Origin of the sequence: Burkholderia territorii, from assembly GCF_902833055.1 — a bacterium.
GTDB lineage: Bacteria > Pseudomonadota > Gammaproteobacteria > Burkholderiales > Burkholderiaceae > Burkholderia > Burkholderia territorii.
Genome location: NZ_CADFEJ010000013.1, coordinates 1 through 113419, shown reverse-complemented (window position 1 = coordinate 113419; position 113419 = coordinate 1). Strand labels below are relative to the sequence as shown.

General features: G+C 68.3%; 102 protein-coding genes (1 of these 102 cut by a window edge). 39 read left to right on the top strand and 63 right to left on the bottom strand.

Annotated features, from left to right (window positions below; all coding sequences use genetic code 11):
- Positions 1-1331: the 5' portion of a methyl-accepting chemotaxis protein gene (locus tag HW466_RS21325; protein WP_174906030.1), read on the bottom strand. It extends 238 nt beyond the left edge of the window; 1331 of the gene's 1569 nt are visible here — the first part of the coding sequence; it begins with the start codon at positions 1329-1331; its stop codon lies beyond the left edge, outside the window.
- A gap of 200 nt (positions 1332-1531) precedes the next feature.
- Between HW466_RS21325 and HW466_RS21320 the strand changes: the two genes are divergently transcribed.
- On the top strand, positions 1532-1822 hold the full coding sequence (locus tag HW466_RS21320; RefSeq protein WP_044848209.1) for a YciI family protein: 291 nt from the start codon (positions 1532-1534) through the stop codon (positions 1820-1822).
- Positions 1823-1973: 151 nt separating this feature from the next.
- Here HW466_RS21320 and HW466_RS21315 read toward each other — a convergent pair whose 3' ends face one another.
- From HW466_RS21315 to HW466_RS21295, 5 genes are read right to left on the bottom strand one after another with little or no spacing between them, the layout of a single operon-like run.
- The gene (locus HW466_RS21315) at positions 1974-2591 is read right to left on the bottom strand and encodes an SCO family protein (protein WP_059464455.1); all 618 of its coding nucleotides are present in this window, start codon (positions 2589-2591) and stop codon (positions 1974-1976) included.
- Positions 2592-2609: 18 nt separating this feature from the next.
- Positions 2610-3512: a heme o synthase gene (cyoE, locus tag HW466_RS21310; RefSeq protein WP_059451494.1), complete on the bottom strand. Its 903-nt coding sequence runs from the start codon at positions 3510-3512 to the stop codon at positions 2610-2612.
- A gap of 8 nt (positions 3513-3520) precedes the next feature.
- Positions 3521-4633: a COX15/CtaA family protein gene (locus tag HW466_RS21305; protein ID WP_174906031.1), complete on the bottom strand. Its 1113-nt coding sequence runs from the start codon at positions 4631-4633 to the stop codon at positions 3521-3523.
- A 25-nt stretch (positions 4634-4658) separates the two neighbouring features.
- Positions 4659-5285 (bottom strand): SCO family protein, encoded by a 627-nt coding sequence (locus HW466_RS21300; protein WP_059791007.1) that lies wholly within the window; start codon positions 5283-5285, stop codon positions 4659-4661.
- 60 nt (positions 5286-5345) lie between these two features.
- On the bottom strand, positions 5346-6056 hold the full coding sequence (locus tag HW466_RS21295) for an SURF1 family protein (RefSeq protein WP_059545024.1): 711 nt from the start codon (positions 6054-6056) through the stop codon (positions 5346-5348).
- Between the two features lie 84 nt (positions 6057-6140).
- On the opposite strand from HW466_RS21295, the gene HW466_RS21290 reads away from it, so the two are divergent.
- Positions 6141-6350 (top strand): twin transmembrane helix small protein, encoded by a 210-nt coding sequence (locus HW466_RS21290; protein ID WP_059451497.1) that lies wholly within the window; start codon positions 6141-6143, stop codon positions 6348-6350.
- Positions 6351-6569: 219 nt separating this feature from the next.
- Here the strand turns inward: HW466_RS21290 and HW466_RS21285 are convergent, their stop codons facing one another.
- The 8 genes from HW466_RS21285 to HW466_RS21250 form a co-directional block, all read right to left on the bottom strand.
- Positions 6570-7427: a cytochrome c oxidase subunit 3 gene (locus tag HW466_RS21285; protein ID WP_059464449.1), complete on the bottom strand. Its 858-nt coding sequence runs from the start codon at positions 7425-7427 to the stop codon at positions 6570-6572.
- A gap of 139 nt (positions 7428-7566) precedes the next feature.
- Positions 7567-7767: a DUF2970 domain-containing protein gene (locus HW466_RS21280; protein ID WP_059451499.1), complete on the bottom strand. Its 201-nt coding sequence runs from the start codon at positions 7765-7767 to the stop codon at positions 7567-7569.
- 13 nt (positions 7768-7780) lie between these two features.
- Positions 7781-8389 carry a cytochrome c oxidase assembly protein gene (locus HW466_RS21275; RefSeq protein ID WP_059507798.1) on the bottom strand — a complete coding sequence of 203 codons (609 nt, stop codon included), beginning with the start codon at positions 8387-8389 and terminating at the stop codon, positions 7781-7783.
- Positions 8390-8424: 35 nt separating this feature from the next.
- The gene (locus HW466_RS21270) at positions 8425-8565 is read right to left on the bottom strand and encodes a cytochrome oxidase small assembly protein (protein ID WP_006760728.1); all 141 of its coding nucleotides are present in this window, start codon (positions 8563-8565) and stop codon (positions 8425-8427) included.
- A gap of 80 nt (positions 8566-8645) precedes the next feature.
- Entirely contained in the window at positions 8646-10253 is a 1608-nt protein-coding gene (gene ctaD, locus HW466_RS21265; protein WP_059451501.1) for a cytochrome c oxidase subunit I, read from the bottom strand.
- A gap of 43 nt (positions 10254-10296) precedes the next feature.
- The gene (gene coxB, locus HW466_RS21260; protein ID WP_059451502.1) at positions 10297-11889 is read right to left on the bottom strand and encodes a cytochrome c oxidase subunit II; all 1593 of its coding nucleotides are present in this window, start codon (positions 11887-11889) and stop codon (positions 10297-10299) included.
- A 56-nt stretch (positions 11890-11945) separates the two neighbouring features.
- Positions 11946-12470, bottom strand: a complete 525-nt coding sequence (locus tag HW466_RS21255; protein WP_059507799.1) for a DUF2244 domain-containing protein — start codon at positions 12468-12470, stop codon at positions 11946-11948.
- Positions 12471-12665: 195 nt separating this feature from the next.
- The gene (locus HW466_RS21250; protein WP_060023072.1) at positions 12666-13631 is read right to left on the bottom strand and encodes a methyltransferase domain-containing protein; all 966 of its coding nucleotides are present in this window, start codon (positions 13629-13631) and stop codon (positions 12666-12668) included.
- A gap of 83 nt (positions 13632-13714) precedes the next feature.
- Here HW466_RS21250 and HW466_RS21245 point away from each other — a divergent pair, with 83 nt between their 5' ends.
- A complete protein-coding gene (locus HW466_RS21245) occupies positions 13715-14527 on the top strand; it encodes a ComF family protein (RefSeq protein WP_174906032.1) in 813 nt (270 codons plus the stop codon).
- 106 nt (positions 14528-14633) lie between these two features.
- Positions 14634-15104 (top strand): tRNA (uridine(34)/cytosine(34)/5-carboxymethylaminomethyluridine(34)-2'-O)-methyltransferase TrmL, encoded by a 471-nt coding sequence (gene trmL, locus HW466_RS21240; RefSeq protein WP_059507801.1) that lies wholly within the window; start codon positions 14634-14636, stop codon positions 15102-15104.
- Between the two features lie 37 nt (positions 15105-15141).
- Here trmL and HW466_RS21235 read toward each other — a convergent pair whose 3' ends face one another.
- The 5 genes from HW466_RS21235 to HW466_RS21215 all read right to left on the bottom strand — a co-directional run bounded on the left by HW466_RS21235 (position 15142) and on the right by HW466_RS21215 (position 18079).
- Entirely contained in the window at positions 15142-15666 is a 525-nt protein-coding gene (locus tag HW466_RS21235) for an O-acetyl-ADP-ribose deacetylase (protein ID WP_059451507.1), read from the bottom strand.
- A gap of 110 nt (positions 15667-15776) precedes the next feature.
- Entirely contained in the window at positions 15777-16775 is a 999-nt protein-coding gene (locus tag HW466_RS21230) for an NAD(P)H-dependent glycerol-3-phosphate dehydrogenase (RefSeq protein ID WP_059507803.1), read from the bottom strand.
- A 26-nt stretch (positions 16776-16801) separates the two neighbouring features.
- Positions 16802-17293, bottom strand: coding sequence for a protein-export chaperone SecB (gene secB, locus HW466_RS21225; RefSeq protein WP_059451509.1), 492 nt, complete (start codon positions 17291-17293; stop codon positions 16802-16804).
- A 106-nt stretch (positions 17294-17399) separates the two neighbouring features.
- Positions 17400-17660 carry a glutaredoxin 3 gene (gene grxC / locus HW466_RS21220; protein WP_151006449.1) on the bottom strand — a complete coding sequence of 87 codons (261 nt, stop codon included), beginning with the start codon at positions 17658-17660 and terminating at the stop codon, positions 17400-17402.
- On the bottom strand, positions 17657-18079 hold the full coding sequence (locus HW466_RS21215; RefSeq protein WP_040142128.1) for a rhodanese-like domain-containing protein: 423 nt from the start codon (positions 18077-18079) through the stop codon (positions 17657-17659). The genes grxC and HW466_RS21215 overlap by 4 nt, the downstream gene beginning before the upstream one ends.
- 136 nt (positions 18080-18215) lie before the next feature.
- On the opposite strand from HW466_RS21215, the gene gpmA reads away from it, so the two are divergent.
- The 3 genes from gpmA (at position 18216) to HW466_RS21200 (ending at position 21621) form a co-directional block, all read left to right on the top strand.
- Positions 18216-18962 (top strand): 2,3-diphosphoglycerate-dependent phosphoglycerate mutase, encoded by a 747-nt coding sequence (gene gpmA, locus HW466_RS21210; protein WP_059507804.1) that lies wholly within the window; start codon positions 18216-18218, stop codon positions 18960-18962.
- 252 nt (positions 18963-19214) lie between these two features.
- Positions 19215-20756 (top strand): S41 family peptidase, encoded by a 1542-nt coding sequence (locus tag HW466_RS21205; RefSeq protein ID WP_059451513.1) that lies wholly within the window; start codon positions 19215-19217, stop codon positions 20754-20756.
- A 112-nt stretch (positions 20757-20868) separates the two neighbouring features.
- The gene (locus tag HW466_RS21200; RefSeq protein ID WP_059451514.1) at positions 20869-21621 is read left to right on the top strand and encodes a HesA/MoeB/ThiF family protein; all 753 of its coding nucleotides are present in this window, start codon (positions 20869-20871) and stop codon (positions 21619-21621) included.
- 82 nt (positions 21622-21703) lie between these two features.
- Here HW466_RS21200 and ptsP read toward each other — a convergent pair whose 3' ends face one another.
- From ptsP to HW466_RS21165, 7 genes are all read right to left on the bottom strand, one after another.
- A complete protein-coding gene (gene ptsP / locus HW466_RS21195; RefSeq protein WP_059451515.1) occupies positions 21704-23476 on the bottom strand; it encodes a phosphoenolpyruvate--protein phosphotransferase in 1773 nt (590 codons plus the stop codon).
- Between the two features lie 201 nt (positions 23477-23677).
- Positions 23678-23947, bottom strand: a complete 270-nt coding sequence (locus tag HW466_RS21190) for an HPr family phosphocarrier protein (RefSeq protein ID WP_006477716.1) — start codon at positions 23945-23947, stop codon at positions 23678-23680.
- A 74-nt stretch (positions 23948-24021) separates the two neighbouring features.
- Complete coding sequence (locus HW466_RS21185) at positions 24022-24492, bottom strand: PTS sugar transporter subunit IIA (protein WP_059451516.1); 471 nt, start codon at positions 24490-24492, stop codon at positions 24022-24024.
- Between the two features lie 231 nt (positions 24493-24723).
- Positions 24724-25680 (bottom strand): glutathione synthase, encoded by a 957-nt coding sequence (gene gshB / locus HW466_RS21180; RefSeq protein WP_059869148.1) that lies wholly within the window; start codon positions 25678-25680, stop codon positions 24724-24726.
- Between the two features lie 25 nt (positions 25681-25705).
- Positions 25706-26995: a glutamate--cysteine ligase gene (gene gshA / locus HW466_RS21175; RefSeq protein ID WP_059451518.1), complete on the bottom strand. Its 1290-nt coding sequence runs from the start codon at positions 26993-26995 to the stop codon at positions 25706-25708.
- 242 nt (positions 26996-27237) lie between these two features.
- A complete protein-coding gene (locus HW466_RS21170; protein ID WP_059507806.1) occupies positions 27238-28749 on the bottom strand; it encodes an ammonium transporter in 1512 nt (503 codons plus the stop codon).
- A 33-nt stretch (positions 28750-28782) separates the two neighbouring features.
- Positions 28783-29121, bottom strand: coding sequence for a P-II family nitrogen regulator (locus tag HW466_RS21165; protein WP_006398175.1), 339 nt, complete (start codon positions 29119-29121; stop codon positions 28783-28785).
- 355 nt (positions 29122-29476) lie between these two features.
- On the opposite strand from HW466_RS21165, the gene HW466_RS21160 reads away from it, so the two are divergent.
- Together HW466_RS21160 and HW466_RS21155 are read left to right on the top strand one after the other, a co-directional pair.
- Positions 29477-29728, top strand: a complete 252-nt coding sequence (locus tag HW466_RS21160; RefSeq protein ID WP_006398174.1) for an accessory factor UbiK family protein — start codon at positions 29477-29479, stop codon at positions 29726-29728.
- Between the two features lie 270 nt (positions 29729-29998).
- Positions 29999-31651, top strand: coding sequence for a YifB family Mg chelatase-like AAA ATPase (locus HW466_RS21155; RefSeq protein WP_176316096.1), 1653 nt, complete (start codon positions 29999-30001; stop codon positions 31649-31651).
- Positions 31652-31984: 333 nt separating this feature from the next.
- On the opposite strand, the gene HW466_RS21150 is transcribed toward HW466_RS21155, so the two are convergent.
- Positions 31985-32557, bottom strand: a complete 573-nt coding sequence (locus HW466_RS21150) for a hypothetical protein (RefSeq protein WP_059791019.1) — start codon at positions 32555-32557, stop codon at positions 31985-31987.
- A 163-nt stretch (positions 32558-32720) separates the two neighbouring features.
- On the opposite strand from HW466_RS21150, the gene HW466_RS21145 reads away from it, so the two are divergent.
- The gene (locus HW466_RS21145) at positions 32721-33257 is read left to right on the top strand and encodes a TlpA disulfide reductase family protein (RefSeq protein WP_151007221.1); all 537 of its coding nucleotides are present in this window, start codon (positions 32721-32723) and stop codon (positions 33255-33257) included.
- 97 nt (positions 33258-33354) lie between these two features.
- On the opposite strand, the gene HW466_RS21140 is transcribed toward HW466_RS21145, so the two are convergent.
- From HW466_RS21140 to HW466_RS21100, 9 genes are all read right to left on the bottom strand, one after another.
- Positions 33355-34710, bottom strand: a complete 1356-nt coding sequence (locus HW466_RS21140; RefSeq protein ID WP_059507810.1) for a sigma-54-dependent transcriptional regulator — start codon at positions 34708-34710, stop codon at positions 33355-33357.
- Positions 34711-34790: 80 nt separating this feature from the next.
- Complete coding sequence (locus HW466_RS21135; protein ID WP_059768642.1) at positions 34791-36809, bottom strand: sensor histidine kinase; 2019 nt, start codon at positions 36807-36809, stop codon at positions 34791-34793.
- Between the two features lie 4 nt (positions 36810-36813).
- Positions 36814-38103, bottom strand: coding sequence for a dicarboxylate/amino acid:cation symporter (locus HW466_RS21130; protein ID WP_059507812.1), 1290 nt, complete (start codon positions 38101-38103; stop codon positions 36814-36816).
- A 357-nt stretch (positions 38104-38460) separates the two neighbouring features.
- Positions 38461-40146 carry a cation/acetate symporter ActP gene (gene actP, locus HW466_RS21125; protein ID WP_151006381.1) on the bottom strand — a complete coding sequence of 562 codons (1686 nt, stop codon included), beginning with the start codon at positions 40144-40146 and terminating at the stop codon, positions 38461-38463.
- An 11-nt stretch (positions 40147-40157) separates the two neighbouring features.
- A complete protein-coding gene (locus HW466_RS21120) occupies positions 40158-40463 on the bottom strand; it encodes a DUF485 domain-containing protein (protein WP_151006380.1) in 306 nt (101 codons plus the stop codon).
- Between the two features lie 102 nt (positions 40464-40565).
- A complete protein-coding gene (locus tag HW466_RS21115) occupies positions 40566-41771 on the bottom strand; it encodes a CaiB/BaiF CoA transferase family protein (protein ID WP_174906028.1) in 1206 nt (401 codons plus the stop codon).
- 30 nt (positions 41772-41801) lie between these two features.
- Positions 41802-42947: an acyl-CoA dehydrogenase family protein gene (locus HW466_RS21110; RefSeq protein WP_059768640.1), complete on the bottom strand. Its 1146-nt coding sequence runs from the start codon at positions 42945-42947 to the stop codon at positions 41802-41804.
- 14 nt (positions 42948-42961) lie between these two features.
- Positions 42962-44158 (bottom strand): acyl-CoA dehydrogenase family protein, encoded by a 1197-nt coding sequence (locus HW466_RS21105; RefSeq protein WP_151006675.1) that lies wholly within the window; start codon positions 44156-44158, stop codon positions 42962-42964.
- A gap of 29 nt (positions 44159-44187) precedes the next feature.
- A complete protein-coding gene (locus tag HW466_RS21100) occupies positions 44188-46323 on the bottom strand; it encodes a 3-hydroxyacyl-CoA dehydrogenase NAD-binding domain-containing protein (protein ID WP_174906027.1) in 2136 nt (711 codons plus the stop codon).
- A 244-nt stretch (positions 46324-46567) separates the two neighbouring features.
- Between HW466_RS21100 and HW466_RS21095 the strand changes: the two genes are divergently transcribed.
- Together HW466_RS21095 and ggt are read left to right on the top strand one after the other, a co-directional pair.
- Positions 46568-47530, top strand: a complete 963-nt coding sequence (locus HW466_RS21095) for a LysR family transcriptional regulator (RefSeq protein ID WP_059451532.1) — start codon at positions 46568-46570, stop codon at positions 47528-47530.
- A 71-nt stretch (positions 47531-47601) separates the two neighbouring features.
- A complete protein-coding gene (ggt, locus tag HW466_RS21090; protein ID WP_059952291.1) occupies positions 47602-49494 on the top strand; it encodes a gamma-glutamyltransferase in 1893 nt (630 codons plus the stop codon).
- Between the two features lie 42 nt (positions 49495-49536).
- On the opposite strand, the gene HW466_RS21085 is transcribed toward ggt, so the two are convergent.
- From HW466_RS21085 to HW466_RS21060, 6 genes are all read right to left on the bottom strand, one after another.
- Entirely contained in the window at positions 49537-50502 is a 966-nt protein-coding gene (locus HW466_RS21085) for an ABC transporter permease subunit (protein ID WP_151005059.1), read from the bottom strand.
- Positions 50502-51299, bottom strand: a complete 798-nt coding sequence (locus HW466_RS21080; RefSeq protein WP_059979721.1) for a taurine ABC transporter ATP-binding protein — start codon at positions 51297-51299, stop codon at positions 50502-50504. Before HW466_RS21080 ends, HW466_RS21085 begins: the two co-directional genes overlap by 1 nt.
- 39 nt (positions 51300-51338) lie before the next feature.
- Positions 51339-52355, bottom strand: coding sequence for a taurine ABC transporter substrate-binding protein (gene tauA / locus HW466_RS21075; protein ID WP_059544926.1), 1017 nt, complete (start codon positions 52353-52355; stop codon positions 51339-51341).
- Positions 52356-52609: 254 nt separating this feature from the next.
- Entirely contained in the window at positions 52610-53602 is a 993-nt protein-coding gene (lipA, locus tag HW466_RS21070) for a lipoyl synthase (RefSeq protein WP_059451537.1), read from the bottom strand.
- Positions 53595-54350, bottom strand: a complete 756-nt coding sequence (lipB, locus tag HW466_RS21065) for a lipoyl(octanoyl) transferase LipB (RefSeq protein ID WP_059507820.1) — start codon at positions 54348-54350, stop codon at positions 53595-53597. The genes lipA and lipB overlap by 8 nt, the downstream gene beginning before the upstream one ends.
- A gap of 83 nt (positions 54351-54433) precedes the next feature.
- Complete coding sequence (locus tag HW466_RS21060; protein WP_059451612.1) at positions 54434-54760, bottom strand: DUF2917 domain-containing protein; 327 nt, start codon at positions 54758-54760, stop codon at positions 54434-54436.
- Positions 54761-54862: 102 nt separating this feature from the next.
- Between HW466_RS21060 and HW466_RS21055 the strand changes: the two genes are divergently transcribed.
- Complete coding sequence (locus tag HW466_RS21055; protein ID WP_059544924.1) at positions 54863-55852, top strand: transcriptional regulator GcvA; 990 nt, start codon at positions 54863-54865, stop codon at positions 55850-55852.
- On the opposite strand, the gene HW466_RS21050 is transcribed toward HW466_RS21055, so the two are convergent.
- The 10 genes from HW466_RS21050 to HW466_RS21005 form a co-directional block, all read right to left on the bottom strand.
- Positions 55836-56144, bottom strand: coding sequence for an HP0495 family protein (locus tag HW466_RS21050; RefSeq protein WP_059451540.1), 309 nt, complete (start codon positions 56142-56144; stop codon positions 55836-55838). The two genes, HW466_RS21055 and HW466_RS21050, sit on opposite strands and share 17 nt — an antisense overlap.
- Positions 56144-57070, bottom strand: coding sequence for a D-amino acid aminotransferase (locus HW466_RS21045; RefSeq protein ID WP_151005057.1), 927 nt, complete (start codon positions 57068-57070; stop codon positions 56144-56146). The genes HW466_RS21050 and HW466_RS21045 overlap by 1 nt, the downstream gene beginning before the upstream one ends.
- 48 nt (positions 57071-57118) lie before the next feature.
- The gene (locus HW466_RS21040; protein WP_059768627.1) at positions 57119-58435 is read right to left on the bottom strand and encodes a D-alanyl-D-alanine carboxypeptidase family protein; all 1317 of its coding nucleotides are present in this window, start codon (positions 58433-58435) and stop codon (positions 57119-57121) included.
- Between the two features lie 483 nt (positions 58436-58918).
- Positions 58919-59563 (bottom strand): alpha/beta hydrolase, encoded by a 645-nt coding sequence (locus HW466_RS21035; protein ID WP_059451543.1) that lies wholly within the window; start codon positions 59561-59563, stop codon positions 58919-58921.
- 13 nt (positions 59564-59576) lie between these two features.
- A complete protein-coding gene (locus HW466_RS21030; RefSeq protein WP_045567109.1) occupies positions 59577-59894 on the bottom strand; it encodes a (2Fe-2S) ferredoxin domain-containing protein in 318 nt (105 codons plus the stop codon).
- 155 nt (positions 59895-60049) lie between these two features.
- A complete protein-coding gene (locus tag HW466_RS21025) occupies positions 60050-61201 on the bottom strand; it encodes a VanZ family protein (RefSeq protein WP_174906026.1) in 1152 nt (383 codons plus the stop codon).
- Positions 61202-61220: 19 nt separating this feature from the next.
- Positions 61221-61844, bottom strand: coding sequence for an ABC-type transport auxiliary lipoprotein family protein (locus HW466_RS21020; RefSeq protein ID WP_059451613.1), 624 nt, complete (start codon positions 61842-61844; stop codon positions 61221-61223).
- A gap of 95 nt (positions 61845-61939) precedes the next feature.
- Complete coding sequence (locus HW466_RS21015) at positions 61940-62875, bottom strand: MlaD family protein (protein ID WP_059451545.1); 936 nt, start codon at positions 62873-62875, stop codon at positions 61940-61942.
- Between the two features lie 27 nt (positions 62876-62902).
- Entirely contained in the window at positions 62903-63862 is a 960-nt protein-coding gene (locus HW466_RS21010) for an ABC transporter ATP-binding protein (RefSeq protein ID WP_059849156.1), read from the bottom strand.
- Positions 63859-64983 (bottom strand): MlaE family ABC transporter permease, encoded by a 1125-nt coding sequence (locus HW466_RS21005; RefSeq protein ID WP_151006441.1) that lies wholly within the window; start codon positions 64981-64983, stop codon positions 63859-63861. The genes HW466_RS21010 and HW466_RS21005 overlap by 4 nt, the downstream gene beginning before the upstream one ends.
- 337 nt (positions 64984-65320) lie before the next feature.
- On the opposite strand from HW466_RS21005, the gene HW466_RS21000 reads away from it, so the two are divergent.
- The 5 genes from HW466_RS21000 to HW466_RS20980 all read left to right on the top strand — a co-directional run bounded on the left by HW466_RS21000 (position 65321) and on the right by HW466_RS20980 (position 70758).
- Complete coding sequence (locus HW466_RS21000) at positions 65321-67387, top strand: bifunctional 2',3'-cyclic-nucleotide 2'-phosphodiesterase/3'-nucleotidase (protein ID WP_151006442.1); 2067 nt, start codon at positions 65321-65323, stop codon at positions 67385-67387.
- A gap of 14 nt (positions 67388-67401) precedes the next feature.
- A complete protein-coding gene (locus HW466_RS20995; RefSeq protein WP_059952286.1) occupies positions 67402-68247 on the top strand; it encodes a tetratricopeptide repeat protein in 846 nt (281 codons plus the stop codon).
- A gap of 327 nt (positions 68248-68574) precedes the next feature.
- A complete protein-coding gene (locus HW466_RS20990; RefSeq protein WP_174906108.1) occupies positions 68575-69495 on the top strand; it encodes a biotin--[acetyl-CoA-carboxylase] ligase in 921 nt (306 codons plus the stop codon).
- A complete protein-coding gene (locus tag HW466_RS20985) occupies positions 69492-70286 on the top strand; it encodes a type III pantothenate kinase (protein ID WP_059451550.1) in 795 nt (264 codons plus the stop codon). The genes HW466_RS20990 and HW466_RS20985 overlap by 4 nt, the downstream gene beginning before the upstream one ends.
- A 229-nt stretch (positions 70287-70515) precedes the next feature.
- Positions 70516-70758, top strand: coding sequence for a hypothetical protein (locus HW466_RS20980; RefSeq protein WP_059451615.1), 243 nt, complete (start codon positions 70516-70518; stop codon positions 70756-70758).
- 16 nt (positions 70759-70774) lie between these two features.
- Here the strand turns inward: HW466_RS20980 and rfaE2 are convergent, their stop codons facing one another.
- The 6 genes from rfaE2 to HW466_RS20950 form a co-directional block, all read right to left on the bottom strand.
- Positions 70775-71260, bottom strand: a complete 486-nt coding sequence (rfaE2, locus tag HW466_RS20975; protein ID WP_059451616.1) for a D-glycero-beta-D-manno-heptose 1-phosphate adenylyltransferase — start codon at positions 71258-71260, stop codon at positions 70775-70777.
- A 163-nt stretch (positions 71261-71423) separates the two neighbouring features.
- Positions 71424-72302 carry a ferritin family protein gene (locus tag HW466_RS20970; RefSeq protein ID WP_059451551.1) on the bottom strand — a complete coding sequence of 293 codons (879 nt, stop codon included), beginning with the start codon at positions 72300-72302 and terminating at the stop codon, positions 71424-71426.
- A 487-nt stretch (positions 72303-72789) separates the two neighbouring features.
- Entirely contained in the window at positions 72790-74016 is a 1227-nt protein-coding gene (locus HW466_RS20965) for a patatin-like phospholipase family protein (protein ID WP_151007058.1), read from the bottom strand.
- 24 nt (positions 74017-74040) lie between these two features.
- On the bottom strand, positions 74041-74805 hold the full coding sequence (locus tag HW466_RS20960) for a PhaM family polyhydroxyalkanoate granule multifunctional regulatory protein (RefSeq protein ID WP_059507830.1): 765 nt from the start codon (positions 74803-74805) through the stop codon (positions 74041-74043).
- A 79-nt stretch (positions 74806-74884) separates the two neighbouring features.
- Positions 74885-75712 (bottom strand): enoyl-CoA hydratase/isomerase family protein, encoded by an 828-nt coding sequence (locus tag HW466_RS20955; RefSeq protein ID WP_059544902.1) that lies wholly within the window; start codon positions 75710-75712, stop codon positions 74885-74887.
- 128 nt (positions 75713-75840) lie between these two features.
- Positions 75841-76833 (bottom strand): fumarylacetoacetate hydrolase family protein, encoded by a 993-nt coding sequence (locus tag HW466_RS20950; RefSeq protein WP_059544900.1) that lies wholly within the window; start codon positions 76831-76833, stop codon positions 75841-75843.
- A gap of 126 nt (positions 76834-76959) precedes the next feature.
- Here HW466_RS20950 and HW466_RS20945 point away from each other — a divergent pair, with 126 nt between their 5' ends.
- The 5 genes from HW466_RS20945 to metH all read left to right on the top strand — a co-directional run bounded on the left by HW466_RS20945 (position 76960) and on the right by metH (position 83759).
- Complete coding sequence (locus tag HW466_RS20945) at positions 76960-77835, top strand: IclR family transcriptional regulator (protein WP_060346122.1); 876 nt, start codon at positions 76960-76962, stop codon at positions 77833-77835.
- 117 nt (positions 77836-77952) lie between these two features.
- Positions 77953-79251, top strand: a complete 1299-nt coding sequence (locus HW466_RS20940; RefSeq protein ID WP_174905948.1) for a DUF3108 domain-containing protein — start codon at positions 77953-77955, stop codon at positions 79249-79251.
- 244 nt (positions 79252-79495) lie between these two features.
- Positions 79496-79753 carry a BTH_I0359 family protein gene (locus HW466_RS20935; protein WP_006477667.1) on the top strand — a complete coding sequence of 86 codons (258 nt, stop codon included), beginning with the start codon at positions 79496-79498 and terminating at the stop codon, positions 79751-79753.
- 177 nt (positions 79754-79930) lie between these two features.
- Positions 79931-80998, top strand: coding sequence for a homocysteine S-methyltransferase family protein (locus HW466_RS20930; RefSeq protein ID WP_059451558.1), 1068 nt, complete (start codon positions 79931-79933; stop codon positions 80996-80998).
- A 43-nt stretch (positions 80999-81041) separates the two neighbouring features.
- Positions 81042-83759 carry a methionine synthase gene (metH, locus tag HW466_RS20925; protein ID WP_059507835.1) on the top strand — a complete coding sequence of 906 codons (2718 nt, stop codon included), beginning with the start codon at positions 81042-81044 and terminating at the stop codon, positions 83757-83759.
- Positions 83760-83878: 119 nt separating this feature from the next.
- On the opposite strand, the gene HW466_RS20920 is transcribed toward metH, so the two are convergent.
- The gene (locus HW466_RS20920; protein WP_059451560.1) at positions 83879-84202 is read right to left on the bottom strand and encodes a DUF1840 domain-containing protein; all 324 of its coding nucleotides are present in this window, start codon (positions 84200-84202) and stop codon (positions 83879-83881) included.
- Positions 84203-84402: 200 nt separating this feature from the next.
- Here HW466_RS20920 and argS point away from each other — a divergent pair, with 200 nt between their 5' ends.
- The 6 genes from argS (at position 84403) to HW466_RS20890 (ending at position 92600) form a co-directional block, all read left to right on the top strand.
- Complete coding sequence (argS, locus tag HW466_RS20915; RefSeq protein WP_059451561.1) at positions 84403-86184, top strand: arginine--tRNA ligase; 1782 nt, start codon at positions 84403-84405, stop codon at positions 86182-86184.
- A 107-nt stretch (positions 86185-86291) separates the two neighbouring features.
- Positions 86292-87182, top strand: a complete 891-nt coding sequence (locus HW466_RS20910) for an SPOR domain-containing protein (protein WP_174905947.1) — start codon at positions 86292-86294, stop codon at positions 87180-87182.
- A 69-nt stretch (positions 87183-87251) separates the two neighbouring features.
- On the top strand, positions 87252-87893 hold the full coding sequence (locus tag HW466_RS20905; RefSeq protein ID WP_060346126.1) for a thiol:disulfide interchange protein DsbA/DsbL: 642 nt from the start codon (positions 87252-87254) through the stop codon (positions 87891-87893).
- Positions 87894-87912: 19 nt separating this feature from the next.
- Positions 87913-88686, top strand: a complete 774-nt coding sequence (locus HW466_RS20900) for an SDR family oxidoreductase (protein WP_059451564.1) — start codon at positions 87913-87915, stop codon at positions 88684-88686.
- 487 nt (positions 88687-89173) lie between these two features.
- Complete coding sequence (locus HW466_RS20895) at positions 89174-90772, top strand: ABC transporter substrate-binding protein (RefSeq protein WP_151006778.1); 1599 nt, start codon at positions 89174-89176, stop codon at positions 90770-90772.
- A 187-nt stretch (positions 90773-90959) separates the two neighbouring features.
- Positions 90960-92600, top strand: coding sequence for an ABC-F family ATP-binding cassette domain-containing protein (locus HW466_RS20890; protein WP_174905946.1), 1641 nt, complete (start codon positions 90960-90962; stop codon positions 92598-92600).
- A 16-nt stretch (positions 92601-92616) separates the two neighbouring features.
- Here HW466_RS20890 and HW466_RS20885 read toward each other — a convergent pair whose 3' ends face one another.
- Positions 92617-93696, bottom strand: coding sequence for an MBL fold metallo-hydrolase (locus tag HW466_RS20885; protein WP_151006178.1), 1080 nt, complete (start codon positions 93694-93696; stop codon positions 92617-92619).
- Between the two features lie 373 nt (positions 93697-94069).
- Between HW466_RS20885 and aceK the strand changes: the two genes are divergently transcribed.
- The 9 genes from aceK (at position 94070) to bioB (ending at position 104258) form a co-directional block, all read left to right on the top strand.
- On the top strand, positions 94070-95890 hold the full coding sequence (gene aceK / locus HW466_RS20880) for a bifunctional isocitrate dehydrogenase kinase/phosphatase (protein WP_059507840.1): 1821 nt from the start codon (positions 94070-94072) through the stop codon (positions 95888-95890).
- Between the two features lie 55 nt (positions 95891-95945).
- Positions 95946-96713, top strand: a complete 768-nt coding sequence (can, locus tag HW466_RS20875; protein ID WP_059507885.1) for a carbonate dehydratase — start codon at positions 95946-95948, stop codon at positions 96711-96713.
- A 100-nt stretch (positions 96714-96813) separates the two neighbouring features.
- The gene (locus HW466_RS20870) at positions 96814-97491 is read left to right on the top strand and encodes an SDR family oxidoreductase (protein ID WP_059507841.1); all 678 of its coding nucleotides are present in this window, start codon (positions 96814-96816) and stop codon (positions 97489-97491) included.
- A 39-nt stretch (positions 97492-97530) separates the two neighbouring features.
- Positions 97531-97968 (top strand): YchJ family protein, encoded by a 438-nt coding sequence (locus HW466_RS20865; RefSeq protein WP_151006488.1) that lies wholly within the window; start codon positions 97531-97533, stop codon positions 97966-97968.
- A 107-nt stretch (positions 97969-98075) separates the two neighbouring features.
- Positions 98076-99335, top strand: coding sequence for a dienelactone hydrolase family protein (locus HW466_RS20860; protein ID WP_151006487.1), 1260 nt, complete (start codon positions 98076-98078; stop codon positions 99333-99335).
- Between the two features lie 534 nt (positions 99336-99869).
- Positions 99870-101216: an adenosylmethionine--8-amino-7-oxononanoate transaminase gene (gene bioA, locus HW466_RS20855; protein ID WP_059791059.1), complete on the top strand. Its 1347-nt coding sequence runs from the start codon at positions 99870-99872 to the stop codon at positions 101214-101216.
- 23 nt (positions 101217-101239) lie between these two features.
- Positions 101240-102472: an 8-amino-7-oxononanoate synthase gene (gene bioF, locus HW466_RS20850; RefSeq protein WP_174905945.1), complete on the top strand. Its 1233-nt coding sequence runs from the start codon at positions 101240-101242 to the stop codon at positions 102470-102472.
- A complete protein-coding gene (bioD, locus tag HW466_RS20845) occupies positions 102469-103188 on the top strand; it encodes a dethiobiotin synthase (protein ID WP_059451574.1) in 720 nt (239 codons plus the stop codon). Before bioF ends, bioD begins: the two co-directional genes overlap by 4 nt.
- Before the next feature lie 50 nt (positions 103189-103238).
- Positions 103239-104258, top strand: a complete 1020-nt coding sequence (gene bioB / locus HW466_RS20840) for a biotin synthase BioB (protein WP_059952275.1) — start codon at positions 103239-103241, stop codon at positions 104256-104258.
- 112 nt (positions 104259-104370) lie between these two features.
- On the opposite strand, the gene HW466_RS20835 is transcribed toward bioB, so the two are convergent.
- The gene (locus HW466_RS20835) at positions 104371-105096 is read right to left on the bottom strand and encodes a copper homeostasis protein CutC (RefSeq protein ID WP_059451577.1); all 726 of its coding nucleotides are present in this window, start codon (positions 105094-105096) and stop codon (positions 104371-104373) included.
- Between the two features lie 76 nt (positions 105097-105172).
- The gene (locus HW466_RS20830; protein ID WP_059451578.1) at positions 105173-106459 is read right to left on the bottom strand and encodes a sensor domain-containing phosphodiesterase; all 1287 of its coding nucleotides are present in this window, start codon (positions 106457-106459) and stop codon (positions 105173-105175) included.
- Positions 106460-106750: 291 nt separating this feature from the next.
- On the opposite strand from HW466_RS20830, the gene HW466_RS20825 reads away from it, so the two are divergent.
- Positions 106751-108418 carry a Na+/H+ antiporter gene (locus tag HW466_RS20825; protein ID WP_174905944.1) on the top strand — a complete coding sequence of 556 codons (1668 nt, stop codon included), beginning with the start codon at positions 106751-106753 and terminating at the stop codon, positions 108416-108418.
- Positions 108419-108586: 168 nt separating this feature from the next.
- Here HW466_RS20825 and HW466_RS20820 read toward each other — a convergent pair whose 3' ends face one another.
- Positions 108587-112159 (bottom strand): indolepyruvate ferredoxin oxidoreductase family protein, encoded by a 3573-nt coding sequence (locus HW466_RS20820; RefSeq protein ID WP_174905943.1) that lies wholly within the window; start codon positions 112157-112159, stop codon positions 108587-108589.
- Positions 112160-113419: the final 1260 nt, after the last annotated feature.

The following is a 113419-nucleotide window of genomic DNA, read 5'->3' as shown; positions in this document are numbered from 1 at the left end:
TGCAGGATCTCGCCCATCGTCGTGCCGGCCTGGCCGACCAGCGCCGAGCCGTTTCGCACGCGCTCGACCGAATCGACGATCAGTTCGCGGATCTCCTTCGCGGCCGTCGCGCTGCGCTGCGCGAGCGAGCGCACCTCGCCCGCGACCACCGCGAAGCCGCGCCCCTGCTCGCCGGCCCGCGCGGCCTCGACCGCCGCGTTCAACGCGAGGATGTTGGTCTGGAACGCGATGCCCTCGATCACGCCGATGATGTCGGCGATCTTGCGCGAGCTGTCGTCGATCTCGCTCATCGTGCCGATCACGCGACCGACGACATCGTTGCCGGCCCGCGCGATCTCCGAGGCATTGTTCGCGAGCCCGCTCGCCTGCCGCGCATTGTCGGCGTTCTGCTTCACCGTCGCGGTGAGCTGCTCCATGCTCGCGGCCGTTTCCTCGAGCGACGCGGCCTGCTCCTCGGTGCGTTGCGACAGGTCGTCGTTGCCGGACGCGATCTGGCGGCTCGCCGACGCGATCGACTCGGCCGACTGGCGGATCCCGCCGATCGTCGCCTGCAGGCGCGCCTGCATGTCGCGCATCGCCGCCATCATGCTCGTGTCGTCGCCCGCGCGCACCGGCACCGGCCGCGTGAGGTCGCCCTGCGCGATGCGCGTGGCCAGCGCGGCCGCTTCGTCCGGCTCGCCGCCGAGGCTGCCGCGCACGTTGCGGATGATCACGAGCATCGCCGCGCTGATCACGAAGCCGATCATGAGCACGACCGCAAGGTGGCCGAACAGCGTCCGGTAGTAGACGGTATCGATGTCCTTCAGGAACACGCCGCTCGAGATGTTCCAGTCCCAGGGCGCGAAGCGCGTGACGTAGCTGATCTTCGGCACGGCGGTCTCGCTGTGCGGCAGCCGCCCGCGATATTCGGCGAAGCCGCTGCCGGTCGCTTTCGCGGCGTTCAGGATCGTGACGAACAGCGGCTTGCCGTCCGGGTCGAGATAGTCGCCGACCTGCGTGCCGACCAGCTTCGGCAGCGTCGGATGCATCAGCACGACGGGTTTCGAATCCATCACGAACACATAGCCCGACTCGCCGTAGCGCATCGCGGCCAGGCTCGCGAGCGCGTCGCGCTTCGCGTCGGCCTCGGGCAGCGTGCCGCTCTGCGCGAGCGCGTGATACGCGTTGACGATACCGGCCGCCGACTCGACCAGGTTGGCGATGCCTGCCTTGCGTTCGGCGAGCATCGTCGCGCGCGTCTCGTATGCGCTCCATGCGCCGACGCCGAGCAAGCCGATCCATACCAGCGCAAGCGCGAGCCACAGCTTGCGGTTCAAACTCATTCTGCTCATCTGCGTGCCTTGTTGTGAAATTCGATGCCCGCGATGCGCGCGAACGGCCGGTCGCGCGCAAACGGTTGCCCCCGTGATTACGGCAACGAGACTTACAACTTGAATACACGCACGACGGCCGGCACGACACGGAACGGCCGCTGTGCTAAAAAGACCGGCTGACCGGCACACGACGCGCCGGCGACATTCCAGGGCCATCCATGTACGTCATCGACATCCACTACAACGCGTCGCTCGAGCGCATCGACGATGCACTCGAACGCCACCGTGCATATCTGCAGCCGCTGTTCGAGCGCGGCATCTTCATCGCGGCGGGGCCGAAGGTGCCGCGCGAAGGCGGCGTGATTCTCGCGGCCCGCATCGACCGCGACGAACTGGACGCGATCCTCGAGACCGATCCGTTCGTGACCGAAGGCCTTGCGACGTACCGCGTGACGGAATTCCGCATCACGCGTGCCGCGCAGGGCTTCAACGTGCCGGCGCTGCCGTAACGCGCGCCGGCGCGCGAATGCGCGCACGCACGCCGCCTACCGAGGCGGCGAATGCGGATCGAGGGGAAACGGGAGGAATGCGTGACGGCGCGTCGCGGCCGTCACGCGCTTCGCCGGGCGAACGCCCGGACGAGCATGCGGCGCGCGCCGCTCAGTCGACCAGCAGCTTCAGGTCGTGCACCCACGGGCCGGGGCCCTGGCCGTCGCGCACGAACAGGCGCAGCTTGCCGTCGCGATCGAACACGTAGCTCGCGGCGGTGTGATCCATCGTGTAGCTGCCGGGCGTCTTGCCGGGCACCTTCGCGTAGTACACGCGGAAATCCTTCGTGACCTTCTTGAGCTGCGCTTCATCGGCCGGCCGCAGGCCGATGAACGACGGGTTGAACGCGGGCACGTACTGGCCGAGCAGCGCGGGCGTGTCGCGCTCCGGATCGACGGTGACGAACAGCACCTGCACGCGCTTCGCGGCATCGGGCCCGAGCTGCTTCAGTGCTTCGGACAATTCGGCCATCGTCGTCGGACACACGTCCGGACAGTGTGTATAGCCGAAGAACATCACGACCGCACGACCCTTGAAATCGGCGAGCGTGCGCACCTTGCCGGTCGTGTCGGGCAGCGAGAAATCGCTGCCGAACTGCGTGTTGCCGGTGATGTCGAGATTCTGGAATTTCGGCGCGTTGTCGCAGCCGGCGAGCAGCGTGGCTGCCGCGAATGCGCACGCGAGCATCCAGCCTTGGCGCGCGCGGCGCCCGAACCATGAATGGAGCATTGCGTTCAAACCGTGCGGTTACACGCCGAGCAGCGGGCGTGCATAGTGATCGACGAGCAGCGCGGCGAACAGCAGCGACAGGTAGACGATCGAATAACGGAAGGCCTTGCGGGCGAGTGCGTCCGAATAGTCGCGATAGATCTTCCATGCATACGCGAGGAACACCGCGCCGAGCAGCACCGCGCTCGTCAGGTAGACGGCGCCGCTCATCCCCGAGATGAACGGCATCAGCGCGACCGCGAACAGGATCACCGTGTACAGCAGGATGTGCAGCCGCGTGTACTTCTCGCCGTGCGTGACGGGCAGCATCGGCAGCCCGGCGTTCTCGTAGTCCTTGCGGCGATAGAGCGCAAGCACCCAGAAATGCGGCGGCGTCCATACGAAGATGATCAGCACGAGGATCCATGCGTCGCCCGGTACCGCGCCGGTGACCGCTGCCCAGCCGAGCGCCGGTGGCATCGCGCCCGACGCGCCGCCGATCACGATGTTCTGCGGTGTCATCGGCTTCAGCAACAGCGTGTAGACCACCGCGTAGCCGACGAACGTCGCGATCGTCAGCCACATCGTCAGCGGGTTCGTGAACGTATAGAGCGTCCATGCGCCGATGCTGCCGAGCACGGCCGAGAACAGCAGGATCTGCGGGGTCGTGATCTCGCCGCGCGCGGACGGACGCCATGCGGTGCGGCGCATCATCGCGTCGATCTTCTGTTCGACGAGGCAGTTGATCGCGAACGCGGCGCCGGCCAGCAGCCAGATGCCGACGGTGCCGCCGATCAGCACATGCCACGGCACCATGCCCGGCGTCGCGAGAAACATGCCGATCACCGCGCAGAACACCGCGAGCTGCGTGACACGCGGCTTCGTCAACGCCATGTACTGCGAGAACCGGCTACCGGGCGATTGGGAAAGGGTGCTTTGCATGGGGACGGTCACGCCGGGGCGGCGTCGCGCGCGGGCTGCACGACACGGCCGGGGCGGCTTGAAAGGATGCGAAAGTTTAACATGACGACGAGCACCAGCAGGATCGCGGCGCCGCCGTTGTGCGCGACGGCGACCGGCAGCGGCCACTGCAGCACGATGTTGGTCAGGCCCGTCAGGAACTGCAGCAGGACGACCAGCAGCACGCCGTTCGCGGGCCGGCGCAGCGACTCGAAGCGGCGCATCTTCAGCGCGAACGCGACCAGGTACGCGACGACGACGAACGCGAACGTGCGATGGGTCCAGTGGATCGCGACCAGCGCGTCCTGCGTGATCGCGTCGCCATCCTTCGTCATGCCGAGCGCGCGCCACAGATGGAAGCCCTGCTCGAAGTTCATCGGCGGGATCCACTGGCCGTTGCAGGTCGGGAAGTCGGTGCAGGCGAGCACCGCATAGTTCGTGCTCACCCAGCCGCCGAGCGCGATCTGCACGACCAGCAGCGCGAGCGCCGCGAGCGCGGCCGCGCGGTAGCGGCCGGCCTCCGGGTCATGCGACGGCAGCGGCGTTTGCCGCGCCGCGAGCCAGCCGAGCGTGCCGAGCAGCGTGAGGCCGAGCAGCAGGTGGGTCGTGACGATCACCGGCTGCAGCTTCATCGTGACCGTCCACGCGCCGAACACGCCCTGCACGACGATCAGCAGCAGGAGGCTCGTCGGCCACCACGGCGACACGTGCAGCGGGCGGCGGCGCAGCCGCGCGGACCACGCGATCACGACCTGCGCGATGATCAGCACGCCGATCGCCATCGCGAAATAGCGGTGGATCATCTCGATCCACGCCTTCGTCATGCTGACGGGGCCGGTCGGCATCGCCTGGTGGGCGGCGGTGATCGCCGCGTGCGCGATGAACGGCGACGCCGTGCCGTAGCAGCCGGGCCAGTCCGGGCAGCCGAGGCCCGAATCGGTCAGCCGCGTGAAGCCGCCGAACATCACGAGGTCGAGGGTCAGGAACGTGGTGATCCACACCAGCTTGCGGAACTTGTCGTCGTCGGCCTTCACCCACACGTACGACAGCGGCAGCAGCGCGATGCAGAGGCCGATCAGGCCGAGTTGCAGTAGATACGACATCGAATGGTTGCCTCGCCGTCTCGCCTTAGCCGATGCTCGACCACTTCAGCAGTTTCGTGACGTCCGTCTTGATCTTGCTGGGGTTCGGGTTCTTCGGGAAACGCATCATCAGGTTGCCGTTCGGATCGACCATGTAGATGTGGTCGGTGTCCTTCGTGCCGGCGTCGGCCGGCAGCCACGCGGCGACCGCAGCCGGATCGGCGACGAGCCGACGCGTGTCCGGGTACGCCTCCAGCACCTTCGGCGGTACCGCGCCCGCATCGCTGCGCAGCCATACCATCGTGATCCGGTGCCGCTCGCCCGCCTGCGTGACGCGGATCTGGCGCATGAAGTAGAGCTTTTGCGCGCAGGCGTCGTCGCACGCGCTGCGGTCGGTCATCACGAACAGCCACACGCCGCGCAGCGACGACAGCGGCACCGTGTTGCCGGTTTCGTCGGTCACCTGCAGGTCGGCCGGAATCGGCCGCTGCGGCTCGATCAGCGTGCCGTAGTTGGTCGAGCCGCCCTTCGGCTTGATCACGTAATAGGTGAAGTACGACGCGATGATCGGTGCTGCGCACACGAGACCCAGCAGCACGAGCATCCAGCGGCCGCGCTTGCGGGCCGCGGGCGAGATCGGCGTTGCGGCCGGACCCTGACGGGAAGATTGCATGGACAAATCAGACCTCTCGAAACGAACCCGCGGCGCTTGCGCCGCGTCCTGGCATGGCACTCACGCGCCGGCCGACTTCTTCGCCGCACGCCGCGCGGCGTACAGGCCGAAACCGAGCGCGGCCGCCGCCATGGCCCACCACTGAAACATGTAACCGTAATTGCGCTCGACGCCGGTCGTCGCCGCCGGCCAGTCGCGCACGAGCTTGTCGCCGTCGTCGCTCGTCTGCTGGATCACGAACGGCTGCAGCGGCAGCCCCGTTTCCTTCGCATACGCGGCGACGTCCAGGTTCTGCCGGATCTTCTGGTGCGCGGCCGAGCCGCCTTCGCCAAGCTCGAACGCGCGTGACGCATCGGCGCGCGCGATGCCTTCGATCTCGATGTCACCTTCCGGTGTCGAGAACGGCTCGATCGCCGTGCGATCGGCGATATTGCGCGGCAGCCAGCCGCGGTTCACCAGCACGACGCCGCCGTCCGTGAGTTTAAACGGCATCACGACGTAGAAACCCGGCTGGTCGTTATACGGCCGATTGTCGAGGAACACCGCTTGCTCCGGCAGGAAGCGGCCCTTCGCCCGCACGCGATGGAACTCGATCGATGCGAGCGGAATCGGCTGCGCACCGACGTCAACGGGCGCCGCGTGCTCGTAGCGCACGATGCTCGCCTGCAGCGCTTCCTTCTGGTGCGCACGGTCGCGCTGCCAGAATCCGAGGCGAATCGTGACCGCGACGACGGCGAGTATCAGCAGCGCAGGCAGCAACCGGATCTTCATCGGGCCACCCGCGAGGCGCATTCGCGAAAGCGAAGTGCGATAATTATCCTCTTCCTTTCGAATTGCCGTCGTCCGGTACGCGTCATGCACATCCTCGTTCCCATCGCCTTCGTCCTCATCGTCGCCAGCATGGGCTCGGCGCTCTACTTCATGATGCAAGACCGCGGCCATACGAAGCGCATGGTGTGGTCGCTCGCCACCCGCGTCGGGCTGTCGATCTCGCTGTTCGTGTTCATCCTGTTCGCGAACTGGATGGGCTGGATTCATTCGACCGGCCTGCCGATCGGGCGTTGATGCATCCGTGCCGGCGGTCGCCGCGACCGCTGTCACTTCCGCGCTCGCTGTGACCGCGCCCGCTGTGACATTTCGCCGCACAACGGTGCCACCAAGCAAAAGCGCCGCCTGACTGAGTCGCGGCGGCGCCGGGCTGGCGTCGGGCGCAGGCAACCAGCCGCTGCCCCGTCCTTGCCAATGAAAACGGCCCGCGCATCGCTGCGCGGGCCGTTCCTGCATTTACAGCCAGTAGACGACGACGTACAGGCCGAGCCAGACGACGTCGACGAAGTGCCAGTACCACGCGGCGCCTTCGAATGCGAAGTGGTGATCGGGCTTGAAGTGGCCGCGGATCATCCGCACCAGCACCACCGCGAGCATCGTGCCGCCGAGGAACACGTGGAAGCCGTGGAAGCCCGTCAGCAGGAAGAACGTCGAGCCGTACACGCCCGAGTTCAGCGTCAGGTTCAGTTCGTTGTACGCGTGGTAGTACTCGAAGCCCTGCATGAACAGGAAGCAGACACCGAGCACGAGCGTCGCGGCCAGCCACGCGATCGCCTTGTTGCGGTGATCGTCGCGCAGCGCGTGGTGCGACACCGTCAGCGTCGCGCCCGACGCCAGCAGGAATGCGGTGTTCAGCGTCGGCACCGGCCACGGGCCCATCGTCTTGAAGTGACCGGCGAGCGCGGCGGGGCCTTCGTTCGGCCACACGGCGGAGAAGTCCGGCCAGATCAGCTTGTAGTCGAGGCTGCCGAGCTGGTGCAGCGCGATTTCGCGCGCATAGAACAGCGCGCCGAAGAATGCGCCGAAGAACATGACTTCGGAGAAAATGAACCAGCTCATGCTCCAGCGGTACGACTTGTCGACGTTCTTGCCGTAATGACCGCCTTCGGACTCGGCGATCGCGTCGCCGAACCAGTGATACAGCGTGAAGAGCAACCACAGCAGGCCAAGCAGCGCCGTGTACGGAGCCCAGTCGTGACCGTTGATCCACAGCGCCACCGACGCGAGCATGACCAGCAGGCCGATGGCCGCGCTGATCGGATGCTGCGACGGATGCGGCACGAAATAGTACGGGGTCTGGTTTTGACCGCTCATGCTTGATTCTCCACTTCAGTCCAATTTGTGTACCGGAAACCGCTCCGGCTTTATTTCTTGCACGGCGCGTGCCGCCGCCGCGCTTTCCCGCACGCGGCGCCCGGGCGCCACGCACTGCATTCTTTCGTGGCCGCGGGCCTCAACCCACGACCGCACGCACGATCAGGATCAGCACGCCGATGAACATGCCGGCCGCGATCAACGCGACGATCAGCACGTGCAGCGGATTGAGCTGCGTCGCATCGGCCTCCAGGTCGCGCCGCTTGCGCACCCCGAAGAACGACCACAACACCGCTCGCAATGCCTGGCCGAACGTCCCGCTCCGCTTGGTCTCCGTCACCGCTCCGTCTCCGTCATGCGTCCGGCTTCGCCGCGCCCTGCGCCGCCGTCTTGCGCGGTGCCGGCGCCGGCGCGGCCGGCGTGTTCAGTTCGAAGAACGTGTACGACAGCGTGATCGTCTTCACGTCCTTCGGCAGCTTCGGATCGATCACGAACACCACCGGCATCTTGCGCGACTCGTTCGCTGCCAGCGTCTGTTGCGTGAAGCAAAAACACTCGATCTTCTTGAAGAATTCCGTTGCCTGCTTCGGCGCGTAGCTCGGAATCGCCTGCGCCACCATCGGCCTGCCCTGCCCGTTGGTCACGTCGTACACGATCGTCGTCAGCTCGCCCGGATGCACATCGAGGCTGTTGTGCTCGGGCTTGAACCCGAGCGGGCCGCGCGCATTCGCATCGAACTCGACCGACACCGTGCGGCTGTAGTCGACCTGCGTGTTCTTCGCCTCGCGTTCGCTGACGTCGCGCTGCACCAGGTTGTTGATGCCGGTGATCTGGCAAATCGCGCGATACATCGGAATCAGCGCGAAGCCGAAGCCGAACATCAGTCCGGCCACGACGAAGAGCTTCATCAGCATCGAACGATTGAACGCGCGATCGACGGCGCCCTCTTCCGGCTTCGACATACGACTACTTCCTCGCTACTGCGTCAGTTACTGCATCAGTGAGTGGACAGCCACCACTGCTTGATCACGACACCCACGAAAAAAACGGCGGCGATGACGAGCAGGATGAGGCCGAGCCGCTTGTTGCCCGCGCGAATCTGCTCGGGCGTTCGTCTTTCTTGTGGATTCCGGTTCATCTGGAACTTTGCTGAGACTTCAGTTCGGCGCCCGCCGCGCCTGCCTGCGCGGCAGGCAGCGGCGGAACGCCGGGTGAAACTTATTCGACGTGCGGCGGTTGCTCGAACGTATGGAACGGAGCCGGGCTCGGCACCGTCCACTCGAGGCCCGTCGCGCCATCCCACGGCTTGTCCGACGCCTTTTCCAGCTCGCCGCCGCCACGGTAGGCCGGCAGCGCGACCGCGAACAGGAAGTACACCTGCGCGAGGCCGAAGCCGAATGCGCCGATCGTCGCCACCTGGTTGAAGTCCGTGAACTGCGCCGGGTAGTCCGCATAGCGGCGCGGCATGCCCGCGAGACCGACGAAGTGCATCGGGAAGAACGTCAGGTTGAAGAAGATCATCGACGCCCAGAAGTGGATCTTGCCGCGCGTCTCGTTGTACATCCAGCCCGTCCACTTCGGCGCCCAGTAGTACCAGCCCGCGAACAGCGCGAACAGCGACCCGGCCACCAGCACGTAGTGGAAGTGCGCGACCACGAAGTAGGTGCCGTGGTACTGGATATCGAGCGGCGCCATCGCCAGCATCAGACCCGTCAGGCCGCCGAACGTGAACACGAACAGGAAGCCGATCGCGAACAGCATCGGGGTTTCGAACGTCATCGAGCCGCGCCACATCGTCGCGAGCCAGTTGAACACCTTCACGCCCGTCGGCACCGCGATCAGCATCGTCGCGTACATGAAGAACAGCTGGCCGGTGACCGGCATGCCCGTTGCGAACATGTGGTGCGCCCAGACCATGAACGACAGGATCGCGATCGAAGCCGTCGCGTACACCATCGAGCTGTAGCCGAACAGCGTCTTGCGTGCGAACGCCGGGATCACCTGCGACACGATCCCGAACGCCGGCAGAATCATGATGTACACCTCGGGGTGGCCGAAGAACCAGAAGATGTGCTGGTACATCACCGGGTCGCCGCCGCCTGCCGCGTTGAAGAACGACGTGCCGAAGTGGCGGTCGAACAGCACCATCGTGATCGCGCCCGCCAGGACCGGCATCACGGCGATCAGCAGGTACGCGGTGATCAGCCAGGTCCATGCGAACATCGGCATCTTCATCAGCGTCATGCCCGGTGCGCGCATGTTCAGGATCGTCACGACGATGTTGATACCGCCCATGATCGACGACGCGCCCATGATGTGGACCGCGAAGATCGCGAAGTCCATGCCCGGGCCCATCTGCGTCGACAGCGGTGCGTACAGCGTCCAGCCGGCGGCCGTCGCGCCGCCCGGCGCGAAGAACGAACCGACCAGCAGCACGGCCGCGACCGGCAGCAGCCAGAAGCTGAAGTTGTTCATCCGCGCGAACGCCATGTCGGACGCGCCGATCTGCAGCGGAATCATCCAGTTCGCGAAACCGACGAACGCCGGCATGATCGCGCCGAACACCATGATCAGGCCGTGCATCGTCGTGAGTTCGTTGAAGAACTCCGGACGCATGATCTGCAGGCCCGGCTCGAACAGCTCGGCACGGATGCCGAGTGCCATCACGCCGCCCGACAGGAACATGATGAACGAGAACAGCAGGTACAGCGTACCGATGTCCTTGTGGTTGGTGGCGAACAGCCAGCGACGCCAGCCGTGCGGGGCTTCGTGCGCGTGGTCGTCGTGCGCGTGGTCCGCGGCTACGTCGTGCCCGATGCTAGACATGAGAATCTCCTAATGCGAATACGTCGACTAACTCAGCGACACGTCAAGCCGCCGGCCCGATCTCGACCCGCCGGGCTTCCTTGGCGTCAGCCCCGCCCGTGATCGTTTCCGGCTTTTTGAGAATAATGTGGTCTTCCGCCACGCCTGCTGCCTTCAGCGCGTCGCGCACGGCCTGCGCGCGATGCTTGGCGAGTTCGGCGTTCGCGTCGGCCGAGCCCGTCTTGTCGGTGAAACCCGACAGCGCGAGCTTCGCGTCCGGATGTGCCTTCGCATAGTCGGCCGCTGCGGCGATCGCCGCTTTCGCGTCGGCCGGCAGCACGCTCTTGCCCGTCTCGAAGTAGATCGTCGACAGCGCAGCCGATGCCGCCGCCGGTTCCGCGCCCGACGCGGCTTGCGCCGGCGCCGAAGCCGCTTCGGCCGGGGCCGCTGCACCTGCCGCGCCTGCCGCGTCTTCCGGCATCTTGCCGTTGCGCGCGTCAGCCACTTGCTTCGGCTGCAGCAGGTCGTTCTTGTGGTTGCCCCACGAATTGCGCTCGTACGTGATGACCGATGCGATGTCGAGGTCCGACAGCGACGCCCACGACGGCATTGCACCCTTGCCGTGCAGCACGCGCTCGACGTGACCGGCGATCGGGCCGTTCACGATCTGGCTGCCGTCCATCGCCGGGAATGCGCCAAGGCCCTTGCCGTTCACCTGGTGGCAGGCCGCGCAGTTCGCCTTGTAGACTTCCTCGCCGTGCGCGACGAGTTCGGCCATCGTGTAAACCTTGTTCGGATCGACCGACGCGCTCGCCAGCTTGGCCTTCTGCGCGCTCACCCACTTCGCGTAGTCGTCGTCCGACAGCACTTCGACCACCACCGGCATGAACGCGTGTTCCTTGCCGCACAGTTCGGTACAGAAGCCGCGGAACGTGCCGACCTTGTCGGCCTTGAACCACGTGTCGCGCACGAAGCCGGGGATCGCATCCTGCTTCACGCCGAACGCGGGCACGTACCACGAGTGAACGACGTCGTTCGCGGTCGTGATGATGCGGATCTTCTTGTTGACCGGCACGACGAGCGGGTTGTCGACTTCCTGCAGATAGGTATCGCTGATCGCCTTCTTGCCCATCACTTCGTCACGCGGGGTGGTGAGCGTCGACAGGAAGCTGATGCCCTCGCCCGGGCCCTTCACGTAGTCGTAGCCCCACTTCCACTGGTAGCCGGTGACCTTGATCGTGAGATCGGCGTTGGTCGTGTCCTTCATCGCGACGACGGCCTTCGTGGCCGGCAGCGCCATCAGCACGACGATGATGAACGGCACGATCGTCCAGATGATTTCGACGGTCGTGCTTTCATGGAAATTGGCGGCCTTGTGGCCCTTGGATTTGCGGTGCGCGAAGATCGAATAGAACATCACGCCGAACACGCCGACGAAGATCACCGTACACAGGATCAGCATCATCGTGTGGAGATCGTAGAGCTCCTCGGCGATTTTCGTGACCGGCGGCTGAAAGTTGATCTCGTTGACGCGGGGGCCGCCCGGGCTATCACCGACCGCCAGAGCAGCGCCGGCAAAGAGCAATCCGCTGCATGCCAGCACGCCCGTGAGGGCTCGCTTGATTGTTTTCATAGCATCCTTACCCAAAATTTCCATTCAAACCCTCCCCCGTCGCGAGCCGCCGGCCCGTTTCGGCCGATGCCCGCGCTTCGTCAGCCGCAGCGCCTGAGCGACACGCGCAGTTCGTCGGCGAACTGCGCACGCTTGTGCTGCGCGAGATGCTGCCCGATTACGACGGTCTGCCCGCGCGATACCAGTCGAATCGGATCGCGTGGCGTCGCACCCGGCTCGACCCGCACCCAGCGCGGGTTGAATTCGATCTGCGTGAACCGCTCCGCATCCATCCGCTCGATCACGAGCCGATGCGGAAACAGCCTGATGCGCTCGTAATCGATCGCATGACGGGCATAGACCGCAAACGCGACGCCTACCGCCAGCAATTCGATTCCAGTGAAGGGCATGACGAGCCAGGCCCCCCGCCACATCAGCAATGCCGCGATCACCAGCGAGAAGCTCGCGAGCGACGCGTAAAACAGCACGAACTGGCGCGGCGACACCGAACAGTTGCGTTTCATGAGCCAGTCTTCGAGGACCGGCTCATCGTTCGTCGTCTCCGCCAAAACCCTCGCTGCTTCCATCGCCGCCTCACGCGAATGGCATGCGATGCATGCCTGCATCGGACTCGCCGGCCCGTATTGCGGGGACCCCGGGACGACAAGCTGACGCATTATAGGCGGGTTCAATGGCATCCACAAGCAAGCGGCTATCGGCCCGCGAGCCAAGCGCCACAAGCTTCCCGGGCGTTTTTCACATCAATTCGGCCCCGCTTTGCGCCGCTAATTTCAGACATAACAAAACCCCTCTTTACCGCTTTACCGATTCTTCGGACGCCCCTTTCCGATATCTTCGATGCGCACGATCCCGTGCCCCTCGGCGGTCGTGCGCGGCACGGCCTTCCACGCGTGGCCGTAGATCACTTCGAACGTCAGCGGAATCGTGCCGTCCGCGCGCCGGCGCGCGTCCAGCGCGTCGCCGAGCGCCGCGCGAAAGCGCCGCCCCGCACGTTGCGGCACCGCGCGCTCGAACGGATAGGCGCCCCAGCGGCGCACGTCGGCGAGCAGGGAGTCGGGCGTCTTGTACGTGACGGTCAGCACTTCCTGGTCCATCACCGGGATCTCGAAGCCGCTCTCGACGAGCATGTCGCCGAGATCGTGCATGTCGACGAAGTCGACGACGCGCGCGGCGGGGGAAGCGATGCCGAGCGCCGCTTCGGCGTCCGCGCAGGCCGCGCGCAACTCGCGCAGCGTGTCGGGGCCGAGCGTGCTGAACATCAGCAGGCCATTCACGCGCAGCACGCGCTGCCATTCGGGGAACACCGTATCGGGACGGGAATGCCAGTGCAGCGCGAGATTCGACCAGATCAGGTCGAACGCGCCGGCCGCGAACGGCAGCGTCGAGAAGTCGGCCTGCGCGACGCGCGGGCCGCGCTGGCCCAGCGCCCGGCCGAGCGACGCGGGCAGCCAGCGGCGCCAGCTCGTCTGCTCGACCTCGCGCTCACCCGCCCGCGCGAGCATCGCGCCGGACAGGTCGACGCCGAACACCGGCGCTTCGGGAAAGCGTGCGCGCAACGCCGGCAGGTCGTCGCCCGGACCGCAGCCCGCGTCGAGCACGGCCGCGGGGCTCACCTTGATGTATTCGAGGCGCTCGTTCATCCGCTGCGCGATCTCGCGCGGCAGGAACGCGACCGCGTCGAACGCGGCGGCGCGGCGATCGAAGATCCGCCGCAAACGCCGGGCGTCATTGGCCGGACGGCCGGTTGAAGTCGAAGCTGGGGACATGTCGGGCACACTGGCGAAGAGCCCGAAGTATACTCGCTCGCCTCGCTGCCTTCAGCGAGACGGGGACGCCAGGAGTGTTCGCGATGGATAGCCGTCTCGCCCCGCGCCCGATGCGCGTCGTTTTGTCGCAGGTTCGTACGCTGGCAGCGCGCGTCGTCGCGCTCGCGTTGCCCAATCGGTGCGCCCTGTGCGGCAATTTGTCACACACGGTGATTTGCAGCGCCTGCGATGCCGCGTACTGGAACGAAGCACGGCTGCGCTGCGATGTGTGCGCGATGCCGCTGGGCGTCGGGCAGACGATGCCGCGCGGTGCGCGCGGCCGGCGCGGTGGCGCGGGGTCCGCGTCCACGTACCGGTGTGACGCATGCCGCGCGGCTCCGCCGCCGTTCGATGCGACGCTCGCGCTCGCCGATTACCGCGCGCCGCTCGACGGGCTCGCGCGCGGCCTGAAGTTTCACGCGCGGCTCGCGCTCGGGGCGGAATTCGCGGCCCGGCTCGCGCAGCGCGTCGACGACACGGACGCGATGCGCGCCGCCGGCGGCTTCGACGTGATCGCGCCGGTGCCGCTGTCGCGCGGCCGGCTCGTCGCGCGCGGCTACAACCAGGCGTGGGCGATCGCGCGCCCGCTCGCCCGCCGGCTCGGCGTGCGCGCCGACGCGGCACTGCTTGCCCGCGTGGCCGAGACCGCGCCGCAGTCGCGGCTCGACCGGCGTGCGCGGCGCGACAACGTGCACGCGGCGTTCTCGGTGGCGGGCGATCTCACCGGCCGCCACGTGGCGCTCGTCGACGACGTGATGACGTCCGGTGCGACGCTCGCGGCCGCCGCGAATGCATTGAAGACGGCGGGTGCCGCGCGCGTGACGAATCTGGTTGCGCTGCGCACCGCCAGGGATTAATTAGTTAGAGAGGCCGCCGCCCGCAAGCGGCGCCGGCCGTCACGAACCGGCCGGCCGGGACGGAATGCACACTGCTCCGCCCCGGCCGGCCCAGCCAGACTCAACCATGTTCAACGTCGTCCTCGTCGCTCCCGAAATTCCGCCGAACACCGGCAACGTGATCCGCCTGTGCGCCAACACCGGCGCGCGCCTGCATCTGATCGAGCCGCTCGGCTTTCCGCTCGACGACGCGAAGATGCGCCGCGCGGGCCTCGATTATCACGAGTACGCCGAAATGCGCGTGCACGCCGACTGGGATGCATTCGTCGCCAGCGAAGCACCGGATCCCGCGCGAATGTTCGCGTTCACGACCCGCGGCTCGGGCCGCTTCCACGACCATGCATTCGTGCCCGGCGACTGGTTCGTGTTCGGCTCCGAGACGCGCGGCCTGCCGGCCGACTTGCTCGAGCGCTTCCCGAACGAACAGCGCGTGCGCCTGCCGATGCGGCCGGGCAACCGCAGCCTGAATCTGTCGAACACCGTGGCCGTGGTCGTGTTCGAGGCGTGGCGCCAGGCCGGCTTCGAAGGCGGCGCCTGACGCCCGCGGCCGCACCGCACCGCACGGCCGCGCAGCGCTAGTTGCGCGCGAGCCGCGCGCGATACAGGTCGTAGATGTCGGATGAAAAGCACGCGAATACCACGCGTGCGAGATTCGGCGCCTGCGGCAGCATTTCGGCCACCGTGCCGACGGCGATGTCGACGGCCTCCTCGGGCGGATAGCGATACACGCCGCAACTGATTGCCGGGAATGCGATCGACGTCGCCGCAACCTCCTCGGCCAGCTCGATCGCGCGCCGGTAGCATGCCGCGAGCAACTCGGGTTCGCCGCGACCGCCGCCGTGCCATACCGGGCCGACCGCATGAATCACGTACTTCGCCGGCAGCCGGTGGCCGCGCGTGAGCTTCGCGTCGCCGGTCTCGCAGCCGCCGAGCGTGCGGCACTCGGCCAAGAGGCCCGGGCCGGCCGCGCGATGGATCGCGCCGTCGACCCCGCCTCCGCCGAGCAGCGAACCGTTCGCGGCGTTGACGATCGCGTCGACGTCGAGCGTCGTGATGTCGACGAGTTGCGCGTCGAACGTGGTGGAACCGATCTGCAGCATGACACCCTCCCGATACGCCGGAGACTGTTCAAGCGTAGCGCGCTTTGGCGCCGGCCGCGTTGCGCGAGCGCGTCCGGCCGCGAGAATCGGTGGAATTCGTCGGTGCTGGCTTATTCGGCGCGCGCGTCGCGCCGCAGCAGGCCGCTGACCGCATCGCGCGGGGCGACGCCGTCGAACAGCACGCCGCATACGGCCTCGGTGATCGGCATTTCGATACCCTGCTTGCGCGCAAGCGCGAGCACGGCCTGCGCGCAGCGCACGCCCTCGGCCACATGGCCGAGCGCGCCGAGGATGTCGTTCAGCGAGCGGCCGGCCGCCAGTTGCAGCCCGACCGTGCGATTGCGCGACAGGTCGCCCGTCGCGGTGAGGATCAGGTCGCCGAGGCCCGTGAGGCCCGTGAAGGTTTCCGCGCGGCCGCCGAGCGCGACGCCGAGGCGCGACATTTCGGCGAGGCCGCGCGTGACCAGCGCGGCGCGCGCGTTCAGCCCGAGCCCGAGGCCGTCGGAGATGCCTGTCGCGATCGCCAGCACGTTCTTCACCGCGCCGCCGACCTCGACACCGACCACGTCGTCGCCCGTATAGATCCGCATCGCGCCGTGATGGAACGCGGCGAGCGTGCGCTCTCGGCATTCGGCGGAGGTGCTTGCGACCGTCAGCGCGACGGGCAGCGCGAGCCCGACCTCGCGGGCGAAGCTCGGCCCCGACAGCACGCCGTTGCTGTGCTGCTCCGGCAACTCGGCCGCGATCACCTGGTGCGGCAGCAGATGCGTGTCGGCCTCGAAGCCCTTGCAGACCCACACGATGTGCGCAGGAACGCAGCCTGCGTCGCGCATCGCGCCGAACAGCGTGCGCAATCCGGCCACCGGCGCGGCGATCACGCACAGCGCATCATGCGCGGCGCCGTGCGCGAGCGCGGCGCCGAGATCGGCGTCGTAGCGCAGCGCATCGGGCAGCGCGATGCCGTCCAGATAGCGGGAATTTTCATGCCGGGCCTGCAGCCCGGCGATCAGCGCGGCGTCGCGCGCCCAGAGAAGCGTATCGTGCCGCGCGGCCAGATGGCCCGCGAGCGCGGTGCCCCAGGCACCGGCGCCGAGAACGGCTACTTTCATACCCAGCACCGGTCCGGAGTGAAACGTCAGTTCAGCGTCGTGCCGTTCGGCGCGCCATTCGCCGCGCCTGCCGCACCGGCTTGCTGCTGGAGCTGCGCGAGACGCTGCTCGTACAGCGCCTGGAAGTTGATTTCCGCCAGGTGGATCGGCGGGAAGCCCGCGCGCGTGATCGCGTCGGCGATGTTCGAACGCAGGTACGGGAACAGGATCGTCGGGCACGCGATGCCGACGAGCGGATCGAGCTGTTCGTCGGGAATGTTGCGAATGTCGAAAATGCCGGCCTGCTTCGCTTCGATCAGGAACGCGACCTTGTCCTTCACCTTCGCGGTGACGGTACCGGACACGACGACCTCGAACACGCTTTCCGCGAGGCGTTCGGCCTTGACGTCGACTTCGACTTCAACCGACGGCATGTCCTGCTCGAGGAAGATCGCCGGCGAATTCGGCTGCTCGAGCGACATATCCTTCAGGTAGACGCGCTGGATGTTGAAGAACGGTTGGTTTTCGACGTCGGACATGGTGTTTCCCTAAAAGTGGTGACGGGGCGGCCGGCTTCACGCCGGCCGCCTCGGTTGAATCCTGCGCGCTCGAGCCGCGGCGCGACCGGCGGCCATTCTGCCCTAATCAGGCCGCTTGCAGAAGCGGCAAGAGCCCGCCTTCGTGGTCGAGCTTCGACAGATCGTCGTAACCGCCGACGTGCGTGTCGCCGATGTAGATCTGCGGCACCGTGCGACGGCCCGTGCGGGCCATCATTTCCTCACGGCGAGCCGGATCGCGGTCGATCAGCACCTTTTCGATCTGCTCGACGCCGCGCAGCTTCAGCAGGCGCTCGGCCTGAATGCAATACGGACACACCTGCGTGCTGTACATCAAAACCTTGCTCACTTCGCCACTCCTTGTTTGACGACCGGCATCCCGGCCTGCTGCCAGGCGGCGACGCCGCCCTCGAGCACGTGCACCTCGGCATAGCCCGCCGCCTCGACCTCGCGCGCCGCCTTCTGCGACTGCTGGCCATTCTGGCAGACGAGCAGCACGGGCGTGCTCTTGTTCTTCGCGACCTGCGCAATTTTCGCGCCGATCTCGCCGGCGGCGACCTGGCGCGCGGACGGCAGGTGGCCGGCGGCGAAGTCGGACGGCGCGCGCAGGTCGATCACGACCGCGTTGCGGCGATTGATGAGCTGCGTGGCCTCCGCGGCCGACAGGCCGCCGCGGCCGCGGCGCAGCGCCGGCCATGCGAGCAGGCCGCCGGAAACCAGCAGGATCGCGATAAGGGCCAGGTTCGTGTAATTGGTAAAGAACGTCACGGAAAGCCGCCGGAAAAAGAGAAATCGGAAAAGGACAATCCCGCCATTATAAAATAACCGTCTTGCGCGATGGCGGACCCGGACCGGGTGCCGCGCGACGCGCCCCGCTTCCCTATCACTACCGACCGCAAGATCCATGTACAAACTCGTTCTCATCCGCCACGGCGAATCGACGTGGAACAAGGAAAACCGCTTCACCGGCTGGGTCGACGTCGACCTGACCGAACAGGGTCGCAACGAGGCCTACCAGGCCGGCGAACTGCTCAAGGAGGCTGGCTACACGTTCGACATCGCGTACACGTCGGTGCTCAAGCGCGCGATCCGCACGCTGTGGCACGTGCAGGACAAGATGGACCTGATGTATCTGCCGGTCGTCCATTCGTGGCGTCTGAACGAGCGCCACTACGGCGCGCTGTCGGGCCTGAACAAGGCGGAAACGGCCGCCAAGTTCGGCGACGACCAGGTGCTCGTGTGGCGCCGCAGCTACGACACGCCGCCGCCGGCGCTCGAGCCGACCGACGAACGCGCGCCGTTCAACGACCCGCGCTACGCGAAGGTGCCGCGCGAGCAACTGCCGCTCACCGAGTGCCTGAAGGACACGGTCGCGCGCGTGCTGCCGCTGTGGAACGAATCGATCGCGCCGGCCATCCGTGCGGGCAAGCAGGTGCTGATCGCCGCTCACGGCAACTCGCTGCGCGCGCTGATCAAGTACCTCGACGGCATCTCGGACAGCGACATCGTCGGCCTGAACATCCCGAACGGCGTGCCGCTCGTGTACGAACTCGACGAAAACCTGAAGCCGATCCAGCACTACTACCTGGGCGATCAGGACGCGATTGCGAAGGCGCAGGCCGCCGTCGCGAAGCAGGGCAAGGCGGGCTGAACCCCGCGAGGCCGGGCATGCCGCCGCGCGCGGCGCTGCCCGGCCCGCGCCGCCGCCGTGCGGCGCGAACCTTCGCGGCTCCGGTGCTGTCGAATCGGCTTTCGAATCCGCTGCGCGCGCGGCGGCAGCCCGCCGGGAACCAGGGCTCCGGGGCCATTTCGCACCGTTCCACTGAGCAATCGGACGAACAGTTATACTTGTCCGCTACATCCCCGCTACCGCCACGCGCTTCCCGACCGCACCAGACTCTCTATGCGAATGAAATTGAAGAACATCGGCCTGATTGCCGCGGGCCTCGCCACGGGCGTATTCGCCACGCTGCAGGTTTCGGCATCGGCCGAGCAGACCGCCACGGCGCCGCTTCCCCTCGACCAGCTCCGCCTGTTCGCGGAGGTGTTCGGCCAGATCAAGCGCGAGTACGTCGAGCCGGTCGACGACAAGAAGCTGCTGACGGCGGCGATTAAGGGCATGGTATCGAGCCTCGACCCGCATTCGTCGTTCCTCGACAAGACCGACTATGACGAACTGCAGGAGCAGACCAAGGGTCGCTTCGCCGGTCTCGGCATCGAGATCTCGCAGGAAGACGGCCTCGTCAAGGTGATCTCCCCGATCGAAGACACGCCCGCGTTCCGCGCCGGCATTCGTCCGGGCGACCTGATCACCCGCATCAACGACAAGCCGGTGCGCGGCATGACGCTCGACAAGGCCGTCAAGCAGATGCGCGGCGAGCCGGGCACCAAGGTCACGCTGACGATCTTCCGCAAGAGCGACGACCGCACGTTCCCGGTCACGGTCACGCGCGCGATCATCCGGGTCCAGAGCGTGAAGATGAAGCTGCTCGACCCGGGCTACGCCTACATCCGGATCACGAGCTTCCAGGAGCGCACGACGCCCGATCTCGCCGCGAAGCTGCAGGACATCGCACGCCAGCAGCCGAACCTGAAGGGCCTGATCCTCGACCTGCGCAACAACGGCGGCGGCCTGCTGCAGAGCGCGGTCGGCGTCGCCGGCGCGTTCCTGCCGCCCGACTCCGTCGTCGTGTCGACCAACGGCCAGATTCCGGATTCGAAGCAGGTCTACCGCGATACCTACGACAACTACCGCCTGCCGTCCTTCGACGGCGATCCGCTGAAGAGCCTGCCGCCGATCTTCAAGACCGTGCCGATGGTCGTGCTGACGAACGCGTATTCGGCGTCCGCGTCGGAGATCGTCGCCGGCGCGCTGCAGGATTCGAAGCGCGCGCAGATCATGGGCAAGACGACGTTCGGCAAGGGCTCGGTGCAGACGGTCCGTCCGATGACGGCGGACACCGCGCTGCGCCTGACGACGGCCTACTATTACACGCCGAGCGGCCGTTCGATCCAGAACAAGGGCATCACGCCCGACGTGCCGGTCGATCAGTACGCGGACGGCGATCCGGACGACGTGCTCGTGACGCGCGAAGTCGACTACACGAACCACCTCGCGAACACGCAGGATCCGAACGAGAAGAAGGAACAGGAAGAGCGCGAGCAGCGCCGGATGGATCAGCTGCGCGTCCTCGAGGAGCAGAACGACAAGAAGACGCCGGAGCAGCGCCAGAAGGACCGCGATCGCAAGCCGATCGAGTTCGGCAGCACCGACGACTTCATGATGCAGCAGGCGCTCAACAAGCTCGAAGGCAAGCCGGTGCAGGAGTCGAAGTCGCTGCTCGCCGAGAGCACGGCGAAGAGCCCGGCAGCGAAGGCCGCGTCCGCCGCGAAGGCGTCGGGCGCGAAGGCGGCCGCACCGAAGGCCGCGTCGGCGCCGCAGTAAGCGCCGGCCGGCATCCGACGGGCCATCGCGGGAAGACCGCGATGGCCCGTTTTTCATGTGCGCCTAGAATGGATCGATACGCCCGCGCTTGCGCCCCGCTCACGACTTCCCCATGAACGACGATCAACTCCTCCGCTACTCCCGCCACATCCTCGTCGACGAAATCGGCATCGAGGCGCAGCAGCGCTTTCTCGACGCGCATGCGATCGTCGTCGGCGCCGGCGGGCTCGGCTCGCCTGCCGCGATGTATCTCGCGGCATCGGGCGTCGGCACGATCACGCTGGTCGACGCCGACACGGTCGACCTCACGAACCTGCAGCGGCAGATCCTCCACGTGAGCGCATCGGTCGGCCGCAGCAAGGTCGAATCGGGGCGCGACACGCTCGCGCAGCTGAACCCCGAAGTGACCGTGCATGCCGTCGCGGCGCGCGCGGACGATGCGTGGCTGGACGAACATGTGCCGCGTGCGACCGTCGTGCTCGACTGCACCGACAACTTCGCGACGCGCCATGCGATCAATCGCGCGTGCGTCGCGCACGGCGTGCCGCTCGTGTCGGGCGCCGCGCTGCGCTTCGACGGCCAGATCAGTACGTTCGACTTCCGCGACCCGGCCGCGCCCTGCTATGCATGCGTGTTTCCGGAGGATCAACCGTTCGAGGAAGTCGCGTGCGCGACGATGGGCGTGTTCGCGCCGACGGTCGGCATCATCGGTGCGATGCAGGCCGCCGAGGCGCTGCGCGTGATCGGCGCGATCGGCACGACGCTCAACGGCCGCCTGATGATGCTCGATTCGCTGCGGATGGAATGGACGACGATGAAGATCGCGCGCCAGGCCGACTGCCCCGTGTGCCAGGGCCGGCACTGACGCGCGCGGCATGCATGCGCCGGGCGCGCATGCGTGACGGTTCGCAACCTTCGCGAAACTGCCACGGCGCGGCCCGTGCTGCCTAGGCGGCTGCGTCCGCGCGCGGCTCGGCGACCGCCAGGCGCTTGAGCGCCGCCTGCACTTCCTCCGGCTCGAATGCGGCCAGCACGTCGGCCGTGGGTTTCTCGAGCGCCTTCAGGTGCGCACGCAGGATCTCCTGCTTCACGACCAGCAGCTGGCTCGGATGCATCGAGAACTCGGTGAGGCCCATTCCGAGCAACAGACGCGTGAGCGCCGGGTCGCCCGCCATCTCCCCGCACACCGACACCGACACCCCCGCCCGCTTCGCTTCGCGCAGCGTATAGGCGATCAGGTGCAGCACCGCCGGATGCAGCGGGTCGTACAGGTGCGCGACCGCGTTGTCCGCGCGGTCGATCGCGAGCGTGTACTGGATCAGGTCGTTCGTGCCGATCGACAGGAAATCGAAGCGCTTCAGGAACAGCGGCAATGCGATCGCCGCGGCCGGAATCTCGATCATCGCGCCGATGCGCACGTTCGGATCGTAAGCGAGCCCCGCGTCGTCGAGCTGACGCTTCGCCTCGCGGATCAGGTCGAGTGTCTGGTCGATCTCCTGCGCGTGCGCGAGCATCGGAATCAGGATCTTCACCTGGCCGAACGCGGACGCGCGCAGGATCGCGCGCAGCTGAGTGAGGAACATCTGCGGCTCGGACAGGCTCCAGCGGATCGCGCGCAGGCCGAGCGCCGGGTTCGGCGCCGTCTCGTAGCCTTCGTCGAGCGCCTCGAGCGGCTTGTCCGCGCCGACGTCGATCGTGCGGATCGTCACCGGCATGCCCTTCATCCATTCGACCGCGCGCTTGTACGCGGCGAACTGCTCCTCCTCCTCCGGCATCTCCTTCTGATGCATGAACAGGAACTCGGAGCGGAACAGCCCGACGCCGACCGCGCCGGCCTCGACCGCCGCCTTCGCGTCGTCGGGCAGCTCGATGTTCGCGTACAGCTCGATCTTCGTGCCGCACAGGGTTTGCGTCGGCGAGAACTTCAGGCGCTGCAGCTTGCGTTGCTCGAGCAGCTTCTCGGACTGGCGGTACGAATATTCCTCCAGGACGATCGGCGCGGGATCGACGATCACGATCCCCTGGTCGCCGTCGACGATGATCAGGTCGTCCTGCCGGATCAGCGAGCTCGCATGCTGGACGCCGACCGCCGCCGGAATGCCGAGACTGCGCGCAACGATCGCCGTGTGCGACGTGCGGCCGCCGAGATCGGTGACGAACGCCTGGAACGACTGCGACTTGAACTGCATCATGTCGGCCGGCGCGATGTCGTGCGCGACGACGATCATCTCGTTCTGGCCATGCGCGGCCGCGCGATCGAGCGCCTGCGACGCCGACGGCGCACCGGCGAGCGCCTTCAGCACGCGCTCGACCACCTGCTCGATGTCGGCCTTGCGCTCGCGCAGGTATTCGTCCTCGATGTCGTCGAAGTGGCGCGTGAGCAGCTCGAGCTGCTCGGTCAGCGCCCATTCGACGTTGTAGCGCCGCGTGCGGATCAGGTCGATGGTTTCCTGCACGAGCATCGCGTCGCCCAGGATCATCGCGTGGACGTCGATGAACGCGCCCACTTCGGTCGGGGTGTCGTCGGTCAGGTCGGCGCGCAGCGCCTCGAGTTCGTGATGCACGACCTCGCGCGCCGTGCGGAAGCGCTCGACCTCGGCGTCGATCTGGTTCGCCTCGACGAGGTAATGGGCGACGTCGAGCGCCGCCGGCGCGATCAGATACGCTCGCCCGATCGCGATACCACGTGAGACGGGAATGCCATGCAGCGTGAAGGACACGCGCACCTCCTCTGTACATGTAAAGCCGCGGCACACTGCTGCGATGCGCTTATGACCCCGGTTAGCGATTATAAATTCCGTACCTCCGTGCTGACTGCGTGCAGCGCAGCATTGCGGCTTCCGCATCAATGCGGCGGACGAAAAAAATGCCGCGACGAACGCGGCATTCTGCTTCGAAACGACAACGATTCCGCGCGGGGATCACTGACCTTCGCCGAACTTGTCCGCGATCAGCTTGAGCAGCGCATCCATCGCCTCGCGTTCGTCGGGACCTTCGGTCTCGATCGTCACGGTGCTGCCGATGCCCGCGGCGAGCATCATCACGCCCATGATGCTCTTCGCGTTGATCTTGCGTCCGTTGCGTGTCATCCAGACTTCCGACTGGAAATTGCCGGCCAGTTGCGTAAGCTTGGCCGATGCGCGCGCATGGAGCCCCAATTTGTTGACGATGGTGGTTTCTTGTTGAAGCATGATTCTCGGTCGGGTCGGTCGAGGCCGCCGGCGACGTGCGTCGGCGGGTCAGTCTAAAACGGAAAACAGGACGGTCAGTGCGATTCGGTGCGCGGTTGCGGCTCGGGCGGAATCGGCGCGCATTGGCCGCAGCCGGTTTCCGACGGCGGCGGCGGCGTGCCGGCCGACACCTCGTGGACGCCCTTCGCGCCGCCGGACAGCGCCTTGTCGACGAGCTTGTCGAGCGGCACGGTTCGGTAGCAGACGGCCCGCACCAGCATCGGCAGGTTCACGCCCGCCAGCACGCGCACGTTGTCGAGCTTCGCGAGCTGGCCCGCGATGTTCGCGGGCGTCGCGCCGTACATGTCGGTCAGCACGACGACCCCGTTCTCTTCCCTGAGCCGCGCAAGCTCCGCGTGCGCGAACGCCATCACCTGGGCAGGATCGCTGTCGGCCAGCACGTCGATGCAGCCGATGCGCGCGGGCACGCCGCCGTAGATGTGCGCGATGCAGTCCCGCAGCGCGGTGGCGAGCGGTGCGTGCGCGATGATCAGAATCCCGGCCATGTCAGACCGCCCCCGGCCGCCCCTGGCGGGCCGACGCCCCGCAGCGGGGCAACGAGCGTAGCGAATGAGGGAATCGTTTCATGTTCAGCCTTGCAACGGTTTCGGCCCGACCGCCGGGCCTTCGGCCCGCGGGTCGCGGCGCCTGGCAAGCGGGCATTGTAGCAGGCCGGTCGAATCGCTCCGGCGACGGGGGACCTGCGCGGCCGCCGCCGGGCTTGCGTGAAAAGCGGGCTATGCGGCCGCCCGCTCCAGCGCGTCGATGAACATCGCGGCGACGTCGAAACCCGTCTGCTCCATGATTTCGCGGAAGCACGTCGGGCTCGTCACGTTCACCTCGGTCAGCCAGTCGCCGATCGCGTCGAGGCCAACCAGCAGCAGCCCGCGCGCGGCGAGCACCGGCCCCAGCGTCTCGGCGATTTCGCGATCGCGCGGCGTCAGCGGCTGCGCGACGCCGAGCCCGCCCGCCGCGAGATTGCCGCGCACTTCGCTGCCCTGCGGAATCCGCGCGAGCGAGTACGGCACCGGCGCGCCCGCGATCAGCAGAATGCGCTTGTCGCCGGCCGTGATCTCGGGAATGAACTTCTGGATCATCAGCGAGCGCGTGCCGTCGTGGCCCAGCATCTCGATGATCGCGCCGAGATTCATCCCGTCGGCCTTCACGCGGAACACGCCCATCCCGCCCATGCCGTCGAGCGGCTTCACGATCACGTCGCCATGCTCGGCGTGAAACGCACGCAAGCGCGCGGCGTCGCGCGTGACGAGCGTCGGCGCGACGAACTGCGGAAACTCGCCGATCGCGAGCTTCTCCGAGTGATCGCGGATCGACTGCGGCTTGTTGAACACGCGGGCGCCCGCACGTTCGGCAAGCTCGAGCATCCAGGTGGCCGTCACGTACTCCATGTCGAACGGCGGATCCTTGCGCATCAGCACCGCGCCGAACGACGTCAGCTGGCGCGATTCGTGCGCGCCAGCCTCGTACCACGGATGACGATGCAGATCGGCCGTGTCGCCGACGATCGTCACGCGCTGCACGTCCGCCTCGACGCCCGAGCCCGTCCACGCGAGCTGATGCGGCTGGCATGCGTACACCGCATGCCCGCGCCGCGCGGCTTCCGCCATCATCGCGTAGGTCGAATCCTTGTAGATCTTGAAGCGCTCGAGCGGGTCGGCGATAAAGAGAATGTCCATGCGGGTCCTGTACGTAGCGAAGCCGTTACACCTGGATGGCTTCGGGATCGGTCTTTTCCAGTTCGATCGACGACGCGATCAGCGACAGGCGCGCGACGACGCCGTACATGTAGAAACGGTTCGGCGGCGCGGCGCCCGGCTTGGCGCCCGCATCCGGCAGCGCGGTGTGCTCGAAGCCGAGCGGCACGTAGTGCATGCCGGGCGCGTTCAGGTTCTGGTCGCGCTCGCGGCCGCCGTGCGTGCGGTAGAAGCCGCCGACCACGTAGCGGTCGATCATGTACACGACCGGCTCCGCGACTTCGTCGCCGACGCGCTCGAACGTATACACGCCTTCCTGCACGATCACGTCGCGCACCGCGAGGCCGGCCTTCGACTCGGCCATCTGCGCGCGCTCGGCCTTCGACATGCGGCCGATCTCGGCTGCGTCGTGCACGGTCATCACGCCACGGCCCGCGGTGCCCGCGTCGGCCTTCACGACGACGTACGGCTTTTCGCTGATTCCGTATTCGCGATACTTGCGCGCGATCTTCTTCAGCACGCCGTCGATCGCGTCGGCGAGCGCCTGCTCGCCTTCATGGCCCTGCCAGTCGACGCCTTCGACGTGCGCGAAATACGGATTCACCATCCACGGATCGACGCCGACCATCTTCGCGAACTTCTTCGCGACGTCGTCGTAGCACGAGAAGTGCGTCGACTTGCGGCGCACGGCCCAGCCCGCGTGCAGCGGCGGCAGCAGGTATTGTTCGTGCAGGTTTTCCAGCACGGCCGGAATGCCCGCCGACAGGTCGTTGTTCAGCAGGATCGAGCACGGATCGAAATTCTTCAGGCCGAGGCGGCGCTGCGAACGCTCGAGCGGCTCGAGCACGATCTTCTGGCCGTCGGCCAGCGTGATCGGCGTCATGTCGGTGATGCTCGGGTCGAGCGAGCCGAAGCGCACGTTCAGGCCGGCCTGACGCATGATCGTCGCGAGCCGCGCGACGTTTTCGAGGTAGAACGCGTTGCGGGTCGGCAGCTCGGGGATCACGAGCAGGTTCTTCGCGTCCGGGCAGATCTTCTCGATCGCGGCCATCGCGGCCTGGACGGCGAGCGGCAGCACTTCGGACGGCAGATTGTTGAACGCGCCGGGGAACAGGTTCGCGTCGACGGGCGCCAGCTTGAAACCGGCGTTGCGCAGGTCCACCGAACAATAGAACGGCGGGGTGTGTTCCTGCCATTCGAGCCTGAACCAGCGTTCGATCGCCGGCGTCGCGTCGAGGATCTTCTGCTCGAGCTCGAGCAGCGGACCGTTCAACGCGGTAACGAGGTGGGGAACCATGAATCACTCGCGAGCGGGAGAATGAAGATTGTAGAGCAATTGCCCTGCCCATTTGGGGATTGTTCCCGGCTTCGCAAGGATTTGGAGGAAGTTTTCGGCTATTGACCCGATAGCCTGAAGGGTTATGCGCTACGGCAGCACGCGGCAGGAGAAAAAAAGCCCGCCGGGAGGGCGGGCCGAAGTCGCTGCGCTCATTCGGGGCGGGCGCCGTCTGCGCGGCGGCCCGCGGTCATCCGTACGACTTATTCGACGTGCTCGCCGTGCAGCACCACGTCGAGGCCTTCGCGCTCTTCCTCTTCGGTCACGCGCAGGCCGATCGTCAGGTCGATCAGCTTCAGCAGCACGAAGCTCAGCACGCCGCTGTACACCAGCGTGATCAGCACGCCCTTCGCCTGCAGCAGCAGGCTGCCGTCGGCGCCGCCGATGTCCTTGATCGCGAACACGCCCGTCAGCAGCGCGCCGAGAATCCCGCCGATGCCGTGCACGCCGAACGCGTCGAGCGAATCGTCGTAGCCGAGCTTCGACTTGAGCCACGTGGCCGACCAGAAGCACACGACGCCTGCCGCGATACCGATCACGAGCGCACCCGTCACGCCGACGAAGCCTGCGGCCGGGGTGATCGCGACGAGGCCCGCGACCGCGCCCGACACGATGCCGAGCACCGACGGCTTGCCGTGCGAGATCCATTCGGCAAACATCCAGCCGAGCGCCGCGCACGCCGTCGCGACTTGCGTCGTCAGCATCGCGAAGCCGGCACGGCCGTCGGCCGCGACCGCGGAACCCGCGTTGAAGCCGAACCAGCCGACCCACAGCATCGAGCCGCCGATCATCGTCAGCACGAGGTTGTGCGGCGCCATCGATTCACGGCCGAAGCCGATGCGCTTGCCGAGCATCAGGCACGACACGAGGCCCGCGATACCGGCGTTGATGTGCACCACCGTGCCGCCCGCGAAGTCGAGCACGCCGTCCGCCGACAGCCAGCCGGTCGGCTCCCACACCATGTGCGCGATCGGCACATAGACCACCAGCGACCAGAGCGCCATGAACACGAGCATCGCCGAGAACTTCATGCGGTCGGCGAACGCGCCGCAGATCAGCGCCGGCGTGATGATCGCGAACGTCATCTGGTAGACGAAGTACACGGACTCCGGAATCGTCGTCGCGAGGTGGCTGACAGTCAGCGTGGTCGCCTTGTCGCCCTTCACGTAGGTCATCCCGTGCAGGAACGCGCGCGACAGCCCGCCGATGAAGCCGTTGCCCGGCGTGAACGCGAGGCTGTAGCCGACCACCGTCCACAGCACCGTGATCACCGCGGTGATCGCGAAGCTCTGCATCACGGTCGCGAGCACGTTCTTCTTGCGGACCATGCCCGCATAGAACAGCGCAAGGCCGGGGATCGTCATGAACAGCACGAGCGCGGTGGACGTCAGCATCCACGCGGTGTCGCCGGCACTGATCTTCGACGAATCGACGGAGAACGGCTCGGTCGGCGCGGCGGGTGCGGCCGGCGCGGAGGCCGCGGCGGCGGCGTCGGACGCGGCGCCCGAAGCGGGTGCGGCGGCAGCGGCAGGTGCCGATGCTTCCGTGGCGGCCGGCGCCGAAGCGGCCGGTGCGGCGGCGGCCGACGCATCGGACGCCGTTGCGGCGGGCGCGGACGCAGCGGCGGCGGAAGCCGCGTCGTCGGCGAGCGCGGGGCCGACACCGGCCGCGATCAGCGAGCCGGCCATCAGCAGGGACATCAGAAGTTTGCGCATCTCGGGTTTCCTCTTGTCGCTTGTCTTTGTCTGTTACAGCGCGTCTGCGCCGGTCTCCCCGGTCCGGATCCGGATCACTTGCTCGATCGGCGTGACGAAGATCTTTCCGTCGCCGATCTTGCCAGTGCGGGCGGCCCGCTCGATCGCCTCGACGGCCTGATCGACCAGATCGTCGGACACGGCTGCCTCGATCTTCATCTTGGGCAGGAAATCGACCACGTATTCGGCGCCCCGGTACAGCTCGGTATGCCCCTTCTGGCGCCCGAATCCCTTGACCTCCGTGACCGTGATGCCCGAGACGCCGAGCGCTGAGAGCGCTTCGCGCGTCTCATCGAGCTTGAACGGCTTGATGATTGCGGTAATCAGTTTCATGAAGTCCTCTCGCTGGGTGGTCCCGTCGAATTGGTTGGAATGGTGTGACGCTCTCTCCTCAGCAACTCGCATGCCATGTGCGTGCGAACACCGCCTCGAACGGCTTCCGAACAGGGTCACATCGACTGCTGAAAGGTGCGAAAGCCCGGCCGAATGGCCAACATGGCCCGGTTTGCTGGCGCGTCGAAAGGATCGTTGCTAGAGTGCACGCACGTCCCGGCTCACCGGGCCATTCACCCATGCGGGCGCCATGCCCGGAAATCGCGCCGCGGGCGCACCATTTCCGGTCATGCGTGCATCATGGGCACGTATGCAACTGAAGATGCACAATTTTTGTGCAAGGAAGGGAAATCTCATGAAGCAACCCAGCGATGTTTTCAACGACCTGCAGTCGCGCGTCAGCGACCTGCTGAAAAACTCGCCGGCCAAGGACGTCGAGCGCAACGTGAAGGCCATGTTGTCGCAAGGCTTCTCGAAGCTCGATCTCGTCACGCGCGAGGAGTTCGACACGCAGGCGCAGGTGCTCGCCCGCACTCGCGTGCGTCTCGAGGAACTCGAGAAGCGCGTCGCGGAACTCGAGCAGAAGCTCGCAGCGTCCCAGGCCTGACGCCCCCACCCGACCGACCGGTCCGGGCGCGGGCCGCCTCGTGCGGCCCGCGCCCGCCAACCGGAAATCGGCCGGTCAGCGAGTCGTGACGTCGCGCTTCGCTGTTCTTCGCCGCTGTTCCTCGTTCTTGGCAGTTCGTCGTTACCCGCAGTTCGTCGTTCCTCGTTCTTTCCCGCGCCACGCCGGCAGCGCGCACCGATTCCTCCGATTCCCGCGGCATGCGGCCACGAACGGCCGTTGCCCGCACGATCCACCTACAGGAGCCTCGCCATGTCGCTCGCCGTGGTGCGCAGTCGCGCGCCGGCGGCCGGCCGCGCGCCGGACGTCACCGTCGAAGTTCACCTTGCCAACGGGTTGCCGTCGTTCTCGATCGTCGGCCTGCCCGATCTCGAAGTCCGCGAAAGCCGCGAGCGCGTGCGCGCCGCGCTGCAGAACTGCGGATTCGACTTCCCCGTCAGGCGCATCACCGTCAATCTCGCGCCGGCCGACCTGCCGAAGGAGTCGGGCCGCTTCGACCTGCCGATCGCGCTCGGCATTCTCGCCGCGAACGGCCAGCTGCCGGCCGACACGCTGGTCGGCCGCGAATTCGCGGGCGAACTGTCGCTGACCGGCGCGCTGCGGCCGATGCGCGGCGCGTTCGCGATGGCGTGCGGTGCGGCGCGCGACTGGCGCGCGGGTCATGCCAGCCACGCCGGTCACGCTGGAGCGGACCTCGATTCCGGTCTCGGCGCCAGCCCCGGTTCCAGCGGCCATTCCGGCGTCGATCGCGTCGCGATAACCGGCGCGACGGCCGCGTCGCGCCCGCCCGAGCTGTACCTGCCGCTCGACAGCGCGGCCGAGGCTGCGCTGGTGCCGGGCGTCACCGTGTTCGGCGCGCCCGACCTTCCCGCGCTGTGCGCGCACCTGGCCGGTGCGCCGGATGCGCGGCTCGCGCCGGTCGCGGCGCCCTGCCTCGACGGCGTGCCGGCGCCGGCCGCGCCCGATCTCGCGGACGTCGTCGGCCAGCGCGGCGCCCGGCGCGCGCTCGAAGTCGCGGCCGCAGGCGGCCACCACATGCTGATGATCGGGCCGCCCGGCGCCGGCAAGTCGATGCTCGCCGCGCGGCTGCCCGGCCTGCTGCCGCCGCTGACCGACGACGAGGCGCTGACGTCGGCCGCGCTTCTTTCCGCGAGCCGCATCGGCTTCTCGCCGTCGCAGTGGCGGCGGCGTCCGTTCCGCTCGCCGCACCATTCGTCGAGCGCCGCCGCGCTGGTCGGCGGCCGCAACCCGCCGCAGCCGGGCGAAATCACGCTCGCGCACCTCGGCGTGCTGTTTCTCGACGAGCTGCCCGAATTCGACCGGCACGTGCTGGAAATGCTGCGCGAGCCGCTGGAGGCGGGCCGCATCACGATCTCGCGGGCGGCGCAGCAGGCCGACTTCCCCGCCGCGTGCCAGCTGATCGCCGCGATGAATCCGTGTCCGTGCGGCTGGCACGGCGATCCATCCGGGCGCTGCCGCTGCACGCCGGATGTCGCCACGCGCTACCTGCGCAAGCTGTCGGGCCCGTTGCTCGATCGCATCGACATCCAGATCGATCTGCCCGCGCTGTCGCCGGCCGAGCTCGCGTCGCGCGCGACGGCACCGGGCGAGCCGAGCGCGGCCGTCGCCGCGCGGGTCGCCCGGGCGCGCGCGTTGCAACTCGAGCGGCAGGGCAAAACCAATCACATGCTGAGCGGCCGCGAAACCGACGATCTGTGCCGGCCGACGGACGACGGCGAGCGGCTGCTGCGCGAGGCTGGCGAGCGCTTCGGCTGGTCGGCACGCGCATATTTCCGCGTGCTGAAGGTCGCACGCACGATCGCCGATCTGGCCGGCGACCCGTGGCCTACCGCCGCGCAGATCGCCGAAGCGATCCGCTACCGGCGTGCGCTCACGGCGCTGTGAACGCCCTCGGAGGACAAAATACGGCTGTCAAGACTTGACTTATGCACAATTTCACGAATCCGGCATCCGATCGTGCAGCGCGGGCGACGCTCCATCGCGAAATTCGTATCTCGTTGTTTTAATTGATTTTTCTCAAACGGGGCGCGAGCTGTCAAATATACCGGAAGGCCGTCCGGCGCGGCTTTGCGGGAGATTCGGCCCACTTTTCAACAAAGTTATCCACATGCGCTGTGGATAGCCGAAAAATCCCCGCAAAATCCGTCGATTAGCGCCGAAAGCTGCGAATGAACTTTCAATTGTCACGGAGAGTCCGAGCGCCCTCGCCGGCCGCCGTCAGTCGAGTTTGAACGAGCCGAAAAACTGGTCGAGCTGCTCCTGCGCCAGCGGCCGGTCGGCGATCGCGACGGCCTGGTAAGCGTGCCGGCCTCGTGCCACGAGCCGCGCGACGATCGTCTTGTGCGAATGGTCGCCGCCGCTGGCCGCGCCCGCGACGCGCAGTTCGAGCCCGTTCACCGCGCCGCCGGCCGCGAGCGGCACCGGCACCGAGGCCGTCTGCGGCACACCTTCGAGATTGCGCGACAACCCGGCGCGCAGGAACTCGAGCGCCGCGCGACGCGTGTCGTCGCGGTCGTCGGGCAGCGTCAGCGTGCCGACCGCGAACACCGCGCCGTCGACGTGCGCGGCCTGCATCCGCATCGGCATCGACGCACCGCCGACCGCCACCGGCTGATCCTCGACGGTCGGCTTCGCCGGCAGGTCGATCGTGTAACCGGCGTCGTTGTGCAGCGTACGCCAGTCATACGATGGCGAGCACGCGGCCAGCGCCGCGCCGACGCACACGAGCGCGGCGTAGTGTCGCAGCGGACGAAAAAGGGGGCACAACGAATCGATGACTTCCTTCGGCATGGCGATGATGGGGACAGGCAAAACGCCCATTATCCGCCGAAGCCGGCATCCGGTATGCGCGGCGGCCACCGGTGCGCGCGCCGCATTCGCGCTAAAATAAGCGCCGAATTTCGACGTCCTTTGCATCGATGCGCGTCATCGACCGACTCCGAGAGCACCGCAGATGAACACCTCGCCTCCCGCCCAGCGCCGCACCGGCCCCGCCCGCTATATCGCCGCGGCCGTCGTCGTCGCGGCCATCGCCGTTGCCGGCTTCTTCGCGTTCAACGGCAAGTCCACCGTGCCGGACGCGACGTTCACGCTGCTGTCGGGCCAGAAGGTGTCGACGGCCGGCGACCTGAAGGGCAAGGTGTACCTCGTGAACTTCTGGGCGACGAGTTGCGCGACCTGCATGCAGGAAATGCCGCAGATGGTCGATACCTACAATCGCTTCAAGGGCCAGGGGCTGGAATTCGTCGCGGTCGCGATGAACTACGATCCGCCGATGTACGTCGCGAACTATGCACAGACGCGCCAGCTGCCGTTCAAGGTCGCGCTCGACGACGGCAGCGTCGCGAAGCAGTTCGGCAACGTGCAGCTCACGCCGACGACCTTCGTCGTCGACAAGGACGGCAAGATCCTGAAGCGCTACGTCGGCGCCCCGCAATTCGCGGAACTCGACGCGCTGCTCAAGAAGGCGCTCGACGCCAACGCGGCCTGAGCGCCGCCCGACGAGGCTCGCCCGGGCGCCCGCCGCGCGCTGCCCCGCACCACGGACCGCCCGACCGGCCTGCCCGGTTCCGCGGTCCGTTGCTTTTTCAGCGCTCGGTTTCGCCTTTCGCCGACAGCCCGTAGCGCTTCATCTTCTCGTACAGCGTCGCCTTGCCGACGTGCAGCCGGTCGGCCGTCGCGGCGACCGCGCCGCCCGTCTGGTTCAGCGCTTCGGCGATCACCGCGCGCTCGAACTGCTCGATGCGCTCCTTCAGCGTCTGGTCGCTGTCGGCCGCGTCGCCGCCCGCACCGGCTTCCGGCGGCATGTCGGCCACGCCGAGCACGAACCGGTCGGCCGCGTTGCGCAGCTCGCGCACGTTGCCGGGCCAGTCGCGCTGCATCAGGCTCGCCCGCTGCCGGTCGGTCAGCACGGGCGCCGGCCGCCCGTAGCGCACGGCCGCGTCGAGCATGAAGTGCTCGAACAGCGGCACGATGTCCTCGCGGCGCTCGGCGAGCGGCGGCAGCGCGATCGTCACGACGTTGAGCCGGTACAGCAGGTCGCGCCGGAACGCGCCGGCCGCGACGAGTTCGCTCATGTCGCCTTTCGCGGCCGCGACGACGCGGCAGTTCACGCGGATCGGCTGGTTCGAGCCGAGCCGCTCGAGCACGCCGTCCTGCAGCACGCGCAGGAGCTTCACCTGCAGCGCGAGCGGCATGCTTTCGATTTCGTCGAGGAACAGCGTGCCGCCGGATGCATATTCGAGCTTGCCGACGCGACGCTTCGCGGCGCCGGTGAACGCGCCGGGCTCGTAGCCGAACATCTCCGACTCGAACATCGGCTCCGGCAGCGCGCCGCAGTTCACCGCGATGAACGGCTTGTCGCGACGCGGCGACAGTTCGTGCAGGCTGCGCGCGATCAGCTCCTTGCCGGCGCCCGTGTCGCCGTTGATCAGCACCGACGCATCGGTGGGCGCGACGTTCGCGATCAGCTTGCGCACCTGCTCGATCGCCGGGCTGCGGCCGATGATGCGCGGCGCGACGACGTTCTGCCCGGCCAGCTCGCGCCGCAGCGCGTGGTTCTCGAGCACGAGCTCGCGCCGCTCGAGCGCGCGCCGCACGGTCTCGATCAGCCGCTCGGCCGCGAACGGTTTCTCGATGAAGTCGTACGCGCCGTCGCGCATCGCCTGCACGGCCATCGAGATGTCGCCGTGGCCGGTGACGAGGATCACCGGCACGTCGGGCACGCGCTCGCGGCACTGCGCGAGCAGGTCGAGCCCGCTCGCGCCAGGCAGGCGGATGTCGCTGACGATCGCGCCGGCGGTTTCCGCGACGATCGCCTTGTCGGCCGCCTCGGCCGACTCGAACCCGACGACGTCGAACCCCGCGAGCTGGAGGCTCTGCACGCTCGCCCGGCGAACGAGCGCATCGTCTTCGATATAGATCACTTGCAGCCGGTTGGCCATCTTGGTCACTTGCTCCTGACAGGCCGCGCGACACTGGCGCGCGCGGCTCTCGTTGATGCCGGTCGTGCGGCGAACCGGCCCTAGTGCGAGCCCGCCGGCTCCGACACCGAGTCCGGATGATGCGTGCGCGCGCGCCGCAGCGTCAAGACGAACAGCGCACCGCCGGACGGTGCATTGCGCGCGGTCAGCGCGCCGCCCGCGTCGCTCGCGATCGACGACGAGATCGCGAGGCCCAGCCCGAGCCCGCGCCCCATTTCCTTGGTCGTGAAGAACGGTTCGAACAACCGCGGCAGCAAGTCGGGCGCGATGCCCGGGCCGTTGTCGCGCACTTCGACCGCGAGCGTCGCGACCGACACAGCGATCGTCACTTCGATCGCCGGCGACGCGACGCCCGCGACCGCGTCGAGCGCGTTGCCGAGCAGGTTGATCAGCACCTGTTCGAGGCGCAGGTCCTCGCAGCGGGCGACGAGCTCCGGATAGTCGCACGCGAGATCGAGCGGTGCGTCGCGCGCGGGCGACACGGTCGCGTCCTGCAGCGTCAGCGTGAGCGCGACGCCGCGCAGCCGGTCGCCGAGCAGCGACAGCACGCTGCGCAGCGCGCGCACGACGAGCGCCTGTTCGTTGCGCGGCTTCGCGCGGCCGACGAACAGCTTCAGCTGGTTGGTGATCTTGCCCATCCGCTCGGTCAGCGCCGCGATCGCCTCGAGGTTCTCGCGCGCGGCCGCCTGCTCGCCGCGGTCGAGCAGCACGCGCGTGTTGTCCGAGAAGCTGCGCAGCGCCGCGAGCGGCTGGTTCAGTTCATGCGTGATGCCGGCCGCCATCTGGCCGAGCGCGGCGAGCTTGCTCGCCTGGATCAGTTCGTCGTGCGCGGCGCGCAGTTCCTGTTCCGCGCGGATCCGGTCGCCGACTTCCTTCTGCAATTGCTCGTTCGCCTCCGACAGGTCGGCCGTGCGCTCCTCGACGCGCCGGTTCAGCTCCGCATACGCCTGCTGCAGCAACGCGCGGCCGCGGATCATCTCGCGCACGCGGGCGCGGCGCATGCGCCAGTAGAACGCGAGCAACGCGACCGACACGAAGCCGAAGCCGGTGACGATCGTCGCGTTGCGCGCGTCGGCGTCGATGGGCGCAATCGGCGCGAGCGTCACCAGCAGCCAGTCGGGCTCGCCGATCCGCCGCTTGCTCGCGAGGAAACGCGGCGCGCGCCGGCCGTGACCGAGGCGCACGATCTCCGCGTCGGCGTCGAGCACCTGTTCGACGCGCAGCGGCAGCGGCGTGACGGGTTGCTGCGCATACTGGCGCGTCTCGTAGATCGACGCGGCGACGGGCCCGGTCAACGGATGCAGCGTGTGGTATTTCCACGCGGGCACGGATGACAGGAACACGACGCCGTGATCGTCCGCGACGACGAGCGGCTCGGACGCGTCGGCGCCCTGGAACCATTCGAGATTGAGCTTCACGACGACGACGCCCGCGATCCTGCCGTCGCGCCACACCGGCTGCGAGATGTAGTAGCCGGGATCGCGCGAGATCGTGCCGATCCCGAAGAAGCGGCCGACCCGGCCGCCCATCGCATCGATGAAATACGGACGAAACTGGTATCCGGTCCCGACAAAGCTGTCGGGCGCGCGCCAGTTGCTGGCGGCGACGCACAGGCCGTCCGCGCCGATCACGTAGGTGACGGTCGCGTGCGCGTGTTCGTTGAGATCTTCGAGATAGCGGTTTGCGCGCGCGGTGAAGTCGGCGCGCTTCGGCTCGGCGAGCACGTCCTGCACGTACGGGTGGCTGCCGAGCAGATACGGCAGCGACTCGTAGCGGTCGAGCGTGCTCTTGAGCGCGTTGGTGGTGCGGTCGACGCGCACCGCGGCGTTGCGCTGCAGCTCCGCGACGCCGCGCCGCCACGTGATGGTCCACGTCAGCGCGCACGCCGCCGCCAGCGCGGCGGCAAGCACGACGAGGATGAGCAGGCGGCGCTTCACGGACGTGACTTCCTGGCGATGCGGATCGCCTATTGTGTCATAGGGCTCCGCACCGCTGCCGCGTTCGCCCGGGCCGCCGCGCGGCGCGCCGCCGGCGAGCGGCGCCGCCGCCTGCTCCTTCATGACGTCAGACGCCGGCCGTCTCGGTCGTCGCGACCTCGCCGCCGCCCTTCAGCGCCTGGCGCAGCTTGTTGCGGTCGAGCTCCTTCTCCCAGGCCGACACGACGACGGTCGCGACGCCATTGCCGACGATGTTGGTCAGCGCGCGGCATTCGCTCATGAAGCGGTCGATGCCGAGGATCAGCACCATGCCCGACAGCGGGATCGTCGGCACGACGGCGAGCGTTGCGGCGAGCGTGATGAAGCCCGCGCCCGTGACGCCGCTCGCGCCCTTCGACGTCAGCATCGCGACGGCGAGCAGCGTGAGCTGCTGCATCCACGTCAGTTCGATGTTGGTCGCCTGCGCGATGAACAGCACGGCCATCGTCATGTAGATGTTGGTGCCGTCGAGGTTGAACGAGTAGCCGGTCGGCACGACGAGGCCGACCACCGAGCGCGAGCAGCCGGCCTTCTCGAGCTTTTCCATCAGCTGCGGCAGCGCTGCTTCCGACGAGCTCGTGCCGAGCACGATCAGCAGCTCTTCCTTGATGTACGACACGAAACGGATGATCGAGAAGCCCGTCACGCGCGCGATCGCGCCGAGCACGACCAGCACGAACACGACCGAGGTCAGGTAGAACGTGCCGATCAGCTTGAGCAGCGGCACCAGCGAGCCGACGCCGTACTTGCCGATCGTGAACGCCATCGCGCCGAACGCGCCGATCGGCGCCAGCTTCGTGACGATGTGCACGATGCCGAACAGCACGCGCGTGAGGCCGTCGATGAAGTCGGTGACGACCTTGCCGCGTTCGCCGAGGTGCGCGAGCACGCTGCCGAACAGCAGCGCGATCAGCAGGATCTGCAGGATTTCGCCCTGCGCGAACGCATCGACCATCGTGTTCGGGATGATGTGCATCAGGAAGTCGACCGTCGACTGCCCGTGCGCCTTGGCCGCGTACGACGCGACGGCCTTGCCGTCGAGCGTCGCCGGATCGATGTTGAAGCCGACGCCCGGGCGCAGCAGGTGCGTGGCCGCGAGGCCGAGCAGCAGCGCGAAGGTCGACACGATCTCGAAGTACAGCAGCGCCTTGCCGCCGACGCGGCCGACCTTCTTCATGTCCTCCATGCCGGCGATGCCGGTGACGACCGTACAGAAGATGATCGGTCCGATCACCATCTTGATCAGCTTGATGAAGCCGTCGCCGAGCGGTTTCATGTCGGTGGCGAGCGCCGGATAGAAGTGGCCGAGGATCACGCCGACGATGATGGCGAAGATCACCTGCACATAGAGCACTTTGTAGAAGGGTTTCTTCTTCACGATGGTTCCTGCTGAAGTAGATGATGAGCCGGTGGAGACGGCGTCACGCGCGCGGACGAATGCCCAGGGGAAAAGTCACTCGCCCGCGCGGCTGCCGTGCCGCAACAAGCGATGCCTCAGGACGTCCGGAGGGGATGGAAGGCAGTGGTCATCGATTGTCTCCTTGGTTTAATAGTCGGGCCGGGGGGATGGCCGTGCTTTTCATATTGCAAGGTCGATGCCAGGTTTCCGGAATCCCTCAAGCCGTTGTTTTCATTGTATTTCTCATAATGCGGCAGGCAAGGAAATCCGGGATTCCGGATTTCCGGAAAATATCCGTCCGGCGATCCGGACGGATCGATCGTTTCATCCGACGAATCAGTGATGCACGGCCTCGCCGGCCAGCACGCCCGTCTGCGCGTAGAACTCCTGCCGCGCGAACGCCTCGCGCTCGCGTCGCGCGCGCTCGCCGCGGTCCGCGAGCGAGCCGACGACGATCCCGACGAACGCCAGCGGCACCGACACGAGCGCCGGGTTGTCGAGGAACACCGGCGCATGCGCGTGGTGCAGCACGTCGACCCACACCGACTTCGACAACACCGTGAGCGCCACCGCCGACGCGAGGCCCAGGCCGCCGCCGAGCACCGCGCCGCGCGTCGTCATCCCGCGCCAGAAGATCGACATCGCGAGCACCGGGAAATTCGCGCTGGCGGCCACCGCCGCGACGAGGCCGACCATGAACGCGACGTTCACGTGCTCGAACAGGATCGACAGCGCGATCGCGACGGCGGACAACCCGATCGTCGCCGCGCGCGAGATGCGCATCTCCAGCCGCTCGTCGGGCTTGCCGCGCGCCCACATCTGCGCGTACAGGTCGTGCGAGATCGTGGTCGCGCCGGCGAGCGTCAGCCCGGCGACCACCGCGAGGATCGTCGCGAACGTGACGGCCGCGATGAAGCCGTAGAACCAGTTGCCGCCGACCGCCTGCGCGAGCTTCACCGCGACCATGTTCGAACCGCCGAGCAGGTCGTGCGTGAGGTTGAAGGTGCCGTTCGCGCCGAGCCGGAAGAATTCCGGATGCTGCGCGAGCAGCACGATCGCCGAGAAGCCGATTACGAACGTGAGCAGATAGAAGTAGCCGATGAAGCCGGTCGCGTAGAGCACCGACTTGCGCGCCTCCTTCGCGTTCGGCACCGTGAAGAAGCGCATCAGGATGTGCGGGAAGCCGGCCGTGCCGAACATCAGCGCGATGCCGAGCGACAGCGCGTTGGCCGGATCGCGGATCAGCTTGCCGGGCCCCATGATCGACAGCGCGCCCGGATGCACGGCCACCGCGCGGCGGAACATCTCGTCGACGCTGAAGCCGAACTCGCCCAGCGCGAGCAACGCGAGCAGCGTCGCGCCGCACAGCAGCAGCACGGCCTTGATCACCTGCACCCAGGTGGTCGCGGTCATCCCGCCGAAGAACACGTACACGACCATCAGCACGCCGACGATCAGCTCGGCCGTGCCGTACGACAGCCCGAACAGCAGCTGGATCAGCTTGCCCGCGCCGACCATCTGCACGACCAGGTAGAGCACGACGATCGTCAGCGCGTTCGCGGACGTCAGCAGCCGGATCGGCCGCTGCGCGAAGCGGTACGCGACGACGTCGACGAACGTGAACTTGCCGAGGTTGCGCAGCGGCTCGGCGATCAGGAACATCACGAACGGCCAGCCGACCAGGAAGCCGATCGAGTAGATCAGCCCGTCAAAGCCGAACATGAACACCATCCCCGACAGCCCGAGGAACGACGCGGCCGACATGTAGTCGCCCGCGATCGCGAGCCCGTTCTGCAGCCCGGTGATGCCGCCGCCGGCCGTGTAGAAGTCGCGCGTCGAGCGCGTGCGGCGCGCGGCCCAGCGCGTGAGCGCGAGCGTCGCGAACACGAACGCGAAGAACATCGCGATCGCGACCGGGTTCAGCTCGACCTTGTCGGGCATCGGCCCCGCGACGGCGCTCGCGCGCGCGGTGGAGGAAACGAGAATGGCCAGCGCGCCGGGCGCGCTCCAGATGCGTCGCATGTCGGCCTCCGTCACGAACGTTGCAGGATCGCGTCGACGCGGCGGTCGAACGCACGGTTCGCGCGCAGCACGTAGCACGCGGTCAGGCCGATCGCGACCAGGATGATCGCGACGCCCGCGACGATCCCGACCGTGGTCGTCGCGCCGCGGTACAGCGGCACGGCCAGCACGTGCGGGGCAAGCGCGACGAGCAGGATGAAGCCGTAGTAGGTGGCGATCATCAGCGCCGTCAGCGTGAAGCTGAAGCGGCGCCGCGCACGCACGAGCTGCTGGTAGTCACGGCGCGCCGTGACCGATTCGATGACGGAATGCTCCATGGTGTCTCCGGTGTCCCCTCGTCGTTCGCGAGGCGTGTCTTATGGATGGTCGGCGCGCATCGACTGCTCCGCCCGCGCCGCGGCGGCAATCCATGAAACGCGCTACACGACGCGGTCCGCGCGCAGCCGAGCCAGCGCGTCCGGCGACAATCCGAGCCAGCTGCCGAGCACGTCGTCCGTATCGGCGCCGAGCACCGGCGGCGCACCGCGCACCGGCAGCCGCGCACCGTCGAAGCGGTACGGCGGCGCGAGCACGTCGACGCCGCCCGCGACCGGATGCGGCTGCCGCGTGACGAGCCCCGCGCGACTCGCACGCTCCGACGTGAGCGCGTCGTGCAGCCCGAGCACCTCGCCGCACGGAATGCCCGCATCGGCCAGCGCCGCGAGCAGCATCGCGCGCGGCCGCCGCGCGAGTTCGCCGCGAATCTCCGGCAGCAGCGCGGCGCGGTTCTCCGAGCGGCCGAGATTGGTCCGATAGCGATCGTCCGCCGCGAGGTCGGGCCGCTCGATCGCATCGCAGAAACGCGCGAACTGCGTGTTGTTGCCGACCGTGATCACGAGCGGGCCGTCGGCTGCATCGAACACGCCGTACGGCACGATCGACGGATGCGCGTTGCCGTAGCGCGGCGGATCCTCGCCCATCAGCAACGCATCGAGCCCGTAGTACGCGGTGATCATCAACCCGCAGTCGAACAGCGCCATCTCGATGCGCCGTCCGCGGCTGGTCGCGTGGCGCTCGTACAGCGCGGCGAGGATCGCCTGCGCCGAATACATGCCGGTGAACAGGTCGACCGCCGCGACGCCGAACTTCAGCGGCGGCTGGCCGGCCTCGCCGTTCAGCGCCATCAGCCCGGCCTCGCCCTGCACGACGAGGTCGTAGCCGGGCCGCGCGGCCTCGGGACCCGAGCGGTCGTAGCCGGAAATCGCGCAGTGCACGAGCCGCGGGTTCAATTCGGCGAGCGCGTCGTAGCCGAGGCCCAGCTTCTCCGCGCCGCCGAACTTGAAGTTGTGGATCAGCACGTCGGCCTGCGCGGCCAGCTCGCGCGCGATGCGCTGCCCTTCTTCGGTCTGCAGGTCGATGCAGATCGAGCGCTTGCTGCGGTTCACGCTGTTGAAATAGGTCGTCTCGGTGTCGCCGATCCGCAGCCCCCAGTCGCGCGTGTCGTCGCCGCGCGCCGGATGCTCGACCTTGATCACGTCCGCGCCGAAATCGGCGAGCACCATCGCGCTCCACGGGCCCGCCAGCACGCGCGAAAAATCGAGCACCTTCACGCCGGCCAGCGGCAATGCGCGCGCGTCGTTCGTCATCCTTGTCTCCTCCATTCGCGTCGTATGCCTTTACTGCTTCGACAGCGCGATGTAGCGCGCGAGATGGTGATCCTCGTCGCCGAGCTGGTGATCGATCATCACGAGCCGCTTCGCGTAATGCGACAGCGGCAGCTCCCACGTCATCCCGATCCCGCCGTGCAGCTGGATGCTCTCCTCGGCGACGAGCGTGCCGATCCGGCCGATGCTGTATTTCGCCGCCGCGAGCGCGCGTTCGCGCACCGCGCGCGGCGCATCGAGCTGCGCGGCCGCGTTGATCACCGCCGAGCGCGCCTGCTCGACTTCCAGCAGCAGGTCGGCCATCCGGTGCTGCAGCGCCTGGAAGCTGCCGATCGGCAGCCCGAACTGCTTGCGCGTGCGCAGGTAGTCGAGCGTCGCGTCCTTCGCGACGTCCATCGCGCCCAGCGCTTCCGCGGACAGCGCGAGCAGCCCGTAGCCGAGCACGCGCTCGAGCAGCATGGCGCCGGCTTCTCCGTCATGCGCATCCGGCGCGCCGAGCGCGGCATCGGCCGGCAACACGACGCGCTCGAAGCGCACTTCGGCCGCGCGGCCGCCGTCGATCTTCCGGTAGTCGCGCAGCGACACGCCCGGCGCGTCGGCCGGCACGACGAACAGGCCGATGCCGGCCGCGTCGTCGTCATCGCCGGACACGCGCGCGCTGACGACCAGGAACGCCGCCTGCGCGCCCTGGTCGACGACACCCTTCGCGCCGGTCAGCACCCAGCCGTCGGCGGTGCGCTCGGCGCGCGTGCGCACCGTCGTCAGTTCGTAGTGCGAGCCCGGCTCGTCGTGCGCGAACGCGGCGCTCGCGCTGCCGTCGATCAACGCGGCGAGCTTGTCGCGATGCGCGTCGCCGCCGGCCAGCGACAGCGCGCGGCCCGCGAGCAGCGCACCGAGGAACGGCTCGACGACGAGCCCGCGCCCGAGGCATTCGAATACGACGGCGATATCGAAACCCGCGCCGCCGAAGCCGCCGTCGGCTTCGGGAAACAGCGCGCCGATCGCGCCGAGTTCGGCGAAGCGCCGCCACATCGCGCGATCGAATCCGTCGGCCGACTGCGCGATGCGGTCGCGCACGGGGAACGCATATTGTTCGGCGATAAACCGGTTCAACGTGTCCGCCAGCATCCGGCGGTCTTCTGTGTGCTGGAAATCCATCGTCGCGTCCCTCGTTACAGCCCGAGCATCATCTTCGCGATGATGTTCTTCTGGATCTCGTTCGAGCCGCCGAAGATCGACAGCTTGCGGTTGTTGAAATACTGCTGCGCGGCGCTGGCGGCCCCGTCCGGGCCGAGCGGCTCGCCGTCGTAATCGGCGTCGAGCGCCTCCTCGACGAACGGCTGCGCGTAAGGCCCCATCGCGCGGCGCATCAGCGCGGTGATCTCCTGGCGGATCTGCGTGCCGCGAATCTTCAGCATCGAGCTTTCCGCGCCCGGCACGCCGCCACCCGCGACCGCGGCCAGCACGCGCAGGTTGGTCGTGCGCATGTTCTCGAGCTCGATCTCCACGCGCGCGATGCGCGCCGCGAAGAACGGATCGTCCGCGAGCGGCCGGCCGTTCTTCGTGACCTTCGCGGCGACCGCGCGCAGCCGCTCGAGCGCGGCCGTCGAGAAGCCGATCCCGGCGATATTGGTGCGTTCGTACGTGAGCAGGTATTTCGCGTACGTCCAGCCACGGTTCTCTTCGCCGACCAGGTTCGCCACGGGCACCCGCACGTCGGTGAAGAACACCTCGTTCACCTCGTGCTCGCCGTCGAGCGTGACGATCGGGCGCACTTCGACACCGGGCGTCGTCATGTCGATCAGCAGGAAACTGATGCCCTCCTGCTTGCGCACGTCGGTCGCGGTGCGCACCAGGCAGAAGATCATGTTCGCGTAGTGGCCGAGCGTGGTCCACGTCTTCTGCCCGTTCACGACATAGTGGTCGCCGTCGCGCACGGCGCTCGTCTTCACCGACGCGAGGTCGGAACCGGCGCCCGGCTCCGAATAGCCCTGGCACCACCAGTCGGTGCCGTCGAGAATGCGTGGCAGCCAGTGGCGCTTTTGCGCATCGCTGCCGTACTTGATCAGCACGGGCCCGAGCATGTTCACGCCGAACGGCACGATGCGCGGCGCGCCCGCGAGCGCGCATTCGTTGTCGAACAGAAATTTCTGCGCGACGCTCCAGCCGGGGCCGCCATACTCGCGCGGCCAGTGGCTCGCGAGCCAGCCGCGCGCATTGAGGATCGCGTGCCATTCGCGCATGTCGTCGCGCGTCAGATGCAGGCCGCCCTTTACCTTGCGCGCGATGCGCGCGGGCAGTTCGGCGGCGAGAAAGCGCTGCACGTCGGTGCGGAACGCTTCCTCTTCGGGTGTGAAATTGAGATCCATCGTGAGTCCGTTGCGAATGCGGTGAACGTTCAGTCGATATGGTTGAGGCTCGCGAAACCTGCGCCGCGCTCGACCAGCTCGACGATCAGCGGCGAAGGCTTCCAGAACAGCGGATCCTCCTTCGCGAACGCGCGGATGTCGGCAAGCACGTTCGCGAGGCCGACCGTGTCCGCGTAGTGCATCGGGCCGCCGCGATAGCGCGGGAAGCCGTAGCCGTACAGGAACACCGCGTCGACGTCGAGCGGGCGCAGCGCGATCTTCTCGTGCACGACGTTCGCGCCTTCGTTGATCATCGCGGCGAGGTAGCGGCGCATGATCTCGTCGTCGGTGAAGGTGCGCGGCGTGATGCCCTTCTTCGCGCGCTCCTCGGCGACGATCGCCTCGACTTCCGGGTCCGGCGTGCCGGTGCGCGCGCCGTCCGGATACAGGTAGTAGCCGCGCGCGGTCTTCTGCCCGAACCAGCCGCGCTCGCACAGCCGGTCGGAAATCTCCACGTAGCGCGCGCGCGGGTCGCGGGTCGCCGCGCGGCGCTTGCGCGTCGCCCAGCCGATGTCGCCGCCCGCCAGATCGACGACCTGGAACGGTCCCATCGGGAAGCCGAATTCGCGCACCGCGCGATCGATCTGGTACGGCGATGCGCCGTCTTCCATCAGGTAGTCGGCCGCCGTCCGGTAGACGGCGAGGATCCGGTTGCCGATGAAGCCGTCGCACACGCCCGCGCGCACCGGCGTCTTTTTCAGCTGCTTGGCCAGCGCGAACGCGGTCGCGACGACGTCCGCGCTCGCGCGCGCCGGCACGACGATCTCCAGCAGCTTCATCACGTTGGCCGGCGAGAAGAAATGCAGGCCGATCACGTCGGCCGGCCGGTCGATGCTGGCGGCCAGCTCGTCGATGTCGAGATACGACGTGTTGGTCGCGAGCACCGCGCCCGGCTTGCACACGCGCGCGAGCTCGGCGAACACGGCCTTCTTCACGGCCATGTCCTCGAACACGGCCTCGATCACGACGTCGGCCTGCGCGAGCGCATCGTACGACGTGCTGCCCTTGAAGCGCGCGAGCCGCGCCGCATGCGCGGCCGGCGTCATCCGCCCCTTCGCGACGAGCGCGTCGTACACCTTCTCGACATGCGCGCGGCCGCGCGCGAGCGACGCTTCGTCGCGCTCGATCATCGTCACCGGCAGCCCGGCGTCGAGCGCCGCGACCGCGATGCCCGCGCCCATCGTGCCGCCGCCGACCACGCCGATCCGCTCGACCGGCCGTGCGCTCGCGCGGCGCGCCTCGGGCGCCTTGGCCGCCTCGCGTTCCGCGAAGAACGCGTGCACGAGGCCCGCGCGCTGCGGGCTGTCGATGCATTGCAGGAACAGGCTGCGCTCGAGCTTCATCCCCGCGTCGAACGACAGCGTGAGCGCCGCCTCGACCGCTTCGACGATCTTCGCGGGCGAGAACAGCCCGCGCGACTTCTTCGGCAACTCGGCGCGCGCCGCGTCGATCGCGGCCTGCGCGGCCGCGCGATCGGCAAGCCCCTGCGCATCGCGCGTGCGCCGCGCCGGCGCGCCGAGCGACACGAGTTCCTGCGCATAGGCGAGCCCTTCGGCGAGCGTGTCGTCGCTGTGCGCGACGCGATCGACGAGGCCGAGCGCGAGCGCTTCGTCGGCGCTTGCGTGACGCCCCGTCAGCATCAGGTCGAGCGCGGCCTTCGCACCGATCAGGCGCGGTGTGCGCTGCGTGCCGCCCGCGCCGGGCAGCAGGCCGAGCGTGACTTCGGGCAGGCCGAGCTTCGCGCCGGGCACCGCGAGCCGGTAATGCGCGGCGAGCGCGACCTCGAGGCCGCCGCCGAGCGTCGCGCCGTGCAGCGCGACCACGACCGGCTTCGCGCTCGACTCGATCCGCTCGCACACGTCGGGCAGCGACGGCGGCACCGGCGGCTTGCCGAATTCGCGGATGTCGGCGCCCGCGATGAAATTGCGGCCGGCGCCGACGATCAGCACCGCGCGGATCGCGTCGTCGGCCTGCGCGGCGTCCAATGCGTTGGCGAGGCCGCGCCGCACGTCGGCGGACAACGCGTTGACGGGCGGATGGTCGATCGTGACGACGAGCAGCTTGTCGCGCCGTTCGCGCGTGACGGTGCCGGCCTGGGAGGATTCGGGGGAAGCGGATGAATTCATCGTGTCTCCAGTGCGATGCGCCGCGCGGGCGGGCGGAAGCGGTCGTCGGGGCGGGCCAACGATGCCGCCTTTCGAGCCTGATGCCGCGCGGCGGGAAACGATCCGGCGTGGTTGCCGGGCATGACTCGATTCTCGATTGATCGAGATTCATTGACAATTCCCGCGCGCCTTTACAAGCTGTCAAGTCTGACTTGACATTGAATGTTTTCGGACCGTCAAAGGGCCGGATCGGGAGACATCGAGCATGGACCTGAACGCGCTGACGCTGCTCGTCGAGATTCTCGATGCGGGCAACCTGAGCAAAGCCGCGCAGCGGCTCAAGATGAGCCGCGCGAACGTCAGCTACCGGCTGAACCAGCTCGAACGCTCGATCGGCCAGCAGCTCGTGCGCCGCACGACGCGCCGCATCGAGCCGACCGAGATCGGGCTGAAGCTGTACGAACACGGCCGGCGCATCCGCAACGAGCTGCTTGCCGCGCAGGAATCGGTGACGACGCTCGGCCAGGACCTGCAGGGCCGCGTGCGGCTGTCGGTGCCGAGCGGCTACGGGCAGATGGTGATGTCCGACTGGCTGCTCGCGTTCAAGCGGCTGCATCCGGGCATCGTGCTCGACGTCGTGTTCGAGAATCGCGTGGAGGACCTGATGCGCGACGAAGTCGACATCGCGATCCGCGTGATGTCCGAGCCGCCGCAGAACCTCGTCGCGCGCGACATGGGCGCGGTGCGCTACGTCGCGTGCGCGTCGCCCGCGTTCGCCGCCGCGCACGGGATGCCGGCGAGCCTCGGCGCGCTGGCCGCCGCGCCGGTCGTCACCGCGACGGTGCTCGGGCGGCAGCTGCGGATCGCCGCGTATCTCGGCGACGAACGTCACGAGGTGCTGCTCGAGCCCACGCTGATTTCGGAGAACTTCCTGTTCCTGCGCCAGGCGATTCTCGCCGGGATCGGCGTCGGCATCGTGCCCGACTACGTGATGCAGGACGACATGCGGCGCGGCACGGTCGTCACGTCGCTCGATGCATATCGGCTCAGTATCTTCGGCACGCACATGTACATGCTCTACATGCCGAACCGGCACCACACGCGCGCGACCGCGACGTTCATAGAGTTCATCCTCGAACAGGCCGGAAAGACCGGCCGGGGCGGGCCCGACGGGATGCGTCAGGGTTTCCTGTCGGGTGACAACCCGCCGGCCGCGCGGCGACAATAGCGCGCCGCCCGTGCGGAGCGCGTGCCGCGCACACGCCGCCTCCTTCGAATTCACTGTTGCCGAGGGTTTCAATGTTCGACCGGATCCGTCCGCATTCGCGTCCCCGGACGCTCGCCGCCACGCTCACGCTCGCCGCGCTCGTCACGTTCGCCGCGTTCGGTGCGGGCTGCACGTCCCCGTCCGCGCCGTCGGGCGCCGTCGTCCCGGTTGCCGCCGCGTCGGGCGCCGCGGTGCCGCTGCCCGGCGTTCACGCGCCCGAGCGGTCGTCAGGCTGGACCGACAAGCCGGGCTGGACCTCGCAGCATTTCATGATCGCGGCCGCGAACCCGCTCGCGACGCAGGCCGGCTACGACATGCTGAAGGCCGGCGGCACCGCGATCGACGCGGCGATCGCGACGCAGATGGTGCTGGCGCTCGTCGAGCCGCAATCGTCCGGGCTCGGCGGCGGCGCGTTCATGCTGTACTCCGACGGCAAGACGACGCAGGCATACGACGGCCGCGAGACCGCGCCGGCCGCCGCGACCGAGCGCCTGTTCTACGGCCCGACCGGCCAGCCGATGGGCTTCTACGAAGGCGTCGTCGGCGGCCGTTCGGTCGGCACGCCGGGCGTGCTGCGCATGCTCGAGGCCGCGCACCGGGCGCACGGCAAGCTGCCGTGGCGCCGGCTGTTCCAGCCCGCGATCCGGCTCGCCGAGCACGGCTTCACGATCAGCCCGCGCCTCGCGATGCTGATCGCGAACGACAAGTACCTGATGAACGACGCGGCCGCGCGCGCGTATTTCTACAACAAGGACGGCACGCCGAAGGCGGCCGGCACGGTGCTGAAGAACCCCGCGCTCGCGACCGTGCTGCGCCAGGTCGCCGAGCGCGGCGCGAATGCGTTCTACACCGGCGCGATCGCGCGCGACATCGTCGCCAAGGTGCGCAAGCATCCGACCAACCCGGGTCTGCTGTCGCTGCAGGATCTCGCGCGCTACAAGGCGAAGGTGCGTGCGCCGCTGTGCACCGACTACCGGCGCTCGGTGGTGTGCGGGATGCCGCCGCCGTCGTCGGGCGGTCTCGCGATCGCGCAGATGCTCGGCATTCTCGAGGCGATGCCCGACTGGCAGCAGATCGGCGCGCAGAAGCCGGTACGCAACGAGCTCGGCTACGAGCCGACGCCGTTTGCCGCGCACCTGTTCAGCGAGGCCGGGCGCCTCGCGTTCGCCGATCGCGCGCGCTACGTCGCCGATCCGGATTTCGTGCCGTTGCCGGGCGGCAGCTGGGCGAGCCTTGCCGACAAGACCTATCTCGCTCAGCGCGCGCGCCTGATCGGCGACACGAGCATGGGCGTCGCGCAGGCCGGCACGCCGCAGGGCGCGACGCTCGCGCTGGCCGACGACCGCAGCCCCGAATTGCCGTCGACGTCCGATATCGCGATCGTCGACCGCTACGGCCAGGCGCTGTCGATGACGACCAGCGTCGAGGATGCGTTCGGCTCGCGGCTGATGGTGCGCGGTTTCATGCTGAACAACCAGCTCACCGATTTCTCGTTCGCGGCGAGCGAGAACGGCCGGCCCGTCGCGAACCGCGTGCAGCCGGGCAAGCGGCCGCGCTCGTCGATGTCGCCCGAACTCGTGTTCGACAAGAAGACGAAACAGGTGACGATGATCGTCGGCTCGGCCGGCGGCCCCGCGATCATCAACCACGTCGCGAAGACGCTGATCGGCGTGATGGACTGGGGGATGACGATGCAGCAGGCGATCGCGCTGCCGAACTTCGGATCGATGAACGGGCCGACGCAGCTCGAGCGCGGGCGCGTGTCGGATGCGCTCGTCGACGGGCTCAAGGGGCGCGGGCACGACGTGCAGGTCGTCGAGATGAACTCGGGCCTGCAGGGCATCCAGCGGCTGAACGTGCAGGGGCAGACGGTGTGGTTCGGCGGCGCGGACCCGCGGCGCGAAGGGATCGCGATGGGCGATTGAGGCCGGCGGGAACGGGCGGCGCGTGCGCCGCCTGCGTTCGCGTCACCCGCGCCCTTTCCACGGCACCACCCGCCGCTCGACCCATCGCATCGCGAGATCGAACAGCCACGCGATCGCGCCGATGATCAGGATGCCCATCACGACGATATCCGTGCGCAGGAAGCTCGACGCATTGAGCACCATCTGCCCGAGGCCGGCCGTCGCGGCGACCATCTCGGCCGCGACGAGCGTCGTCCAGCCGAAGCCGATCGCGATCCGCAGGCCGGTGAGGATTTCCGGCAGCGCGGCCGGCAGCACGACGTGGCGCACGATCTGCGCGAAGCTGCCGCCGAGCGAATACGCGGCGTTGATCTGCTCGACCGTCGCCGCGCGCACGCCCGCGCGGGCGGCCATCGCGATCGGCGCGAAGCACGCGAGAAAGATCACGACCAGCTTCGCCGTCTCGTCGATGCCGAACCAGATCACCACGAGCGGCAGGTACGCAAGCGGCGGCAGCGGCCGGTAAAACTCCAGCAGCGGATCGAGCACGCCGCGCGCGATGCGGCTCACGCCCATCAGGATGCCCGTCGGCACGCCGATCGCGGTGGCGAATACGAACGCGCCGAACACGCGCGCGGCGCTCCACAACAGATGGTCGGACAACGGCAGGCCGCCCTGGATCCGGCCGTGCCATGCGTCGACGAACGCGGCCCACACCGCTTCCGGCGTGGGCAGGAACAGCGGCGGCAGCCACTGCAGATGCGTCGCGACCCACCACAGCACGGCCAGCGCCGCGACCGTCGCCGCGCTGAGCGCGGCCGTCCGCCCCTGCCCGGGCAACCGGTAGCGATGCGATGCGCGTGGCGCCCGCACCGCGCGCTGCCCTGGCGTGCTGCGCTCGTCCTGCGCGAATGGTGCGACCGCTCGATCGGCCGGCCAGGAATCCTGCGTGCTCATGTCGTCCTGCCTGTGCAAAGTACTGATCCGGCCGCGCCCGACGGACGCGCCGTGCCGCGCGAACTCGTGCATCACGCCGCCTGCCCGATCGCGTCGTCGCGATGCAGATACGCGATCAGCCGCTCGCGCCATGCGATGAATTCCGGCGCCGACTTCACCGCGCGCGCATCGCGCGATTCGACGTAGCGCCGCGCGAACGGCAGCTCGAAGGTTTCCGCGATGCGGCCGGGGCCGGGCGTCATCACGACGAGACGCGTCGCGAGGAACAGCGCCTCCTCGACGTCGTGCGTGATGAAGAACACCGTCTTGCCCGTGCGTGCCCACACATCGAGCACCAGCGCCTGCATCGTGCCGCGCGTCATCGCGTCGAGCGCGCCCATCGGCTCGTCCATCAGCAGCACGCGCGGATCGCTCGCGAGCGCACGCGCGATGCCGACGCGCTGCTGCATCCCGCCCGACAGTTCGTACACGCGCGCGTGCGCATGGCGCTCGAGGCCGACGAGCGCGAGCATCTCCATCGCGCGCGCTTCGCGCTCGGGCTTCGACACGCGCGCGAAGCGCAGCCCGAGCGCGACGTTGTCGAGCACGTCGAGCCACGGCAGCAACGCATATTTCTGGAATACGACGCCGCGATCGGCGCCGGGGCCCGTGACCGGCACGCCGTCGACGCGCACGTCGCCCGTCGTCGGAGCGACGAAGCCGGCCATGCAATTGAGCAGCGTCGTCTTCCCGCAACCCGACGCGCCGAGCGCGACGACGAATTCACCGGAATCGATGCGCAGGTCGACGCGCGCGAGCGCCTGCGTCGTCGGCCTGCCGCGTTCGCCCGGATAGGCGACCGATACCTGACGAACCTCCAGCGTGCTCATGATCGAGTGCTCCGGGGTGAGTGGCGTGATGCGCGGCGCTCAGCGCGCGGCCTTCTGCACGAACTGCGGATCGACGCCGACCGAGTAGTCGGACAGCACCGTCTGGATCGTGCCTTGCGATTTGAGGAACGTGGCCGTGGCCGCGAGCGACTTCGCGGCGCCCGATTGCGCGCCGCCGCCGAGCCACGTCGGCGATGCCTGCTCGGCCGGCGTCGGGAATGCGTAGAGCGCGAGGCTGGCCGGCACGTCCTGCGCGTTCGCGCCGGACACCTTCGCCACCGCCGCGACCTGCGGCGAGCCGACCTTCCACGCCGCCGCATGCGCGCGATAATCCGCATCGGCGGCCGCCAGCACCTTCACGAAGCGCTCGACGAATTCGGGGTTGGCACGCGCGAACTTGCGGCTCACGACGAAACCGTCGAACGTGGCCTTGCCGCTTTCCTTCGCGACCTGCCCCGACGTGGTCAGCACGGTGCCCGACTGCTTGACCTTCGCGAGCACCGGATCCCAGATATAGGTCGCGTCGATGTCGCCGCGCGTCCACGCGGCCGCGACCTCGGGCGGGCGCAGGTTGACGATCTTCACGTCGTTCGGATTCACGCCGGCGGCCTGCAGCGCGACGAGCGTATGGAAATGCGACGTCGACACGAACGGCACGCCGATCTTCCTGCCCTTGAGCGCGGCGACGCTCGTCACGCCCGAGCCGTTGCGCGCGACGAGCGCCTCGGCGTCGTTGATGTTGTCGAGCACCCAGAACAGCGAGATGTCGAGCCCCTGCGACAGGCCGGCCGCGATCGGGCTGGAGCCTGCCTCGCCGAGCTGCACGGAGCCCGACGCGAGCGCGCGGATCACGTCGGCGCCGCTGTCGAGCTTGCGGAACGTGACCTTGTAGCCGGTGGCCTTTTCGACTTCACCGCTCGCCTGCGCGTAGCGCCACGGCACGACCATGTCCTGGTACGCGATCACGACTTCGCGCGATTCGGCGTGCGCCGCGCCGAGTACGGCAAAGGCGGCCAGCGCGACTGCGGCGCGGCCCACGAGGCTGAAACGGGACATGCGGCTCTCCTTCGAATGCGTGCATTGCTGCGGGAGAGCCGACTTTACGGGCTTTGCGCGCGGCGGGAGCGAACTTATCCTGCGAAGCTATCGATGCCGCTCCAGCTTTGCTTTTCACGTTCGACTGGATCGCGTGTCCGGTCGGGTGGCGAATGTCGTGCGAACGCCTGCTCGGCGGCCGCGCCAACGAAAAAGCCCGCATCGCTGCGGGCTTTTTTCGACTGCACGGCTCCTGCGGAGCAGGCCAATGGCGCTCAGACCACCCCCGCCCCATGCGCCTGCAGATCGGCGTGATAGCTCGAACGCACCATCGCGCCGACGGCCGCGTGCGTGAAGCCCATCTTGTACGCTTCTTCCTCGTACATCTTGAACGTGTCCGGATGCACGTAAGCACGCACCGGCAGGTGGTGCTCCGACGGCTGCAGATACTGGCCGATCGTCAGCATGTCGACGTCGTGCGCGCGCAGGTCGCGCATCACCTGCAGGATTTCCTCTTCGGTCTCGCCGAGGCCGACCATCAGGCCCGACTTCGTCGCGACGTCCGGATGCAGCGCCTTGAAGTCCTTCAGCAGCTTCAGCGAGTGCGCGTAGTCCGAACCCGGGCGCGCTTCCTTGTACAGGCGCGGCACCGTTTCGAGGTTGTGGTTCATCACGTCGGGCGGCGCCGCGTTCAGGATCGAGATCGCGCGGTCGAGACGGCCGCGGAAGTCCGGCGTCAGGATCTCGATGCGCGTTTCCGGCGATTGCTCGCGCACTTCGCGGATGCACTCGACGAAGTGAGCCGCGCCGCCGTCGCGCAGGTCGTCGCGGTCGACGCTCGTGATCACCACGTACTTGAGCTTGAGTGCTGCGATCGTGCGCGCGAGGTTCTTCGGTTCATCCGCGTCGAGCGGATCGGGACGGCCGTGGCCGACGTCGCAGAACGGGCAGCGGCGCGTGCACTTGTCGCCCATGATCATGAACGTCGCCGTGCCCTTGCCGAAGCATTCGCCGATGTTCGGGCAGCTCGCTTCCTCGCACACGGTGTGCAGGTTGTGCTCTCGCAGGATCGTCTTGATCTCGTTGAAGCGCGAGCTGCCGGTGGCCGCCTTCACGCGGATCCATTCCGGCTTCTTCAGCTTCTCGATCGGAATGACCTTGATCGGGATGCGCGCCGTCTTCGCCTGCGCCTTCTGCTTGGCGGTCGGATCGTAGGCAGGGGTCGCGGCCGAATCGGCCGGTGCGGGGGAAGCGGTAACGTCAGTCATTCGAATGTTCCAGTGCCTGCGGCTTGTCGGCGGCCGCGGATTCGCCGTCGAGGTTGGCGATCAGACGCCCCACCAGCGTGTGGGCGACGTCGTTCCAGTCGGCGGCAACCTCGAGGCTCGCCATGTCGACGGTTTCCAGTCCGGCATAGCCGCACGGGTTGATCGCGAGAAACGGGCGCAGATCCATCTTCACGTTCAGGCTCAGCCCGTGATAGCTGCAGCCGTTGCGGATCTTCAGGCCGAGGGCCGCGATCTTCGCGCCTTCGTGCACGCCGGATGCCACGTAGATTCCCGGCGCGCCCGCCTTGCGGACCGAAGCGAGATTATACGCCGCGAGGGTTTCGATCACGGCCTCCTCGATCTTCGTCACGAGCGTGCGCACCATCAGCTTGCGCCGGCGCAGGTCCAGCAGCAAATAGACGACGATCTGGCCGGGGCCGTGGTAGGTGATTTGTCCGCCGCGGTCGACCTTCACGAGCGGCACGCCGCTGTCGGCCACCAGCAGGTGGGCCGGGTCGCCGGCCTGGCCGAGCGTGTAGACGGGCGGATGCTCGACGACCCAGATTTCGTCGCCGGTGTCGGCCGTGCGCGTGTCGGTGAACGCGCGCATCGCGTCGAAGCTCGTCTCGTACGCCTCGCTGCCCCGCCAGCGCACGGTGACCGGCACGACGGGCTGAACCGGAGACCCGGCGGGCGATTCGGAAACAGCGACAGGCGTGGACACGATGGCAACCGGCGAGACGGACATGGCCGGTAGTTTACCGAAAACCCATGCGTCTCGCCGGCTTCAGAAGGGGACGGATCGCGCGCATCCGTCGGAGGAAAGGCGCGTCAGACGGTGCGCCAGCCGTCGTGGAACAGCGCATTCACGCGGTGACGCAGCCGTGCGAGCGCGCCGCGCGCAACCTCGCCGGCCGGCCGCGACACCGAGAACGCCACCTGCGCGCCCTGCCCGCTTTCCGCGCTCAACCACAGCCGCTCGCCGCGGCGCAGCCGCAGCGTCTCGCCGTCGACCAGGAAGTAGTCCTCGACGTCGTTGCTGCGCGTCGCCCACACCGGCCCGCATTGCACCGTCAGACGCGTGCTGCGTTGCACCTTCATCGGCACGGTTTCGCCGGGAGGGATTTCGAACGTGATGCTTGAAGAAATTTCTTGCATGATCGACTCCGCCAATAAATGCTTCGATGGCTACAATCGTAGTCATTTGAAGGGGCTCGACCAAACGACCATTTTTCACGTCGATGTGAGGAAAATTAGCAAATGGACCTCCGCCAGCTGCCCGCGCTGAACGCGATCCGTGCGTTCGAAGCCGCCGCCCGCCACGAGAATTTCTCCCGCGCCGCCGACGAGCTGTACGTCACGCACGGCGCGGTCAGCCACCAGGTTCGCGCGCTCGAGGAGGAGCTCGGCGTGCAGCTGTTCACGCGCAACGGCAAGCGGCTGTGCCTGACCGACGCCGGCATGCGCTACGCGCAGCAGGTCCGCACCGCGCTGATGGTGATCGCCGATGCGACGCGCGACGTGCGCGCAAGCGACCGCGGCCGGCGGCTGGTGGTGTCGATGCTGTCGTCGTTCGCGGCGCGCTTCATCACGCCGCGCATCGGCACGTTCATCGAGCGGCATCCGGAAATCGACGTCGAGCTGCAGTCGACCAACTCGCTCACCGATTTCGCGCGCGACGACGTCGACCTCGCGATCCGCTTCGGCTCCGGCCACTATCCGGGGCTGCACGTCGAGCCGTTGTTCGAGGAGGTGTTCTTTCCGGCATGCTCACCGACACTGAACGGCGGCAAGCTGCCGCAAACGCCCGCCGATCTCGTGCATTACAACCTGCTGCGCTCGGACGACGAGCTGTGGCGGCCGTGGTTCGACGCGGCCGGGCTCGATACGCTGACCGAGCCGAAACGGGGAATTCTGTACCAGGATTCGTCGAACCTGCTGCTGGCCGCGATCGACGGCCAGGGCATCGCGCTGGTGCGCCGCTCGCTCGCGGTACACGACCTGCTGGACGGGCGCCTCGTGCGCCTGTTCGACATCGACGGGCAAAGCCCGTGGCACTATTTTTTCGTGTGTCCGCCGCCGCTCGTGAACACGCCGCGCGTGCAGGCGTTCAGAACCTGGCTGCTTCAGGAAGTCGCCGAATACAAGCTGCTGTGCGACGAACTGGACGCGCGGCGCGCGGCGGGGAAGACCCCCGCCGAGTGCGCGCGGGAAGGAGGATGGAAAGCGGCGCTCAGAGCACGACCTTGACCATCGGATGGCCGGTCAGTGCGCGGTAGATGTTGTCGAGCTGTTCCTGGCTCGTCGCGCGCACGGTGATCGTGAGGCCGGTGTAGTTGCCGCCGCTCGATGCACGCTCCTCGATCTTCTCGACGTCTATCTCGTTGTCATGGACGGCCACGACCTTGAAGATCGTATCCTTGAACTCCGGGTGCGCCTTGCCCATGATCTTGATCGGGAAATCGCACGGAAACTCCAGCAGCGACTCCTTCCTGGCATCGATCGCGCCGGTAACCTCGATGGTTTTGGTCGGTTCGCTCATCACTTTCTCCGGGTTAGGTCAAACTGTTCAAACTCGCGTGCCTTCGCACGCTGGTACGCGTCGTACAACGCCGCGAACACCGGGCCCGGCTTGCCGCCTTGCACGGGCAGGTCGTCGAGCGACGTCACGGGCAGGATCTCCTTCGTCGCCGACGTGATCATGATCTCGTCCGCCGAGCGCAATTCGACCTCGCTGATCTCGCGCGCGACGAACCGAATGCCGCACTCCTCGGCCAGCTGCTCGACCAGCGCGTAGCGAATCCCCTCGAGGATCCTGTTGCTGCGCGGCGGCGCCATCAGCTCGCCGTTCTTCACGATCCACACGTTCGACGACGACCCTTCGGTCACGTTGTCGTCGCGCAGCTGGATCGTCTCGAACGCATCGCGTTCGGCCGCATGCTGCGCCATCAGCACGTTGCCGAGCAACGAAATCGACTTGATGTCGCAATGCAGCCAGCGGCGATCCTCGGCCGTCACGCAGCGCACGCCCTGCGCGCGCTCGTCGGCCGACGGCAGGCGCAGCGGGCTCGCCATCGCGAACACCGTCGGCACCGTGTTGGCCGGGAACGCGTGGCCGCGTTTGGCGACGCCGCGCGTGACCTGCAGGTAGACGAGCGCATTGCCGTCGCCGAGGCCTTGCGCGTTCGCGGCGACCACGCGCTCGATCAGCGCGCGCCAGCCGGCCGGGTCATGCGGATCCTCGATGCCGATCTTCTTCAGGCTGCGCGCGAGCCGCTCCAGATGCTGGTCGATCCGGAACGGCACGTGCGCGCCGTCGTGCGCATAAACGGGGACGACTTCATACACGCCATCGCCGAAGATGAACCCGCGGTCGAGCACCGGCACGCGGGCTTGAGACAGCGGCACCAGTTCCTCCTGCGACGACACGCTGAGGTAGACGATCGGTTCGAATTCGGCTTGGCTCATGGCTGTACCAGATGGGGATGAAGTCGTGAAAACAAAGGCCCGTCGTGCTTACTTCTTCTTGCTGAACATCAGCAGGATCGAGTCCCAGATACGTCCGAAGATACCCGCTTCCGGCACGGCCTGCAGCGCGACGACCGGGAACTCCGACAGCGTCTTGCCGTCGGCGACGATCTTCACGGTGCCGACCTGCTGGCCTTCCGCGAGCGGCGCGATCAGCGGCGCGTTGACGTCGACTTCCGGCTTGACCTTGTCGCCCAGGCCGCGCGGCACCGTCACCCACTGGTCGCCCTTCACGCCGACCTGCACGGTGTTTTCCTTGCCCTTGTAGATGCGCGGCGTCGACATCGCCTGGCCGCCCTTGAACAGGCGCACCGCGTCGAACGCGCTATAGCCGTAGTTCAGCATCTTCATGCTGTCCTGCGTGCGGTCGCTTTCCTTCTGCTCGCCCATCATCACCGACACGAGACGGCGCTGGCTGTCGACACCCGGGATCGCGCGCTTGGACGACGCGATCAGGCAATAGCCGGCCGCTTGCGTGTGGCCCGTCTTCAGGCCGTCGACCGTCGGATCCAGCCACAGCAGGCGGTTGCGGTTGCCCTGGCGGATGTTGTTGTACTTGAATTCCTTCTCCGAGAAGATGCCGTAGTACTGCGGAAAATCGCGGATCAGGTGCGCGGACAGCTTCGCGAGGTCGCCGGCCGTCGTGTAGTGGTTCGGGTCGGGCATGCCGTTCACGTCGGCGAAGTGCGTGCCCTTCATGCCGAGGCGCGCGGCCTCGTCGTTCATCATCGTGACGAACTGCCCTTCGCTGCCGCCGACGAGTTCGGCCAGCGCGATCGCGGCGTCGTTGCCCGACTGGATGATCATCCCGTACACGAGGTCGTGCACGGACACCGGCTTGTTCGCCTCGATGAACATGCGCGACTCGTCGCGGCCGACGCGGCGCACCGCTTCGCTCGGCGTGACGATCTGCTCCATCGAGATCTTCTTCTTGTCGAGCGCCTCGAACACCAGGTAGGCCGTCATCAGCTTCGTCAGCGACGCGGGCTCGACGCGTTCGTCGGCGTTGCCCGATGCGAGCACGGTGTTGCTCGTCGCATCGACGAGCACCCACGAGCGCGCGTTCACGCCCGGCGGCGGCACCGCGCCCGGCATGAAGGTCGCGGGCGCGCCGGTGGACTGCTCGGCGGCGGCGGCCGGCGCGGCATGCGCGGCCTTGGCCTTGGCGGCCGGCTTCGCCTCGGCGACGACGATCGTCGACGCGAGTGCGACGGGCAGCATCACGCCCAGCGCGACGTTGCGCGCGGCGGTGCCGAAGGCGATGGAAGAAGCGAGGGACTTGAGGCCTTGGGAAGACAGACGCATGATCGATTCAGGCTGGTGGCAGAAAGTGCGGCGCGAAACGCGCAGGGTTGAACGGCAAGGCGGCGAGCGTTCCGGCGTTCGCCCGACCGTGTCGGACGGCGCGAAACGCGCCGGTTGGACTCGTGCGGACGCGTTCGGTTCGCGGCCGTCGCGAGCGGGCGGACAGGCGGCGAAACGAGCGCCGCATGGGCCCGGCCGGGCCGCGGGCGACGCGAAATGCGGCCATTATACGTGGCCGCGAACGGCGTTTTCGCGAACCATGAGTCGGCCGGCAACACACAGGCTTCGGGAGGATAGCGCGGCTTCGCTGCGGACGATCGTGCTCGAAGCCGCGCGAAAGGCGTGCGCAGGCGCCATGCAAGCGAGGTTGCGGCGCGCCGGCGTGCGCATTGCGATCGTGTCGCAACACGCTGCGGTGCGATGCCGCGCGAGCGGCGACACCGCGGCCGCGCGGCAACCGCGCCGCATGCCGGGCTCAGCGGATCAACGCCACGCGTCGACGATGATGCGCTTCAGCACATGCAGCTTGCGATGCAGGAAATGCTCGGCACCGGGAATCACGACGACCGGCAGCTCCTGCGGCCGCGCCCAGTCGTAGACCGAGCCGATCGGCACCGTGTCGTCGGTCTCGCCGTGGATCACGAGCGTGTTCTCGGGCACGTCGGCGACCTGCCAGCGGCTCGCGGCCGTGCCGACGAAGACCATCCGCTCGATCGTCTCGCCCGCGTCGCGCAAGCGCTTCGCGACATGCGACAGCACGAAGGTGCCGAACGAGAAGCCCGCGAGCACGAGCGGCAGGTCCGCATAGGCGGGCTGCGCGCGCATGTGCGCGAGCACGGCCAGCAGGTCGTCGGCCTCGCCGATGCCGTTGTCGTGCACGCCCTCGGTCGCGCCGACGCCGCGGAAGTTCGACCGGTACACCACGTAGCCGAGCTGGACCAGCGTGCGCGCGAGCGTTTGCGCGACCTTGTTGTCCATCGTGCCGCCGAACAGCGGATGCGGATGCGCGACGAGCGCGATGCCGCGCGGCGCGGCGCCGCCTTCGCGCACGGCATCCGGCAGGTCGACCGCGATTTCGATCTGCCCGACCGGGCCGGCGATCAGCGACTTCTGCGTATGAACGTTCATTCGGCCCGCCCGCTCAGATCTTCAGGCGGTCGACGACCTTGCCGTCGCGCAGGTGCGATTCGACGATCTCGTCGATGTCGGCGCGATCGACGTACGTGTACCACGTGCCTTCCGGATACACGACCATCACGGGCCCTTCCTCGCAGCGGTCGAGGCAGCCGGCCTTGTTGATGCGCACCTTGCCGGGGCCGGCGAGGCCGAGTTCCTTCACGCGCTTTTTCGCGTACTCCTGCATGGTCTGCGCATCGCATTGCGCGCAGCTCGGGCGCTCGGCGCCCGGTTCGCGCTGGTTCAGGCAGAAGAAGACGTGGTGCTGGTAGTAGGAATCCATGATGGTGACGAGCGGCCCGGCGCGGCGCCGGACGGAAAGAGAGGCGATTGGCGTTGCGCGCGGCAACGGATGTGCGGACGATTATAACGACCGGCGCGCGCGGCTGCCCGCGATCGACACGCGCGCCCGCGCTCGTGGTTGCGCCCGCTGCCGCGTCAGCGCCGCCGCACGGCAGGCAGCCACGCGTGCTCGACCCGCTGGCCGAGCCAGATCAGCGCCGCGTAGGGCCAGATCCACGCGAGCCAGCGCGCGATGCTGTTGAAGTGCACGTAGCGGCCCTGCCGCCAGCCCGACAGTGTGAAGTCGAAGAACGGGTTGACCGGCAGCAGATTGACGAGCGCCACGCCGGCCAGCAGTGCGAGCGCCGCGAGCAGCGCACGCCACGTGGCCGGCACGCGCAACGCGAGCAGCGCCGCCGCGAAGCCGAGCTCGATGCCGAGCCGCGCGCCGGGCGTCGCCCACACGACGACGAGGCCGGTGCTCGACTGCATGAAGGTCGCGGCCGCCTTCAGCGCGAGCGTCGCGGCGACGAACGCGATCAGGAGCCGCACGCGCGGCGCGCCGGCGCGCATCGCGAGCGACGCGATCGCCAGCGCGGCGAACAGCATCAACCCGCCGAGCGCGGCTTCCCACGCGGAGTCGGACAGCCAGGCGTCGACGCGCTCCGGCCATTCGCTCACGCGCCATGCATCCGGCAGCCATGCGAGCAGCGCGTCCTGCATCGAGCCGTCGGCGCGCTCCCACAGCGCGGCCGGCCAGTCGCCGATGCCGAACAGGAACGGCGACGGAAACAGGATCGCGAACGGCCACAGCGCGGCGAGCAGCAGCGGCGTCGCACCGTCGGCCTCGAACCACGCGAAGCGCAACCGCCGCAGCGCGCCGCGCTCGAGCAGCGCGCCGGCGGCCGGTGCCGCGAGCGCCGCACCGAGCAGCGCGCCGAGCGCATTGGCCGCGAGGTCGAGATTCGACGCGACGCGCGTGGGCAAGTAGGTCTGCAGCGCCTCCATCGATCCCGACAGCAGCACACCGAGGCCGCCCACGAGCAGCGTCGCGGCCACGCCGCGCCAGCGCGGATGCAGCGCGAGCACGCCGAGGGCGCCGAACGGCATGTAGCCGAGCACGTTGGTGACCACGTCGAACGCGGTCACATAACGCTGCATCGGCGCGAACAGATAGTCGAACGGCCCGATGCCGAGCGATACCCAGCCGTCGAACGGATACAGCGATGCATAGACGATCAGCGCCGCATACGCGGCGAACGCCTGCCGCGCCAGCGACGACGCGCGCGACGCGCCCGGTGCGCTCATCGCGGCTGCGCGCGCTGCGTCACGGGTTGCCCGCGTACGCCTGCACGCCGACCCACGCGGCGATCTGCGACACGAGCTCGTCGCTCGCGGCCGCGAGCGCCTGCGCGCCGCCGGCCGCATCGGGCGTGCTCGACGGCGCACGCGCGACGAACGTGCGCTGGCCGAGCACCTTGCCGTCCTGCATCAGCGTCGCACGCGCGGTGACCGCGCCATGGCTCTTCGATTGCCCGTCGAACACCTGCTCGAATTCGTTCAGATCGACCTTCAGCGTCGGCGCACGCACGCCGTCGGAGCCTTCGAGCACCGCGCCGCGCGACGACAGCGCGCCGCGCAGCCGCTGCGTGAGCAGTTGCGCGGGCGGCGCGGTCCAGCGGCTGTCGCGATAGACGGCCATGCGTTGCGCATCCGCATACGCGAGACGGTAGACGAACTTGTCGGTGTCGAGCGCATCGGGCGCGGCGACGTCGAGCACCTTCAGTGCGGGGCCCGTGCCGGCCGTGACGGTCGATGCGGCCGGACCGAGGTCGTAGCGGATGTTCGACAGCGCCGCGTTGTTGCCGGCGCAGCCGGCGGCGAGCACGAGCGTCAGCATCGCGAGCGCGGTCGCGGCCGGACGCAGCGCGCGATCAAGGATTCGTGGCATGGCATGTTCCTGCATGATGTTTCCGGTTTCGATGGCGTCGTGACCCGCGCTCGCGCGGGGCCGGACGATCAACTTCGATCAACTGACGATCCGCTTCATTTCCCGGCCGCGGCTGCCGCGCCCGGCCACACGAAGCCCGCCTCGCCGGGCCCCGGCGCCGCGCCGGGCGAACCGAACAACAGACTGCTCGGGTTGCGGCCGAGTTCACCGGCGACGTCCTTCAATTGCCGCGATGCATCGCCGACGCTGCCGGCCAGCGCGTTGAAACGCGGCAGCGTGTCGTACTGGACCCGCGCGTTCAGGTCGTTCAACGCGACGCCGACCTGCTCGGCCGCCGTGCCGGCCTTGTTCAGGTTCGACACGAGCGGGCCGTTCGGCTGCAGCAGCGTGTTCGCCGACGCCATCGCCCGATCGACCTGGTGCATCGTTTCCGGCAGCGCGGCCACCGCCGGTGCGAGCTGCTTCGACAGCGTCGTCGCGCCGTCCGCCGCGTGCTGCAGGCTTTCGGCCGTCGCGCGCAGCTGCTCGCGCATCTCCGGCGACATCAGCGCGTTCGCGCTTTTCGCCGCCAGTTCGAGCTGCCGCAGCAGCACGTCGCCGCGCTCCTGGATCTGGTCGAACAGGCTCGGCCGCATCGGGATCTGCGCGATCGCCTTCGGCGACGACGGCAGCGGCGCCAGATCGCGGCCCGTGTCCTCGAGCTGCACGAATGCGATGCCCGTCACGCCCTGGAAGCCGAGGCTGCCGTAGGTCGACTGCGTGATCGGCGCGTCGTGGTCGACGAGGATCCGGATCCGGATCTGGCCCGGATGCGAGCGGTCGAAGCCGATCGACTGCACCTTGCCGACGTCGAGCCCGCGAAAACGCACGGCCGCGTCGGGGAACAGACCCGTCACGTTGGTGCGCGCGAGCAGGTCGTACGGCACGCGCACGGTGCGATCGACGTTGAACCAGAACACGGTGCCCGCGATCGCCAGCGTCAGCGCGATCGTGAACAGGCCGGCCCAGAACGCATGTGATTTGTTTTCCATTCGCGGGTTCCTTGCTTCGTGCCTTTCCTACAGTTCGACGCTCGACAGCGCCGGTTCGAGGGCCGCCTTCGGCAGCTTCGCGCGCCGCTCCGGCGGCAGCGCCTGCAGTGCGCGGCGCCCGCGCAGCCCCAGGAAATATTCGTGGATGAACGGATGGTCGACGTTCGCGGCCTCCTCGACCGGCGCGGCGACCAGCACCTTGCGATCGGCCAGCACCGCGACGCGCGTCGACAGCGCGACCATCGTGTCGAGATCGTGCGTCACCATCACGACGGTCAGCCCGAGCGTGCGGTGCAGCGTCGCGATCAGCTCGACGAATTCGTCGGAGGCCTGCGGGTCGAGGCCGGCGGTCGGCTCGTCGAGGAACAGCAGCTCCGGCTCGAGCGCGATCGCGCGCGCGATGCCGACCCGCTTCACCATCCCGCCCGACAGCGCGGCCGGCATCTTCGATGCGTGCTTGCACGGCAGCCCGACCATCTCGAGCTTGAGCATCACGATGTCGTGCAGCAGGTCGGGCGGAACGCGGCCAAGCTCGCGCAGCGGCTGCGCGACGTTGTCGAACACCGTCATCGACGAGAACAGCGCGCCCTGCTGGAACAGCATTCCGGAACGCGTGCGCATCATTCGCGCGGTCGCGTCGTCGATCTTCGACGTGTCTTCGCCGAACACCTTGATCGTGCCCGACGTCGGCCGCTCGAGGCCGAGGATCTGCCGCACGAGCGTCGTCTTGCCCGAGCCCGAGCCGCCGACGATCGCAACGATCTCGCCGCGCCGCACGTCGAAATCGAGCTTCTGGTGAACGATGTTGCGCCCGTAGCGCTTCGTCAGGTTGCGCACCTCGATCACGAGGTCGTCGCCGCGCGCGGCCGGCGCCGGCGGCGCGCCGACCGTGCCCGCGTCGAGTGCCGCGGCGTGCGCACGGGCATCGTCTGCCGGCGCGGCACCGGACGGCGCGGCACCGGCCGGCGAATCTTTCGACGCGTTCATCCGAGCCCCACGTTCTGGAACAGGATCGCGAACACCGCGTCGGCGAGGATCACGACCGTGATCGACGTGACGACCGACGTCGTCGTGCCTTCGCCGAGGCTCTGCGAGTTCGCCTTGATCCGGAAACCGAAATGACATGCGACCAGCGCGATCAGCATGCCGAACACGACGCCCTTGCCGAGGCCGATGTACAGGTTCGCGATCGGCACGACGCCCGGCAGCGAGCGCACGAAATAGTTGACGTCGATCCCCAGCACGAACTTCGCGGCGAGCGCGCCGCCCGTCAGCGCGACGATGTTGGTCCACATCACGAGCAGCGGCATCGCGACGCCGAGCGCGAGCACGCGCGGCAGGATCAGCCGCAACCCGTGCGGAATGCCCATCACGCGCATCGCGTCGAGTTCCTCGGTCACGCGCATCACGCCGATCTGCGCGGTGATCGCCGAGCCCGAGCGGCCCGCGACGAGGATCGCGGACAACACCGGGCCGAGTTCGCGAATCACCGACAGCCCGAGAATGTTCACGATGTAGCGGTTCGCGCCGAACATCTGCAGTTGCTGCGCGGACAGATAGCTGAGCACGATGCCGATCAGGAATGCGACTAGCGCGGTGATCGGCAGCGCCTGCGCGCCGGCGCTGTAGATGTTCGCGGAGGTTTCCTTCCACGGCATCGTCTGCGGACGGCGCAGCACCGACAGCGCGTCGAGGATCACGAGGCCGAACATCGCGATGCCGCCCTGCAGATGTTCGCCGAACGAGAAGATCGCCTGGCCGAGCCGCGTGACCGGATCGAAGCACACGATGCGCTCGGGCGCCTCGCGCTGGCTGTCGAGACGCTCGATCCGCTCGAAGATCGTGCGCTGCGTGGCGCTGAGCGCGACGCCGGCCGGCAGCTTGCGGCCCCAGACGCGCCACAGCGCCTGGCCGCCGACATGGTCGAGCCGCTCGATGCCGGACAGATCCCATTCGTTCACGCGCCCGGACGCCAGGCCCGCGATGCGGCGCGCGACCTCGCCGCGATTGCGCGCGAGCGCGAGCGCGGTCCACTGGCCGGTCAGGCGCACCGTCTGGCCCTGGCCGCCGGCGTCGACCGACAGGCCGGGAGGTGTGTCGAAGTCCAAGGGCGGGTTGTTTGCAAAAGGATGACAGCGGCCATTGTAGCGAACCGTCCGGCGGCGCGACGTGAGGATTTCCGTCGGAGCGTACGACGGCGCACGACAGTGCACGACGGCGCGCGGCCGGCGCGGACACCGGGCGACGGGCGCGTCGTCGACGGTGCCCGGCATGCCCCGTGGCGGCGTTCGCCTCCGCCACGGCGCGCGGCACACGCGACCTTTCATTCTTCCGTCACGTTTCCTTTCGATACTCTCACGCGCCGCACATCAGGCCGTCGGCGCCCGCGCCGCCATTTCGCGGCGTCTCGCAATGCTCGGAACAGAACACCAAACAGGACAATCGATGCGTCTGCCCCCGCTTACCCGCCGCCGCGCGCGCACCGCCGCCGCGCTCGCCAGTCTCGCCTTCGCCCTCGCCGGTTGCGGCGGCGACGACGTCACCGCCCCCTCGTCGCAGACGCAGGCCCACGCGCCGGCCGGCACGACGGCCACGCTCGCGCTGCTCGAAACGACCGACCTGCACACCAACGTGCTGTCGTACGACTATTTCAAGCTCGCCGCCGACAAGTCGCTCGGTTTCGAGCGCGTGTCGACGCTGATCGCGCAGGCGCGCGCGCAGTACCCGAACACGCTGCTGCTCGACAACGGCGACACGATCCAGGGCACCGCGCTGTCGGATTACCAGGCCCTCGTGAACCCGCTCGGCTGCGACCAGACGCTCGCGATCTACAAGGTGATGAACGCGGCGAAGTTCGACGGCGGCGGAATCGGCAACCACGAGTTCAACTACGGGCTGCCGTACCTGTCGCAGGTGACCGGCAACACGTTCGACGTCGACGGCCTGCCGGCCCCCGCGCAACAGAAGAAGTGCGCGGGCCCGAACTTCCCGCAGGTGCTCGCGAACGTGATCAGCGCGCGGACCAACGCGCCGCTGTTCACGCCGTACACGATCCTGACCCGCACGGTGACGGCCGTCACGCCCGACGGCAAGACCGTCAGCGCGCCGGTGAAGATCGGCATCATCGGCTTCACGCCGCCGGCGATCATGAGCTGGGACAAGCGCTGGCTCGACGGCAAGGTCTACACGACCGGCCTGAAGGAAGCGGCCGAGAAGTACATCCCGGAGATGCGCGCGAAGGGCGCCGATCTGGTCGTCGCGATCTCGCACGGCGGCCTCGACAATTCCGCGTATTCGCCGACGATGGAAAACGGCAGCTGGTGGCTGTCGAAGGTGCCCGGCATCGACGCGATGCTGATCGGCCACTCGCACCAGGTGTTTCCGGACGCGAACAGCACCGTCGCGCAGTTCAACCTGCCGGGCGTCGACAAGGCGAAGGGCACCGTCAACGGCGTGCCGACCGTGATGGCGAACTACTGGGGCAAGCATCTCGGCGTGATCAAGCTCGGCCTGAAGTTCGACGGCAACGCGTGGAGCGTCGACAAGTCGCAGACGACCGTCGAGGCGCGGCCGATCCAGAACGCCGACAAGAGCTACGTCGCCGCCGATCCGTCGGTGTCCGCCGCGATCGCCGCCGAGCACCAGGCGACGATCGACTACGTGAAGACGCCGATCGGCTCGACCGACTACCGGATGAACTCGTACTTCGCGGACGTCGGCGATCCCGGCGCGATCCAAATCGTCAACGAGGCGCAGGCCGACTACGTGAAGACCTACGTGCAGGCGAACCTGCCGCAATACGCGTCGCTGCCGGTGCTGTCGGTCAGCGCGCCGTTCAAGAGCGGCTTCGGCGGCGGCAGCGACTACACCGACGTCGCGCCCGGCGCGCTCGCGATCAACAACGCGGCCGACCTGTACCTGTATCCGAACACGGTGTACGCGGTGAAGGTGAGCGGCAGCGACGTGAAGAGCTGGCTCGAGACGGCCGCGAAGCGCTTCAACACGATCGATCCGGCCAAGGCGACCGTGCAGCCGCTCGTCAGCAGCTTCCCCGGCTACAACTTCGACATGTTCACGTCCGCGGATCTCGCGTACGAGATCGACGTCACGCAGCCGGTCGGCAGCCGGATCAGGAACCTGACGTACAAGGGCGCGCCGATCGACCCGAACGCGCAGTTCATCGTCGCGACCAACAACTACCGCGCGAGCGGCGGCGGCAACTTCCCCGGCCTCGACGGCAGCAAGACGATCTTCGCGTCGCCCGACGCGAACCGCGACGTGCTGATTTCGTTCATCAAGAAGCGCGGCGCGATCACGCGCGCGGCGGACGGCGCGCAGCGCAGCTGGCGCTTCACGAAGCTCGCGAGCTCGGTCGCGCACGTGCAGTTCACGTCCGCGCCGAACCGGCTCGGTGACGCGGCGGCAGCCGGCCTGACCGGCCTCACGCAGGTCGCGGCCGACGACGGCTCGGGCAAGAACCTCGCCATCTACGAGATCGACCTCACGCAATGACCACGAGACCCGCGATGCAACCGATCCGGACGATGCGTCCGGCCGAGACCGGCCTCGCCGGCGCCGCGCGGCGCGTGCTGCGCGCCAAGCTCCCGCCCGCCGCGCTGCTCGCGGCGGCGGCCGTGACGGTCGCGGCCGTCGTCGCGGCGACCGGCTGGCGCGCCGCCGGCCCCGCGCCAAGCGCCGCGCAGCTCGACGAATGGCAGGCGATGGTCGCGCAGGCGGTCGAGCCGCACGCGCTCGCGCAGTTGCGCACGCTCGCGCGGCGCGGCTCGGGCGACGCGCAGGCGGCGCTCGGGATCGCGCTCGTCGATGCGCGCGAGCCGGGGCTGCGCGACGAGGGACGCGGCTGGCTCGAAACCGCCGCGCAGGCGGACGGCCGCACCGACACGCCGGCCGCGCGGCGTGCGCAACTGGCGCTCGGCAAGGCGCTGCTGCTCGGCAGTGGCGACATGCCGAAGGACTACGCGCGCGCCCGCACGCTGCTCGGCGAAGCGGCCGCGCAGGGCGACCCGGCCGCCGCGTATTACCTCGGGTTGATCTATCGCAGCGGTTACGGCGTCGCGGCCGATCCGGTGCGCGCCGCGCACTGGTTCGAAATCGCGTCGCGCGCGGACATCCCGGCCGCGGACTTCATGCTCGCCAACGCGTACCGCGAAGGCAGCGGCGTGCCGCGCGACGAAGCGCGCGCACTCGCGCTGTATCGTCGTGCGGCGGAACACGAGCTGCCCGAAGCCGTGCAGACGCTCGCGATGGCGTATCGCAACGGCGAACTGGGGCTGCGGCCCGACGCGGACGAATTCCACGCGCAGTGGATCGAGACCGCGCATGCGTTGAAGCATCCGGTCGTCGCGCCGTGACGGTGCGTCGGCGGCGCCGGCGCGAATGCGGCGGCAGGGCGGCGCTTTCCGCGACGGGCATGAGTTGACGCGCCGCGCATCGATCGATCGTCCGCAACGCGAATCGATGCACGGCGCACCGATCCTCGTGTGTCGGCCCGCCGGGGCCTGCCCTGCATGGCGAGACGCTGCTTGCGGGCGAGATGGCGTTTGACGTTGAAAAAAACATCAACGCGCCGAGCCAGATGGCGAAGTACCAGACCGCATGCCGGGCGGCCCTGCGCACGTCGGCCGCCCGGCATGCGCGCCGCCCGTCACGCACTGCCCCCTGTCGCTACAATAGGCGCCATGAACGCCCCCACCTCCTCCGACACGCCCGATTCCGGCGACGCGCACATCGCGCGCAACCGGCTCGAGGCACACCTGGACGCCGGCCCGCGTGCGTGGCCGCTCGACATCGTCGCCGCCACCGGCTCGACCAATGCCGACATCGCGACGCGCCTGAAGGCGCTGCCGCGCACCGCGAACGCGCTGCCCGCACCGCTCGTGCGCGTCGCGTTCGAGCAGACGGCGGGCCGCGGCCGGCAAGGTCGGCCCTGGTTCGCGCAGCCCGGCAACGCGTTGCTGTGCTCGGTCGGCTGCATCGTGCCCCGCTCCGTCGATGCGCTCGGCGGCCTCAGCATCGCGATCGGCGTCGCGCTTGCAGAAGGGCTCGCCACGCTGCCGCTCGACGCCCGCGCGCGCGTCGCGCTCAAGTGGCCGAACGACCTGCTGCTGACGACCATCGACGACGGCGCGCCGCGCATCGTCGGCAAGCTCGCCGGGATCCTGATCGAAACCGTCTGGACCACCTCCGACGCGACGGCCGTCGTGATCGGCTTCGGCATCAACGTGCGCGGCGCGCAAGCCGTCGCCGCGCAGGTCGATGCGCTGCGCGCGCGCGAAGCGACGCTCGCGAGCGGGCTGCCGCCGGCCGCGTTGTCGGCCGCCTGCGCGTCGGCGAACCTCACGGACACGCTCGCCGCGGCGCTGAACGCGCTCACGCCCGCACTCGCGCAGTTCGGCACCGACGGGCTCGCGCCGTTCCTGCCGCGCTGGCACGCGCTGCACGCGTACGCGGGACGCGAAGTCGTGCTGCTCGAACAGGGCGTCGAACGCGTGCGCGGCATCGCCACCGGCATCGACGCGACCGGCCAGCTGCTGCTCGACACGCCGGACGGCATCCAGGCAATCGCAGCCGGCGACGTATCGCTGCGCGAAGCGCAATGAACGCACCGCATCTGCTGATCGACGCCGGCAACAGCCGGATCAAGTGGGCGCTTGCCGACGCGCAGCGCACGCTCGTCGACACCGGCGCGTTCGGCCATACGCGCGACGGCGGTGCCGATCCCGACTGGTCGGCTCTGCCGCGTCCGCGTGGCGCCTGGATCTCGAACGTCGCGGGCGCCGACGTGGCCGCGCGGCTCGATGCGTTGCTCGATGCCCGTTGGCCGGGCCTCGCGCGCACGACGATCCGCTCGCGGCCCGCACAATGCGGCGTGACGAACGGCTACACGACGCCCGAGCAGCTCGGCAGCGATCGCTGGGCCGGCCTGATCGGCGCACGGGCGGCGTTTCCGGGCGAGCATCTGCTGATCGCGACCTTCGGCACGGCGACGACGCTCGAAGCGCTGCGCGCGGACGGCCGCTTCACCGGCGGGCTGATCGCGCCCGGCTGGGCACTGATGATGCGCGCGCTCGGCACGCACACCGCGCAGCTGCCGACGCTCACGACCGACATCGCGAGCGGGCTGCTCGCGGGCGCGCAGGCCGAGCCGTTCCAGGTCGATACGCCGCGCTCGCTGTCGGCGGGCTGCCTGTACGCGCAGGCGGGGCTGATCGAGCGCGCATGGCGCGAGCTCGCCGATGCATGGCAGGCGCCCGTGCGGCTCGTGCTGGCGGGCGGCGCGGCGGACGACGTCGCGCGCGCGCTGACGCTGCCGCATACGCGGCACGACGCGCTGATCCTGTCCGGGCTTGCGTTGATCGCGGCGGAGGCGGCGGCGGAGGCGCGAAATTGACGGAAACCGGCCGGCATCGCGCCGGCCGCATCGATGGATGCCCGGCTGCGGGCATCGTCACGGTGAAGATGGGAAACGGGCGCCGGCGTTTGCGCCGACGCGGACAGCCGGCCGCATCGGCATGCGGCCTGGCCGATGCGTACGATCGCCCGCGGCAACGCCCGCGCGTGCGATGCAGCCGGCCCGACTGAACAACTGAACGACCGAACAACGACGAGGAGTGTCGACGATGCTGCGCTGGCTGATCGCTGTTCTCATTCTCGCGAACCTGCTTGCGTTCGTCGCGGTGCGCGGCGTGTTCGGGCCGCTGCCGGCGGCCGGCCCGCGCGAACCGGGCGTGCTGTCGCGGCAGGTGCGGCCCGATGCGTTGCATGCGATGCCGCTCGCGCAAGAGAGCGATCAGCCGGTGATCGGCGGCCCGATCGGCGCGCCGGCCGTGACGGCCGAGCCGCTCGCGGCATCCGCGCCCTGACGGCGCTACACCCGCATCACGACTGCTGCGCGCGCACCTTCTTCAGCAGCGCGGTGGTCGAGCGGTCGTGCTCGAACGGAATCGCGAGCGCCCGCCCGCCCCAGCCGCGCACGATGGCCGATTCCGGCAGCGCGTCCATGTCGTAGTCGCCGCCCTTCACGAGAATGTCCGGACGGACGGCCTCGATCAGCGACACCGGCGTCTTTTCCTCGAATTTCACGACCCAGTCGACGCTTTCCAGCGCGGCGAGCAGCGCCATCCGGTCTTCCTCGCGGTTGATCGGACGGTCGTCGCCCTTGCCGAGCATGCGCACCGACGCATCGCTGTTCACGCCGACGATCAGGCACGCGCCGAGCGCCTTCGCATCGGCGAGGTACGTGACGTGGCCACGATGCAGGATGTCGAACACGCCGTTCGTGAACACGACGGGCGAAGGCAGCGAAGCGCGCAGGGCAACCAGGGCATCGCGGGTGATCAGCTTGCGTTCGAAGGTAGCGGACATGATGAATTTCGGATGGCGTGAGCGGCGCGCGGTGCACATCGCAACGGGACACGGCGGCGCCAGATAAAAAGCCCGCCGGACGGCCGGGCGGGCTTCATGCGGAACGACACTGCGGCGACTCGCGGCCGGCGGCGCTTCACGCCGGCTGCGATGCCGTGCGGCCTCAGGCCGGTTGCGCGGCCGACGACGGGCCGCTTTCGGACTGCAGGCGGCCGGTGACTTCCTTGCGGTAGCGGTTCAGCTCCTGCGCGGTCGCGAACGTGCGCTCGAACAGGATCGACAGGTTGTGCAGGATTCGCTCGACGACCTTCTTCTCCCACTCGCCGTCGAAGCGGATCTGCTCGTCGAGCCAGCGCTCGAGCCACTCCGGATCGGGCAGGCGCGACTGCACGGTGTCGCGCGGGAACAGCGCCTGGTTCACGTGCAGGTTGGTCGGGTGCAGCGGCTTCTCGGTGCGGCGCGCCGACGCCATCAGCACGCCGATCTTCGCGAACGCCGCGCGCGCGACGTCGCCGCAATTGTTCAGCGCCTTCTTCATGTAGCGCAGGTATGCGCCGCCATGGCGCGCTTCATCGCGCGAGATCGTTTCGTAGATGTGCTTGATGACCGGCTCGGTGTGCCAGTCGGCCGCGCAGCGATACCAGTGGTTCAGGCGAATCTCGCCGCAGAAGTGCAGCATCAGCGTCTCGAGCGGCGGCGCCGGATCGAACTCGAAGCGCACCGCGTGCAGCTCTTCCTCGGTCGGCACCATTTCGGGCCGGAAGCGACGCAGGTATTCCATCAGCACGAGCGAATGCTTCTGCTCCTCGAAGAACCACACGCTCATGAACGCGGAAAAGTCGCTGTCGTGCTGGTTGTCGCGCAGGAACATTTCCGTCGCGGGCAGCGCCGACCATTCGGTGATCGCGTTCATCTTGATCGTCTTCGCCTGCTCGTCGGTGAGCAACGAAGCGTCGAACTTGTCCCACGGAATGTCCTTCTCCATGTCCCAGCGGACAGCTTCGAGCGACCTGTAAAGTTCCGGATAAAGCATGGTGTTCATGATGGTCCCACCCCTGTTCTGCGCAATGCGACTTCTCTAAACGTGACTGTTGCCGCGCCGGCGCACAAGCGCGCCTTTTGCAGCCAAGACTCTAATTTTACGCGTGTATCCCGCCCCCGGACGCAGTTTCCGCTTCCGGCAGCCGGGCGGCCGCGCCGCGTTGAAGCACGGCGGCCCCGCTCCGCTCGAACGGAACCGGCCGCGCGTGCCTGATGTGGGGGGCCGGCGCAAGCCGGCTCGGTGGCGAGCCCGCCCGGCGCCACGCGGTTCCCCGACGGGTTCCCGTGCGACCGCCGGACCGGCGGGCTGCTCGATATGGTGTATACGGCGGCGGCCATGATAGCACGCGTGCATGACGGTTCCGAGACGCTGAACCGGTCGCGCGCCGCCAGCAGCGGTGCGGCGATCGGTCGCGGGCGGCCGTCGCGAAAATGCAACCGATATGTAAGCTTCGTGCGCCTGGCGCGCTCGGCGCGCGTCATGGGCGTCAGACCTGTATTTCCCCGCTTGCGCGACCGCCCGCCGGCGACGTGCCGGATGCCGGCGCGCTGCCGCCGTCGGCCCCGGCGATCCAGTCCGCCAGCGTGTCGCGCTGCGCGCGCCCGTCGCGATAGCCGAGCTCGATCAGCTCGCGCGTGAAGGCTTCCTCGAACAGCAGGTAGCTCGCGAACGACGCGCCGGCCGGCTGGCTGCCGCCGATCGCGCCGAGCAGCCCGCGCATCGTCGCCGGCATCTGCTTCAGGTGTTTCGCGGCGATCAGCTCGATGCGCTCGGACGGCGCGATCGCGAGCACGTCGACGTGCCGCCAGCCGCTGTCCACTTCGACCTGGTGCGGCAAGTGCTCGATCATCCGGTTGATGTGCTCGATGCGCTCGATGTCCGAGCCGATCGAGTCGAGAAACACGCTCGCGAGCACCTGCTGGCCGATCTGCGCGAGCGTCGGGTAGCCGCGCACCCGCCCCGAGCCGTTCGCGGCCGGGATCTCGGGCCGCGGGTCGGCCGCGCCGACGACGACGATCCGGTTCGCGCCGAAGTGGATCGCCGGCGACAGCGGCGCGACCTGCCGGATCGAGCCGTCGCCGAAATATTCGACCTGGCCGTCGAGCACGAGCGGCACGGCGGGAAACACGAACGGAATGGCCGACGACGCAAGCAGGTGCGACGCCGACAGATCGACGAGCCGCGCGGTGCGCTGCGCGCGCCGCCAGGCCTGGATCGGCTCGGCAGCCTGGTAGAAGGTCAGGTGCCGGCCGCTCGAATAGCTGAGCGCCGTCACCGAGAGCGCGTGCAGCAGCCGGCTCTCGAGCATCTGCTCGATCCGGTGAAAGCTCAGCTCGCGCTGCAGCAGGTGGGCGAGCGGCGCGTTGTCGAGCAACCCGCGCGGGGAGCGGCGCGCCGCCCAGCCGAAGGTCATCGTCGCGAGCCAGCGTGCGCCCGCCGCCGCGATGCCGAGCCAGTCGGTGCGATACACGTAGTCCGCGCGCAGCGGCTCCCAGAATTCCAGCAGCCGCCGCACGCCGTGCGAAAAATCGTCCGCGTGGCTCGCGATCGACGTTGCATTGATCGCGCCGGCCGACGAGCCGCAGACGACCGTAAACGGCACCGTGTGCCGGTTCGGATCGGCCTCGCGCGCGATCTCGGCCAGCGCCTTCAGCACGCCGACCTGGTAGGCGGCACGTGCGCCGCCTCCCATCAGCACGAGCGCGAGCCGCATGATCGACCTGCTATCCGGTGCGCGTCACGTCGAGCGCTTCGGCGGACGCGTTTCGGGCGACGACGCGGCCGCCGCGCGCGCCGCGGCCGAGCCGGCCGGCTTCGCGCGCTTCGCGGCCGGCTTGCGCGGCGCGGCGGCGGCCGGTGCGGGCGGCTCCGCCCGCGCCGTCGATGCGGCCTGCCCGGACGGCGCAGCGCCCGACGCGTCGGGTTGCGCGCCCGGCTGCGCCATCGCGAGGCTCGCGAGCTGGTTGAACTGCGCCTGCAGCAGGTTCCACCAGCCGGCCGGGTCGAATGCCTGCTGCGCGGCGTCGCCTGCCGGCGGTGCGTCGGGCGCGGCAGCGGCATCCGGCGCCTGCGGCGCATCGGCGCGCGGCACATCGGCGCGCGGCGCGGACGCCGCTTGCGCGGCCGCGACCGCGGCGTCCTCGGCCGCCGACATCGAGCTTTGCGCGAACGCGCCGAACGCGCGCAGCGTCGCGAGCGTCGCGCGCTGTACCTCGAGCGCCTGGATCGCGGACTGCAGCATCCCGAGATTGAGCTTGAGCCACTGCTCGACTGCGCGCAGGTCGGTGATCCGCTTGTCGAGCTCCTCGACGCTCGTGAGCGGCGCCATCATGTCGGACATGCTCGACAGCGACGGCGGCAGCCCCGATGCGGCGCCGGGAAACGACGCCATCCCGCCGAACGGCGACATCCGCATCATGTCCCACATCCGGTCGAGCATGTCGGCAGGCTTGAAACCGGCAAAGCCGGCGAAAGGATTGGAGCCGGAGGCATCGGTCGTCATACGGGCATCCTGGTTGACTGGGTGGGCGATGCGGCCGGCACGAGTCGCGCGGCCGCCGTTGATCCGATCATAGCGCGCGTCAGAACGGTGCGTCGCCGCGGAAGTCGGGGGCGCGCCGCTCGCGCAGCGAGCGGATGCCTTCCTGCACGTCGGGCCCCGAGAAGCCCATGAACTCGAGCGCGAGCGACGTATCGAAGGCCGGCCCGGCGCTGCGCAGCCAGTTGTTCAGCGCGTACTTGGTCCAGCGGATCGCCGATTGCGACCCGTGCGCGAGCCTCTCCGCGACCTCGTACGCCTTCGGCAGCAGATCGGCCGGCTCGACCGCGAGCGACACGAGGCCGATCCGCTCGGCCTCCTCGCCGCTCACCGGCTCGCACAGCAGCAGGTAATACTTCGCCTTCGCCATCCCGCACAACAGCGGCCACACGATCGCTGCGTGATCGCCGGCCGCGACGCCGAGCCGCGTATGACCGTCGATGATGCGCGCATCCTTCGCGGCGATCGAGATATCGGCGAGCAGGCCGGCGACGAGCCCCGCGCCCACGGCCGGCCCGTGCATCGCGGACACGATCGGCTTGCTGCAGTTGATCACGTTGTAGACGAGGTCGCGTGCCTCGCGCCACACGCGGGCGCGCACGTCGAAGTCATTCGCCATCGCCTCGACGAGCGCGAGATCGCCGCCCGCCGAAAAGCCCTTGCCCTCGCCGCGGATCACCGCGACGCGCGTGTCGGGATCACGATCGACGTCGCGCCAGATGTCGGCGAGCTCGCGATGCATGCGTTCGTTCGCGGTCGCGAGCCCGCTGCGGTTCGCGCCCTCGCCGCTCATCACGATGTCGAGCACGCCATGCTCGCGGCGCGTCACCTTCAATGCTTCGTAAGCGCCGTATGCGGCGAGATCGGCCATGCGCAGCTCCAGGATCGTTGAAATGCATTCGACGTTTGAAACGCCTGAATCGAGTGTAGCCAAGCCCGCGCGGCCAAACATCGGGCGAAACCCGGCGCGCGGGCCGCGGCCGGGCTTCGCGCCGGCGTTCAGGCCGCGCCGTCGGGCGGCGCGACGGCCTGCTCGATCGCGCCGAAGATCGACTTGCCGGCCGCGTCGAACATCTCGATGCGCACGGTGTCGCCGTAGCGCATGAATTCGGTCTGCGGCGCGCCGTGCTCGATCGTCTCGAGGCAACGCTTCTCGGCGATGCAGCAGTAGCCGCGCTTCGCGTCCTTGTTCGACACCGTGCCCGAGCCGATGATCGAGCCGGCACGCAGGTTGCGCGTCTTCGCCGCGTGCGCGATCAACTGGCCGAAGTGGAAGACCATGTCGGTGCCCGCATCGGGCTGGCCAACCTTCTTGCCGTTCCAGTGGACGATCATCGGCCGGTGCACGCGGCCTTCGCGCCATTCGTCGCCGAGTTCGTCGAGCGTCACCGCGACCGGCGCGAACGCGGTGGCGGGCTTGCTCTGGAAGAAACCGAAGCCCTTCGCGAGCTCCGCCGGAATCAGGTTGCGCAGCGACACGTCGTTCACGAGCGTGACGAGCCGCACGGCCTTCAGCGCGTCGTCGGGCGATGCGCTCATCGGCACGTCGCCGGTGATCACCGCGACTTCGGCCTCGAAATCGATGCCCCACTCCTCGGACGGGCACACGATGTCGTCGCGCGCGCCGAGGAAATCGTCGCTGCCGCCCTGGTACATCAACGGATCGGTCCAGAACTCGGGCGGCATCTCGGCACCGCGCGCGCGGCGCACGAGCTCGACGTGATTCACGTACGCGGAGCCGTCGGCCCACTGGAACGCGCGCGGCAGCGGCGCCATGCAGTTCGCCGGGTCGAACGCGAACGCGTTGCGTGCGCGGCCGTGGTTCAGCGCGTCGTACAGGTCGCGCAGTTGCGGCGCGTAGAACGCCCAGTCGTCGAGGACGCGCTGCAGCGTCGGTGCGATCGCATCGGCGATCGCCGCGGTGTGCAGGTCGCGCGACACGACGATCAGCTGGCCGTCGCGCGTGCCGTCCTTCAGCGATGCAAGTTTCATGGGGTATCTGCCGTTGTAGTGACGATGGAGGGAATCTATTTTACGATGGTGAATCCGTGCGGCGCGCCACGATCGTGCACGCCGCTTTCGTCCCGACCCTTGCCGCCTTGTCGCGCCCCGTTGCCCATGCCCGCCAGCCCGCTTCCCGACGACGATCTCGCCGATTCCGACACCGACGACACCGGCTCCGGCGAGCACGGCGAAGGCGGCGAGAAGGTTCGCTCCGGCATCCAGTCGATCGAGGTCGGCTTCCGCCTGCTCGACGTGCTGACGAGCGAGCCGCGCGCGATGATGCTGCGCGATCTCGCGCAGCGCGCGGGCATGAGCCCCGCGAAGGCGCACCGCTACCTGGTCAGCTTCTCGCGGCTCGGCGTCGTGTCGCAGGATCCCGTGTCGGGCCGCTACGAACTCGGCGGCTTCGCGCTGCAGATGGGTCTCGCGCGGCTCGCACGCGTGGACGGCGTGAAGCTCGCGCGGATCGCGCTGACCGAACTGCGCGACCGCGTCGACCAGACGGTCGGCATCGCGGTGTGGGGCAATCAAGGGCCGACGATCGTGCACTGGATGGAGTCGAGCCATCCGGCGAAGGCGTCGCTGAAGCTCGGCGACGTGATGCCGCTGCTCGGCTCCGCGACGGGCCTGCTGTTCGCCGCGTATCTGCCGCGCAGCAAGACCGCGGCGATGCTCGAACGCGAGCTCGCCGATACGCGCCGCTCGCCGCATCATGGCGGGCCGCGCACGCTCGACGAGGTCGAGGCGGTGCTCGCCGACGTGCGCGCGCATCAGGCCGCGCGCGTCGAAGGGATGCTGCTGCCGACGATCCATGCGTTCTGCATGCCGGTGTTCGATGCGGTCGGCGAACTCGCGCTCGCGATCGTCGCGCTCGGCCAGGAAGGCACGTTCGACATCGCGTGGGGCGGCGAGATCGACACCGCGCTGCGCGCGTGCGCGCAGAAACTGTCTTACGAACTCGGCTATAGTCCGGTCGCACGCGACGCCTGATACGCAACGCGTGCGACACCGGCGCGATGTATCGCGAACGCGCGGCGCATCCGGCGGTCCGAACGCTGTGACGCGCGCCATGCGCCACGACCGCCTCAACCCTGCTCCGTTTCGCCGATGCCGCCTGCCGACACCCGTCCTCGCCACGCCCTGCCCCGCCACTGGCTGCGCGTGGGCGTCGCGCTCGTCGTCGTGCTGGTGCTGCACGCGCTCGCGGCGTTGTGGCTGACGCACAGCCGCGACGCGTTCACGCCGCCCGCGCCCGCCGAGATACCGGTGCAGATCGAACTGCTCAAGCCGCAGCCGATCGAGCGCGCGCCCGCGCCGAAGCCGGCCGAACCACCCGCCAAACAACCGGCCAAGCCGGCCGCGGCCGCACCGAAGCCCGCGGCAAAGCCCGCGCCGTCGCCCGAGCCGGTTCTCACGTCGACGCAGACGGATGAACGCGGCGAACCGCCGCAGGCCGCGTCCGCTGCCTCCGCTGCCTCCGCAGCCTCCGCCGCGAGCGGCGCGGCAGGCGCATCCGGCACGCACGCGGCATCGGCGGGCGATGCCGGCGGTGCCGCGACGCCGGGCCCCGCGACGAGCGGCGTGAAGTTCGCGGCGCCGCCGCCCGGCGACCTTCAGTACGACACGTTCTACAACGGGATGCAGAACATGATCGGCACGATCCACTGGCGCACCGACGGCCGCACCTACGACCTGTCGGTGTCCATGCCCGTGCCGTTCGTCGGCCCGTTCAGCTATCGCAGCGAAGGCCGCATCGACGCATTCGGCATCGCGCCCGACCGCTATGTCGAAAAGCGCGGCAAGCGCCCCGAGGACATCGCGATCTTCAACCGCGAGAGCCACCAGGTCGTGTTCACGCGCACGCCGAACAACGCGCCGCTGCCCGACGGCGTGCAGGACCGCTTCAGCATGCTGATGCAATTGTCGGGGCTCGTGCGCGGCAATCCGTCCGCGTACAAGCCGGGCGTCACGCAGCAGTTCTTCGTGATCGACAACAACAGCGGCGAGACCTGGCCGATCACGGTGATCGGCGACGAAGACGTGCAGACGCAGGCCGGCAGCGTCCGCGCCCGCCACTTCATGCGGCTGCCGCGCCGCGACGGCGACACGCGCCGCATCGACATGTGGCTCGCGCCGTCGCTCGGCTGGCTGCCCGCGCGGCTCGTACAATCGGAGCCGAACGGCGCGCAGATCGAGCTGCTGTGGCACGGCCCGCTCGCGCCGCCGGGCGCGCCTGCCGTTGGCGCGACACAACGCGCGACGAGCGAGGACGCAACGAACGCGCCTGCCGGCATACCGGCCGCCTCCGCACCGGCCGCGGAGCCTGCACAATCCGCGCCGCCGCCCGCCGGACAGGCGCCCGCGCCGGCGGCTGCACCGCCGGCATCGTCGCGCACCGCGCCGTGACGATCGCTCGATCGGCAATTTCGACCGATTAAAGGTCTGGCCGAAATGGCCGATGACACTCTTTAACAACTATTTCAGTGCACGGGATCACAATAAGAAACGTTTGAGAGATATCGGCTTCTAACCGATACACCCCACGCAAAAGGGAGAACGGGGTGTGCAGCGCAAGCCCCTTGAAACCGGCAAGGTCTGCCCCACCTACGGGACAACAAGGCCAGATGCCACTGCGAAGAGGAGTGCCGCCATGCAAATGATCTACAACAGCCCCAACTACTGCGTCGTCGAATTCGCGCCGCAGGCCGGCCACCATCTGATGAATGCCGGCGGATACGAAATCGTCGACAAGAACGCGCAGCGCGAGATCTTCATCGACGGCGAGCTCGCCGAGCGATTCCGCGCACACGTGAAGCAACTGATCGAGGATGAGCCGTCGCTCGACGAAGTGGACGAATTCCTCGGACAGTTCGACAGCCTGATGATGATGCCCGTCGTCCTGCACTGACGATCCGCGGCCCGGCGCATTGCCGGGCCGTTCGCCGCGTTCGGGCGGCGCCGCGAGCACTCCGATCCAAGCCCCCGTCCGGTTCGCCGGGCGGGGGTTTTCGTTTGGTGCGGGCCGGGCGGCGCCCCGGCGCACCGGCTACAATGACGGTTTTTCCGTCTTCGCCGCCCTTCCGCCATGTCCGCGACTCCTCTCGCCGCTTCCGCCCCGCTCGACGCGCGCTACACGCGCGGCGCCGACCTGCCCGCGCTGCTGAAATCGCGCATCCTGATCCTCGACGGCGCGATGGGCACGATGATCCAGCGCTACAAGCTCGACGAGGCCGCATATCGCGGCGAGCGTTTCAAGGATTTCCCGCGCGACATCAAGGGCAACAACGAGCTGCTGTCGCTCACGCAGCCGCAGATCATCAGCGAGATCCATGACCAGTACTTCGCGGCCGGCGCGGACATCGTCGAAACCAACACGTTCGGCGCGACGACGGTCGCGCAGGCCGACTATGGGATGGAAGACCTCGTCGTCGAGATGAACGTCGAATCGGCGCGGCTCGCGCGCGCATCGGCCGAGCGCCATGCGACGCCCGGCAAGCCGCGCTTCGTCGCCGGCGCGATCGGGCCGACGCCGAAGACGGCGAGCATCTCGCCGGACGTCAACGACCCGGGCGCGCGCAACGTCACGTTCGACGAGCTGCGCGACGCGTATTACCAGCAGGCGAAGGCGCTGCTCGACGGCGGCGTCGACCTGTTCCTCGTCGAGACGATCTTCGACACGCTGAACGCAAAGGCCGCGCTCTTCGCGCTCGACGAGCTGTTCGAGAACACCGGCGAGCGCCTGCCGATCATGATCTCGGGCACCGTGACCGACGCGTCGGGCCGCATCCTGTCGGGCCAGACGGTCGAGGCGTTCTGGAATTCGCTGCGCCACGCGAAGCCGCTCACGTTCGGCCTGAACTGCGCGCTCGGCGCGGCGCTGATGCGCCCGTACATCGCCGAGCTCGCGAAGCTGTGCGACACCTACGTGTCGTGCTACCCGAACGCCGGCCTGCCGAACCCGATGAGCGACACCGGCTTCGACGAGACGCCGGACGTCACGTCGGGCCTCTTGAAGGAATTCGCGCAGGCCGGGCTCGTGAATCTCGCGGGCGGCTGCTGCGGCACGACGCCCGAGCACATCGCCGAGATCGCGAAGGCGCTCGCCGACGTGAAACCGCGCCGCTGGCCGAGCCAGTACAGCGACGCCGCCTGACCCGAACGCATCAACGCCCTACCTCACACGAATTCGCACCGCCATGACCGATCACATGATGCGCCTTGCCGGCCTCGAGCCGTTCAACGTCACGTCCGGGACGCTCTTCATCAACGTCGGTGAACGCACCAACGTCACCGGCTCGAAGGCCTTCGCGCGAATGATCCTCAACGGCCAGTTCGACGAGGCGCTCGCCGTCGCGCGCCAGCAGGTCGAGAACGGCGCGCAGGTGATCGACATCAACATGGACGAGGCGATGCTCGACTCGAAGGCGGCGATGGTGCGCTTCCTGAACCTGATCGCATCCGAGCCGGACATCGCGCGCGTGCCGATCATGATCGACTCGTCGAAGTGGGAAGTGATCGAAGCGGGCCTCAAGTGCGTGCAGGGCAAGGCGATCGTGAACTCGATCTCGCTGAAGGAAGGCGAGGACGCGTTCCGCCACCACGCGAACCTGATCCGCCGCTACGGCGCGGCCGCGGTCGTGATGGCATTCGACGAGAAAGGCCAGGCCGACACGTACGAGCGCAAGATCGAAATCTGCAAGCGCTCGTACGACTTCCTCGTGAACGAAGTCGGCTTCCCGCCGGAAGACATCATCTTCGACCCGAACATCTTCGCGGTCGCGACCGGCATCGAGGAACACAACAACTACGCGGTCGACTTCATCGAGGCGACCCGCTGGATCAAGCAGAACCTGCCGTACGCGAAGGTGAGCGGCGGCGTGTCGAACGTGTCGTTCTCGTTCCGCGGCAACGACCCGGTGCGCGAGGCGATCCACACCGTGTTCCTGTACCACGCGATCCAGGCGGGCATGGACATGGGCATCGTGAACGCGGGCCAGCTCGGCGTGTACGCCGATCTCGACCCGGAGCTGCGCGAGCGCGTGGAGGACGTGATCCTGAACCGCCGCGACGATTCCACCGACCGCCTGCTCGAGATCGCCGACAAGTTCAAGACGGGCGCCGCGAAGAAGGAAGAGAACCTCGAGTGGCGCAACCAGCCGGTCGAGAAGCGCCTCGCGCATGCGCTCGTGCACGGCATCACGAACTTCATCGTCGAAGATACGGAAGAAGCGCGCGCGGCCATCGCCGCGGCGGGCGGCCGCCCGATCAACGTGATCGAAGGCCCGCTGATGGACGGCATGAACATCGTCGGCGACCTGTTCGGCCAGGGCAAGATGTTCCTGCCGCAGGTCGTGAAGTCCGCGCGCGTGATGAAGCAGGCGGTCGCGCACCTGATTCCGTTCATCGAGGAAGAGAAGCGGCTGCTCGCGGAAGCGGGCGGCGACGTGCGCGCGAAGGGCAAGATCGTCATCGCGACCGTGAAGGGCGACGTGCACGACATCGGCAAGAACATCGTGTCGGTCGTGCTCCAGTGCAACAACTTCGAAGTGGTCAACATGGGCGTGATGGTCCCGTGCAACGAGATCCTCGCGAAGGCGAAGGTCGAGGGCGCGGACATCATCGGGCTGTCGGGCCTCATCACGCCGAGCCTCGAGGAAATGGCGTACGTCGCGTCCGAGATGCAGCGCGACGACTATTTCCGCGTGAAGAAGATTCCGCTCCTGATCGGCGGCGCGACGACCTCGCGCGTGCACACGGCCGTGAAGATCGCGCCGCACTACGAAGGCCCGGTCGTCTACGTGCCGGACGCTTCACGCTCGGTGTCGGTCGCGTCGAACCTGCTGTCGGACGAAGGCGCGGCGAAGTATCTCGACGAACTGAAGTCCGATTACGAACGCATTCGCGACCAGCACGCGAACCGCAAGGCACAGCCGATGGTCACGCTCGCCGAAGCGCGCGCGAACAAGACGAAGATCGACTGGGCGGGCTACCGGCCCGTGAAGCCGAAGTTCATCGGCCGCCGCGTGTTCAGGAACTACGACCTGAACGAGCTCGCGAACTACATCGACTGGGGCCCGTTCTTCCAGACCTGGGACCTCGCGGGCCCGTACCCGGCGATCCTGAACGACGAGATCGTCGGCGAATCGGCGCGGCGCGTGTTCTCCGACGCGAAGTCGATGCTCGCGCGCCTGATCCAGGGCCGCTGGCTGACCGCGAACGGCGTGATCTCGCTGCTGCCGGCGAACACGGTCAACGACGACGACATCGAGATCTACACCGACGAGTCGCGCTCGGAAGTGCTGATGACCTGGCGCAACCTGCGCCAGCAGAGCGTGCGTCCGGTGGTCGACGGCGTGATGCGCCCGAACCGCTCGCTCGCCGACTTCATCGCGCCGAAGGAATCGGGCGTCGCCGACTACATCGGGATGTTCGCGGTGACGGCCGGCCTCGGCGTCGACGTGAAGGAAAAGCAGTTCGAAGCCGACCACGACGACTACAGCGCGATCATGCTGAAGGCGCTCGCCGACCGCTTCGCGGAAGCGTTCGCCGAGGCGATGCACGCGCGCGTGCGGCGCGAATTGTGGGGCTATGCGAGCGGCGAGACGCTCGACAACGATGCGCTGATCGCCGAAAAGTACGCGGGCATCCGCCCGGCGCCCGGCTACCCGGCGTGCCCCGACCATCTGGTGAAGCGCGACATGTTCGCCGCGCTGCATGCGGACGAGATCGGCATGAGCGTGACCGATTCGCTCGCGATGCTGCCGGCGGCCAGCGTGTCGGGTTTCTATCTCGCGCATCCCGACAGCACGTATTTCTCGGTCGGGAAAATCGGTCAGGATCAGCTCGAGGATTACGCGCAGCGCATGGCCCTGTCGCTCGACGACGCGCGCCGCGCACTCGCGCCGCAACTCTGAGCGACACGCGACCGGGGCGGCCTCGCCGCCTTTTGATCAGACGAATAAAAAGCCCGCATCGCGCGGGCTTTTTCTTGCCTGACCCATCCTGCGGTCGGTAGCGGCCGGGGCAACGAAGCTCAGAAGCCCCAGTGCACGTCGGCCTCGGCGGCCTTCGCTTCGCGCAGCATCGCGAGGAACGGCGCCACGCGCTGCGCCAGGCTCGGCGGCACTTCGTGGTGCGCGTGATCGGCTTCGTCCTCGTGGAAATGGCCGGCGTGCTCGGCGCGCTCCTGCTTCGCCTGCGCGACCGCGCCCTCCAGCTTCGCAATCGCGTGGTCCAGTTCGTCGTGCGTAATGACACCGCGTTCGCCCAGCTGCTTGCCGACGAGGCCCAGCACGTATACGGCGAAATCCTTCAGCACGTCGAGATCCTGTGCCGCCTTGCTCTTGAACGTAATCATGACAATTCCCTTTTCATCTTGTTGTGCCTGCGCGGCGCGGTTGGGGCACGCCGGCTGGCCGGCGTCCGGCCTCGCGGACGCGGGGCGCCTGAGCGGCATATTAGCACCTGTTAAAATTCTGCGATCCCTGAAACGCGCGCTTAAAAAGCGCGCCGGCCGGCCGGCGTTTCCGGCCGCCACCAACGAAGCCTTCTACCAGCATGCTGCCAGCTCACAAACAGACCCTCGAAGCCCTGCTCGCGGATAGCGTCACGCAGGTCGCACACGCGCTGAAAGGCGCCGACGCGGCATTCGTCACCCCGGCCATCACGCTGGAGCGCCCGAAGGTCGCCGCGCACGGCGACGTCGCGTGCAACGTCGCGATGCAGCTCGCCAAGCCGCTCGGCACGAACCCGCGCCAGCTCGCCGAGAAGATCGTCGCCGCGCTCACGGCCCAGCCGGCCGCGCAAGGGCTCGTCGACGCGGCCGAAATCGCCGGCCCCGGCTTCATCAACCTGCGCCTGACGGCAGCCGCGAAACAGGCGGTGATCGCCGCGGTGTTCGAGCAGGGCCGCGCGTTCGGCACGTCCGATCGCGAGAAGGGCAAGCAGGTGCTGCTCGAATTCGTGTCGGCCAACCCGACCGGCCCGCTGCACGTCGGCCACGGCCGCCAGGCGGCGCTCGGCGACGTGCTCGCGAACGTGATCGCGAGCCAGGGCTACGCGGTGCATCGCGAGTTCTACTACAACGACGCCGGCGTGCAGATCGGCAACCTCGCGATCTCGACGCAGGCGCGCGCGCGCGGCCTGAAGCCGGGCGACGCGGGCTGGCCGGAAGCCGCGTACAACGGCGAATACATCGCCGACATCGCGCGCGACTACCTGAACCGCGAGACGGTCGCCGCGAAGGACGGCGAGCCGGTCACCGGCGCCGGCGACATCGACGATCTCGACGCGATCCGCAAGTTCGCGGTCGCATACCTGCGTCACGAGCAGGACATGGACCTGCAGGCGTTCGGCGTGAAATTCGACCAGTACTACCTCGAGTCGTCGCTGTACAGCGAAGGCCGGGTCGAGAAGACGGTCGACGCGCTGATCAAGGCCGGCATGACCTACGAGCAGGACGGCGCGTTGTGGCTGCGCACGACCGACGAAGGCGACGACAAGGATCGCGTGATGCGCAAGACGGACGGCACGTACACGTACTTCGTGCCGGACGTTGCCTACCACGTGACGAAATGGGAGCGCGGCTTCACGAAGGTCATCAACATCCAGGGCTCCGATCACCACGGCACGATCGCGCGCGTGCGCGCGGGCCTGCAGGGCCTGCACATCGGCATCCCGAAGGGCTATCCCGACTACGTGCTGCACAAGATGGTCACCGTGATGCGCGACGGCCAGGAAGTGAAGCTGTCCAAGCGCGCGGGCAGCTACGTGACGGTGCGCGACCTGATCGAATGGTCGGGCGGCGCGGCACCGGGCCAGGAAGCGGCACCCGACCTGATCGACGAGGCCACCATCACGCGCGGCCGCGACGCGGTGCGTTTCTTCCTGATCTCCCGCAAGGCCGACACCGAATTCGTGTTCGACATCGACCTCGCGCTGAAACAGAACGACGAGAACCCGGTCTATTACGTCCAGTACGCGCATGCGCGGATCTGCTCGGTGCTCAACGAACTGAAGTCGCGCTACAACGTCGAGGTCGCGCAACTGCCGGGCGCCGACCTGTCGCAGCTCACGAGCCCGCAGGCCGTGTCGCTGATGCAGAAGCTCGCCGAGTATCCGGACATGCTCACGCACGCGGCGAACGAACTGGCGCCGCACGCGGTCGCGTTCTACCTGCGCGATCTCGCTGGTGAATTCCACTCGTTCTACAATGCGGAGCGCGTGCTGGTGGACGACGAAGCACCGCGCAATGCGCGCGCCGCGCTGCTCGCCGCGACCCGGCAGGTGCTGGAGAACGGTCTGGCGATGCTCGGCGTGTCCGCGCCCGCCAAGATGTAAGCGGCCCGAGCCGGGCTGCGAATGGCCGCGGCAGCGCCCGTCGCCGGATGCCCGGCACCGGGTGCCCGCCGGCCTCTTCACGATTCTTTTTGCAGGTGACTCAAGCAATGGCACAACCACGCCGCACTTCGAAGCAATCGAAACAAACCGGAGGGACATTTCTGGGAATCGTGCTGGGCCTGATCGTCGGCCTCGCGATCGCCGTGGTCGTGGCGCTCTACATCACGCGCTCGCCGTCGCCGTTCGTGTCGAAGGTCGCGCCGCCGCCGGCCGACAACGGCGCGAGCCAGCCGCAGCAGTTCGACCCGAACCGCGCGCTGCAGGGCAAGACGCCCGGCCAGCCGGTGCCGCAGGCCGCGCAGCCCGCGCCGCCGAACACCGCGCCGGGCCAGGCCGCGAACCAGACCCAGGGCGGCCTGCTGCCCGAGCCGCAGATCGTCGAAGTGCCGCCGTCGGGCAGCTCGAACGGCACGACCGGCTCGAGCAACACCACCGCGTCGAACAATGCGTCGTCGGGCAACGGCGTCGCGGTCGCGCCGAAGCCGGCCGACAACCCGCCGCCGAAGAAGACGCAGCAGGCGCAGCAACAGCAGCAAGGCGGCGAGGACGACCTCGCGCGCTTCGCCGCGCAGAAGCAGGCGCAGCAGGCTGCCGCGCAGAAGCAGCAGCAGCAACAGCAACTGGCCGCGAACACGCCGAAGCCGGCGCCGTCCGCGACATCCTCCGCGGCAGCGAAGCCGCCGACCGCGAACGACGCGAACACCGGCTACTTCCTGCAGGTCGGCGCGTACAAGACGGAAGGCGACGCCGAGCAGCAGCGCGCGCGCCTGGGCTTCCAGGGCTTCGAGTCGAAGGTGTCGAAGCGCGATGTCAGCGGCGTGACCTATTTCCGCGTGCGCGTCGGCCCGTTCTCGAAGTTCGAGGATATGAACTCGGCCCGTCAGCGCCTGTCCGATGCAGGTGTCGACACGGCGGTGATCCGTTTCACGAAGCAGTAAGCAACCGGCCGCGCCCACGCAGAACCCGTTACGTTTCGTAACCCGAGCAACTGATTCGACGTCCACAACATGAAAAAACTGCTTAGCACGCTCCTTCTGTCCCTTGGCCTGGCCGCAGCCGGCTTCGCCCAGGCAACGCCTGCCGCACAGGTGTCCAGCAAGGACTTCGAGGTGATGAAGTCGCCGCAGCCGGTGTCCGCGCCGGCCGGCAAGGTCGAGGTCATCGAGTTCTTCTGGTACGGCTGCCCGCACTGCTACGAATTCGAGCCGACGATCGAGGCCTGGGTGAAGAAGCAGGGCAACAACATCGACTTCAAGCGCGTGCCGGTCGCGTTCCGCGACGATTTCGTCCCGCACTCGAAGCTGTTCTACGCGGTGTCGGCGCTCGGCATCTCGGAGAAGGTCACGCCCGCGATCTTCAATGCGATCCACAAGCAGAAGAACTACTTGCTGACGCCGCAGGCGCAGGCCGACTTCCTGGCGACGCAAGGCATCGACAAGAAGCAGTTCATGGACGCGTACAACTCGTTCAGCGTGCAGGGCCAGGTGAAGCAGTCGGCCGAGCTGCTGAAGAACTACGCGATCGACGGCGTGCCGACGGTCGTCGTCCAGGGCAAGTACAAGACGGGCCCGGCTTACACGAACAGCATCCCGGGTACCGCGCAGGTGCTCGATTACCTCGTGAAGCAGGTCCAGGACAAGAAGCTCTGATCCCCGCGTGCGCGCCGGCATGACTACTCCGCTGAAGGTCTTCATCACCGGCGCGTCGAGCGGCCTCGGCCTCGCGATGGCCGAGGAATACGCCCGCCAGGGCGCCACGCTCGCACTCGTCGCGCGCCGCACCGAGGCCCTCGATGCGTTCGCGCGACGTTTTCCCAAGCTTTCCGTCTCCGTCTATCGCGCCGACGTACGCGATGCCGACGCGCTCGCCACGGCCGCCGCGTCGTTCATCGCCGCGCACGGCTGCCCCGACGTCGTGATCGCGAACGCGGGCATCAGCCAGGGCGCCGTCACCGGACAGGGCGACCTCGCCGCGTTCCGCGACGTGATGGACATCAATTACTACGGGATGGTCGCGACGTTCGAGCCGTTCGTCGGGCCGATGACCGCCGCGCGCCACGGCACGCTGGTCGGCGTCGCGAGCGTCGCCGGCGTGCGCGGCCTGCCCGGTTCCGGCGCGTACAGCGCGTCCAAATCGGCCGCGATCAAGTATCTCGAGGCGCTGCGCGTCGAGCTGCGCCCGGCCGGCGTCGGTGTCGTGACGATCGCGCCCGGCTACATCCGCACGCCGATGACCGCGCACAACCCGTACCGGATGCCGTTCCTGATGGACGCCGACCGCTTCGCGGCCCGCGCCGCGCGGGCGATCGCCCGGCAGCACGCGTTTCGCGTGATTCCGTGGCAGATGGGCGTCGTCGCGAAGGTGCTGCACGTGCTGCCGCGCTGGCTGTACGATCGCCTGTTCGAAAAGGCGCCGCGCAAGCCGAAGGCCGGCGCGCACTGAGCGCATCGGGCGTCCGGCGGGTTCGTCGCGACGCTCGCGCCGGGCCGGCGGGGCGTCGCGGTTCGATGGCCACGCGGCGGGCGGTGCTCTTCGCGTTCTCGGCCTTCTCCGCCTTCTCCGCCTTCTCCGCTTCTTCCGCTTCTTCCGCTTCTTCCGCTTCTTCCGCTTCTTCCGCTTCCCCCGCTTCCCCCGCTTCAGTCGATCCACCGAATGCGCGGCGATTCAACTCGATCTGCGCTCCCCCACCATCGCCACGACCGCCCGCCGTTCGCCGCCGCGCCCGCCTCGTCTCTCCGCCGCCTCGCCGCCCCAACATGCATTCCGTCGCGAACGCAGCCTTTTTTCGCTCAATTCACCGGCTCCGGCGCCTTTTTTCACGCGCCGCACGCTTTGCCGGTATGCTATTCGCCAGCCGCGCCGGCCTGCCGTCAGGCCGCGCCCGCATTCCGACACCCGGCAAAAAATCACAAGTCACATGGGAGAACCTATGCAGGTCAAGCTGTTCGCCGCGGCCGCGCTCGCCGTCGCCACCCTCGCCGCTCCCGGCTTCGCGGCCGCCAAGCCGCTCACCGTCTGCACGGAATCGAGCCCGGACGGCTTCGACGTCGTGCAGTACAACTCGCTCGTCACGACCAACGCATCGGCAGACGTGATCTTCAACACGCTCGTGTCGTACGACGAAGCCGCGAAGAAAGTCGTGCCCGCGCTCGCGGACAAATGGGAAGCCAGCGCCGACGGCCTCACGTACACGTTCCACCTGCGCCCGAACGTCGCGTTCCAGACCACCGACTACTTCAAGCCGAGCCGCCCGCTGAACGCGGACGACGTCGTGTTCACGTTCTCGCGGATGCTCGACGACGCGAACCCGTGGCACAAGGTGGCCGGCGCGAGCGGCTTCCCGCACGCGCAGTCGATGGGCCTCGTGAAGCTCGTGAAGTCGGTCACGAAGGTCGACGACGGCACGGTGAAGTTCGTGCTGAACGAGCCGAACGCGACGTTCGTGCCGATCCTGACGATGGGCTTCGCGTCGATCTACTCGGCCGAATATGCGGACCAGCTGTTCAAGGCCGGCAAGCAGGCCGACCTGAACGCGAAGCCGGTCGGCACCGGCCCGTTCGTGCTGAAGAGCTACACGAAGGATGCGCTGATCCGCTACGACGTGAATCCGGCCTACTGGGGCGCAAAGCCGAAGGTCGACCGCCTGATCTACGCGATCACGCCCGATCCGTCGGTGCGCATGCAGAAGGTGAAGGCCGGCGAATGCCAGATCGCGCTGTCGCCGAAGCCGCAGGACGTGCTCGCCGCGAAGGGCGAGAGCGCGCTGAAGGTCGTGCAGACGCCCGCGTTCATGACCGCTTTCGTCGCGCTGAACACGCAGAAGAAGCCGCTCGACAACGACAAGGTGCGCGAGGCGCTGAACCTCGCGTTCGATCGCGCGACCTACCTGAAGGTCGTGTTCGACAACACGGCGACGGCCGCGAACAATCCGTATCCGCCGAACACGTGGAGCTACGCGAAGGACGTGACGCCGTATGCGTACGATCCCGCGAAGGCGAAGCAGTTGCTGGCGCAGGCCGGTTTCCCGAACGGCTTCTCGACGACGATCTGGACGCGCCCGACGGGCAGCGTGCTGAACCCGAACCCGAAGGCCGGCGCGGAGCTGCTGCAGGCCGACCTCGCGAAGATCGGCGTGAAGGCCGAGGTGAAGGTGATCGAATGGGGCGAGCTGATCAAGCAGGCGAAGCTCGGCCAGCATGACATGCTGTTCATGGGCTGGGCCGGCGACAACGGCGATCCGGACAACTATCTGTCGCCGCTGTTCAGCTGCAACGCGGTGAAATCGGGCATCAACTTCGCGCGCTTCTGCGACGCGCAGCTCGACAAGCTGATCGCCGACGGCAAGTCGACCGCCGACCAGGCCCGGCGCGCGAAGCTGTACGAATCCGCGCAGAAGATCATCCACGACCAGGCGCTGTGGATTCCGCTCGGCTACCCGACCGCGGCCGCGCTCACGCGCGCGAACGTGAGCGGCTATCGCGTCAGCCCGTTCGGCCGCCAGAACTTCGCGGCGGTCACGGTGCAGTAACCGCGCGGCGCGCAGGCGACGGTGCGCTCGCCCGTCGCTTGCGGCCCGCGCGCCGCGCTTGCTACACTGCGCGCTCATTCCTCATACCGGACGCCAGCCAAAGTGAACAACTAAGCCTTCCCAAAAATGTCGTCGCCGCCGTGCCATGCACGCCGCGCGAAGGTTTCACGCATTTTCGGAGGTGCTTATGGCTGCTGCCACGCCGACCGGCGCGCTCGTCGCGCTTCATCACGTTTCTTTCCGCTTCGACGACGGCGTCACGCTGTTCGATTCACTCGACCTTTCCATCGACCGCACGCCGACGGGCATCGTCGGCCGCAACGGCGTCGGCAAGAGCCTGCTCGCGCAACTGATCGCGGGCCGGCGCGCGCCGAGCACGGGCACGATCGACCGGCACACGCCGGTCGTCTACGTCGCGCAGCAGCACGACGACGCGCCGGCCGGCACGCGGACCGTCGCGCACATCGCCGCGCTCGACGCGCCGCTCGCGGCCCTTGCGCGCCTCGCGGACGGGCGCGCGACGCCACACGACTTCGAGCTGATCGGCGATCGCTGGGACCTGGCCGAGCGGCTGCGCACGGCGCTCGACGCGGCCGGCCTGCACGACGTGCGCGCCGACACACCGGCGCATGCGTTGAGCGGCGGCCAGATGGCGCGCGTCGCGCTGATCGGTGCGCTGCTGTCGGATGCCGGGTTGCTCGTGCTCGACGAACCGACCAACCATCTCGATGCGCCGGGCCGTGCATGGCTGTGCGGTGCGCTCGACGGCTGGCGCGGCGGTGTCGTGATCGTCAGTCATGACCGCGCGCTGCTCGCGCACGTGCAACGCATCGTCGAGGTGACGCCGCACGGCGTCCGCGCGTACGGCGGCAACTACGCGCTGTATCGCGCGCAACGCGATGCGCAACACGATGCCGCGCAGGCCGCGCTCGAGCATGCGCGCACCGAGCGCGGGCGCGTGCGGCGCCGGCTCGAACAGGCGCACGACACGATCCAGCGTCACGCGGCCGGCTCGCTGCGCGACGCGAAGACGGCCAATCTGTCATCGGGCGCGAAGCAGCGTCGCAAGGCGGCCGCGCGCAACGTCATGGGGCAGGTTCGTCGCGACCAGCTCGCGTTCAAGGCGACGCTCGACGAGCGCGTGCAGCAGGCCGCCGCGCGCGTCGAAGCCAACGCGCCGGTGCTCGTGTCGTTGCCGGGCACCGAGGTCAGCGCGCGTCGTCAGCTCTTCACGCTCGAGCGCGCGCAATTGCCGTGGCGCGCCGCGGGTCGCACGGACGCGCTCACATGGTCGGCCAGCGGCCCCGTGCGCATCGCGCTGACGGGCCCGAACGGCTGCGGAAAGTCGACGCTGCTGCGCATGCTCGCCGGCGAAATCGCGCCGCGCGCCGGTACGTGCACGACGCACGTGAGCGCCGCGTACCTCGACCAGCGGCTCGCGCTGCTCGATCCCGCACGCTCGATCGTCGAGCAGTTGGTGAGCCTCGATACGCCGCTCGCCGAAGGCGACCTGCGCAGCCGGCTCGCGCTGCTGCAGCTCGATGCCGCGCGCGCAACGCAGCCGGTGCACCGGCTGAGCGGCGGCGAACGGCTGAAGGCCGCGCTCGCGTGTGCGTTGTGGCGCGGCACGCCCGCGCAGTTGCTGCTGCTCGACGAGCCGACCAATCATCTCGATCTCGAATCGGTGCGCGCGATCGAAGCCGCCCTGGCCGGCCTTCCGGGCGCGCTCGTGGTCGCGTCGCACGACGCCGCGTTTCTCGCGGCGCTCGCACCGACGCACACGATGCAATGGCAACGCGACGGGTGGCGATACGAACCCGTCACGTGACGGCGACGACGCGCGTTCAGCGCGACGAGCGAAAGCGCAGCACGCCGTCGTCGCCCTGCTCGCGCACGAGCTCGCCCGCGAGCCAGAGCAGGTTCAGGTGCGCGAGCGCCTCGCCGAGCGCGAAGGTCATCTGATGAATGTCGAGCTCGCGACGGCGGAACATGATCGGGACGATGTCGGCCGCGCTCGCCGGCTTCTCCGCGCACGCGACACGCACTTCGTCGAGCCGCGCGTCGTGGTGCGCGCGCAGTTGCGCGATGCGCGTGCGCACGCCGCGGAACGGCTTGCCGTGCGACGGCAGCACGAGCGTATCGGGCGCCATCGTCTCGTAGCGGCCGAGCGATTCCAGATACAGCGCGAGCGGATTCGCCTCCGGCTCGAGATCGAACACGGACACGTTGGTCGAGATGCGCGGCAGCACCATGTCGCCGGAGATCAGCACGCCGTCCGCTTCGCTGTGGAGCGCGCAATGTTCAGGCGAATGACCGTAGCCGGTGACGACGCGCCACGTGCGCGCGCCGATCGTCACCGCGTCGCCTTCGCGCAGGCGCCGGTAGCGCGGCGGCACCGCCGGCACGAGGTCCGAGTAGTAGCTGCGGCGGTTGCGCAGCTTCTCGAGCGCGGCCGGATCGATGAGGCCGTGGCGCGCGAAATGATCGGCCGCGGCCGCGCCGCCGGCGTTCGAACCGTTGCCGGCCGCCATCAGGCATCCGAACATGTATTCACCGAGCGTCATCCACAGCCGCACGTTCCAGCGACCCTTGTCGCCGCCTTCGCAGAGCCAGTTCGCGAGGCCGAAGTGATCGGGATGGCAATGCGTGACGAGCACGCGCAGCACCGGCAGCCCGTCGAGATGCGTGTCGAAGATTCGTTCCCAGTGCGTACGAATCGCGTCCGACGAGATCCCGCAATCGACGATCGTCCAGCCGGCCTGCCCGTCGATCTCGTCGCGCAGCAGCCAGAGGTTGATGTGATCCAGCGAAAACGGCAGCGGCATGCGCAGCCAGCGCACGCCCGGCGCGACCTCGAAGGTGTCGCCCGCGGCGGGCAGCGTGTCGGCGAACGGATAGTCGAGTTGGTGTTCCAGTGCGTTCATCGGTGGGGTGTCTCGTCGTTATCAGGGCAAATGCCGAAGCAAATGCAGGGGCAAATGCGGCGGCGAATGCGGGTGCCGCTGCGGGCGCGAATGCGGGGCAGGCGCGCGCGGGCCGCATGCCGCGGCGGGCATCGCATCGATTCTATCGCCGTCGCGCGAAACGCGTGCCGGCGCGCGCCGGACGGGCAAAAAAAGTTCGCGCCAGAATCGATTCCGTACCCGTATCTTTACGCGAAGATGCAACGAACGGCCTGTAACGGCGAACAACCCGCGCATTGACGGCGCTCGGCGCCCGCTTCCGAAAATCATTGAAACGCCGACTTGAGCGCTAAAATGGCGGGTGCTTACAGTCCCTCGAACGAGCCTGCACGCGATGAATCACTTCCCCAAACTGCTGTCGTCGCAGATCGGTTTCGACGTCGCGCAGACGATGCTCGAATACTTCGACCGCCATTACCGGATCTTCCGGGAAGCCGCCGTCGACGCGAAGACGCTATTCGAGCGCACCGACTGGCACGGCCTGCAGCGGCTGGCGCGCGAGCGGATCACGTCCTACGACGAGCGCGTGAAGGAATGTGTCGAGGTGCTGGAGGACGAATACGACGCGGAGAACATCGACGACGAAGTGTGGCAGCAGATCAAGCTGCACTACATCGGCCTGCTCACGTCGCACCGCCAGCCCGAATGCGCGGAGACGTTCTTCAATTCGGTGTGCTGCAAGATCCTGCACCGCTCGTATTTCAGCAACGATTTCATTTTCGTGCGCCCCGCGATCTCGACCGAATACCTCGAGAACGACGAGCCGGCCGCGAAGCCGACCTATCGCGCGTATTACCCGGGCACCGACGGGCTCGCGGCCACGCTCGAGCGCATCGTCACGAACTTCCAGCTCGAGCCGCCGTTCGAGGATCTCACGCGCGACATCGGCTGCGTGATGCAGGCGATCACCGACGAATTCGGCCAGTTCGATGCCGCGGCGAATTTCCAGATCCACGTGCTGTCGTCGCTCTTCTTTCGCAACAAGAGCGCGTACATCATCGGCCGCATCATCAACGCCGACCGCGTGCTGCCGTTCGCGGTGCCGATCCGCCACGTGCGTGCGGGCCTGCTCGCGCTCGACACCGTGCTGCTGCGCCGCGACCAGCTGCAGATCATCTTCAGCTTCTCGCATTCGTATTTCCTCGTCGACATGGGCGTGCCGTCCGCGTACGTGGACTTCCTCTGCACGATCATGCCGGGCAAGCCGAAGGCCGAGATCTACACGTCGGTCGGCCTGCAGAAGCAGGGCAAGAACCTGTTCTATCGCGACCTGCTGCATCATCTGTCGCATTCGAGCGATCGCTTCATCATCGCGCCGGGCATCAAGGGCCTCGTGATGCTCGTGTTCACGCTGCCGTCGTTCCCGTACGTGTTCAAGATCATCAAGGATCACTTCCCGCCGCCGAAGGAAACGACGCGCGCGCAGATCATGGAGAAGTACCAGCTGGTGAAGCGCCACGACCGCCTCGGGCGGATGGCCGACACGCTCGAGTATTCGAGCGTCGCGCTGCCGCTGTCGCGGCTCGACCATGCGCTCGTGCGCGAACTCGAGAAGGAAGTGCCGTCGCTGCTCGAATACGAGGACGACAATCTCGTGATCAAGCACCTGTACATCGAGCGCCGGATGACGCCGCTCAACCTGTATCTGCAGAACGGCAGCGACGCGGACATCGAGCACGGCGTGAAGGAATACGGCAACGCGGTGAAGGAGCTGATGAAGGCCAACATCTTCCCGGGCGACATGCTGTACAAGAATTTCGGCGTCACGCGTCACGGCCGCGTCGTGTTCTACGACTACGACGAGATCGAGTACCTGACCGACTGCAACGTGCGGCGCGTGCCGCCGCCGCGCAACGAGGAAGACGAACTGTCGGGCGAGCCGTGGTACACCGTCGGCCCGCACGACATCTTTCCGGAAACCTACGGACCGTTCCTGCTCGGCGATCCGCGCGTGCGCTCGGTCTTCATGAAACATCACGCGGACTTTTTCGAACCCGCGCTTTGGCAGGAAAGCAAGGACAAGCTGCTGCAGGGCGAGTTGCCCGATTTTTTCCCGTACGACGCGTCGCTGCGCTTCAGCGTGCGCTACCCTGCGCGCTTCGGTGCGAAGCCGGACGCCGGCGACGACGCAGGCGACGCGCAGCGCGCGGCCTGACGCACGGCCGGATCCGATCGAATCGAACCGCTTTCCGCCAACGGAATCCACACCGATGAATACCCAAGACAATCCGCTTTCGCATCTGTTCGACAACAACGACGCGTGGGTCCAGCGCCAGCTCGCCGACGATCCGGAATTCTTCGCGCGCCTTGCCGACCAGCAAGCGCCGGAATATCTGTGGATCGGCTGCTCGGATTCGCGCGTGCCGGCGAACCAGATCATCGGCCTGCCGCCGGGCGAGGTGTTCGTGCACCGCAACATCGCGAACGTCGTCGTCCATAGCGACCTGAACTGCCTTTCGGTGATCCAGTTCGCCGTCGACATCCTGCGCGTGAAGCACATCATGGTCGTCGGCCACTATGGCTGCTCGGGCGTGAACGCGGCGCTTCACAACCGCCGCGTCGGGCTCGCGGACAACTGGCTGCATCACGTGCAGGACGTGCGCGAACGCCACGCTGCGCTGCTCGACGAATGGCCGGTCGGCGAAGCGCGGTACCGCCGCCTGATCGAGCTGAACGCGATCGAGCAGGTCGTCAACGTGTGCCGCACGACGATCGTCAACGACGCGTGGGCGCGCGGCCAGTCGCTCACCGTGCACGGGCTCGTGTACGGGGTGCACGACGGGCGGATGCGTAACCTCGGGATGTCCGTGTCGAACTTCGACGCGCTGGATGCCACCTACAAGCGCTGCGTCGCGGCGCTCACGGCGCGCGGCCAGCATGCGCCCGACAACGACATGGTCGCGGCCGATGCCGCGCACCTCGACGGCGTCGCGCAGGCGGTCGTCGATACGCTGAAGCCGTGCGGCGACGCCAAGTAAGCCCGCACTCTCGTTGCGCGGCGCCCGGCCGCGACGGCCCTCGAAATGACCTGACACCGGCACCGCCGCGACGGCGGTGCATTGCGAAGGAGCGGCGAACATGAAAACCGTATTGATCGTCGGCGCATCGCGCGGCCTCGGACGCGAATTCGTCCGGCAATACCGGCGCGACGGCTGGAACGTGATCGCGACCGCGCGCGACGACGCGTCGCTCGCCGCGCTGCGCGGACTCGGCGCGCACGCGCACGCGCTCGACATCGCGCGGCCGGAACAGATCGCGGCGCTCGGCTGGCAGCTCGACGGCGAACGGCTCGACGCGGCCGTGCTCGTGTCGGGCGTGTACGGGCCGCGCACCGAAGGCGTCGAAACCATCGGCGCCGAGGATTTCGACACGGTCATGCATACGAACGTGCGCGGCCCGATGCAGCTGCTGCCGATCCTGCTGCCGCTCGTCGAAGACGCGCGCGGCGTGCTGGCTGTCGTCTCGAGCCGCATGGGCAGCATCGCCGAGGCGACCGGCACGACCGGCTGGCTGTATCGCGCGAGCAAGGCGGCGCTCAATGACGTGCTGCGCATCGCGTCGCTGCAGACGCGCCACGCCGCATGCATCTCGCTGCATCCCGGCTGGGTACGCACCGACATGGGCGGCGCGCAGGCCGCGATCGATCCGGAAACCAGCGTGACCGGCATGCGCCGCGTGATCGCGGAAGCCGGCGCGGACGTGTCGCAGGCCAACGGCCGTTTCTTCCAGTACGACGGCGTCGAGCTCAGCTGGTAAGCCGGCATCACAACCCGGCGTCGTTAATTCACGATTCGCATGATTTTGAACCGACCTGACGCGTGCCCGTGCGGCGGCGCGTCCCCCGCACCTGCCGGCAAAGCCCCGGCGCCGCGCTACGCGGCGTGCTGCGGCCGCTTCATCGATGGCGGCGACGCCGCGCCCAGCGCGCTCGAGTTGATGCGCTCGCGGTACAGCGCGTACGTACTCGGCGCGACCGACTATCTGCGCGCGACCTGGGACGCGCGCACCTGCCCCGCCGATCTCGATGCGGACCCGAATGCGCCCGACGCGCCGCGCTGGCTCGGCCTCGCGATCAAGCGCCACGCAGTGCTCGACGAACGGCATGCGGAGGTCGAATTCGTGGCCCGCTACAAGGTCGGCGGACGTGCCTACCGGCTTCACGAGACGAGCCGCTTCACCCGTGACGAGCACGGTTTCTGGCGCTATGTCGACGGCGAAGTAAGTGAACGCTGACAAATAGTTGCCATGTCAGACGCCGGGTAATTCCCGCATTGCACAACCTGAATTTGTCGGGCTAGGATGGCCGTCAGATTGGTCATGTTGCATGGCAGGGCTTACGAATGGCGTTCAGCAAGGTATTGGTGGGATGGATGGCGGCCTGTGCGCTGTCGGCCGCTCAGGCCGATGCGCTGCCGAACGCAAACGCCGGCCCGGCCGCGGCCGGCGGCTCGCTCGCCCACGCCGAGCGCTTCGACTACGGCGATTCGGGCCTTCCGCAAGTCGCCGCGAACCTCAACGAACAAATCGTCAGCATTCCGGCCGATGCGTCGGGCTCGGTGATGCTCGAGGCCACGCTGTTCAAGCCGAACGGCCCCGGCCCCTTCCCGCTCGTCGTCTTCAACCACGGCAAGAACACCGGTGACCTGCATCAGCAGCCGCGCAGCCGGCCGCTCGCGTTCGCGCGCGAATTCGTGCGCCGCGGTTATGCGGTGATCGCGCCGAACCGGCAGGGCTTCGCCGGGTCGGGCGGCACGTATCAGCAGGAAGGCTGCAACGTCGGCAAGAACGGCCTCACGCAGGCCGCCGACGTCGACGCGACGGTCCGCTACATGTCGCGTCAGTCGTACATCGATGCATCGCGCATCGTCGTCGCGGGCACGTCGCACGGCGGCCTCGTGTCGGTCGCGTACGGCACCGAAGCGGCACCCGGCGTGCGCGGCATCATCAACTTCTCCGGCGGGCTGCGTCAGGATCTCTGCGACGGCTGGCAACGCAATCTCGTCGATGCGTTCGACCAGTACGGCGCGCATACGGCCGTCCGTTCGCTGTGGCTGTACGGCGACAACGATTCGGTGTGGACGCCCGCGCTCGTCGCGCAGATGCACGACGCGTACGTGTCGCACGGCACGCAGGCGCAGTTCGTCGATTTCGGCCGCTACAAGGACGATGCGCACCGGCTGATCGTCGATCGCGATGGCGTGCCCGTGTGGTGGCCGGCCGTGAATGCGTTCCTCGCGGAACTGAACCTGCCGACCTCGGTACGCTACGCGGTCGCGAACCCGCACGAACCGACTGCGACCGGCTATGCCTCGATCGATGCGGTCGACGCGGTGCCGTTCCTCGACGATGCGGGCCGCGAAGGCTATCGCCGCTTCCTGAGCCAGCATCCGAGCCGTGCGTTCGCCGTGTCCGCCGAAGGCGCATGGTCGTGGGCCGAAGGCGGCGACGATCCGATGGCGCTCGCGCTGGACAACTGCTCGAAGCAGGGTGCGGGCGCATGCCGGCTGTATGCGGTCAACGATCGCGTCGTGTGGAACGCGAACGCGACGCAGACGGCCGACGACGGCAACGCCGGCTCGCGCGCGCTGGCGTCGCGCTGACGCGCGACGCGCGCGGTTCCCGGAGTGGCGCGATACGCGCCTGCCTTTCTTCCCTTCTCCGTTTCATGAACGTGCGCGCGGCCCGCGACGCTGTTCGCACGCCCGCGCGCGCGGCTGCTTGAGCCGCGCCGCGAACAGCGCACCGCCCGCGACGCCCGCCGGATCGTTATCCGGCCTCTTCCGAATCTCGCCCGCCCCCGAGTCCGAACGCCATTTGCCGCGCCTGGTGCGCGTCGCTTCGCGTCCTTTTCCCATCCGGACCCGATTTTTCGCCCGATCGCCGCCCGTCGGCCCGCGATTTTTTTCTGTCGGGGGGTGTCACTCGAACGTCGTCATCTGCGGTCATTTCTGGACATCTGGCGCGTACCGTCCCGAGCGTCCCATATCTGCGCCGAACTCCCGCCCAGCAAGGCTTCGCGGCGTTTGTAACCGGTAGTGCAACGTGCGGCGGAACACGCTAATCTCAGCGCGTTTCGAGTCTGTCGCCGCGGCATCGGATGCGATGCCCGCCGCCGTTTTACCCCCGGAGTTGCCTTGAGTACGCCAGCCACCGACGACTGGGTCGCGCGCAGCCTGCGCGCGGTCTGGCATCCCTGCACCCAGATGAAGCACCACGAGCGCATGCCGCTCATTCCCGTCGCGCGCGGCGCGGGCCTGTGGCTGTACGACCGCGACGGGCGCCGCTACTTCGACGCGATCAGCTCGTGGTGGGTGAACCTGTTCGGCCATGCGAACCCGGACATCAACGCGGCACTGAAGGACCAGCTCGACACGCTCGAGCACGCGATGCTCGCCGGCTGCACGCACGAGCCGGCGATCGAGCTCGCCGAGCGGCTGCACGCGCTGACCGCGCGCACGCTCGGCCATGCGTTCTTCGCGTCCGACGGCGCGTCGGCGGTCGAGATCGCGCTGAAGATGAGCTTCCACGCGTGGCGCAACCGCGGCCGCGCGGACAAGCGCGAATTCGTGTGCGTCGCGAACAGCTATCACGGCGAGACCATCGGCGCGCTCGGCGTGACCGACGTCGCGCTGTTCAAGGATGCATACGACCCGCTGATCCGTCATGCGCACGTGGTCGCGTCGCCCGACGCGCGCGGCGCGCTGCCGGGCGAGACGGCCGCCGACGTCGCCGGCCGCGCGCTCGACGACGTGCGGCGTCTGTTCGCCGAACGCGCCGACCGGATCGCCGCGCTGATCGTCGAGCCGCTCGTGCAATGCGCGGCCGGCATGGCGATGCACGATCCGTCGTATGTGCGCGGGCTGCGCGCGCTGTGCGACGAATTCGGCGTGCACCTGATCGCCGACGAGATCGCCGTCGGCTGCGGCCGCACCGGCACCTTCTTCGCCTGCGAGCAGGCCGGCGTGTGGCCCGATTTCCTGTGCCTGTCGAAGGGCATCAGCGGCGGCTACCTGCCGCTGTCGCTCGTGCTCACGCGCGACGACGTGTTCGCGGCCTTCTACGACGACGACACGACGCGCGGCTTCCTGCATTCGCATTCGTACACCGGCAACCCGCTCGCGTGCCGTGCGGCCGTCGCGACGCTCGACCTGTTCGCGCGCGACGACGTGCTCGCCGCCAACGCGCGCAAGTCGGCCGCGATGCGTGCCGCGCTCGCGCCGCTCGGCGCGCACCCGCAGGTGCGTCACCTGCGCGAGCGCGGCACGCTGTTCGCGTTCGACGTCGCGCTCGACGGCGATGCCGCGCGCGGTTTCTCGCGGCGCTTCTTCGAGCATGCGCTCGAGCGCGAGCTGCTGCTGCGCCCGATCGGCACGACCGTGTACCTGATGCCGCCTTACGTGATGACCGACGACGACATCGCGTGGCTCGCGCAACGCACGCGCGACACGCTCGACGCGACGCTCGCGGAGCCGGCGCGATGAAGCAATCCTCACCGGAAACGACCATGCCCCTGCTCGACGCGCTGCAGCGCGGCCTCGCCGAACTCGACGCGCAGGGCCTGCGACGCGTGCGCCGCACCGCCGACACCGCGTGCGACGCGCACATGCGCGTCGACGGTCGCGACATCGTCGGCTTCGCGAGCAACGACTACCTCGGCCTCGCCGCGCATCCCGCGCTCGTCGCCGCGTTCGCCGAAGGCGCGCAGCGCTACGGCTCCGGCAGCGGCGGCTCGCATCTGCTCGGCGGCCATTCGCGCGCGCACGCGACGCTCGAGGACGAGCTCGCCGGCTTCGCGGGCGGCTTCTCCGATGCACCGCGGGCGCTGTACTTCAGCACCGGCTACATGGCGAACCTCGCCGCGATGACCGCGCTTGCGGCCAGGCACGCGACGATCTTCTCGGACGCGCTCAACCATGCGTCGCTGATCGACGGGATCCGGCTGTCGCGCGCGACCGTGCAGGTCTACCCGCATGCGGACATGGCCGCGCTCGCCGCGCTGCTCGACGCGTCGGATGCCGAAACGAAACTGATCGTCAGCGACACCGTGTTCAGCATGGACGGCGACATCGCGCCGCTCGCCGAACTCGTCGCGCTGGCCGAACGCCACGGCGCGTGGCTCGTCGTCGACGACGCGCACGGCTTCGGCGTGCTCGGCCCGCAGGGGCGCGGCGCGCTCGCGGCCGCCGCGCTGCGCTCGCCGAACCTCGTGTACGTCGGCACGCTCGGCAAGGCCGCCGGCGTCGCGGGCGCGTTCGTGATCGCGCACGAAACCGTGATCGAATGGATGATCCAGCGCGCGCGCAGCTACATCTTCACGACGGCCGCGCCGCCGGCCGTCGCGCATGCGGTGTCGGCGAGCCTGAAGGTGATCGCCGGCGACGAAGGCGATACGCGCCGCGCACACCTCGCCGCGCTGATCGAGCGCACGCGCGCGCTGCTGCGCATGACGCGCTGGCAGCCGGTCGACTCGCACACGGCCGTGCAGCCGCTCGTGATCGGCAGCAACGACGCGACGCTCGCGGCGATGCGCTCGCTCGACGCGCACGGCCTGTGGGTGCCCGCGATCCGGCCGCCGACGGTGCCCGCCGGCACGTCGCGGCTGCGCATCTCGCTGTCGGCCGCGCATTCGTTCGACGATCTCGCGCGCCTCGAAGCCGCGCTGATCGAAGCCAGCGAAGGGCCGGGGCGCCCCGACGCCCGCCCGCATTCGCTGCCCGCCGAGGAAGGTGCAGCATGACGGCCGCGCTTTCCCTCTTCGTCACCGGCACCGACACCGAGATCGGCAAGACGTTCGTGTCGGCCGCGATGCTGCACGGCTTCGCGCGGCACGGGCTGCGCGCCGCCGCGCTGAAGCCCGTCGCCGCCGGCGCGTACGAACGCGACGGCGTCTGGCACAACGAGGACGCCGACCAGCTCGATGCGGCCGCGAACGTCGTACTGCCGCCCGCGCTGCGCACGCCGTTCCTGCTGAAGGCGCCCGCCGCGCCGCACATCGTCGCCGCGCAGGAAGGCGTGACGCTCGACATCGACACGATCGTCGCGAGCCACCGCGAAGCGCTGACGCGCGCGGACGTCGTCGTAGTCGAAGGCGTGGGCGGCTTCCGCGTGCCGCTGAACGACACGCAGGACACGGCCGATCTCGCGGTCGCGCTCGGGCTGCCGGTCGTGCTCGTCGTCGGGATGCGGCTCGGCTGCATCAGCCACGCGCTGCTGACCGCCGACGCGATTCGCCAGCGCGGCCTCACGCTCGCCGGCTGGGTCGCGAACCACGTCGACCCGGCCATGTCGTACGCCGACGAAAACGTCGCGACGATTCGCGACTGGCTCGCGCGCGAACATCGCGCGCCGCTACTTGGCCGCATTGCGCACCTGCACCCGGCCGCTCCCGAATCCGCCGCGGCGATGCTCGACATCGCCACGCTCGTCGACACGCTGCGCGCCGCGCGGCATTGACACCTCGATTCCGAATTCAAGAACCTCGAATCCACGACAGGAAAAACACCATGACCCAAGCCCAGACCGCCGCCGTGCAACCCGACGCGATCCCCGTGGCCGCTCCGGCGCCGCAGCGCTGGCGCGTCGCCGACGTCGTCGCGCTGTTCGAGCTGCCGTTCAACGACCTGATGTTCCGCGCGCAGCAGGTGCATCGCGAGCACTTCGACGCGAACGCGGTGCAACTGTCGACGCTGCTGTCGATCAAGACGGGCGGCTGCGAGGAAGATTGCGGCTACTGCTCGCAGTCGTCGCATCACGACACGGGCCTGAAGGCCGAGAAGCTGATGGACGTCGACGCGGTGCTCGACGCCGCGCGCGCGGCGAAGGCGAACGGCGCGAGCCGCTTCTGCATGGGCGCCGCATGGCGCAACCCGAAGGAGCGCCACATGCCGGCGCTGACCGAGATGGTGCGCGGCGTGAAGGAACTGGGCCTCGAGACCTGCATGACGCTCGGCATGCTCGAGGACGAGCAGGCACGGCAGCTCGCCGACGCCGGCCTCGACTACTACAACCACAACCTCGACACGTCGCCGGAGTTCTACGGCCAGGTGATCTCGACGCGCACGTACCAGGATCGGCTCGACACGCTCGACCGCGTGCGCGACGCGGGCATCAACGTGTGCTGCGGCGGCATCATCGGGATGGGCGAATCGCGCCGTGAACGCGCGGGCCTGATTTCGCAGCTCGCGAACCTGAACCCGTATCCGGAGTCGGTGCCGATCAACAACCTCGTCGCGATCGAAGGCACGCCGCTCGAAGGCACCGCGCCGCTCGATCCGTTCGAGTTCGTGCGCACGATCGCGGTTGCGCGCATCACGATGCCGAAGGCCGTCGTGCGTCTGTCGGCCGGCCGCGAGCAGCTCGACGACGCGATGCAGGCGATGTGCTTCCTCGCAGGCGCAAACTCGATGTTCTACGGCGACCAGCTGCTGACCACGAGCAATCCGCAAACGCAGCGCGACCGCGCGCTGTTCGAGCGCCTCGGCATCCGCGCGAGCCAGGCCGACGCGCTGGCGGAGAACGCGTAAGCAGCCGCTTCGCGTCGTTCGCGAGCAGATGAAAAAGCCGGGGCATGCCCCGGCTTTTTTTCGTCCGATCGTCGGCGCTCGGCGCGCCGCGCGCGGCGTTCAGCGCCGCCCTTCACACATGCGCCGCCGCACCGTCGAGTGCCGCGCGCACGCGTTCGACGCGCTGTTCGTCGACGGGCGCCAGCACTTCGCCGCGCGGCCGCACACCCGAGCCGAAATGCACCGCGCGCACGCCGGTCGCGCGCACGAAATCGCCGACCGCGTCGATCGTGAGCCCCGAGCCGGCCAGCACCGTGCAGGTCGAGCCCGCCGCGTGCCGCACCAGCCGCGTGATCGTCGCGACCGCGTCGAGCACCGACGGATGGCCGCCCGACGTCAGCACCGACGTGACGGCCGGCACGCGCAGCAGCGCGTCGAACGCGGCGTTGAGATCCCGCGACACGTCGAACGCGCGATGGAACGTCAGGTCGCGCCCGTCCGCCGCCGCCGCAACGCGCTCGAGTGCACCGAGATCGACGTCGCCGCGCGCGTCGAGCGCGCCGAACACGACGCCGTTCGCACCGGCCGCGACGGCCGCGCGCACGTCGCGTTCGATCACGCGCAGGTCGTCGGCGTCGTAGACGAACGAGCGGCTGTGCGGCCGCACGATTACGTTGACCGGAATCGGCACGGCCGCGACGACGGCCTCGATCAGGCCGACGCTCGGCGTGAGCCCGCCCTCGCTGATCGCGGTCACGAGTTCGAGGCGGTCGGCGCCCGCGCGGGCGGCGGCCTTCGCATCGCCGACGGTGGTGGCGATCACTTCGAGGAGGACGGAAGAAGCGGCGGTTCGGTTCATCGGCGGCTCGCGAATCGTCAGGACAATTCGCGCATCCTAGCCGAGCGGCGTGAACGGCGCCAGCGCGTCGCCGTCGCTATGCGTCGTCCGTTTCCTCGTCGATCCAGTCGATATCGCCGCACAGCACGTGCTGCGCATCGCCGATGCGCACGGCCACCGACAGCGTCACGCACGGCTGCGCCTCGTTGATCGACAGGTACGGGCGCGTCACCTGCACGCGCCCCGGCTCGGCGATCGCCGAGCGGAAATACGGCCGGCGCAGCCAGTTCGCGCCCTGCGCATCCGCGAGCGGCGAGAAGCGCGCCTCGGCAAGCGCGCGGTCCGCGCGCAGCACGACATTGCGGCCGGCCTGGCGGCCGCGCGCGTCGAGCAGGAAGCAGCGCGCCGCGGCATCGAGCGCGAGGAAGTTCCAGCACACCTCGTCGAGCGGCTCGCCGGCCGCCACCCGCTCGGCCGCACGCTCGAACGCGCGCAGGTACGGCGCGAGCCGCTGCGCGTCGCGCCGCTCGCGCGCTTCGGTCTGTTGCCGAAAACGCTCGGTCAGCTCGCCGATGCAACCGGTCGCCGTCGCGCTGTCGGGCAGCCCGGGCGCCGGGCGGCCGAAGTAATAGCCCTGCACGAAATCGGCCTCGCACGACAGCGCGATCTGCGCGTCGTGCTCGGTCTCGATGCCCTCGACGAGCACGAGCTTGCCGGCCTCGTGCAGCAGCGTGACGAGCCCGTGCAGGATCGCGGTGAGGCCCGTGCGGTGCGCTGCGTGGGACAGCATGATCCGGTCGAGTTTCACGATGTCCGGGTTCAGCTGCCAGATCCGCTCGAGGTTCGAATGGCCGGCGCCGAAATCGTCGAGCGCGATCAGGAAACCCTGCGCGCGGAATTCGCGCACGGCTTCGGCGAGCCGCTCGATGTCGTCCGCGCGCTGTTCGAGCACTTCGAGCACGACGCGGCGCGGCGGCATGCCGATCCGCTTCAGGTTCGCGAGCAGCGCGGCGGCCTGGAACGGGTCGGTGAGCACGCCCGGATGCACGTTGAGAAACAGCCACTCGCGCTCCGCGCCGAGCAGCGCGAAGTTCTCGAGATGCAGCGCCTGCGCGAGCCGGTCGAGCTGCAGCAGTTCGCCCTGGCGCGCGGCCTCGCCGAACACGTCGAGCGGCGACACCGCCCGGTCGAGCGCATCATGGGCGCGCAACAGCGCCTCGTAGCCGACCGCGCGCTGGTGCGACAGGCTGAAGATCGGCTGGAACACCGTCGTCAGCATCAGGTCGCGATGCTGCGTCGCGAGGCGTTCGAGGCCGGAGCTCATCTCCCGCTCGAAACGATAGGGCGAAGCGGCGGCCGGACGCTCCTGTTGCACGATCGTCATGGCGCCCTCCTGGCGATGAAGCGGAACGCGGCGAGTGCTTGAAACGGCGCGCGCATTGTCATGGTGGAATCCTCGGTTGTCCGGACGGTGCCGGACGGTACGCAAGCATCAAGCAAGCTCCGTGCAAGCCCTTGAACCACGCGCCACGCCTGCGTGCGGCGCCGCCGCACCAGCGTGGCGCAGGCCGGATGCACCGTTTGCGTGCACCCGCACCGGCCCACTCGAACGCACCCGTCACGGCGTCACGCTACACTCCGTACGGTCGTTTGATTCTGCTCAATTGCCGTATCGATGGAAATCGTCTTCACAGTCCTGATCCTGCTGCTGACCGTCGCGCTGTCGGGCGCGGTCACACGCATCCTGCCATTGCGACTGCCGCTGCCGCTGATGCAGATCGCGTTCGGCGCGATGCTCGCGTGGCCGAAGCTGAACCTGCACGTCACGTTCGATCCCGAAATCTTCATGCTGCTGTTCATTCCGCCGCTGCTGTTCGCGGACGGCTGGCGGATCCCGAAACGCGAGCTGTACCTGCAGCGCCGCGCGATCCTGATGCTCGCGTTCGGGCTCGTGTTCATGACGGTACTCGCGGTCGGCTACTTCGCGCATTGGCTGATACCCGAGTTGCCGCTGCCGATCGCGTTCGCGCTCGCCGCGGTGCTGTCGCCCACCGATGCGGTCGCGCTGTCGGGCATCGCCGGCAAGGGCCGGATTCCGCCGCAGCTGATGCACATCCTCGAAGGCGAGGCGCTGATGAACGATGCGTCGGGCCTGGTCGCGCTGAAGTTCGCGGTCGCGGCCGCGCTCACCGGCATGTTCTCGCTGCGCGCCGCGTCGATCACGTTCGTGATCGTCGCCGCCGGCGGGCTCGCGACGGGCGCGGCGGTCGCGTGGCTGTTCAGCGCGCTGTCCACGCGCTTCCTGAACGCCGAGCAGGAAGGCGATCCGGCCCCCGGCATCGTGATGACGCTGCTCGTGCCGTTCGCCGCCTATCTGTTCGCCGAGCATCTCGAGCTGTCGGGCGTGCTCGCGGCCGTATCGGCCGGGATGATGATGAACTACACGAGCTTCTCGCGCAAAAGCACGGTCGCCTCGCGCGTGCGGGCCGAAAGCACGTGGGCGATGATCGAGTTCGTGTTCAACGGCATGGTGTTCATCATGCTCGGGCTGCAGCTGCCGCACATCATCGGCCGCGCGCTCGTCGACGCGCATCACACCAGCGACGCGCTCGTCGGCCGGATGATCTTCAACGTGTGCGCGATGATGCTCGCGCTGTACGCGATCCGCTTTCTGTGGGTCTGGCTGCTGCGCTGGATCGCGAGCCGCCGCGCCGCGCGCCACGGCCTCGCGGGCACGATGGCCGGCGTGCGCACGATCGCGGTGATGACGGTCGGCGGCGTGCGCGGCGCGGTCACGCTCGCGGGCGTGCTGTCGATCCCCGTCGCGCTGGCCGACGGTGCGCCGCTGCCCGGGCGCGACACCGCGATCTTCATCGCATCGGCGGTGATCCTCGGTTCGCTGATCGTCGCGGTAATCGGCCTGCCGTTGCTGCTGCGCGGCGTGCGCTCCACGCGCAACCCGCTCGCCGACGAGGAGCGCACCGCGCGCGCGGCCGCCGCGCAAGCCGCGATCCGCGCGATCGACTCGTCGCACGACGCGATCTCGGCCGATCTCGACGAATCGGGCGCCGCACGTTGCGCGGACATCTCCGCACGCGTGATGGACCAATATCGCCGCCGCCTGGCCGCGCTCGCCGAAGACGGCCCGACGCCGCGCGCCGAAGCCCGGCAGACCGAAGCGATGGAACTGCAGATGCGTATCGCGGCCGTGCGCGCGGAACGTTCGGTGTTGTACCGGCTGCGCAGCGAAAGCAAGATTTCCGACGAGACGCTGACGAAGCTGATCCGCGAAATCGATCTGTCTGAAACGGCGCTGTCGACGCGCAAGAAAGGGATCGTCTAACCCGATGGCGAAGTGTCCCTCGCTGCGCGGCCGCTCTCGACAAAGGGAGGCCGCGCCGGCTCGGGTCATGTCGGCGCGATGCCGGAGTTCGTTGCCGGCTGCTTGACGGCCCCAAACAAAAACGGCGACGCGTGAGCGTCGCCGTGTGCACATCCGCGCGCGTTCGCGTTACTTCGCGACCACGACCGGGATTCCCTTCAGCATCCCCGCGCCCTTCATTTCGTCGAGCGCGTGCTGCACGGCCGCGCTGGTCGCGGCGTCGATGCCGAGCTGCAGCGCGAGCTCGCGCTCCGCGCGCTTCACGCCCGCGAGGTTGCGCACCTTCACGTGACCGAAGCCGCGCACGCGCGCATGAAGTTCGGCCAGCTGCGCGACCTGCGCCGCATTGGCGGCGGTCGTCACGGCGAGCGCGCGCGTGAGCGTCGTCTCGTAGTCGTGCGCGAGCGCGCGCTCCATCCGGCGCTCGACGGTGCGGCCGAACGGATCGAGCCACGTGCCGCGCAGGCCGCGCACGCGCGCGAGCGTGCCGAGCACCGGCCACATCCACTGGCCGAACACGCGCTTCTTCGGCACGCTGCCGTCGCGCCCGGCCTTCGCGACCGTCGGCGGCGCCAGGTTGAACTTCACGCGATAGTCTTGCCCCGGCACGCCTTCGAACTGCGCTTCGAGCGCCGAGCGGAACGCACCGTCCGCATACAGTCGCGCGACTTCGTATTCGTCCTTCACCGCGAGCAACCGGTAGAACGTCGTCGCGACGGCGCGCGTCAGCGCATCGTCGCCCTTCGCGCGCGCCGCGCTCACCAGCGCGCGGTAGCGTTCGACGTAACGCGCGCCGCCGTATGCGTCGAGGCGCGCTTCGCGATCGGCGATCAGCGCGTCGAGCGTCTCCGGCGCCGCGTGGGCAGCCACCGCATGACGCGCGTTCCACAACGCATCGAGGCCCGCCGCGTCGCCGGCCGCCATCCGGCCGATCGCGAACGCGAGCTTGTTCATCGGCACCGCGACGTTGTTCAGCTCGATCGCGCGCATCATCGCGGCGAGCGACACCGGCACGAGGCCGAGCTGCCATGCATAGCCGAGCATCAGGATGTTCGCGCCGATCGAATCGCCGAGGAATTTCGCGGCGAGCGCCTGCGCGTCGCAGCTCGACAGGTAGCCTTCACCGGCCGCATGGCGCATTTTCTCGAGCAGCGCATCCGCATGCAGGTTCGCGTCGGGGTTCTGCACGAACGACGCGTTCGGAATCCGGTGCGTGTTGACGACGATCCGCGTGCGCTCGTGGCGCACCGTCTGCAGCGCCTCGGCGCTCGCGCCGACGACCATGTCGCACGCGAGCAGCACGTCGGCCTGCTGCGTGTCGATGCGCACCTGGTTCAGCCACCGGTCGCTCGACGCGATCCGCACGAACGACAGCACCGAGCCGCCCTTCTGCGCGAAGCCCATGAAGTCGAGCACCGACGCGCTCTTGCCCTCGAGGTGCGCGGCCATGCTGATCAGCGCGCCGACGGTCACGACGCCCGTGCCGCCTACGCCCGTCACGAGCATGTCGTACGGCGCCGCATCGAGATGCGTCGCGGGCACCGGCAGCGCGTCGACGCGCACGGCGAGCGCCGCCTCGTCGAACGCCGCGCCGGCGGCCTTCTTCAGCGCCGCGCCTTCGACCGTCACGAAGCTCGGGCAAAAGCCGTTCACGCACGAATAATCCTTGTTGCACGACGACTGGTCGATGCGGCGCTTGCGGCCGAGCTGCGTCTCGAGCGGCTCGACCGACAGGCAGTTCGACTGCACGCCGCAGTCGCCGCAGCCTTCGCACACCGCATCGTTGATGAACAGGCGCTTGTCCGGGTCGGGAAACTCGCCCTTCTTGCGGCGGCGGCGCTTCTCGGCCGCGCAGGTCTGGTCGTAGATCAGCACGGTGACGCCCGGCGTCTCGCGCAGCTCGCGCTGCACCGCGTCGAGTTCGCTGCGGTGATGGAACGTCGTGCCCTTCGGGAACAGGCCGTGATGGCCGTCGTACTTCTGCGGTTCGTCGGACACCACGACGAAGCGCGACACGCCCTCCGCCTCCACCTGCCGTGCGATCTGCGGCACCGAGATGCTGCCGTCGACGGGCTGGCCGCCCGTCATCGCGACCGCATCGTTGTAGAGAATCTTGTACGTGATGTTCGCCTTCGCGGCGACCGCCTGGCGGATCGCGAGGATGCCCGAGTGGAAGTAGGTGCCGTCGCCGAGGTTCTGGAACACGTGCTTCGTGTTGGTGAACATCGCGTGCGCGGCCCAGTCGACGCCCTCGCCGCCCATCTGGATCAGGCCCGTCGTGTCGCGCTCCATCCACGACGCCATGAAGTGGCAGCCGATGCCCGCCTGCGCGATCGAGCCCTCCGGCACCTTCGTCGACGTGTTGTGCGGGCAGCCCGAGCAGAAGTACGGCGTGCGCTTCACTGCGTCCGCTTCGTTCGACAGGATCTGCGGCGCGACGAGATCGACGACGCGCTCGCGGCGATCGAGCGCCGGCTTGTGCCGCGCGAGCCACGTGGCGAACACCGGCAGAATGCGCGACGGGCGCAGCTCGCCGAGCTCGGACAGCAGGCACGCGCCTTCGGCGTCGTGCTTGCCGAGCACGCGCGGGCGCGCACCGTCCGCGCGGTTGTACAGGTAGTCCTTGATCTGCTGCTCGATCACCGGGCCCTTTTCTTCGATGACGAGCACTTCCGACAGCCCGTCGACGAAGGTTTCGATCCGCGTCATCTCGAGCGGATACGACAGGCCGACCTTGTAGATCCGCACGCCGGCTGCTTCCAGGTCGGCGACGGTGAGATCGAGCCGGCGCAGCGCTTCCATCAGGTCGAGGTGCGCCTTGCCGCACGTGACGATGCCGACGTTCGCGTGCGCGCTCGGCGCGATCCACTTGTCGATGCTGTTGGTGCGCGCGAAATGGCGCACGGCGTCCAGCTTGGCCGCGAGGCGCGCCTCGATCGTGAGACTCGGCAGGTCGGGCCAGCGGTTGTGCAGGCCGCCCGCGGGCGGCGTGAAGCCTGCCGGCGCCGGCCATTGCGTCTGCAGCGCGTCGAGATCGACGGTCGAGCCCGATTCGACGGTTTCCGAGATCGCCTTGAAGCCGACCCACGCACCCGAGAAGCGCGACAGCGCCCAGCCATACAGGCCGAATTCGAGCATGTCGGCGATGTTCGACGGGTTCACGACCGGCATGTGCCACGCGATCATCGCGAAGTCGCTCTGGTGCGGCATCGACGACGACACGCAGCCATGGTCGTCGCCCGCCACCACCAGCACGCCGCCGTGCGGCGACGAGCCATATGCGTTGCCGTGCTTCAGCGCGTCGCCGGCACGGTCGACGCCCGGGCCCTTGCCGTACCACATCGCATACACGCCATCGACGGTGCGCTCCGGGTCGGCCTCGACGCGCTGCGTGCCGAGCACGGCCGTGCCGCCGAGTTCCTCGTTGATCGCGGGCAGGAAGCGCACGCCGCTGCCGTCGAGCAGTTTCTTCGCCTTCCACAACTGCTGGTCGACCATCCCGAGCGGCGAGCCGCGGTAGCCGCTGACGAAGCCGGCCGTGTTCAGCCCCTGCGCGATGTCGGACGCGCGCTGCATCAGCAGCAGGCGCACCAGCGCCTGCGTGCCGGTCAGGAAGATCCGGCCGCGCGTGGCGGTGAGGTTGTCGGTCAGGCGGTAGTCGGATAGAGCGGGCGTGCCGTCGACGGGCAGTCGGGCGGTCATGGGGATGTCTCCTGATTGTGCTGTTCTGTTCCGGGCCGCGCGGCGGGCGTCGGGCGACGCCCGGCCGACGGCGGCGGGATGGCTCTATTTTTTCGCGGAAAGGCGAGAAAGTTTTTTCTCATCTTGCTCGGGGCGGCCCCGAGTGAGAAAAACTGCGCAGGTTTTGGCCGGAAATTGAGAGAGTTTTCGCGCTGGGCGGCGGGCGGCGGCTGGATGCGTATCGGACCGGGTGAGGCGGTTGCCTCGAACACGCGGGGATATGCGGGAAGCGAACCGCAGCACGCAGTGGTCGGCGCTCGCGGGCCGCGCGGCAAGGGTTCGCGTGGCGAAGCGGGGGGCGTCCTCACCCATCGAACGCACAGCGTTCGGATTGGTCGTGGAGGCGGGATGTCCACAATCCCGCGCTGCGCGCGAAGCGGGCGGGCGCGCTCACCGGTCGATTGCACAGCGTTTCGAGTCGCGTCGGTGGACGGATGTCCACACATCGATCATCGGTCCGCGGTTGAGCAGATGGCGACACTCACCATCGACATTCACAGCAAGCCGAGTCGATGACGGTGGAAGATATCCACATCGCCGGACTCCTGTCCGCCCGCTGCGACGTTCGCTCTCACCTGTCACATCCACAGATTTGCGAGTCGATTCCGCCGCGCGATATCCGCACGGCTGTCCGCCGGTGCGTCGCGCCGGATCAGCGGCCAGGTCGTCGCGGCAAGGCAGGCGTGCGTTCGGCGGGCGCGGTCCGGGTGCCAGCCTCGGCGCGGATTGGCGCCCGCAGCGCGAGCACTGGCGGGGCTTCGGCGCTCATCGGTACGCGTCGTGGCGCTGCCGAACGACGCGCGGGAACGCGTGTGGATATCGCCGCCGGCACACACTCAAAAGCCTGTGAATTTCGATGGTGAGCACCGTCGCGTGCGCGAACGAGGACATCGATTCTGGTGTGGACAGCCCAATCCGCGACGACTCGGAACGCTGTGAATTCCAACGGTGAGCACCGGCATCGCGATCGAATGGGAGCGTCGATTTCGGTGTGAACAACCCCATTCGCGACGACTCGGAACGCTGTGAATTCCAACGGTGAGCACCGGCATCGCGATCGAATGGGAGCGTCGATTTCGGTGTGAACAACCCCATTCGCGACGACTCGGAACGCTGTGAATTCCAACGGTGAGCACCGGCATCGCGATCGAATGGGAGCGTCGATTTCGGTGTGAACAACCCCATTCGCGACGACTCGGAACGCTGTGAATTCCAACGGTG

Excerpts from the sequence above, each read along its gene's own strand:
- HW466_RS21320 (WP_044848209.1), top strand. The coding sequence starts at position 1,532 with ATGTACGTCATCGACATCCACTACAACGCGTCGCTCGAGCGCATCGAC.
- HW466_RS21315 (WP_059464455.1), bottom strand. The coding sequence starts at position 2,591 with ATGCTCCATTCATGGTTCGGGCGCCGCGCGCGCCAAGGCTGGATGCTC.
- cyoE (WP_059451494.1), bottom strand. The coding sequence starts at position 3,512 with ATGCAAAGCACCCTTTCCCAATCGCCCGGTAGCCGGTTCTCGCAGTAC.
- HW466_RS21305 (WP_174906031.1), bottom strand. The coding sequence starts at position 4,633 with ATGTCGTATCTACTGCAACTCGGCCTGATCGGCCTCTGCATCGCGCTG.
- HW466_RS21300 (WP_059791007.1), bottom strand. The coding sequence starts at position 5,285 with ATGCAATCTTCCCGTCAGGGTCCGGCCGCAACGCCGATCTCGCCCGCG.
- HW466_RS21295 (WP_059545024.1), bottom strand. The coding sequence starts at position 6,056 with ATGAAGATCCGGTTGCTGCCTGCGCTGCTGATACTCGCCGTCGTCGCG.
- HW466_RS21290 (WP_059451497.1), top strand. The coding sequence starts at position 6,141 with ATGCACATCCTCGTTCCCATCGCCTTCGTCCTCATCGTCGCCAGCATG.
- HW466_RS21285 (WP_059464449.1), bottom strand. The coding sequence starts at position 7,427 with ATGAGCGGTCAAAACCAGACCCCGTACTATTTCGTGCCGCATCCGTCG.
- HW466_RS21275 (WP_059507798.1), bottom strand. The coding sequence starts at position 8,389 with ATGTCGAAGCCGGAAGAGGGCGCCGTCGATCGCGCGTTCAATCGTTCG.
- HW466_RS21270 (WP_006760728.1), bottom strand. The coding sequence starts at position 8,565 with ATGAACCGGAATCCACAAGAAAGACGAACGCCCGAGCAGATTCGCGCG.
- ctaD (WP_059451501.1), bottom strand. The coding sequence starts at position 10,253 with ATGTCTAGCATCGGGCACGACGTAGCCGCGGACCACGCGCACGACGAC.
- coxB (WP_059451502.1), bottom strand. The coding sequence starts at position 11,889 with ATGGAAATTTTGGGTAAGGATGCTATGAAAACAATCAAGCGAGCCCTC.
- HW466_RS21255 (WP_059507799.1), bottom strand. The coding sequence starts at position 12,470 with ATGCAGGCATGCATCGCATGCCATTCGCGTGAGGCGGCGATGGAAGCA.
- HW466_RS21250 (WP_060023072.1), bottom strand. The coding sequence starts at position 13,631 with ATGTCCCCAGCTTCGACTTCAACCGGCCGTCCGGCCAATGACGCCCGG.
- HW466_RS21245 (WP_174906032.1), top strand. The coding sequence starts at position 13,715 with ATGGATAGCCGTCTCGCCCCGCGCCCGATGCGCGTCGTTTTGTCGCAG.
- trmL (WP_059507801.1), top strand. The coding sequence starts at position 14,634 with ATGTTCAACGTCGTCCTCGTCGCTCCCGAAATTCCGCCGAACACCGGC.
- HW466_RS21235 (WP_059451507.1), bottom strand. The coding sequence starts at position 15,666 with ATGCTGCAGATCGGTTCCACCACGTTCGACGCGCAACTCGTCGACATC.
- HW466_RS21230 (WP_059507803.1), bottom strand. The coding sequence starts at position 16,775 with ATGAAAGTAGCCGTTCTCGGCGCCGGTGCCTGGGGCACCGCGCTCGCG.
- secB (WP_059451509.1), bottom strand. The coding sequence starts at position 17,293 with ATGTCCGACGTCGAAAACCAACCGTTCTTCAACATCCAGCGCGTCTAC.
- gpmA (WP_059507804.1), top strand. The coding sequence starts at position 18,216 with ATGTACAAACTCGTTCTCATCCGCCACGGCGAATCGACGTGGAACAAG.
- HW466_RS21205 (WP_059451513.1), top strand. The coding sequence starts at position 19,215 with ATGCGAATGAAATTGAAGAACATCGGCCTGATTGCCGCGGGCCTCGCC.
- HW466_RS21200 (WP_059451514.1), top strand. The coding sequence starts at position 20,869 with ATGAACGACGATCAACTCCTCCGCTACTCCCGCCACATCCTCGTCGAC.
- HW466_RS21190 (WP_006477716.1), bottom strand. The coding sequence starts at position 23,947 with ATGCTTCAACAAGAAACCACCATCGTCAACAAATTGGGGCTCCATGCG.
- HW466_RS21185 (WP_059451516.1), bottom strand. The coding sequence starts at position 24,492 with ATGGCCGGGATTCTGATCATCGCGCACGCACCGCTCGCCACCGCGCTG.
- gshB (WP_059869148.1), bottom strand. The coding sequence starts at position 25,680 with ATGGACATTCTCTTTATCGCCGACCCGCTCGAGCGCTTCAAGATCTAC.
- gshA (WP_059451518.1), bottom strand. The coding sequence starts at position 26,995 with ATGGTTCCCCACCTCGTTACCGCGTTGAACGGTCCGCTGCTCGAGCTC.
- HW466_RS21170 (WP_059507806.1), bottom strand. The coding sequence starts at position 28,749 with ATGCGCAAACTTCTGATGTCCCTGCTGATGGCCGGCTCGCTGATCGCG.
- HW466_RS21165 (WP_006398175.1), bottom strand. The coding sequence starts at position 29,121 with ATGAAACTGATTACCGCAATCATCAAGCCGTTCAAGCTCGATGAGACG.
- HW466_RS21160 (WP_006398174.1), top strand. The coding sequence starts at position 29,477 with ATGAAGCAACCCAGCGATGTTTTCAACGACCTGCAGTCGCGCGTCAGC.
- HW466_RS21155 (WP_176316096.1), top strand. The coding sequence starts at position 29,999 with ATGTCGCTCGCCGTGGTGCGCAGTCGCGCGCCGGCGGCCGGCCGCGCG.
- HW466_RS21150 (WP_059791019.1), bottom strand. The coding sequence starts at position 32,557 with ATGCCGAAGGAAGTCATCGATTCGTTGTGCCCCCTTTTTCGTCCGCTG.
- HW466_RS21145 (WP_151007221.1), top strand. The coding sequence starts at position 32,721 with ATGAACACCTCGCCTCCCGCCCAGCGCCGCACCGGCCCCGCCCGCTAT.
- HW466_RS21140 (WP_059507810.1), bottom strand. The coding sequence starts at position 34,710 with ATGGCCAACCGGCTGCAAGTGATCTATATCGAAGACGATGCGCTCGTT.
- HW466_RS21135 (WP_059768642.1), bottom strand. The coding sequence starts at position 36,809 with ATGAAGGAGCAGGCGGCGGCGCCGCTCGCCGGCGGCGCGCCGCGCGGC.
- actP (WP_151006381.1), bottom strand. The coding sequence starts at position 40,146 with ATGCGACGCATCTGGAGCGCGCCCGGCGCGCTGGCCATTCTCGTTTCC.
- HW466_RS21120 (WP_151006380.1), bottom strand. The coding sequence starts at position 40,463 with ATGGAGCATTCCGTCATCGAATCGGTCACGGCGCGCCGTGACTACCAG.
- HW466_RS21115 (WP_174906028.1), bottom strand. The coding sequence starts at position 41,771 with ATGACGAACGACGCGCGCGCATTGCCGCTGGCCGGCGTGAAGGTGCTC.
- HW466_RS21110 (WP_059768640.1), bottom strand. The coding sequence starts at position 42,947 with ATGGATTTCCAGCACACAGAAGACCGCCGGATGCTGGCGGACACGTTG.
- HW466_RS21105 (WP_151006675.1), bottom strand. The coding sequence starts at position 44,158 with ATGGATCTCAATTTCACACCCGAAGAGGAAGCGTTCCGCACCGACGTG.
- HW466_RS21100 (WP_174906027.1), bottom strand. The coding sequence starts at position 46,323 with ATGAATTCATCCGCTTCCCCCGAATCCTCCCAGGCCGGCACCGTCACG.
- HW466_RS21095 (WP_059451532.1), top strand. The coding sequence starts at position 46,568 with ATGGACCTGAACGCGCTGACGCTGCTCGTCGAGATTCTCGATGCGGGC.
- ggt (WP_059952291.1), top strand. The coding sequence starts at position 47,602 with ATGTTCGACCGGATCCGTCCGCATTCGCGTCCCCGGACGCTCGCCGCC.
- HW466_RS21085 (WP_151005059.1), bottom strand. The coding sequence starts at position 50,502 with ATGCACGAGTTCGCGCGGCACGGCGCGTCCGTCGGGCGCGGCCGGATC.
- HW466_RS21080 (WP_059979721.1), bottom strand. The coding sequence starts at position 51,299 with ATGAGCACGCTGGAGGTTCGTCAGGTATCGGTCGCCTATCCGGGCGAA.
- tauA (WP_059544926.1), bottom strand. The coding sequence starts at position 52,355 with ATGTCCCGTTTCAGCCTCGTGGGCCGCGCCGCAGTCGCGCTGGCCGCC.
- lipA (WP_059451537.1), bottom strand. The coding sequence starts at position 53,602 with ATGACTGACGTTACCGCTTCCCCCGCACCGGCCGATTCGGCCGCGACC.
- lipB (WP_059507820.1), bottom strand. The coding sequence starts at position 54,350 with ATGTCCGTCTCGCCGGTTGCCATCGTGTCCACGCCTGTCGCTGTTTCC.
- HW466_RS21060 (WP_059451612.1), bottom strand. The coding sequence starts at position 54,760 with ATGCAAGAAATTTCTTCAAGCATCACGTTCGAAATCCCTCCCGGCGAA.
- HW466_RS21055 (WP_059544924.1), top strand. The coding sequence starts at position 54,863 with ATGGACCTCCGCCAGCTGCCCGCGCTGAACGCGATCCGTGCGTTCGAA.
- HW466_RS21050 (WP_059451540.1), bottom strand. The coding sequence starts at position 56,144 with ATGAGCGAACCGACCAAAACCATCGAGGTTACCGGCGCGATCGATGCC.
- HW466_RS21045 (WP_151005057.1), bottom strand. The coding sequence starts at position 57,070 with ATGAGCCAAGCCGAATTCGAACCGATCGTCTACCTCAGCGTGTCGTCG.
- HW466_RS21040 (WP_059768627.1), bottom strand. The coding sequence starts at position 58,435 with ATGCGTCTGTCTTCCCAAGGCCTCAAGTCCCTCGCTTCTTCCATCGCC.
- HW466_RS21035 (WP_059451543.1), bottom strand. The coding sequence starts at position 59,563 with ATGAACGTTCATACGCAGAAGTCGCTGATCGCCGGCCCGGTCGGGCAG.
- HW466_RS21030 (WP_045567109.1), bottom strand. The coding sequence starts at position 59,894 with ATGGATTCCTACTACCAGCACCACGTCTTCTTCTGCCTGAACCAGCGC.
- HW466_RS21025 (WP_174906026.1), bottom strand. The coding sequence starts at position 61,201 with ATGAGCGCACCGGGCGCGTCGCGCGCGTCGTCGCTGGCGCGGCAGGCG.
- HW466_RS21020 (WP_059451613.1), bottom strand. The coding sequence starts at position 61,844 with ATGCCACGAATCCTTGATCGCGCGCTGCGTCCGGCCGCGACCGCGCTC.
- HW466_RS21015 (WP_059451545.1), bottom strand. The coding sequence starts at position 62,875 with ATGGAAAACAAATCACATGCGTTCTGGGCCGGCCTGTTCACGATCGCG.
- HW466_RS21010 (WP_059849156.1), bottom strand. The coding sequence starts at position 63,862 with ATGAACGCGTCGAAAGATTCGCCGGCCGGTGCCGCGCCGTCCGGTGCC.
- HW466_RS21000 (WP_151006442.1), top strand. The coding sequence starts at position 65,321 with ATGCGTCTGCCCCCGCTTACCCGCCGCCGCGCGCGCACCGCCGCCGCG.
- HW466_RS20995 (WP_059952286.1), top strand. The coding sequence starts at position 67,402 with ATGCAACCGATCCGGACGATGCGTCCGGCCGAGACCGGCCTCGCCGGC.
- HW466_RS20990 (WP_174906108.1), top strand. The coding sequence starts at position 68,575 with ATGAACGCCCCCACCTCCTCCGACACGCCCGATTCCGGCGACGCGCAC.
- HW466_RS20985 (WP_059451550.1), top strand. The coding sequence starts at position 69,492 with ATGAACGCACCGCATCTGCTGATCGACGCCGGCAACAGCCGGATCAAG.
- HW466_RS20980 (WP_059451615.1), top strand. The coding sequence starts at position 70,516 with ATGCTGCGCTGGCTGATCGCTGTTCTCATTCTCGCGAACCTGCTTGCG.
- rfaE2 (WP_059451616.1), bottom strand. The coding sequence starts at position 71,260 with ATGTCCGCTACCTTCGAACGCAAGCTGATCACCCGCGATGCCCTGGTT.
- HW466_RS20970 (WP_059451551.1), bottom strand. The coding sequence starts at position 72,302 with ATGAACACCATGCTTTATCCGGAACTTTACAGGTCGCTCGAAGCTGTC.
- HW466_RS20965 (WP_151007058.1), bottom strand. The coding sequence starts at position 74,016 with ATGCGGCTCGCGCTCGTGCTGATGGGAGGCGGCGCACGTGCCGCCTAC.
- HW466_RS20960 (WP_059507830.1), bottom strand. The coding sequence starts at position 74,805 with ATGACGACCGATGCCTCCGGCTCCAATCCTTTCGCCGGCTTTGCCGGT.
- HW466_RS20955 (WP_059544902.1), bottom strand. The coding sequence starts at position 75,712 with ATGGCCGATCTCGCCGCATACGGCGCTTACGAAGCATTGAAGGTGACG.
- HW466_RS20950 (WP_059544900.1), bottom strand. The coding sequence starts at position 76,833 with ATGAAACTTGCATCGCTGAAGGACGGCACGCGCGACGGCCAGCTGATC.
- HW466_RS20945 (WP_060346122.1), top strand. The coding sequence starts at position 76,960 with ATGCCCGCCAGCCCGCTTCCCGACGACGATCTCGCCGATTCCGACACC.
- HW466_RS20940 (WP_174905948.1), top strand. The coding sequence starts at position 77,953 with ATGCCGCCTGCCGACACCCGTCCTCGCCACGCCCTGCCCCGCCACTGG.
- HW466_RS20935 (WP_006477667.1), top strand. The coding sequence starts at position 79,496 with ATGCAAATGATCTACAACAGCCCCAACTACTGCGTCGTCGAATTCGCG.
- HW466_RS20930 (WP_059451558.1), top strand. The coding sequence starts at position 79,931 with ATGTCCGCGACTCCTCTCGCCGCTTCCGCCCCGCTCGACGCGCGCTAC.
- metH (WP_059507835.1), top strand. The coding sequence starts at position 81,042 with ATGACCGATCACATGATGCGCCTTGCCGGCCTCGAGCCGTTCAACGTC.
- HW466_RS20920 (WP_059451560.1), bottom strand. The coding sequence starts at position 84,202 with ATGATTACGTTCAAGAGCAAGGCGGCACAGGATCTCGACGTGCTGAAG.
- argS (WP_059451561.1), top strand. The coding sequence starts at position 84,403 with ATGCTGCCAGCTCACAAACAGACCCTCGAAGCCCTGCTCGCGGATAGC.
- HW466_RS20910 (WP_174905947.1), top strand. The coding sequence starts at position 86,292 with ATGGCACAACCACGCCGCACTTCGAAGCAATCGAAACAAACCGGAGGG.
- HW466_RS20905 (WP_060346126.1), top strand. The coding sequence starts at position 87,252 with ATGAAAAAACTGCTTAGCACGCTCCTTCTGTCCCTTGGCCTGGCCGCA.
- HW466_RS20900 (WP_059451564.1), top strand. The coding sequence starts at position 87,913 with ATGACTACTCCGCTGAAGGTCTTCATCACCGGCGCGTCGAGCGGCCTC.
- HW466_RS20895 (WP_151006778.1), top strand. The coding sequence starts at position 89,174 with ATGCAGGTCAAGCTGTTCGCCGCGGCCGCGCTCGCCGTCGCCACCCTC.
- HW466_RS20890 (WP_174905946.1), top strand. The coding sequence starts at position 90,960 with ATGGCTGCTGCCACGCCGACCGGCGCGCTCGTCGCGCTTCATCACGTT.
- HW466_RS20885 (WP_151006178.1), bottom strand. The coding sequence starts at position 93,696 with ATGAACGCACTGGAACACCAACTCGACTATCCGTTCGCCGACACGCTG.
- aceK (WP_059507840.1), top strand. The coding sequence starts at position 94,070 with ATGAATCACTTCCCCAAACTGCTGTCGTCGCAGATCGGTTTCGACGTC.
- can (WP_059507885.1), top strand. The coding sequence starts at position 95,946 with ATGAATACCCAAGACAATCCGCTTTCGCATCTGTTCGACAACAACGAC.
- HW466_RS20870 (WP_059507841.1), top strand. The coding sequence starts at position 96,814 with ATGAAAACCGTATTGATCGTCGGCGCATCGCGCGGCCTCGGACGCGAA.
- HW466_RS20865 (WP_151006488.1), top strand. The coding sequence starts at position 97,531 with ATGATTTTGAACCGACCTGACGCGTGCCCGTGCGGCGGCGCGTCCCCC.
- HW466_RS20860 (WP_151006487.1), top strand. The coding sequence starts at position 98,076 with ATGGCGTTCAGCAAGGTATTGGTGGGATGGATGGCGGCCTGTGCGCTG.
- bioF (WP_174905945.1), top strand. The coding sequence starts at position 101,240 with ATGCCCCTGCTCGACGCGCTGCAGCGCGGCCTCGCCGAACTCGACGCG.
- bioD (WP_059451574.1), top strand. The coding sequence starts at position 102,469 with ATGACGGCCGCGCTTTCCCTCTTCGTCACCGGCACCGACACCGAGATC.
- bioB (WP_059952275.1), top strand. The coding sequence starts at position 103,239 with ATGACCCAAGCCCAGACCGCCGCCGTGCAACCCGACGCGATCCCCGTG.
- HW466_RS20835 (WP_059451577.1), bottom strand. The coding sequence starts at position 105,096 with ATGAACCGAACCGCCGCTTCTTCCGTCCTCCTCGAAGTGATCGCCACC.
- HW466_RS20830 (WP_059451578.1), bottom strand. The coding sequence starts at position 106,459 with ATGACGATCGTGCAACAGGAGCGTCCGGCCGCCGCTTCGCCCTATCGT.
- HW466_RS20825 (WP_174905944.1), top strand. The coding sequence starts at position 106,751 with ATGGAAATCGTCTTCACAGTCCTGATCCTGCTGCTGACCGTCGCGCTG.
- HW466_RS20820 (WP_174905943.1), bottom strand. The coding sequence starts at position 112,159 with ATGACCGCCCGACTGCCCGTCGACGGCACGCCCGCTCTATCCGACTAC.